At 43.2% G+C, this 115,343-nt stretch carries 95 protein-coding genes and 1 tRNA gene (2 of these 96 running past the window's edge); 52 read left to right on the forward strand and 44 right to left on the reverse strand.

Annotated elements, in window-relative coordinates:
* The 6 genes from AB9K32_RS10400 to udk all read right to left on the reverse strand — a co-directional run.
* Window positions 1-28, reverse strand: partial view of a ParB/RepB/Spo0J family partition protein gene (locus AB9K32_RS10400; RefSeq protein ID WP_252079243.1) — the start only. The gene continues 878 nt to the left of window position 1, outside the view; 28 of the gene's 906 nt are visible here — the first part of the coding sequence; it begins with the start codon at window positions 26-28; its stop codon lies off the left edge, out of view.
* Entirely contained in the window at window positions 29-802 is a 774-nt protein-coding gene (locus AB9K32_RS10405) for a ParA family protein (protein WP_224835088.1), read from the reverse strand.
* Window positions 803-935: 133 nt separating this feature from the next.
* Window positions 936-3,008: a methylmalonyl-CoA mutase gene (scpA, locus tag AB9K32_RS10410; protein ID WP_369885126.1), complete on the reverse strand. Its 2,073-nt coding sequence runs from the start codon at window positions 3,006-3,008 to the stop codon at window positions 936-938.
* Window positions 3,001-4,386: a methylmalonyl-CoA mutase subunit beta gene (locus AB9K32_RS10415; RefSeq protein WP_369885127.1), complete on the reverse strand. Its 1,386-nt coding sequence runs from the start codon at window positions 4,384-4,386 to the stop codon at window positions 3,001-3,003. The genes scpA and AB9K32_RS10415 overlap by 8 nt, the downstream gene beginning before the upstream one ends.
* Window positions 4,383-4,712 carry a septum formation initiator family protein gene (locus AB9K32_RS10420; RefSeq protein ID WP_369885128.1) on the reverse strand — a complete coding sequence of 110 codons (330 nt, stop codon included), beginning with the start codon at window positions 4,710-4,712 and terminating at the stop codon, window positions 4,383-4,385. Before AB9K32_RS10420 ends, AB9K32_RS10415 begins: the two co-directional genes overlap by 4 nt.
* Window positions 4,713-4,714: 2 nt before the next feature.
* Complete coding sequence (gene udk / locus AB9K32_RS10425; RefSeq protein WP_224835084.1) at window positions 4,715-5,323, reverse strand: uridine kinase; 609 nt, start codon at window positions 5,321-5,323, stop codon at window positions 4,715-4,717.
* A 195-nt stretch (window positions 5,324-5,518) separates the two neighbouring features.
* Here udk and AB9K32_RS10430 point away from each other — a divergent pair, with 195 nt between their 5' ends.
* From AB9K32_RS10430 to AB9K32_RS10445, 4 genes are all read left to right on the forward strand, one after another.
* On the forward strand, window positions 5,519-6,004 hold the full coding sequence (locus AB9K32_RS10430; RefSeq protein WP_252079246.1) for an acetyl-CoA carboxylase biotin carboxyl carrier protein subunit: 486 nt from the start codon (window positions 5,519-5,521) through the stop codon (window positions 6,002-6,004).
* A 6-nt stretch (window positions 6,005-6,010) separates the two neighbouring features.
* A complete protein-coding gene (accC, locus tag AB9K32_RS10435) occupies window positions 6,011-7,453 on the forward strand; it encodes an acetyl-CoA carboxylase biotin carboxylase subunit (protein ID WP_369885129.1) in 1,443 nt (480 codons plus the stop codon).
* Window positions 7,454-7,458: 5 nt separating this feature from the next.
* On the forward strand, window positions 7,459-9,000 hold the full coding sequence (locus tag AB9K32_RS10440) for an acyl-CoA carboxylase subunit beta (protein WP_293294455.1): 1,542 nt from the start codon (window positions 7,459-7,461) through the stop codon (window positions 8,998-9,000).
* Window positions 9,001-9,235: 235 nt separating this feature from the next.
* Window positions 9,236-10,450, forward strand: a complete 1,215-nt coding sequence (locus AB9K32_RS10445) for a multidrug effflux MFS transporter (RefSeq protein WP_224835080.1) — start codon at window positions 9,236-9,238, stop codon at window positions 10,448-10,450.
* Here the strand turns inward: AB9K32_RS10445 and AB9K32_RS10450 are convergent.
* The 9 genes from AB9K32_RS10450 to nagB form a co-directional block, all read right to left on the reverse strand.
* The gene (locus AB9K32_RS10450) at window positions 10,447-11,535 is read right to left on the reverse strand and encodes an anhydro-N-acetylmuramic acid kinase (RefSeq protein ID WP_224835079.1); all 1,089 of its coding nucleotides are present in this window, start codon (window positions 11,533-11,535) and stop codon (window positions 10,447-10,449) included. The genes AB9K32_RS10445 and AB9K32_RS10450 overlap by 4 nt on opposite strands.
* Entirely contained in the window at window positions 11,532-12,197 is a 666-nt protein-coding gene (locus tag AB9K32_RS10455; RefSeq protein ID WP_369885130.1) for a class I SAM-dependent methyltransferase, read from the reverse strand. Before AB9K32_RS10455 ends, AB9K32_RS10450 begins: the two co-directional genes overlap by 4 nt.
* Window positions 12,194-13,777, reverse strand: a complete 1,584-nt coding sequence (locus AB9K32_RS10460) for a glycoside hydrolase family 3 protein (RefSeq protein ID WP_369885131.1) — start codon at window positions 13,775-13,777, stop codon at window positions 12,194-12,196. Before AB9K32_RS10460 ends, AB9K32_RS10455 begins: the two co-directional genes overlap by 4 nt.
* Window positions 13,770-15,050, reverse strand: a complete 1,281-nt coding sequence (locus AB9K32_RS10465) for an MFS transporter (protein WP_369885132.1) — start codon at window positions 15,048-15,050, stop codon at window positions 13,770-13,772. The genes AB9K32_RS10460 and AB9K32_RS10465 overlap by 8 nt, the downstream gene beginning before the upstream one ends.
* The gene (locus tag AB9K32_RS10470; protein ID WP_369885133.1) at window positions 15,047-15,529 is read right to left on the reverse strand and encodes a GNAT family N-acetyltransferase; all 483 of its coding nucleotides are present in this window, start codon (window positions 15,527-15,529) and stop codon (window positions 15,047-15,049) included. The genes AB9K32_RS10465 and AB9K32_RS10470 overlap by 4 nt, the downstream gene beginning before the upstream one ends.
* A gap of 7 nt (window positions 15,530-15,536) precedes the next feature.
* The gene (locus AB9K32_RS10475) at window positions 15,537-17,021 is read right to left on the reverse strand and encodes a glycoside hydrolase family 10 protein (protein WP_369885134.1); all 1,485 of its coding nucleotides are present in this window, start codon (window positions 17,019-17,021) and stop codon (window positions 15,537-15,539) included.
* A 90-nt stretch (window positions 17,022-17,111) separates the two neighbouring features.
* Window positions 17,112-18,446, reverse strand: coding sequence for a hypothetical protein (locus tag AB9K32_RS10480; RefSeq protein WP_369885135.1), 1,335 nt, complete (start codon window positions 18,444-18,446; stop codon window positions 17,112-17,114).
* 17 nt (window positions 18,447-18,463) lie between these two features.
* Complete coding sequence (locus AB9K32_RS10485) at window positions 18,464-21,436, reverse strand: SusC/RagA family TonB-linked outer membrane protein (protein WP_224835072.1); 2,973 nt, start codon at window positions 21,434-21,436, stop codon at window positions 18,464-18,466.
* Window positions 21,437-21,489: 53 nt separating this feature from the next.
* Window positions 21,490-23,397, reverse strand: coding sequence for a glucosamine-6-phosphate deaminase (gene nagB, locus AB9K32_RS10490; RefSeq protein ID WP_369885136.1), 1,908 nt, complete (start codon window positions 23,395-23,397; stop codon window positions 21,490-21,492).
* 179 nt (window positions 23,398-23,576) lie between these two features.
* Between nagB and AB9K32_RS10495 the strand changes: the two genes are divergently transcribed.
* Together AB9K32_RS10495 and murQ are read left to right on the forward strand one after the other, a co-directional pair.
* The gene (locus AB9K32_RS10495; RefSeq protein ID WP_224835070.1) at window positions 23,577-24,326 is read left to right on the forward strand and encodes a DeoR/GlpR family DNA-binding transcription regulator; all 750 of its coding nucleotides are present in this window, start codon (window positions 23,577-23,579) and stop codon (window positions 24,324-24,326) included.
* A 7-nt stretch (window positions 24,327-24,333) separates the two neighbouring features.
* Window positions 24,334-25,146 carry an N-acetylmuramic acid 6-phosphate etherase gene (murQ, locus tag AB9K32_RS10500; RefSeq protein ID WP_252081245.1) on the forward strand — a complete coding sequence of 271 codons (813 nt, stop codon included), beginning with the start codon at window positions 24,334-24,336 and terminating at the stop codon, window positions 25,144-25,146.
* Window positions 25,147-25,154: 8 nt separating this feature from the next.
* Here murQ and AB9K32_RS10505 read toward each other — a convergent pair whose 3' ends face one another.
* On the reverse strand, window positions 25,155-26,273 hold the full coding sequence (locus AB9K32_RS10505) for a PQQ-dependent sugar dehydrogenase (RefSeq protein WP_369885137.1): 1,119 nt from the start codon (window positions 26,271-26,273) through the stop codon (window positions 25,155-25,157).
* A gap of 154 nt (window positions 26,274-26,427) precedes the next feature.
* On the opposite strand from AB9K32_RS10505, the gene AB9K32_RS10510 reads away from it, so the two are divergent.
* The 11 genes from AB9K32_RS10510 to AB9K32_RS10560 all read left to right on the forward strand — a co-directional run bounded on the left by AB9K32_RS10510 (window position 26,428) and on the right by AB9K32_RS10560 (window position 44,887).
* A complete protein-coding gene (locus AB9K32_RS10510) occupies window positions 26,428-34,734 on the forward strand; it encodes a T9SS type B sorting domain-containing protein (protein WP_369885138.1) in 8,307 nt (2,768 codons plus the stop codon).
* Window positions 34,735-34,831: 97 nt separating this feature from the next.
* Window positions 34,832-34,905, forward strand: a tRNA-Pro gene (locus tag AB9K32_RS10515).
* A gap of 217 nt (window positions 34,906-35,122) precedes the next feature.
* On the forward strand, window positions 35,123-36,358 hold the full coding sequence (locus AB9K32_RS10520; protein ID WP_369885139.1) for a site-specific integrase: 1,236 nt from the start codon (window positions 35,123-35,125) through the stop codon (window positions 36,356-36,358).
* Window positions 36,359-36,620: 262 nt separating this feature from the next.
* Window positions 36,621-37,205 (forward strand): BfmA/BtgA family mobilization protein, encoded by a 585-nt coding sequence (locus AB9K32_RS10525; RefSeq protein ID WP_369885140.1) that lies wholly within the window; start codon window positions 36,621-36,623, stop codon window positions 37,203-37,205.
* Window positions 37,206-37,210: 5 nt separating this feature from the next.
* Window positions 37,211-38,233, forward strand: a complete 1,023-nt coding sequence (mobB, locus tag AB9K32_RS10530) for a MobB family relaxase (RefSeq protein WP_369885141.1) — start codon at window positions 37,211-37,213, stop codon at window positions 38,231-38,233.
* Window positions 38,234-38,526: 293 nt separating this feature from the next.
* The gene (locus tag AB9K32_RS10535) at window positions 38,527-39,072 is read left to right on the forward strand and encodes a TetR/AcrR family transcriptional regulator (RefSeq protein ID WP_369885142.1); all 546 of its coding nucleotides are present in this window, start codon (window positions 38,527-38,529) and stop codon (window positions 39,070-39,072) included.
* A gap of 213 nt (window positions 39,073-39,285) precedes the next feature.
* On the forward strand, window positions 39,286-40,272 hold the full coding sequence (locus tag AB9K32_RS10540) for an alpha/beta fold hydrolase (RefSeq protein WP_369885143.1): 987 nt from the start codon (window positions 39,286-39,288) through the stop codon (window positions 40,270-40,272).
* 210 nt (window positions 40,273-40,482) lie between these two features.
* Window positions 40,483-40,893 (forward strand): nucleoside deaminase, encoded by a 411-nt coding sequence (locus tag AB9K32_RS10545; RefSeq protein WP_369885144.1) that lies wholly within the window; start codon window positions 40,483-40,485, stop codon window positions 40,891-40,893.
* A 66-nt stretch (window positions 40,894-40,959) separates the two neighbouring features.
* Window positions 40,960-41,853: a PhzF family phenazine biosynthesis protein gene (locus AB9K32_RS10550; RefSeq protein ID WP_369885145.1), complete on the forward strand. Its 894-nt coding sequence runs from the start codon at window positions 40,960-40,962 to the stop codon at window positions 41,851-41,853.
* 27 nt (window positions 41,854-41,880) lie between these two features.
* On the forward strand, window positions 41,881-42,996 hold the full coding sequence (locus AB9K32_RS10555) for a serine hydrolase domain-containing protein (protein ID WP_369885146.1): 1,116 nt from the start codon (window positions 41,881-41,883) through the stop codon (window positions 42,994-42,996).
* A 616-nt stretch (window positions 42,997-43,612) separates the two neighbouring features.
* Window positions 43,613-44,887, forward strand: coding sequence for a site-specific integrase (locus AB9K32_RS10560; RefSeq protein WP_067036128.1), 1,275 nt, complete (start codon window positions 43,613-43,615; stop codon window positions 44,885-44,887).
* Window positions 44,888-45,124: 237 nt separating this feature from the next.
* Here the strand turns inward: AB9K32_RS10560 and AB9K32_RS10565 are convergent, their stop codons facing one another.
* Window positions 45,125-46,123, reverse strand: a complete 999-nt coding sequence (locus AB9K32_RS10565; protein WP_090294737.1) for a nucleotidyl transferase AbiEii/AbiGii toxin family protein — start codon at window positions 46,121-46,123, stop codon at window positions 45,125-45,127.
* Window positions 46,120-46,734, reverse strand: a complete 615-nt coding sequence (locus AB9K32_RS10570; RefSeq protein WP_067036133.1) for a DUF6088 family protein — start codon at window positions 46,732-46,734, stop codon at window positions 46,120-46,122. Before AB9K32_RS10570 ends, AB9K32_RS10565 begins: the two co-directional genes overlap by 4 nt.
* Before the next feature lie 600 nt (window positions 46,735-47,334).
* Here AB9K32_RS10570 and AB9K32_RS10575 point away from each other — a divergent pair.
* A complete protein-coding gene (locus AB9K32_RS10575; RefSeq protein WP_225604894.1) occupies window positions 47,335-49,131 on the forward strand; it encodes a ParB/RepB/Spo0J family partition protein in 1,797 nt (598 codons plus the stop codon).
* A 45-nt stretch (window positions 49,132-49,176) separates the two neighbouring features.
* Here the strand turns inward: AB9K32_RS10575 and AB9K32_RS10580 are convergent, their stop codons facing one another.
* On the reverse strand, window positions 49,177-49,935 hold the full coding sequence (locus AB9K32_RS10580; RefSeq protein WP_369885147.1) for an SOS response-associated peptidase: 759 nt from the start codon (window positions 49,933-49,935) through the stop codon (window positions 49,177-49,179).
* Between the two features lie 119 nt (window positions 49,936-50,054).
* On the opposite strand from AB9K32_RS10580, the gene dinB reads away from it, so the two are divergent.
* Window positions 50,055-51,269 (forward strand): DNA polymerase IV, encoded by a 1,215-nt coding sequence (dinB, locus tag AB9K32_RS10585; RefSeq protein ID WP_369885148.1) that lies wholly within the window; start codon window positions 50,055-50,057, stop codon window positions 51,267-51,269.
* The gene (locus tag AB9K32_RS10590; RefSeq protein WP_369885149.1) at window positions 51,269-54,250 is read left to right on the forward strand and encodes a DNA polymerase III subunit alpha; all 2,982 of its coding nucleotides are present in this window, start codon (window positions 51,269-51,271) and stop codon (window positions 54,248-54,250) included. Before dinB ends, AB9K32_RS10590 begins: the two co-directional genes overlap by 1 nt.
* Window positions 54,251-54,451: 201 nt before the next feature.
* On the opposite strand, the gene AB9K32_RS10595 is transcribed toward AB9K32_RS10590, so the two are convergent.
* The 10 genes from AB9K32_RS10595 to AB9K32_RS10640 form a co-directional block, all read right to left on the reverse strand.
* Entirely contained in the window at window positions 54,452-55,273 is an 822-nt protein-coding gene (locus AB9K32_RS10595; protein WP_288933038.1) for an NHL repeat-containing protein, read from the reverse strand.
* Window positions 55,263-55,604 carry a hypothetical protein gene (locus AB9K32_RS10600; protein WP_225604890.1) on the reverse strand — a complete coding sequence of 114 codons (342 nt, stop codon included), beginning with the start codon at window positions 55,602-55,604 and terminating at the stop codon, window positions 55,263-55,265. Before AB9K32_RS10600 ends, AB9K32_RS10595 begins: the two co-directional genes overlap by 11 nt.
* A gap of 5 nt (window positions 55,605-55,609) precedes the next feature.
* A complete protein-coding gene (locus tag AB9K32_RS10605; RefSeq protein WP_369885150.1) occupies window positions 55,610-56,095 on the reverse strand; it encodes a heavy-metal-associated domain-containing protein in 486 nt (161 codons plus the stop codon).
* Between the two features lie 28 nt (window positions 56,096-56,123).
* On the reverse strand, window positions 56,124-56,981 hold the full coding sequence (locus tag AB9K32_RS10610; protein WP_369885151.1) for a hypothetical protein: 858 nt from the start codon (window positions 56,979-56,981) through the stop codon (window positions 56,124-56,126).
* A gap of 13 nt (window positions 56,982-56,994) precedes the next feature.
* The gene (locus AB9K32_RS10615; RefSeq protein ID WP_369885152.1) at window positions 56,995-57,267 is read right to left on the reverse strand and encodes a thioredoxin family protein; all 273 of its coding nucleotides are present in this window, start codon (window positions 57,265-57,267) and stop codon (window positions 56,995-56,997) included.
* 158 nt (window positions 57,268-57,425) lie between these two features.
* Window positions 57,426-57,788 (reverse strand): metal-sensing transcriptional repressor, encoded by a 363-nt coding sequence (locus tag AB9K32_RS10620; RefSeq protein ID WP_072882308.1) that lies wholly within the window; start codon window positions 57,786-57,788, stop codon window positions 57,426-57,428.
* A 58-nt stretch (window positions 57,789-57,846) separates the two neighbouring features.
* Window positions 57,847-58,053 carry a GDCCVxC domain-containing (seleno)protein gene (locus AB9K32_RS10625; protein WP_072882309.1) on the reverse strand — a complete coding sequence of 69 codons (207 nt, stop codon included), beginning with the start codon at window positions 58,051-58,053 and terminating at the stop codon, window positions 57,847-57,849.
* 1 nt (window position 58,054) lies between these two features.
* Entirely contained in the window at window positions 58,055-58,657 is a 603-nt protein-coding gene (gene merTP, locus AB9K32_RS10630) for a mercuric transport protein MerTP (RefSeq protein WP_072882310.1), read from the reverse strand.
* 1 nt (window position 58,658) lies between these two features.
* Window positions 58,659-58,955, reverse strand: a complete 297-nt coding sequence (locus AB9K32_RS10635) for an ArsR/SmtB family transcription factor (protein ID WP_369885153.1) — start codon at window positions 58,953-58,955, stop codon at window positions 58,659-58,661.
* A gap of 245 nt (window positions 58,956-59,200) precedes the next feature.
* Window positions 59,201-59,545 carry a hypothetical protein gene (locus tag AB9K32_RS10640; RefSeq protein ID WP_369885154.1) on the reverse strand — a complete coding sequence of 115 codons (345 nt, stop codon included), beginning with the start codon at window positions 59,543-59,545 and terminating at the stop codon, window positions 59,201-59,203.
* A gap of 108 nt (window positions 59,546-59,653) precedes the next feature.
* Between AB9K32_RS10640 and AB9K32_RS10645 the strand changes: the two genes are divergently transcribed.
* The 5 genes from AB9K32_RS10645 (at window position 59,654) to AB9K32_RS10665 (ending at window position 68,105) form a co-directional block, all read left to right on the forward strand.
* A complete protein-coding gene (locus tag AB9K32_RS10645) occupies window positions 59,654-59,962 on the forward strand; it encodes a DUF6660 family protein (RefSeq protein WP_090294754.1) in 309 nt (102 codons plus the stop codon).
* A gap of 123 nt (window positions 59,963-60,085) precedes the next feature.
* The gene (locus tag AB9K32_RS10650; protein WP_369885155.1) at window positions 60,086-64,459 is read left to right on the forward strand and encodes a CusA/CzcA family heavy metal efflux RND transporter; all 4,374 of its coding nucleotides are present in this window, start codon (window positions 60,086-60,088) and stop codon (window positions 64,457-64,459) included.
* 4 nt (window positions 64,460-64,463) lie between these two features.
* Entirely contained in the window at window positions 64,464-65,663 is a 1,200-nt protein-coding gene (locus tag AB9K32_RS10655) for an efflux RND transporter periplasmic adaptor subunit (RefSeq protein WP_225604884.1), read from the forward strand.
* Between the two features lie 15 nt (window positions 65,664-65,678).
* Window positions 65,679-66,095: a Fur family transcriptional regulator gene (locus AB9K32_RS10660; protein ID WP_108246765.1), complete on the forward strand. Its 417-nt coding sequence runs from the start codon at window positions 65,679-65,681 to the stop codon at window positions 66,093-66,095.
* Window positions 66,096-66,137: 42 nt separating this feature from the next.
* A complete protein-coding gene (locus AB9K32_RS10665) occupies window positions 66,138-68,105 on the forward strand; it encodes a heavy metal translocating P-type ATPase (protein ID WP_369885156.1) in 1,968 nt (655 codons plus the stop codon).
* 445 nt (window positions 68,106-68,550) lie between these two features.
* Here AB9K32_RS10665 and AB9K32_RS10670 read toward each other — a convergent pair whose 3' ends face one another.
* A complete protein-coding gene (locus AB9K32_RS10670; protein WP_369885157.1) occupies window positions 68,551-68,751 on the reverse strand; it encodes a hypothetical protein in 201 nt (66 codons plus the stop codon).
* A 237-nt stretch (window positions 68,752-68,988) separates the two neighbouring features.
* Here AB9K32_RS10670 and AB9K32_RS10675 point away from each other — a divergent pair, with 237 nt between their 5' ends.
* The 7 genes from AB9K32_RS10675 (at window position 68,989) to AB9K32_RS10705 (ending at window position 76,153) form a co-directional block, all read left to right on the forward strand.
* On the forward strand, window positions 68,989-69,342 hold the full coding sequence (locus AB9K32_RS10675; RefSeq protein WP_275615331.1) for a single-stranded DNA-binding protein: 354 nt from the start codon (window positions 68,989-68,991) through the stop codon (window positions 69,340-69,342).
* A 63-nt stretch (window positions 69,343-69,405) separates the two neighbouring features.
* Window positions 69,406-69,855 carry a JAB domain-containing protein gene (locus tag AB9K32_RS10680; RefSeq protein ID WP_151890963.1) on the forward strand — a complete coding sequence of 150 codons (450 nt, stop codon included), beginning with the start codon at window positions 69,406-69,408 and terminating at the stop codon, window positions 69,853-69,855.
* A gap of 150 nt (window positions 69,856-70,005) precedes the next feature.
* Window positions 70,006-70,203, forward strand: a complete 198-nt coding sequence (locus AB9K32_RS10685; protein ID WP_151890964.1) for a hypothetical protein — start codon at window positions 70,006-70,008, stop codon at window positions 70,201-70,203.
* A gap of 408 nt (window positions 70,204-70,611) precedes the next feature.
* Window positions 70,612-71,199: a BfmA/BtgA family mobilization protein gene (locus AB9K32_RS10690; protein ID WP_369885158.1), complete on the forward strand. Its 588-nt coding sequence runs from the start codon at window positions 70,612-70,614 to the stop codon at window positions 71,197-71,199.
* Between the two features lie 2 nt (window positions 71,200-71,201).
* A complete protein-coding gene (mobB, locus tag AB9K32_RS10695) occupies window positions 71,202-72,221 on the forward strand; it encodes a MobB family relaxase (RefSeq protein WP_166248569.1) in 1,020 nt (339 codons plus the stop codon).
* An 11-nt stretch (window positions 72,222-72,232) separates the two neighbouring features.
* Window positions 72,233-73,828 carry a type IV secretory system conjugative DNA transfer family protein gene (locus tag AB9K32_RS10700; protein WP_369885159.1) on the forward strand — a complete coding sequence of 532 codons (1,596 nt, stop codon included), beginning with the start codon at window positions 72,233-72,235 and terminating at the stop codon, window positions 73,826-73,828.
* 186 nt (window positions 73,829-74,014) lie between these two features.
* Window positions 74,015-76,153 carry a hypothetical protein gene (locus AB9K32_RS10705; RefSeq protein ID WP_369885160.1) on the forward strand — a complete coding sequence of 713 codons (2,139 nt, stop codon included), beginning with the start codon at window positions 74,015-74,017 and terminating at the stop codon, window positions 76,151-76,153.
* Between the two features lie 69 nt (window positions 76,154-76,222).
* Here the strand turns inward: AB9K32_RS10705 and AB9K32_RS10710 are convergent, their stop codons facing one another.
* The 3 genes from AB9K32_RS10710 to AB9K32_RS10720 all read right to left on the reverse strand — a co-directional run bounded on the left by AB9K32_RS10710 (window position 76,223) and on the right by AB9K32_RS10720 (window position 80,310).
* Window positions 76,223-78,358: an ATP-binding protein gene (locus AB9K32_RS10710; RefSeq protein ID WP_369885161.1), complete on the reverse strand. Its 2,136-nt coding sequence runs from the start codon at window positions 78,356-78,358 to the stop codon at window positions 76,223-76,225.
* On the reverse strand, window positions 78,355-79,809 hold the full coding sequence (locus AB9K32_RS10715; protein WP_369885162.1) for an SIR2 family protein: 1,455 nt from the start codon (window positions 79,807-79,809) through the stop codon (window positions 78,355-78,357). Before AB9K32_RS10715 ends, AB9K32_RS10710 begins: the two co-directional genes overlap by 4 nt.
* Before the next feature lie 243 nt (window positions 79,810-80,052).
* Window positions 80,053-80,310 (reverse strand): helix-turn-helix domain-containing protein, encoded by a 258-nt coding sequence (locus AB9K32_RS10720; RefSeq protein WP_369885163.1) that lies wholly within the window; start codon window positions 80,308-80,310, stop codon window positions 80,053-80,055.
* Between the two features lie 765 nt (window positions 80,311-81,075).
* Here AB9K32_RS10720 and AB9K32_RS10725 point away from each other — a divergent pair.
* Genes AB9K32_RS10725 through AB9K32_RS10735 form a run of 3 tightly spaced genes read left to right on the forward strand, consistent with a single transcriptional unit; the run spans window position 81,076 to window position 87,806 of the window.
* A complete protein-coding gene (locus AB9K32_RS10725) occupies window positions 81,076-84,108 on the forward strand; it encodes a SusC/RagA family TonB-linked outer membrane protein (RefSeq protein WP_369885164.1) in 3,033 nt (1,010 codons plus the stop codon).
* Between the two features lie 10 nt (window positions 84,109-84,118).
* A complete protein-coding gene (locus AB9K32_RS10730) occupies window positions 84,119-85,516 on the forward strand; it encodes a RagB/SusD family nutrient uptake outer membrane protein (RefSeq protein ID WP_369885165.1) in 1,398 nt (465 codons plus the stop codon).
* Window positions 85,503-87,806: a zinc-dependent metalloprotease gene (locus AB9K32_RS10735; protein WP_369885166.1), complete on the forward strand. Its 2,304-nt coding sequence runs from the start codon at window positions 85,503-85,505 to the stop codon at window positions 87,804-87,806. The genes AB9K32_RS10730 and AB9K32_RS10735 overlap by 14 nt, the downstream gene beginning before the upstream one ends.
* A gap of 38 nt (window positions 87,807-87,844) precedes the next feature.
* Here AB9K32_RS10735 and AB9K32_RS10740 read toward each other — a convergent pair whose 3' ends face one another.
* The 5 genes from AB9K32_RS10740 to AB9K32_RS10760 form a co-directional block, all read right to left on the reverse strand.
* A complete protein-coding gene (locus AB9K32_RS10740) occupies window positions 87,845-88,123 on the reverse strand; it encodes a DUF6520 family protein (RefSeq protein WP_228237697.1) in 279 nt (92 codons plus the stop codon).
* Between the two features lie 27 nt (window positions 88,124-88,150).
* On the reverse strand, window positions 88,151-89,293 hold the full coding sequence (locus AB9K32_RS10745) for a hypothetical protein (RefSeq protein ID WP_369885167.1): 1,143 nt from the start codon (window positions 89,291-89,293) through the stop codon (window positions 88,151-88,153).
* Window positions 89,290-89,736 (reverse strand): MauE/DoxX family redox-associated membrane protein, encoded by a 447-nt coding sequence (locus AB9K32_RS10750; protein WP_369885168.1) that lies wholly within the window; start codon window positions 89,734-89,736, stop codon window positions 89,290-89,292. Before AB9K32_RS10750 ends, AB9K32_RS10745 begins: the two co-directional genes overlap by 4 nt.
* A gap of 96 nt (window positions 89,737-89,832) precedes the next feature.
* On the reverse strand, window positions 89,833-90,759 hold the full coding sequence (locus AB9K32_RS10755) for a helix-turn-helix domain-containing protein (RefSeq protein ID WP_369885169.1): 927 nt from the start codon (window positions 90,757-90,759) through the stop codon (window positions 89,833-89,835).
* 57 nt (window positions 90,760-90,816) lie between these two features.
* Window positions 90,817-91,191: a hypothetical protein gene (locus AB9K32_RS10760; RefSeq protein WP_369885170.1), complete on the reverse strand. Its 375-nt coding sequence runs from the start codon at window positions 91,189-91,191 to the stop codon at window positions 90,817-90,819.
* Window positions 91,192-91,388: 197 nt separating this feature from the next.
* On the opposite strand from AB9K32_RS10760, the gene AB9K32_RS10765 reads away from it, so the two are divergent.
* The 17 genes from AB9K32_RS10765 to AB9K32_RS10845 all read left to right on the forward strand — a co-directional run bounded on the left by AB9K32_RS10765 (window position 91,389) and on the right by AB9K32_RS10845 (window position 108,374).
* Entirely contained in the window at window positions 91,389-93,794 is a 2,406-nt protein-coding gene (locus AB9K32_RS10765) for an aminotransferase class I/II-fold pyridoxal phosphate-dependent enzyme (RefSeq protein ID WP_369885171.1), read from the forward strand.
* Window positions 93,795-93,806: 12 nt separating this feature from the next.
* Window positions 93,807-94,646 (forward strand): RteC domain-containing protein, encoded by an 840-nt coding sequence (locus AB9K32_RS10770; RefSeq protein ID WP_090297696.1) that lies wholly within the window; start codon window positions 93,807-93,809, stop codon window positions 94,644-94,646.
* A gap of 282 nt (window positions 94,647-94,928) precedes the next feature.
* Complete coding sequence (locus AB9K32_RS10775; RefSeq protein WP_369885172.1) at window positions 94,929-95,207, forward strand: helix-turn-helix domain-containing protein; 279 nt, start codon at window positions 94,929-94,931, stop codon at window positions 95,205-95,207.
* Window positions 95,208-95,209: 2 nt separating this feature from the next.
* Window positions 95,210-95,749 carry a hypothetical protein gene (locus AB9K32_RS10780; protein ID WP_369885173.1) on the forward strand — a complete coding sequence of 180 codons (540 nt, stop codon included), beginning with the start codon at window positions 95,210-95,212 and terminating at the stop codon, window positions 95,747-95,749.
* The gene (locus tag AB9K32_RS10785) at window positions 95,746-96,408 is read left to right on the forward strand and encodes an ATPase (RefSeq protein WP_369885174.1); all 663 of its coding nucleotides are present in this window, start codon (window positions 95,746-95,748) and stop codon (window positions 96,406-96,408) included. Before AB9K32_RS10780 ends, AB9K32_RS10785 begins: the two co-directional genes overlap by 4 nt.
* A 151-nt stretch (window positions 96,409-96,559) precedes the next feature.
* Complete coding sequence (locus AB9K32_RS10790) at window positions 96,560-98,401, forward strand: P-loop NTPase fold protein (protein ID WP_369885175.1); 1,842 nt, start codon at window positions 96,560-96,562, stop codon at window positions 98,399-98,401.
* Window positions 98,402-98,407: 6 nt separating this feature from the next.
* Complete coding sequence (gene qatB, locus AB9K32_RS10795) at window positions 98,408-99,238, forward strand: Qat anti-phage system associated protein QatB (RefSeq protein WP_369885176.1); 831 nt, start codon at window positions 98,408-98,410, stop codon at window positions 99,236-99,238.
* Window positions 99,235-100,572, forward strand: coding sequence for a Qat anti-phage system QueC-like protein QatC (gene qatC / locus AB9K32_RS10800; RefSeq protein ID WP_369885177.1), 1,338 nt, complete (start codon window positions 99,235-99,237; stop codon window positions 100,570-100,572). Before qatB ends, qatC begins: the two co-directional genes overlap by 4 nt.
* Window positions 100,569-101,306: a Qat anti-phage system TatD family nuclease QatD gene (gene qatD / locus AB9K32_RS10805; protein ID WP_151891723.1), complete on the forward strand. Its 738-nt coding sequence runs from the start codon at window positions 100,569-100,571 to the stop codon at window positions 101,304-101,306. The genes qatC and qatD overlap by 4 nt, the downstream gene beginning before the upstream one ends.
* A gap of 325 nt (window positions 101,307-101,631) precedes the next feature.
* A complete protein-coding gene (locus AB9K32_RS10810) occupies window positions 101,632-101,919 on the forward strand; it encodes a hypothetical protein (RefSeq protein WP_108246708.1) in 288 nt (95 codons plus the stop codon).
* Complete coding sequence (locus AB9K32_RS10815) at window positions 101,919-102,197, forward strand: hypothetical protein (protein WP_151891724.1); 279 nt, start codon at window positions 101,919-101,921, stop codon at window positions 102,195-102,197. Before AB9K32_RS10810 ends, AB9K32_RS10815 begins: the two co-directional genes overlap by 1 nt.
* Window positions 102,190-104,601: a TraG family conjugative transposon ATPase gene (locus tag AB9K32_RS10820; RefSeq protein ID WP_369885178.1), complete on the forward strand. Its 2,412-nt coding sequence runs from the start codon at window positions 102,190-102,192 to the stop codon at window positions 104,599-104,601. Before AB9K32_RS10815 ends, AB9K32_RS10820 begins: the two co-directional genes overlap by 8 nt.
* On the forward strand, window positions 104,598-105,203 hold the full coding sequence (locus AB9K32_RS10825; RefSeq protein WP_275648316.1) for a conjugal transfer protein: 606 nt from the start codon (window positions 104,598-104,600) through the stop codon (window positions 105,201-105,203). The genes AB9K32_RS10820 and AB9K32_RS10825 overlap by 4 nt, the downstream gene beginning before the upstream one ends.
* Window positions 105,203-106,042 (forward strand): hypothetical protein, encoded by an 840-nt coding sequence (locus AB9K32_RS10830; RefSeq protein WP_275648315.1) that lies wholly within the window; start codon window positions 105,203-105,205, stop codon window positions 106,040-106,042. Before AB9K32_RS10825 ends, AB9K32_RS10830 begins: the two co-directional genes overlap by 1 nt.
* A 10-nt stretch (window positions 106,043-106,052) precedes the next feature.
* Entirely contained in the window at window positions 106,053-106,679 is a 627-nt protein-coding gene (locus AB9K32_RS10835; protein ID WP_090294852.1) for a conjugal transfer protein TraK, read from the forward strand.
* Window positions 106,660-107,592 (forward strand): conjugative transposon protein TraM, encoded by a 933-nt coding sequence (gene traM / locus AB9K32_RS10840; protein ID WP_369885179.1) that lies wholly within the window; start codon window positions 106,660-106,662, stop codon window positions 107,590-107,592. Before AB9K32_RS10835 ends, traM begins: the two co-directional genes overlap by 20 nt.
* The gene (locus AB9K32_RS10845; RefSeq protein ID WP_090294857.1) at window positions 107,589-108,374 is read left to right on the forward strand and encodes a DUF4138 domain-containing protein; all 786 of its coding nucleotides are present in this window, start codon (window positions 107,589-107,591) and stop codon (window positions 108,372-108,374) included. The genes traM and AB9K32_RS10845 overlap by 4 nt, the downstream gene beginning before the upstream one ends.
* 271 nt (window positions 108,375-108,645) lie before the next feature.
* Here the strand turns inward: AB9K32_RS10845 and AB9K32_RS10850 are convergent, their stop codons facing one another.
* The 6 genes in view from AB9K32_RS10850 to AB9K32_RS10875 are tightly spaced (at most 19 nt apart) and all read right to left on the reverse strand, a layout consistent with a single transcriptional unit that may run on beyond the window.
* The gene (locus AB9K32_RS10850; RefSeq protein ID WP_275648313.1) at window positions 108,646-110,730 is read right to left on the reverse strand and encodes a copper-translocating P-type ATPase; all 2,085 of its coding nucleotides are present in this window, start codon (window positions 110,728-110,730) and stop codon (window positions 108,646-108,648) included.
* Between the two features lie 19 nt (window positions 110,731-110,749).
* Window positions 110,750-111,043 carry a phosphoribosylpyrophosphate synthetase gene (locus tag AB9K32_RS10855; protein WP_090294862.1) on the reverse strand — a complete coding sequence of 98 codons (294 nt, stop codon included), beginning with the start codon at window positions 111,041-111,043 and terminating at the stop codon, window positions 110,750-110,752.
* A 6-nt stretch (window positions 111,044-111,049) separates the two neighbouring features.
* Window positions 111,050-111,700 (reverse strand): hypothetical protein, encoded by a 651-nt coding sequence (locus tag AB9K32_RS10860; protein WP_090294866.1) that lies wholly within the window; start codon window positions 111,698-111,700, stop codon window positions 111,050-111,052.
* Window positions 111,697-112,590: a ribose-phosphate pyrophosphokinase gene (locus tag AB9K32_RS10865; RefSeq protein ID WP_090294868.1), complete on the reverse strand. Its 894-nt coding sequence runs from the start codon at window positions 112,588-112,590 to the stop codon at window positions 111,697-111,699. Before AB9K32_RS10865 ends, AB9K32_RS10860 begins: the two co-directional genes overlap by 4 nt.
* A 16-nt stretch (window positions 112,591-112,606) precedes the next feature.
* The gene (locus AB9K32_RS10870; RefSeq protein ID WP_090294871.1) at window positions 112,607-114,109 is read right to left on the reverse strand and encodes a thymidine phosphorylase family protein; all 1,503 of its coding nucleotides are present in this window, start codon (window positions 114,107-114,109) and stop codon (window positions 112,607-112,609) included.
* Window positions 114,110-114,112: 3 nt separating this feature from the next.
* A protein-coding gene (locus AB9K32_RS10875) for an MBL fold metallo-hydrolase RNA specificity domain-containing protein (RefSeq protein ID WP_275648312.1) crosses the window boundary here: on the reverse strand, window positions 114,113-115,343 show its 3' portion. It continues 146 nt past the right edge of the window; only the last 1,231 of its 1,377 coding nucleotides appear in the window; the start codon falls outside the window, past its right edge; its stop codon occupies window positions 114,113-114,115.

Genomic DNA, 115,343 nt, shown 5'->3' on the forward strand with positions numbered 1-115,343 from the left:
AAGCCTGTTTTTTTGTTGCTTTCGCCATTTAAACTTTCTCCTTGTTTTTTTTCAAAATTTCGTTGGCCAAGTTAAGGTAATTGGACGCTCCTTTGCTACTGGCGTCATATTTTATGATGCTCTCCCCGTAACTTGGAGCTTCACTGAGCCTAACGTTTCTTTGGATAATGGTATCGAAGACCATATCCGCAAAGTGTTTTTTTACTTCTTCAACAACTTGGTTGGACAGTCGTAACCTGGAATCGTACATGGTCAAGAGCATGCCCTCGATGTCCAAATCGTTGTTGTGTATTTTTTGGACGCTCTTTACTGTGTTCAATAGTTTGCCAAGACCTTCCAAGGCAAAATACTCACATTGTATAGGAATCATTACGGAGTCTGCAGCCGTAAGTGCGTTCAAGGTCAATAGGCCTAGTGAGGGGGCGCAATCAATCAATACAAAATCGTACTTATCGCCCAGATTTTTCAAGGCTTCTTTGAGCATGTATTCCCGATTGTCCTTGTCCACCAATTCAATCTCGATGGCAACCAAATCAATATGTGCAGGTACCAAATCTACATTCGGGGAATCTGTAGGTATGGTCACTTCTTCAACACTCATGGTGTGTTCCAAAAGCTGATAGGTTCCTTTTTCTACAGAATCCACGTCAACACCTAAACCAGATGTTGCATTGGCTTGGGGGTCGGCATCAATAAGTAATACCTTTTTTTCCAATACACCAAGGGAGGCCGCAAGGTTTACCGTAGTGGTAGTTTTGCCTACACCACCCTTTTGGTTTGCAATTGCAATAATCTTGCCCATTTCATAGTAAGTTAGGGGCTAAAAATACGATTATTTAGGATGCAATAAAATGTAATTTGTTAACAGTGGGTGAATAAACCCGGTATTCTGCGTTAAAGTACGTTAAACTTGTGATTGGTAGAGTCTTAAAGTTTTAGTTCATTAAAATATTCAGCATCTCTGTGGCGGCATCGGCTATTTTGGTCCCTGGACCAAAAACGGCAACGGCACCATTTGTTAATAAATGGTCGTAATCTTGCTTTGGGATCACCCCCCCCACGATTACCATAATATCCTCACGCCCATATTTTCTCAATTCCTTTACTACCTCTGGAACCAAGGTCTTGTGTCCTCCGGCCAAGGAAGAAATTCCTAAGATATGCACATCGTTTTCTACGGCTTGTTTGGCTACTTCGGCCGGGGTTTGGAACAATGGTCCTATATCTACATCAAAACCAAGGTCGGCATATCCTGTAGCGACAACTTTGGCTCCACGGTCGTGACCGTCTTGACCCATTTTTGCAACCATAATACGAGGTCTCCGGCCTTCTTGTTCAGCAAAGCTGTCTGCCAGTTTTCGAGCCTTCTCAAAGCTCGCGTCGTTTTTAATTTCTTTGGAATACACTCCGGTAAAAGATTGAATTTTAGCTCTGTATCGTCCAAATGCACTCTCCATGGCATCGCTGATTTCACCGAGGGTTGCACGTAATTTGGCTGCTTCTACTGCTAAAGCTAGCAAATTTCCGCGGTCCGAATCGTTGTTCATGGCTTTTTTCGATGCAATTCGAATTGCATCGAGCGCTTTTTCTACAGCTTTTGAGTCCCTTTTGTTTCGAATTTCGTCAAGACGCGCCATTTGTTGTTTTCTCACCTTGGCATTGTCCACCTCCAAAATTTGAAGGTCGTCCTCATTTTCCAAGCGGTATTTGTTCACTCCTACAATAACATCTTGTCCACTGTCGATACGAGCTTGTTTTTTGGCTGCGGCCTCTTCAATACGCATTTTTGGGATACCTTTTTCAATGGCTTTTGTCATGCCGCCCAATTTTTCTACTTCTTGGATCAATTCCCATGCGTTTTCGGCAATTTCTTGGGTGAGTTGTTCCACTTTATGGCTCCCGGCCCAAGGGTCAACGGTTTTAGTGATGTGTGTTTCTTGCTGAAGATATATTTGTGTGTTTCGAGCAATCCGTGCAGAAAAATCGGTTGGCAGTGCTATGGCTTCGTCCAAGGCATTTGTGTGAAGACTTTGTGTGCCCCCAAATGCTGCCGCCATGGCTTCGATCGTAGTTCTTGCGACATTGTTGAATGGATCTTGCTCCGTTAAGCTCCAGCCACTGGTCTGACTGTGTGTTCGGAGCATGGATGATTTTGGGTTGGTCGGGTTGAACTGTTCGACCAATTTGGCCCAGAGCATCCTACCTGCCCTCATTTTGGCAATTTCGGAGAAATGATTCATTCCGATCCCCCAGAAAAATGATAGGCGAGGAGCGAACTCATCAATTTTTAGTCCTGCCTTTATCCCGGTTCTAATATATTCTACCCCATCGGCCAAGGTGTAGGCCAATTCCATAGCAGCAGGAGCTCCTGCTTCGTGCATATGGTACCCGGAAATACTGATACTGTTGAATCGAGGCATGTGTTTGCTGGTAAACTCAAAAATATCCGCCACAATCTGCATGGATGGCGAGGGAGGGTAAATGTATGTATTCCGAACCATGAATTCTTTCAAAATATCATTTTGGATGGTCCCGGAAAGTTGCTCCATGGGCACTCCTTGCTCCAACCCTGCTACAATGTAAAAGGCCATAATGGGAATTACGGCCCCGTTCATGGTCATGGAAACCGACATTTTATCCAAAGGTATCCCGTTGAACAGGATTTTCATATCCTCGATAGAATCTATGGCAACTCCCGCTTTGCCCACATCGCCAACAACACGATCATTGTCCGAATCGTATCCACGGTGGGTGGGTAGGTCAAAAGCAACTGAAAGGCCTTTTTGTCCTGCCTCTAAATTCCTTCGGTAAAAGGCGTTGCTTTCCTCGGCTGTTGAAAACCCGGCATACTGGCGAATGGTCCATGGTCTGCGCACATACATGGTAGAGTAGGGGCCACGCAAGAAAGGGGCAATGCCCGCGGCAAAATTTTCGTGTCCGTTTTTTTGGGTCTCGACTGCACTCGACCTGACAGATAGTTCCAGATGTTGAAGGTCTTTTCTACTCATCGTTCAATCTTTTTTGTTCGGTGGCTTCGGCCAATCGTTTTTCAATAATGGGCTCGATAATGGTTTTGCGCGCTTTGGTTTTTACAAAGGGATAGAGTTCAAGGTCGTCTTTCATCCTATCTTGCGGGTTCTGGTATTTATTGGTGCCTAGGGAAACGATCTTTCCTGCATTAAATAGTTGCTGTTCTTTTTCGGCACTCTCCTTTATTTTTTGTTGGATGTTGCCCTTTTTTAAGTTTTCCCAAAAACCTCCGGATTTTTCAACCTGTTTAAAAAGTGAAAGGGCCTTTTCCGCCAATTGATGAGTTACCGATTCTATATAATAGGCACCGTCCGTGAATTGGGCTGCATCGGAGAAATACCCTTCTTCTTTTAAAAGTAGCAATTGGTTGCGGGCTATGCGTTCTCCAAATGCATTGTCCTTATGGTATATGGCATCGTATGCCGAATTGGAAACCGTGTCGGCGCCCCCCAAAACGGCGGACATGCTTTCGGATGTGGTCCGCAGCATGTTTACGTTGTAATCGTAGAGTGTTTTATTACGTTTGGAGGGTTGGGCCATAATATGGCACTCACCGGAAATTCCATATTCCGAAGCCAAGGAGTTCCAAAGCCACCGAAGTGCTTTTATTTTGGCTATTTCAAAAAAATAATTACTGCCCACCGCAACTTTAAATGTAATGGGGAGATGTGCCTCGATTTTTTTGGAATTGATAAAATGGTCGAGGTATTCGTTGGCATGGGCCAAGCCGTAGGCCAATTGCTGGACCATATTTGCTCCAGCATTTTGATAAAGCGATAGATCTACTCCTATTAAGGAGATGTCCGAAGTGCCCAATGACACCAATTCGGTAAAAATATCGTGGTCTTTTTCCAAATTGTAGAACCAGTTGCCTTCTTTGGCCAAATTGCCGATAATGTCTATGTTCAGATAAGCCTTAGCCTTTTCTTTAGATAGGAGAGAGACTAGCTTTTTTGTAGGTTCCAGGGCTAAAAACTCGAAATTGAAATAAAGTACCACTCCGGTCTTGTCGATGCCAGATAGCAATTTTTCAAAATCGATGGATTCCTCTGGTATGGTAAATACAAGGCTCTCCACTCCTTTTTTCAAAATTTCCAGAGCTTTGGAATTGGCTTTGATAGGGTCTGCGACATAAATGGCTTGCCCAATGTGCCATTTGTGGTCGTTGGGCATCGAATAGGAGTGAATGTCCTTTAGATCATCTTGGTTGTAAAATGGTTTTACATTGATGCCTTCCAAAGATTCCCAGACCAATGCTTCGTTGTAATCTGCGCCTTTAAGGTCTACCTGTATTTTTTGTTTCCATTCTTTGGTGGAGACTTCGGGAAATTCTTGAAATAAGTTAGTGTCGCTCATTTTTGTTTAGTCTTTAAGCTGTCTTCATATTCGATAAGGAATATTTCTTCGTTGTCCTTTTTCATAAAATATTTTTCTCGGGCCAACTTCTCCAATTCTTTATCGTCGGACATTTTTTTTAAGATTTCCTTGTCCTTCTCAATTTCAGTTTCCAGAAATTCTTTTTCTTTTTCGAGCTTGTCTATTTCATTTTCCAGCTCCAAATGGATCAACAAGGAATTGGTATCAAAAAAGGCCATCCAGATCACGAATATGGTCAATACCAAAATATAGGTATTGGTCATAATTTTGAACCACTTCTTTTTTTTCAATTCCCTTAACCCCATACCTATACAAGTTTATTGTTGATTATGGTTCTAACAATATCCACGGCTACGGTATTATAGTGGTTGTTCGGGATAATTATGTCCGCAAACTCCTTGGATGGTTCAATAAATTGAAGGTGCATGGGTTTAACAGCGGTTTGGTACCTTGTTAGAACCTTGTCCAAATCATGTCCCCGTTCGCGGGTGTCCCTTTGTAACCGTCTGATCAAACGTTCATCCGAATCGGCATGCACATAGATTTTAATGTCGAACATTTCCCTTAATTTGGGGTTGCTCAGAACTAAAATACCTTCCACGATCATAACTTTGCGGGGGTGTGTGGTAATGGTTTCCTTCATCCGGGTTTCTTCCACGAACGAATAAATGGGGGTTTCTATGGACTTTCCCTGTCTTAATAGTTCTATGTGCTCGATCAGCAAATCAAAATCTATGGAGTTGGGGTGGTCAAAATTTACCTTCGCTCTTTCTTCTTTGCTTAAATGGGAAAGATCGTTATAATAGGAATCTTGGGATATTATACCCACTTCATCTTGGGGCAATTGCTCCACGATCTGGTTTACAACCGTTGTTTTTCCGCACCCTGTGCCCCCTGCTATCCCTAAGATCAACATAGTTTAAAATTTGTCGTCAAAAATAAACAAATGATTTTGTTCCCAACTATCCCAGTATACTGCATAATTAATGATTACAATAAAAACAATTAATGATGATTGTCATAATTTATCCTGCTTATTAGGTATAGCTTTACATGGTTTTTTATTCATTAACCTTTATATTTATCAAGCTAACCAATGGAAACCTTTTTTATGGACAATATATACTCTGTTAAAGTAGGGGATGGCTTCGACTTTAAACTCTCCACCGACACTATATCTTCGTTAGATCTGATCAAAACCGGTAACGGCACCTTTCATTTATTAAAGGAGGGTAGGTCGTACCATGTAAAGATCTTGGAGACCGATTTTAACAATGGCGTTTATACCATTAGTGTCGATGGAAGCGAACATCGGGCCACCATACAAACTCCTCTGGACGAACTCATAGAAAAAATGGGCTTTGCCACCAATGGCGGTAAAAACATAGACTCCATTGCTGCCCCCATGCCGGGACTGATTTTGGATATTTTGGTAAAGGAAGGCCAAGAAGTATCCGAAGAGGACCAATTGGTAATTTTGGAAGCCATGAAAATGGAAAATATAATTACCTCACCACGTAATGGTGTGATAAAAAAAATTGGCGTGTCGCAAGGTGATGCCGTTGAAAAGAAACAATTGTTGATAGAATTTCAATAAAACATCATGAGAAAAATATTAGTGGCCAATCGTGGCGAAATTGCAGTTCGTGTAATGAGGACCGCAAAAAAAATGGGCATAAAGACCGTAGCTGTTTTCTCGGAAGTAGATCGCAATGCACCGCATGTCCAATTTGCGGATGAGGCGGTTTGTATTGGTGAGGCACCATCCAACCAATCTTATTTACGAGGTGACAAAATAATTGAGGTGGCCAGGAGCCTGAATGTGGATGGTATTCATCCGGGATACGGGTTTTTAAGCGAGAATGCCGATTTTGCCGAAGCTGTTGAAAAAAGCGGCATCACGTTTATTGGACCAAAATCCAAGGCCATTCGAATAATGGGAAGCAAATTGGCCGCCAAGGAAGCGGTAAAGGCTTACGATATTCCTATGGTCCCCGGTATAGACGAAGCAATTTCCGATGTGGCAAAGGCCCACGACATAGCCAATGAAGTAGGTTACCCTGTGTTGATCAAGGCCTCTGCTGGTGGTGGAGGAAAGGGAATGCGGATCGTTGAAAAAGAAGAAGATCTGGAATCCGGAATGCAACGCGCCATTAGTGAGGCTACTTCGGCCTTTGGAGATGGTTCCGTTTTTGTGGAAAAGTATGTTACATCTCCTAGGCATATCGAGGTTCAGGTTATGGCCGATACCCACGGAAATGTACTTCATTTTTTTGAAAGGGAATGTAGCGTGCAACGTCGCCACCAAAAAGTGGTAGAAGAGGCACCATCGGCCATCCTAACTCCTGAACTGCGCGAAAAAATGGGGATTGCAGCTTGTAAAGTGGCAAAATCATGCGATTATATTGGAGCTGGCACAGTGGAGTTTTTAATGGATGCCGACCACAATTTTTACTTTCTGGAAATGAATACCCGTTTGCAAGTGGAGCACCCGGTCACCGAAATAATATCTGGAGTGGATTTGGTTGAGCTACAAATAAAAGTGGCCCGGGGAGAAGAACTGCCTATGAAACAGGAAGACTTGAAAATTCAAGGACATGCAGTGGAATTACGGGTATATGCGGAAGATCCCTTAAACGATTTTCTCCCTAGTGTAGGAAACTTGGAGACCTATCAATTGCCAGTGGGCGATGGCATTCGGGTGGACAATGGATTTAGGGAGGGCATGGACATACCTATTTACTATGACCCTATGTTATCCAAGCTCATTACTTATGGAAAAACTAGGGAAGAGGCCATTGAACTTATGCTCGAAGCAATTCTGAATTATAAAGTTAAAGGAGTGCAGACGACATTGCCCTTTGGAAGTTTTGTTTTTGCCCACGAAGCATTCCGATCAGGGAATTTTGATACCCATTTTGTAAAGAATTATTATTCTCCAGAGAAAATAAAGGATCAAATGGGCAACGAGGCCGAGATTGCCGCAATGGTTGCACTGCATCAATATCTGGAAGATAAAAAAATAGTACGATTACCTTCAAACTGAATCCTATGGATCCCAAAATAAAAGCATTACAAGAAAAAATTGCCGAAGCCCATTTAGGGGGTGGCGAAAAACGGATTGAAAAACAACATCAAAAGAAAAAGCTTACCGCCCGAGAACGAATCCTTTATTTTTTAGACGAAGGTTCCTTTGAAGAAATGGGAATTTTGGTGACCCACCGTACCACCGATTTTGGTATGGACAAGGAAATGTATTACGGGGACGGTGTTGTAACCGGGTATGGAACGGTAAACGGAAGATTGGTTTATGTGTATGCACAGGACTTTACTGTTTTTGGTGGCGCATTGTCGGAAACACACGCCGAAAAAATATGTAAGATCATGGATCTGGCCATGAAGGTAGGCGCTCCAATTATTGGTTTAAATGATTCAGGAGGTGCTAGAATACAAGAGGGAGTTCGGTCCTTGGGAGGTTATGCCGATATTTTTTACCGAAATGTACAGGCATCCGGCGTAATTCCTCAAATTTCTGCTATCATGGGGCCTTGTGCAGGTGGTGCAGTGTATTCCCCCGCCATGACGGATTTTATTATAATGGTAGAGGAAACCAGTTATATGTTCGTAACGGGACCCAATGTGGTAAAAACGGTAACCAACGAAACCGTTACATCCGAGGAATTGGGCGGGGCAAGTACCCACGCGGTAAAATCGGGAGTGGCCCACAAAACCTCTACCAACGATGCAGCTTGTTTGGACGATATCCGAAAATTATTGGATTATCTTCCTCAAAACAATAAAGAAACCACGCCATTATTGCCCTACGAACTTGGGGATGAAACCAGAGAGGAGCTAATGGGGATCGTACCCGATAATCCCAACAAACCTTACGATATGCACGATGTGATCAATGGGATCATCGACGCAGACTCGTTTTACGAGATCCATAAGGATTATGCGGAAAACATAATTACCGGTTTTGCCCGGTTGGGTGGAAGAAGTATAGGTGTAATTGCCAATCAACCCATGTTCTTGGCCGGGGTACTTGGTGTAAAGAGTTCCAGGAAAGCGGCACGATTTACGAGATTCTGTGATTCCTTTAATATTCCTTTATTGGTGCTGGTGGACGTTCCCGGATTTTTGCCAGGAACTGATCAGGAATGGAGCGGAATTATAATGCATGGCGCTAAATTACTATATGCCTTAAGTGAAGCAACCGTGCCAAGAGTCACCGTAATTACACGCAAAGCTTATGGCGGTGCTTATGATGTAATGAACTCCAAACACATTGGTGCGGACTTTAACTATGCTTGGCCTTCTGCCGAAATTGCCGTAATGGGTGCGAAAGGTGCCAGTGAGATCATCTTTAGGCGTGAAATTGCAGCAGCCGAAGATCCAGAAGCCAAACTGAAGGAAAAGGAAACCGAATATGCCGACAAGTTCGCTAACCCTTACAGGGCGGCCAAACGCGGTTTTATTGATGAGGTAATCTTACCAAAGGATACCCGAAGTAAATTGTTGAAAACGTTTGCCATGTTGGAAAAAAAAGAAGTGCAGACCCCTTGGAAGAAGCACGGCAACATTCCGTTGTAGGTTAGTCCGGATTTAAGAGGTTTCAACTTTAAGGTTGGAAAATAATAATATTGAAGTAGTTATAAAGTGAATTGTTGGGTAGATTGATTTTTTACATCGAATCCTGAGCGAAACCGAGAGAAAATACCAAGGATTGATTTTACTTATTTTTAACTACAACGTTATAAGTGTTTCCATAACATTAAACCTTTCTTAAAAGCTTTAGCGATCCATTGGGTATCACTAATTTTGCCGGATGCAAAAACAAAATCAAAAACCCAATTTTGAGTTTGTGGCCATGATGGCTGCTTTAATGTCCATCGTGGCCTTGGCCATAGATGCCATTTTGCCTGCCATTTCCAATATCGGAGAAGCTATTAATAGTACCGATCCAACGGATAACCAGTTATTGGTCACCATGATTTTCTTGGGTCTTGGTCTGGGACAATTATTTTTTGGCCCCATATCCGATAGTTTTGGGAGAAAACCGGTGGTTTATGTCGGTTTCGTAATATTTTTAGTGGCAAGTATTATTTGTTTATATGCGCCCTCGTTGGAAATTATGGTGGTCGGAAGAATTTTACAGGGTATTGGACTTTCCGCTCCAAGAACCATTTCCATCTCTATAATTCGGGATACCTACGAAGGAGACTACATGGCAAAAATTATGTCTTTTGTGGTTGCTTTCTTTATTCTGGTACCGGTCGTGGCTCCTGCCATTGGTAAGCTTATCTTGGATGCTGCCGGGTGGAAGGCCATCTTCTACGTTCAATTGGTATTTGTACTTATTGTTGCTATTTGGTTTTGGAAACGTCAAAAGGAAACTTTACATCCACAATATAAAATACCGTTCACTAAGCATGTGTTTATCGATGGTGTTCGCGAATTTATCAAACATAGGGAAACGGTTGCCTTTACATTGACATCGGGACTGGTGACCGGAGCATTTTTGGTGTATTTAAGTTCTGCCCAGCATATTTTTGAAGATCAATACGCACTCAAGGAAATGTTTCCATACATTTTTGCAGGATTGGCCATTTCCATAGGTCTTTCAACTTTTTTAAACGGAACTCTGGTTATGCGTTTTGGAATGCGGAAACTTTCGCTTATGGCCACTATAGCCTTTTGTGTTATTGCCATTTTGTATTCCATTTTGTTTTTGAACTCACCAAATCCCAGCATTTATATTTTGGTAGGGTTTCTTTCCATCCAGTTTTTCTGTCTTGGGTTTATGTGGGGAAATTTCCGATCCATTGCCATGGAGCCTATCGGTCACATTGCTGGTATCGGTGCTGCTATTAACGGATTTGTATCCACTCTACTGTCCATACCTATAGCCACTTTTATCGGTGAATTCGTAAAAGACACGGTTTGGCCTTTATTTGCCGGTCTGGCCATTTGCGGATTGTGCGCATTGACCATTTTTCTTTGGGTGAACAAACCTAAAAGAAAAAGGGTAGCTACGACTTAAACCTTTGCGGGCATGAATATTTCACCACTGCAAGAATCCTCCGTTGCACCGGTAACTGACTTTAACACGTTTGTTTTACCTTCTAGCCGTAAAACGCCCATTAAAGCAAAAACCAAGGCTTCCTTATAAGCGATCAAAGTTTTGCTAGGTACAACAACTTGGATTTCCCTTCCCAACTTTTCTTGAAGCGTTTCGATAAAGAAAGAGTTAAGTGCACCCCCTCCCGTAGCAAATAATTTGGTGTCAGTTTCGCTACTGTTCTTGTGCAGATGTACTGCATTTGCGATTTGTTCGCAATTATGGTGGATAAATGTGTGCAACAGGTCTTTATTGGAAGCTTTTGAGCTTTCTATTATTGGTAGAATCTCGGAGGAAAACCATTCAAAGCCCGTGGATTTGGGATTGGGCAGTTGGTAGTACTCCAAGTTGTTCAGTTTGTCCAGCATGGTTCGGTCCAGTTTTCCAGAACGTGCCAATTTTCCATCTTCGTCATAGGCCATACCCATTTTATGGGTAATAAAGTTCAAGGGCATATTGGCCAAACCAATATCATAGGCTATACGTTTACCGTCCTTTTTAAAAGAAATATTGCTGATGCCGCCCAAATTCAGACAAAAGTCATACTCATGGAACAAAAGCTCATCACCAATGGGTACCAAGGGAGCTCCTTGTCCCTTTAGGGACACATCTTTAGTTCTAAAGTCGCACACTACCTTTTTTCCGGAAGTGTTGGCCAATAGTTGACCATCGCCAAGTTGAAACGTAATCCCTTCTTCCGGTCTGTGATGGGAAGTATGTCCATGACTTGCAATAAAATCCACATCTCCTTTCAAGTTTTCTATAAACTCCTTGGTCTTTTGCCCTAAAAAAATTCCATATTCTTTGTGCAATTGATCGTGGTCTTCTTCGGAAAGGTGGATGGCGTTTTTAAGATGTTCCCGCATTTTGTCGGAATAATCTATTTCTGCGGTTTCTTTAATGGAAAAATTCCATTTTCCGGCCTCTTCCCAAATATGACAATAGGCAATATCGAGACCGTCCAAAGAAGTACCGGACATTAGTCCCAAGACTTTATACGTGTTCATATCTTACTTATTTCTATGATTAAAGAAATCGGCTTGTGTTCATTATTCAAGATTTCTTTAAAACTAAATTTACTCTGCTCAACCATATTTAATACCTCGATCCAATCTTCCATGGTCCGAGCATACCAAGAATGTCCGTCGGTAAAGTTGCCCGGCAGGCCTTTCCAAGAATCGGAGAGCCATTGACTTTGATATGGTAGACCGTTTTCAATCAAAAAATAGGGGTGCAAAGTCTGAATCACAATGGCGCCGTTTGCTTTTAATTGCTTTAAAGTATTGGAAAACAACTCTTGTGTTCCATCTTTTAGATACAGGCAAAAATTGAAGACAGCAACATCAAAAGGTGCATTTGGAATTGCTTTTCCGTCAATAATATCCTCAAAAGTGAACACTTCAAAAGAATGGTTACCTTGTTTTTTTGCTTGCTCGATTAAGCCTGGTATTGCATCTACTCCTGTAGTTTTCCAACCCAAGGTGTGCATTTCCCGCGATAACCAACCTTCTCCGCAGCCAATGTCCGCCAAGGAGTCACCATCCAAAGATTTTAGTGTGTCGAGAATGGCCGTATTCGTATATTTTCTTGATGGAATTGCGTTGTTTTGAATAATTTTCACCCATTCTTCGGCATTTTTATGCCAAGATTTTTTGATTTCATCACTCATAGCTGGAATGTTTTCAATTGAATGGGAAGTGCTCCTTTAGCTTCTATTTTTCCTAAAAAGTGTTCAACGGCAACTTCTTGGAATTCTGGAAAATCCTGATAGATCAATGCTACATTGGAATTCGCTGCCAATTGTAAAATATCGAGCACGTAAGGGTTGCCAAAAAGGTAGATCAAGATGTTTTTTTCTTGAATCAGTCTATGGATCAACGCCAATGTCTTCTTATCAAACCCAAAAAAATCTTTAGGTTTTACAGCGGGTGGAAATATACTCAGCAAGGCATTTTTTTTATCCGATGCCAATGCAGTATCCAAATCTATGGCTTGTATTCCCGAATGTGCCGCTATCTGTTCCGCAAAGTGGTTCCTTTTTCCAGAACTTATAGAAACATTCAAGAAGTTGGAGGATTTGATTTTTTCTGCCAGGAGTGGATTGCCATAAAGCTCCGTAATGGTATTTTGGGCGATTTCTTTGTTTAATTGGACAGTATCCCCATTTGAAGTTTGCACAGCGGTATTTGGGGCGAAAACTTTCTGTTTTAATGCCCAAACCCTTTCAAAGCTTTGTTCTATTTGTTTTTTAGTTGAATTATTTATGATTTTTGTAATGCCTTCCGCCACATTTTCGGTAAAGCATAGGACATCCATACCAGCAGCAAACGCAGCCGCTTCCAACGCCCCTTTTTCAACGAACTTTTTGGATACGGCATGCATATTTAGTGCATCGGAAATTACTACACCATTAAAACCCAACTCTTTTCGGAGTAGCTCGGAAATAATCTTTGATGATGTAGTGGATGGGTGATCGGGATCTATCTGTGGCAAGAGCAAATGCCCGACCATTACGGAGTCGACCCCTTTATCTATCAGTTTTTTAAAAGGATATAGTTCATTCTTCAATAGGTCATCCAAGGGTTTATCGATAACAGGCAGTCCCAAATGGGAGTCGGTGGCCGTATCGCCATGCCCTGGAAAGTGTTTAATGGAGTTAAGAGTCCCACTTTCCGACATTCCCTTTAGAAATGCTTCTGCCTTGGAGAGTACACTATCCCTATCGTCCCCAAAAGACCGATACCCAATAACAGGATTTTCCGGATTGTTGTTGATATCGACCACGGGGGCCAAATTCCATTGGATGCCTGCATGTTTACAATCTTTCCCGATGGCTTCTCCCACTTTATAAATAAGTTCGTTGTTATTGTTCAGGGCGCCCAATGTGATCGCATAAGGAAATTGTGGTGTGTTCTCGATGCGCATGGCAAGTCCCCATTCAGCATCGATGGCTATGATGAGCGGAATTTGAGCGGCTTTTTGGTATCGGTTTATAAGCTCCAATAACCGATCATAGCTTTTTTCGTTGTGAACCACTTTTTTCTTGCCTTCGAAGTTGGTTGCGGCACTGGCCCTGCTGTGGAAAAAACAAATGGATCCTACATGGTGATCCTTGATCAATTTTTCCATTTTTTGAACCTCTTCCTCGGTATCGTTGATGAATACGGCAGGCATAAATAATTGCCCTACCTTCTGTTGTAAAGAAAGTTGTTCAGAGGTAAGTGTGTATGTTCTATGGGTATCAATCATTTGAATCGGTAGTTTTTTTGCCGTAATCGGCAGGGTATTTTAAATAACGAAGCACAATAAAAGCCGGCAAGGCGGCAATTACCACCCATATAAAGAAGCCATCATAACCCAACCATTCTTGTATGTAGCCGCTTAGCATTCCGGGCAGCATCATTCCAAGAGCCATAAAACCGGTCGCTATGGCATAGTGCGATGTTTTCGAAGCTCCTTCTGCCACATAGATGAGGTACATCATAAATGCTGCAAAGCCGAAACCATAACCAAATTGTTCTATGATTACGGTGCCCACCACTGCGTAAATACTGGTCGTTTGTGTAACGGCCAACAATGCATACAGAGCGTTGGGCAAATTTAGTGCGAGCAGCATGGGAAGCATCCATTTTTTTAGGCCATCCCGAGATATTAAAATACCGCCCAAAATGCCGCCAAGTGATAGCATAATTACGCCTACGGTGCCATAAATGGTGCCCACAGCTTCGGTGGAATAGGCCAATCCGCCCACTTCCAGTTTGTCCAGTAGGAAAGGGGAGGCCATTTTCACCAATTGGGATTCCCCCAAGCGATAGGTTAGGATAAACAGCAATGCTACCCCGATTTGATGTTTTCTAAAAAAGGTGGCGAATACTTCGAAAAATCCAGCAGGTTTTTCATCCGATCGCAAGGCAGGCTCTTCAAATTTTGGTGCGGTAAAAAAGTTGGATATGGTCAAAGCGATCATTAAAACAGCAGCGCAGATCATTGTAATGGACCATGCTTTGGTATTGTCCCCGTATTTATTTTCCAGAAAACCGGCAAAGATTACCAAAAGCCCTTGTCCGGTAACCATGGCCAAACGGTAAAAAGTGCTGCGAAGTCCTATAAAAAACGATTGTTTTTTCTGTGTAAGGCCGATCATATAATACCCATCGGAGGCAATGTCGTTTGTGGCCGATGCAAAAGCAGCCATCCAGAAAAACGCTAAGGTGATAATAAAGAACGAGTTGGACGGTAGAAAAAGTCCGATTCCCAAAAATGCCAACGAAATAATCAATTGCATGGCCAAGAACCACTTTCGTTTGGTACTGTTAATGTCCACCAAGGGGCTCCATAATGGTTTTATTACCCATGGCAGATATAACCAACTTGTGTACAGGCCGATTTCTGCATTTCCAATGCCCAATCGTTTGTACATAATTACCGAAACGGTTACCACTAGAATGTATGGGATTCCCTGAGTGAAATATAAAAAAGGAATCCACAACCAAGCGTTTTTATCTTTTGGAGCTACATTCATTTAGGCTGTTTTAATAGATTTTGATAAATACTTTTTTCCGACTTTTCTATGATCTTGGCGCCTACGGCCTGTTCATAATAGCCAGCAGGGCCGACCCCTCCAATAATTGCATAGGTGTATCCCATATTTTTAAGGGCCATAAGTGCCTTTATCAGTAATATTTTACCAATGCCTTTACCTCTTTGGTCGGTTAGGACACCGGTAGGGCCAAAAAAATTCTTGGCGGTACTTTCAAAACAAGCGAAACCTAAAATTTCCTGTCCACGCTGAGCAATAAAGCAGTTTACGGGCTTGGAGGCAAAGGCAACTTCTGTTTCGTCCGCCCAATTTTTGCTGAAATGCTTCTTTATCCAATCCACAACAATACTTTTTTCCGGACTAATGGGCCTTTTGAATATTATGCCGTGATTTTCGAAGAGGTTTTTTTCCGCCTCAGAAATGTCGGGAAGGTCCAAAAGTCGAACAAGCATATCGTGCATGAGTGGTCTATTTTAAATTTAGTGGCTGCACAGCGCTTTCGTTGCCGTATGCATCACTTATGTTGATTACTAAATCTTTTCGTAGATGTTTTTTTGTAATATTGAATTGATAACACCCTTCTACTTCACTTTCGGAAAGGTATTCTTTTCCAATGAGTTCTGTTTTGCCTTGTTTTACAACGTAAAGGTTTATAAAACGAGGAACATTATCAGTATGGGAAACACATAGATCGATGATTGTATTGCTGACTTCGACTGATTTGATAGCGGGAAGTTGAACTACACGCACTACACGATTTAATGGCCCTGGATTTTTTGCGGGCAGATTGTAAAATTTCTTTTGGAGTTTTTTGTTGACCTTTTCGTGCTGATCGATCAAGGATTTTGCGCTGAAAAAGATATTACCGTCAATGTTATCCAAATCCCGGGCAAAATGCAACTGCTTGGGAATTTCATTGTTTTTCTTCCAAGCCTTGTCCGCATTATTTTTGATTTTGTACGTGCCATTGCCCACGTATAGATTGGTGTTGGGTGTGTTTTTGGCCCACCAAGATGTGATAATTTTATGTGATGCCACGGGGTAATCCATGCTCCAATACACTTGGGGCGCTAAATAATCCAGCCAACCTTCTTGGACCCAAAGTACGGGGTCGGCATATAGGTCTTCATAGGTGGTTTGTCCGGCTTTGGTATCGGAGCCCAAAGGGTCGGTACTTTTGTTTTTCCAAACGCCAAATGGACTAATGCCGAACTGTACCCAAGGTTTATGTTTTTTGATGGTTTTGTACACATCCTTCACCAAGGAATCCACATTGCTTCTTCTCCAATCTTCCAAAGACTGGCCCGGCAATCCATATTTTTTATAGCTTTCGGTATCATCAAAAGTTTCCCCTTCAACTTTGTAGGGGTAGAAATAATCATCAAAATGAATGGCATCTATTTCATAATTGGTGACCAGTTCTTCAATGATTTGATTGAATTTTTCTCGCACCGCTGGCAGTCCGGGGTTGTAGTAATATTTTTTTCCGTATTTGATGATCCAATCGGGATGTTGGAAAAAGTCGTGCTTTTGTGAGAGCTGGGCGGTGTCCAAGCTAACTGTAGCTCTGTACGGATTGAGCCAAGCATGAAATTCCATACCTTGCTTGTGTGTTTCTTCGATCATCCATTTTAGCGGTCCATCGAACTCTTTTGGAGCCTCACCTTCCTTACCGGTCAGATACCTGGACCACGGTGCTAAATCAGTAGGGTAGAGGGCATCTCCTGCGGTCCTAACTTGAACAATGGACGCGTTGAAGTTCATTTTTTGGTAGAAGTCCAAGATTTGGATAAAATCCTTTTTTTTCTTGATTACTTCGTCATTGGGATTTTTGGGCCAATCGATATTGGCCACAGTGGCAACCCAAACACCTCTAAATTCTTCTTTTGGGGCTTTGGTGGTAGCACAGGAAAGAAAAATAAAAACTGGGATTATGTATAGAATTCGAAACATATAAGCGAAAAAAAAGGCCTACGTATGCACTAAATGTAGGCCTTTTTGCAAGATTAAATTAAACAACTAACAACTTAAAACAAAATTGTATCAGATGGCTGGGTCATCTGGTGTATTGGTGTTATTATCTCTTTCCGTGTTAGGGTAAGGATAAAAGTTTCTATTACGTTCTTCGTCAAAATTCTGAACTGTAGGGGTCGGGTCGGGTCTTCCAAATCGTCGGCTATCTTCCAAACTCATTCCTGTTAAGAACAGTTCTGCTCTTCTGTTTTTGTATATCTCGTCCAACAATACGGCAACCGAAGTATCCCCATCATAAGCAGAAACGTTGGCATTTACCCCAAAAACATCATCGGTATCGGTTAGCACTAAATTTAGAGCAGTAACAGCAGCACCGGTATCGGGGGATGATTTTCTAAGATTGGCCTCGGCAATAATCAGGTTCATCTCGTCCGGTAGATAAATTGGAATAGATCCTGTGTCTGCATCAAAGAAACCTGCTAAATCTTCGATCGGGAATTGGTTTTGGTTCAATTCATCCAAAGGAACCATGTAAAAGTCAAATCTGCCGTCACCGTCTTCGAATACAAAACTAGCTGGCAAGCCAAAATTGTCCTGTGGTTTAAAGTTCGGAGCGCTGTTCTGGAAAACCCTGCTCCAAATTGGATTTAGGTTTTGAGTATCGTAGGTAAAAACGGAACTAGAGGTTTGGTCCACTTCGGATGCTGCAGCGATGGCCGCATCGTAGTTGCCCGCGAACAGATTAAATCTGGCCAACATGGCATTTATGGTGTTCTCCAAATCAATATCCCCTCTTAAAACCTCTGCTTCGAACTCAGCAGAAATCGGATTTGCAGCGATGGCACTCTTGGCTTCGTTCAACAAGTTGATCGCGGTGTTGTACCCTTCGATTCTTGATATGAAAGGAGGATTGTCCTCGGAAGTCGCCACAATTACTTGCTCATAGTTCTGAGCCATGGCTCCGATGCTCATGGCGTGAAATAGCTTCGCATTGGCGATCAAACCACTTTTGGTCCCTGCATCGATATCGAGTTCGGCAGCATTTGCTGCAATGTCCTCGGCAATTCCCACTACTCTTAGCATTGTTGTCCACAATCCCACTACATTGGAATTGGTGTTAGGGATGTCCCCACCGTCTTCCAAATCGATCATGTTTTGGAAAGTAGTGGTTATTCCTCCTTCTCTTGTAGTAATTGCAGGGGTTTCGATAATATATCGCATACCGGTAGTGGAATACAGTTCCTGCATTCCAATGGTAGTGGCCAAAATCCCTTCCCTGGAAGTGAAAACTTGATCACTTGCAGCGGCATTTGGATTGTCAAAGTCTGTTTCGCACGATGTGATTGCCAATACGGTGGTTAGCAGGAACATCAGCTTATATGTAGAATATCTATAAAATTTCATTGTCAATTTTTTTAAGATTAGAAGCTTACGTTTACACCTAACTGGTAGGTTCTCGGTATTGGCACCGTAGCAAAATCAAATCCTCTTACACCGTTGCTTTGTCCGGCAGCACTTACTTCTGGGTCCCATCCGGAATAGTCGTCCCAAGAGATCAGGTTACGTCCTACCAGGCTGAACTTCACATTGTCTATATAATCCCATTTTGGTTTAAGGGTGTAGCTCAAAGCAACCTCTCTAAGTTTTACAAAAGAACCATCTTCAACGAACTCTTCGAAGATGTTGGCTTGTGCACTACCATATCCTTTGGGAAGCTCACCTAACAATTCTGCACCAACTTGTGCACCTCCACCAAAGATTACGTTATCCATCAATCTTCTGTTCCAGTTGAAAACATCGTAGCCTTGGATGGCGTCGAATTGAACTCTAAGACCGAAATCTTTATAGGAGAATTCGTTGATTATAGAACCAAACCAATCTGGATTTGGATCACCGATTACCTTGGATGCTTCACCATCTTCGGTTGTACCTCTGTATGGGTATCCATTTTCATCCAAAGCAATGGAACCGTCTTCGTTTCTTGCGTAGAACTGACGATAGAATACACCCAATGGCTCACCTTCGATTACGTAGTTGGTAGAGAAACTTCCTCCAAGCGCAATTCTTCCACCTCCGGCAACATTGGTAACCTCGTTTTTGTTTTTGGAGAAAGTAGCGGTCACATCCCAGTTAAAATCTTGGGACTTGATCGGGGTTCCTCTCAATAGTATTTCAACACCGGTATTTTCCAAGTTACCAACGTTTTCAAAACGAGAACCAAACCCACTCGATGGGCCAAGTACCCTTTGCAGTAGCAAATCGGTTACTTTTTGTTTGTAATAAGTAAACTCGATACCTAAGCGGTTGTTCATAAAGCCTGAATCGAAACCTAATTCGAACTCATCTTGTCTTTCGGGTTTTAGATCGGCATTACCAAGTAGTGTGCTTGGAGTAAGACTAACTGCTCCGGTCAATGCTGATGGATTGTAATTCGTAAATCTTGAATAGGCGCCAAGTGCGGTAAGGTTACCTGCCTGACCCCAAGATGCCCTAACTTTAAAGATGTTGAAAGCGTCACCAAAGGTGTTTTTCCAAAACTCTTCGTCCGACATTACGTAAGAACCACTGGCTTTAAAATACAATTGGTTACGTTCGTCTTCTCCAAAAGAAGAAGCTCCGTCCATACGCACGGCACCATTGATGTAAATTTTGTCCTTGTACGAGAATGATTGCTGATAGAAGGCACCCCAATAAGAGATCTGTGAACGGCTTTCGCCTTGCTCTAAAATACTTCCACCTGTTGCCGTTTGAACCAATGGAGGAAGCCCTGTTGCGTTAATGCCAACGCTCTCGCGTTCCTCATACTGCCAAGATCCGCCAATGGTAGAGGTTGACCTAATATCATCAGTAAGCTCGGTTCTATACGTTACGTTAAGGTCAGAGTTGTACTGAAAGTTGTTCAAATCAGCTCTTCTTGCATATCCATCGGCATTTGGAGATGTATTGTTAATTGGAATGTATGCCGTTGCCGATTGGTTATAGTAATCCATACCAAAAGTGTATTTGGCACTTAAGTTATCGTTGAACTTTGCATCCAAAGCAAGGCTGGTGATAAAACGATTGGTTTTCTGACCGAAATCGAAACGAGCCACTGCTTCTGCAGGATTGGTTCTTGGAACCAATGGAGAGGTTACAGGGTATACCCCGGATTCGTCCGGTGACGGGTCTATTGAGTTGTCACTGAACACATAACCAGTTATTGCACCGTATGGGTTGTTGATACCACCATTGGGTACATCCTTGCTTACACTGCGAACGTAGTTGAACCCACCGGTAATGTCCAGCCAATCCGAAGCCTTTTGGGTAATGTTCGCTTTAAAACCGTACCTTTTAAAATCGGTGTTTTTAATGATTCCTTCGTTGTCCAGGTGTGAAGCCGATAGAAAGTATGATGTTTTTTCTGTACCTCCTGTCATGGATAGGTAATTTTCTATACCAAAACCAGTATCGAACAACTCATCTTGCAGGTTGTAACGGTCCACTTCGTAAGTTGCCAGGTTAGATCGGTCCGTAGGAACTTCCCAGGCCAATGGTACTGTATTGTAATCAATTTCTTTTCTTAGTTCATTGATACGGGCATTGGTCATAAAGGTAAACTTGGGCTCACCGCTCCTACCTTGTTTGGTAAAGATCTGTACAACACCGTTACTTGCTCGAGAACCATAAATAGCTGCCGCAGCAGCTCCTTTGATTACCTCGATTTTTTCAATGTCGTTAGGGTTAATGTCGGCTAACCTGTTCTGGGCATTTCCCCCTAAGTCCACCAACTCGTTACTTGAGTTGCTAATGATGATTCCATCAATAATATACAACGGATCGGAACTACCGGCGATGGTACTTGGTCCCCTTAAACGGATACTGATACCTCCGGCAGGATCTCCAGAATTTTGTTGTACCAATGCGCCGGTGATCTTACCCGAAATGGCCTGATCGATCTGTGTAGCACCATTTTCTACCAATTGTTCGGCTTTAACAGAAGAAATGGCGTTCCCTAAAGTCCTTTTGTTTACACCGGCGCCACTACCAGTAACAACTACCTCGTCCAAGCTCAAAAGGTCTTCGGCCAAGGCCATGTCGTTGGTAATAGTGGTTGACCCACCGGCATCAATGGATATTCGTTGTGATGTAAATCCTAGTGAACTGAATACTAGTGTGTAAGAACCCGAGTCAAGAGTTGCAGTAAACGTGTAGTTTCCATCAAAATCGGTAACGGTGCCGAATGATGAGTTTTCAATAAAAACCGATGCACCTGCCAAGGGAAGGTTGGTTCCGGTTTCTGTAACGGTTCCAGAAAAAGTGTATTGGCTCTGGCCAAACGCGGAAAGCGTTGATACCAAGAGTGCAAATAGCACCAATCGGAACCTCAATCCTAAATAGTCATGAAGTTTTCGCATAAAATTGAGTAGTTTAATTGAATTTAGTTTATCGAGTTGTTAGTGTTCGTTCTTTAAAAATGATAGCGTACAAATCCCTCTATGGCTTCATATTCTGCCATTCCAAGCTCGTTGTATCTGTTCGCCGTGTCTTTGTTTCTTTGTTCGGCGCGCTGCCAAAACTCACGATCGTCGTTGCCCGGGAACATAGCGCTGTCCTTTTGGGATTGATGTTTAAAGATGGCAGTGATCTTACGGGCCATATCCTTGGGGCCGATCGGTACTGCCATTTCCATATCGGCAATGTCCCATTCTTGCCACGCTCCACGGTACAGCCATACGTAACAGTTCCGTATCCAATCTACCCTGTCCTCTTTTAGTTTTTCCAGTGCCTTAAAAATAATCTGAAGACATACCCTGTGTGTTCCGTGTGGGTCCGACAGATCTCCGGCGGCGAAAATCTGGTGCGGCTTCAATTTGTTGAGCAAGTCGTACGTTAGCTGTACATCCTCATCGGAAAGTGGTTTTTTGCGAACTGCCCCTGTTTCGTAGAACGGAAGGTTCTGGAAATGGGCGTTCTCTTCCGGTACGCCACAATATCTACAAGCGGCCAAAGCCTCTCCTTTTCTGATCAGGCCTTTGAACTCTTGTACTTCGGGGCTATCCAATTCACCAGGCTTTTTATTGGCCAAGAATTCTCTAACTTTCTTTATCTTTTGTTTAAGCTCTTTGTTGTCTTTTTGTACATCTATGGCAAAATCCAAGAAGCGGATTACTTCATCATCAAAAACAGCAATGTTCCCAGAGGTTTGATATGCCACATGTACATTGTGACCCTGATCTACCAGGCGCAATAAGGTGCCTCCCATCGAAATCACATCATCATCTGGATGCGGACTAAAGATCAAGGAAGTTTTTGGGTGCGGTTGTGCTCTTTCAGGACGTTGGCTATCGTCTGCATTCGGTTTTCCTCCTGGCCAGCCCGTAATGGTGTGCTGTAACTGGTTAAAAACCTTTAGGTTTATTTGTTCTGCGGAACCGATCTCTGCGATCAGATTGCCCATTCCGTATTCGTTGTAGTCCTCGTTGGTCAATTTTAGAATGGCTTTTCCAAGCTTTTCTGATAGCCAGATGGTGGCGGTTTTGATCAATTTATCGTCCCAGTCACACTCTGTGGCCAACCAAGGGGTCTTTTTTCTGGTTAGGGATGATGCAGCCGCTTCGTCCAAAACAAAATCACAATTATCGTGATGCTGAAGGAAGGTTGCCGGAACCGATTCTTTTATTTTTCCCTCTACGGCTTGTTGTACAATGCTGGACTTTCCTTCGCCCCAAGCCATAAGAATTATTTTACGGGCACTCATAATAGTACCGACTCCCATGGTAATGGCTCGTTTGGGAACATTTTCCTCGCCAAAGAAGTCGCTTGCGGCATCGAGTCTCGTCATTCTGTCCAAACGGATCAGACGGGTTTTACTGTTCAATGTGGATCCCGGTTCGTTAAAACCAATGTGACCCGTTCGTCCAATACCCAATATTTGGATGTCTATTCCGCCTACATTTTTAATTTTCTCCTCATAATCCTCACAGTACTTTCTTATTTCGTCCATGGAAATATTACCATCTGGGATATGGATATTGTGTGGTTCAATATCAATATGATCGAACAGGTGCTCGTTCATAAATCTCACATAGCTATGGATGGAATCCGGTTTCATTGGGAAGTACTCATCCAAGTTAAAGGTGATGACATTTTTAAAGCTCAACCGTCCTTCTTTATGAAATTGAACTAGGTAATCGTAAACTTTTACAGGGGTTGAGCCCGTAGCCAAGCCCAAAACGGCTTTTTTTCCTTCTTCCTGTTTTTGGTTGATCAAACTGGCAATTTCGTTGGCAACGGATAACGAAGCTACATCAGAATTTCCATGAATAATGGTGTGGATTTTCTCAAATCTTAATTCTTCTTGATAAGGCTGGTACATAACAAAATGTATAAGGTTCTAGCAAAATGCTGAAAAGTTAATTCCAAATGTATGCAAAAAACTGCATTAAATGCAATAAAATGCAAATAATATACAATTACACTTGAAAACTGCATTTATTTGCAGTATTTTGCGGTTATTAGTTCCGTTTTTGGGATTTATTTAACTTTATCCCACGTATGTTAAAAGAAGAAAGACACCAGTTTATATTGAATGAAGTGGGAATCCACAACAGAATATTGCTGACGGATATCGCCGATCGGTTAAATGTTTCGGTGGATACCATTCGACGGGATATTAAGGAGTTACATAGTTCCAAGCAATTAAAAAAAGTGCATGGCGGAGCTGTTTCTCTTGGGTTTAATAATTATAATCCTACAGGAAAAAAAATTTATTCCTTAGAAAAAAAATCGCAAATTGCGGAAAAAGCACTTGGACTCATTAAGGATGGACAGGTAATTTTACTGAGTGGAGGGACAACCAATCTGGAACTGGCCAGAAAACTCCCCCCGAAAATAAAACTCACATGTTTTACCCCGAGCCTTCCCATTGCAGTTCAACTTTTGAGCAAGGACAATATTGAAGTGATCTTTATTGGGGGCCGATTGTCCAAAGACTCACAAATTACCATTGGCGGCAGCGCTATCAACATGCTGTCGGAAATAAAAGTGGATATCTGCTTTTTGGGAACCAACTCGATTCATCCCATGGAGGGGTTAACGGAATTTGATTGGGAGATAGTCCAAATGAAAAAGGCTATGATACATAGTTCAAGAAAAGTAGTGTCGCCTTGCATATCAGAAAAAATCGGGTCGACCCAACGTTATAAAATATGCGGGGTAGAAGAAGTTGATGTAATGATAACAGAATTGGAACCTTGGGACATGAAACTGGACGCATTTAAAAATCTGAACATACAAATATTATAATATAGTGATAGAAAAGCACATTAAGATTACGGAGGAGCCATCCAATTACGACGGATTGGACCAAATGGATACCTTGGAAATAGTTGCCAACATCAACAACGAAGATAAAAAGATTGCAGATGCAGTGGAGTCGGTGCTGCCGCAAGTAGCCCAAATAGTGGATGAGACTGCCAAACGTTTTGAAAAAGGGGGCAGGCTTTTCTATATTGGTGCAGGTACCAGTGGGAGATTAGGTATTTTAGACGCTTCCGAAATACCACCTACGTTCGGGATGCCCTACGATAAGGTGATCGGACTCATTGCCGGTGGTGATCAAGCTATTAGAAAAGCAGTGGAGTTTGCCGAGGATGATACCGAACAGGCTTGGAAAGACCTCATGGAATACGATATTAATGAAAATGATGTTCTTGTGGGTATAGCGGCCTCGGGTACAACACCATACGTTTTGGGTGGAATTGCCGATGCCAAGGCCCATGGTATTCTTACGGGTGGAATTACAAACAATCCAGGTTCGCCTTTGGCCACATCCGTTGATATTCCCATTGAGGTAAATGTTGGACCAGAGTTTTTAACAGGAAGTACCCGAATGAAGAGCGGAACAAGTCAAAAACTGGTATTGAACATGATTTCTACGGCCCTAATGATTCGCATCGGCAGGGTAAAAGGAAATAAAATGGTGAACATGCAGTTGAGCAATACCAAGCTGGTGGACAGGGGCACGCGCTACATAATGGAAGAGCTTGGTCTTAGTTACGATGAAGCTGAAAAAGTACTCAAAAAATACGGTTCTGTTAAGCTGGCCATCGATGCATTAAAGTAGTGGGTCGATTACTTGGGCACCAAACGGAATATTCCCTTCCCTTCGATACCCACATAAATAAAACCATCCGGAGCTTGACGCACGTTTCGGACTCGCCCCATACCATCGAGTAATTTTTCTCGATAGGTGACCGTGTTGTTTTCGACTACCAATCGTTCCAAATATTGGAATGCCAAAGAGCCGACCAGCAGATTTCCTTGCCAATCAGGATATTTATCCGAAGTAACAATGGTAACACCGGACGGAGCAATGGATGGTGTCCACTGATGGATGGGTTGTTCCATGCCCGGTCTACTGGTTTCGTCGGTGATTGGTGTTCCACTATAATTTATTCCGTAAGTAATAACGGGCCATCCGTAGTTTTTGCCCTTTTGTACAATATTTAGTTCGTCACCACCTCTTGGGCCGTGTTCATGCTCCCATAGTTCTCCTGTTTCTGGATGCAATACTAGGCCTTGCGGGTTGCGGTGTCCATAACTGTAAATTGCTTTTTTTGCATTGGGTTCGTTTACAAAGGGGTTGTCGTTCGGAATCCGACCATCATCGTGTAGACGATAAATCTTGCCTCCATCTCTTGTAATGTCTTGGGGATTTACATCTCTGTTTCCCCTGTCACCAACAGAAAAGTATAGATAGCCATCGTTGTCGAACTCTATGCGTGACCCAAAGTGTTGCCCTTTGGTCGAATTGGGTGATGCTTTGTACAATACCTCTTGTTGAACCAATTTGTACCCGGACAGTTTTGCGCGCATAATGGCAGTGTTTCCACCTTTTCCTTCTCCCTCTTCCGAAGCGAATGAGAAATATATCCATCCATTTTGGGAATAATCGGGATGCAGTTCAATATCCATTAATCCGCCTTGGCCACGGTTATAAATTGAAGGGGTATTTTCAACTTCAATGGCTTCTCCGGATTTGCTAAGTATCAGTTTGCCAGACTTATCGGTAACCAAAAAGGTAGTGTTGGACAGAAAAACCATTCCCCAAGGGTTTTGTATGCCTCCTTGGACAAGTTCCGTAGTAAAATCAAGGGATTTGGGAGTTTTTATGTCTTTATCGGACGTTTGGGCGCAAGATGTACCTAGCAGTACAACGAAAAAATAGATGATCAGGATAATTTTTTGCATACTTTTACGTTAAAGTAACAGATTTTATAGATTAACGGCAATATTTTGATGCCGTGTGTGTTTAAGATAATCAGAATTATATAAGAAAAGAAAATTACTATCAAAGAATATTAAGACCCCAAATCTGAGTGTTCTTCTTAACAAGGCTTAACCTATGCTCCCACAAAAAACAAGGCATTTATTTTATGTCGTGTTGTTGGTGTTCATATCAATCTTCGGCTCAACAGTTTTGGCAAAGACCAATGTAACAAGGATACTGGTTAATTTGGTATCCAACACTACAGAGTCCAAAACAGAAAAGAAGGTTCCCAGCACTACGATCCAAAGAGCATCCTCCGAAGATATTGAATTATTCGCGACTGCTCCAATGTTTGCTACCATAATTAATGGAGCGAACGAGGAAGTGGTATGTCCGAACGATGGAAGCACTTTGGCAAAATTCTTCTTGTGTGGTACCAGTGATATCCGCACACTAACATTAAGTCAGTCCGGAAACTTGTACGAATGGCAACAGCTTGACCCCAATTCTTGTGCCCCTACAGTTGTAGATGATTGTCCAACAATAAATAACGCATGTACTTGGAATACAGTAGGTGTGGATCCAACATTTGATCTTTCCACTGCTGGCGAATTTAGGGTGCGTGTTGATTCCGGTCAATACTTTTACTTTAAATCCACACTAAACCCATTAAATCCACAATTGATCAAAGAAGATATCATCTGTGGCAATCCGGGCAGGGTAGAAGTGACCAATGTTCCAGCAGGTTATGAATATAGCTTGAACAGTGCTGCCGGACCTTTTCAAGACGATCCTTTTTTTGATATCACGGCTGCAGGCGATTACCGAGTATACGTTCGGTTAAAGAATGTTTCTGCTACGGCATGTGTTTTTCCTTCCAATCTTGTCACCGTTGATGATCTGGACATCAATGTAGATGTTACTGCAAACGATATTTTATGTAGTGGCGAGTTGGGCAGTATAGATGTCGCTGTTTCCGGAGTACCGGGTTTTTATACCTATCGATTGGTTAAAAATGGGGTTACTGTGGACACCTTCGGTCCTAACGGATCGGATACATACACTTTTGCAAATGTAAGCCCCGGAACATATAGTATTCGGGTGGAAACCAATAACTGTTCGGAAACCATTACAACCGATATTGATGGTGACCCCATAACAATCGGTGGAGGTATAAGTCCTTTGGCCGTTTCTGCAACCGCATCGGATAGTTTTGGTTGTGGAGCTGCTTCTGTAAATGTGAACGTAGTCACCAATGGAGGAACCGCACCTTACCGTTTTAGTGTGGATGGAGGGCCATTTGGTTCTACCTACACCTCTAGCTCCACCTTTTCCGTAACTACCGCAGGTACATATAATATATTGGTGGAGGATGCCAATGGATGCCAACGAACCGCAGCAGTGGATGTAGAGGATATACCACCGCCAATTTTTAGTTTTATAGAAGAAGATGCCAATTGTGGAGGAGCCAATGATGGAAGGATTACCATAAATGTGACCAGTGGTTTTGGATACGAAATACTGTATAGTGTAGATAACGGAGTTACTTTTCAGATAAGTAATGTATTCTCCAATTTAGCCCCGGGAAATTACGATGTTGTGCTCCGCTACGAGCAAGACTCGTTCTCCTGTACAACAACGCCACAAACGGCAACTATCGGTACACCGTCAACAATTACCGCTACAGCTACCCCGGACAGCGAACCGACCTGTTTGGACGAAAATGGAGGACAGATCACCATTTCGGGAGTAGGTGGAGGAACGGCTCCTTATGAGTATAGTGTTGGGGCCGGTTTTAGTACAAATCCGGTATTTCCCAATTTGGGAGTTGGAACTTATACACCAATGATTCGTGATGCCAATGGCTGTGTACAGGCGCTTTCCGATATCACCTTTAATGCTTTGAACAAGCCATCGGATATCGGTTTTAGTATTTCCAGTTTGGATTGTATCACCACAACCGCCACTTTGGACTTAACGGTTACAGGAGGTTCGGGAACCTATACTTATGAGATTATCGCCCCTGCAGCCAGTGCAGTAAACAATGGAGGCAGCAGCACGTTCCCAGGTTTGGGATTAGGGACCTATACTTTTAGGGTAACCGATGATGAAGGCTGTTCGTATGATGAAAATTATGCCATTACTGATATTAGTTCCATTGGAGTGCAAGGACAACAGACCAAAGTAGTTACCTGTGTTGGCGATTCTGATGGTGAGGGACGTTTTTTGGTGGATGGATTCAATACCACATATAGTTATAGTATTGACGGAGGTCCGGTAACCACGGGCCAGAACAGCAGTATTCTTCCTTTGACAGGATTAACGGCCGGTAGTTATGTAATTTTAGTGACCGATGAAGAAACCAATTGTACCGATACGGCAACTTTGGTCATCGAAGAACCAGCCACGGCATTTGCAATAGCTAGTCTCGATGTTACCGATATGAGCTGTCAAAACGGAAATATTGGAGCAGTTCGTGTCAATACCGTTGGCGGTTGGGGCGGTAATCGGTATACTTTGACTCAGCCCGATGGATCTACTCGTGGGCCCAAAAATGGCAGTACATTCTCTAATTTGTCCCAAGATGGAACCTATCAAGTAAGTGTAACGGATGCCAACGGATGTACTGTGACCGACAGTTTTACATTGACTCGACTGGCTGCACCGACTTTGACTCTTGACAATGTGGCATCGGACTATTGTTACGATAACTTTACAGCGGCAACGTTGGTGGTAAACGCTTCTGGTGGTTTGGCGCCCTATCAATATAGGATCAATGGAGGTCCCTTGGGAGCTAGCAATAGTTTTGCGGGACTAACCCCGGGAACCTATACCATTCAAGTAGTGGATGCCAACGATTGTAGAGACACCGTAACGGCAACTATAGAACCACAGGTAATGGCCAATGCAACCACTATCCAAGAATTGGATTGTGCAGGACCTCCCGGTCAGATTCAGGTTGATATAAGCAATGGATATACCTCTTCTGGAGATTATGATATATATGAAGTGAGCATCAATGGTGCTCCATATACTTCAGATAACAACAATATAGCAGGAAACTCTTTTGTGTACAATATTCCCAACGATGGTTCCATAATTTCGGATACCACCTTCCAGTTCTTGATTACAGATGCTAGAGGATGTACTACAGAGACCAATACTGTGACCATTTCCCCGCCAGAAACCATTGCTGGAACGGCAGTGGCCACGGATACTCAATGTGGGGATAATACCAGTGGATTGGTAGAATTGATTCCTGACACTACTCAGGGCGTTCCGCCATATGAGTTCAGTAACGATAATGGAGCAACCTTTAGCACACAAAATATATTTTCTGGTTACGGACCTGGTGTGCATGGTGGATTTATAATCAGGGATAGCAGAGGATGTGTGAGTCCGGCATATTCGGTAACCATAGCACCAAGTGATCCATTAGATGCAACAGCCACCCCAACAGACGCCGTTTGTGCGATAGGCTCTGTGAATGGGTCTATATCCACTACAATAAACAATGGTGTAGGACCATATGATTATATTTTAGTGGATGAATTTGGGGGAATGGTAGCGTCTTCTACAGGAACGGCAAGTACAACGGTAAACTTCCCGAATCTACCCATAGGAAACTATACCGTAATTACTACAGATTCTCAAGGGTGTGAGGACAGAGATCAGGTAGTTATTGATCAAAACCAGCTCAACCTTACACCTTTGGATGCAGCACCGCTATTGTGTTCCGATACTGTATTTCCATATAGGGTTCAGGCCTCGGGAGGAACAGGGCCTTATGAATTCAGATTAGTGGGAGACCCTATTTGGACCCCAGGAACAGGAGCAGGTAATGATATTTTCGATGTAACCGGACTTGTGGTGCCTGGAGTAACTTACTTCGTGGAAGTAAGGGATGCCTTGGGCTGTACCTATATACAAGAAATAGATCCAATTGGCCCTGTAAACCCCGTGGCCGTTGCGGCAACCTCTTTGTCTGCATCGTGTAATGTGGCGGGCAGTGGTTCTATTGATTATGAAGTTTCTGGAATTTCGGCACCAGGGGACTTTACGGTAACCCTGCAAAATACAGATACGGGAACAACGGTTTCTACCCAATCATTCAGCGGAGAAGCCATACCTTATACGGATACATTTACAAGTTTGGCACCCGGGAACTATCAGATTATAGTTACAGACGACACTAATGGTTGTAGTGGAAGTACTTTGGCTTTTATTGATATTAGTTCGGTATCCATTGCCATCGATAATTTTGTGGAGGCCACATGTAACGTCGGGGCCTTGGTCACCGTAAGAGGTTTTGGGAGTACAGGCCCATATACCTATGCTTACGTGCCCACAGGTGACCCTGCGCCAGTAACATTTACCTCCGAAACAACATTTGAAATACCGGGTCCGTACCCGAACGATTATGATTTTTATGTGCAGGATGCCAATGGGTGTACTGCCCTCACAACACTGTCCGTTACTCAAGAAGCAGGGGTGCCCAACCCAGTGATCGATGTAGTCAATCAATGTACAGCAACAAGTGGTTATCAAATTAATATGGTATCCCCACTTTCAACAGGTTCGGGATTGCCAGAAGAAACTTTTCAGTACGATATTGGTAGTGGATTCCAGACCGGAACAACATTTATAGTGCCCAATCCAGGAAGCTACGTCATCACGGTTAGGGATGGTAATGGATGTATAAATACGGTAACGGCAGATGTATTCGATTTCTTTGCGATCAGTGCCGATGCTACCTCATACCCGACCTGTAACGCAGGCGATGGTGAGATAACCGTGAATACCACTGGGGGAAGTGGCACTTTTGAATATCAATTGAGAGATGCTGCACTCAACAATATTGGTCCAGCGCAGAGCACCAATATTTTCACGAACGTGTTACCGGGAGATTACAATATTCTGGTAACGGATTTAAACTCCAACACTATGCCTTTGTGTTCCGATGAAGCCATAGTAAACGTTTCTTTGGTGGACACTCCAGTGATTACGGCGACACCAAGCAGCGATGTTACTTGTTTTGGGGCGGATGACGGGACGATAACTGTGGAACTTCAACCGGGAAGTGACACCGATACGCCTATCAGCTATATTTTGTATCAAGGATCAACATCAAATATTATTGCCGGGCCACAGGGTTCACCTGTGTTCGATAATCTTCAGCCCGATACCTATCAGGTAGAAGTGGTTTCGGATAGAGGCTGTTCTGATCGAACAGGCAACATCATTATAGATGAACCTACCGAATTATTGGTGAATGCTGTCAATACCGCATTTAGCTGTAACCCATCCAGTAATCAATTTAGTACGGCAACCATAACTATTTATACCGATGATAATGGAGATGGCACGGGCGCCCCAACAGGTTCGGGTTCCTATACGTATAGCATGAATGATGGTACGCCACAATTTGATGGCACCAATTTCCAGACCAGCAATACCTTTGAAGTTATTGATAATGGTACGGACCAAACCATTATTCTGACCGCCAGAGATCAAAATGGATGTGAAGAAACCGCCACGGTAACCATCAATACGCCAACAGACATTACCTTTAGTTACAATGTGAACCAAATTACTTGCGATGCTTCAGGAGCAGGTGTAAGTCCCGGTTCTATTGATATTATTGTGAACGAAGGTCCAGGAAATTATGAAGTGGAAATCTTGCCGTTAGGTTCGGAGCCCGCACGAAGTTCAGGCGGTGGCGATAGGGTAAGCTGGGATATTTCCACACCAGGTGATTATATTTTTGCAGTAACCGATGTAGGCAGCGGGGGATGTACATATTTGACCACTACGATCACTATGCCCGAATACAACAATATTGAGGCGGTAATCTCGGAAGTAGATCCTGTAACCTGTTTTAATGGTAGTGACGGTTCCATAAGTCTGGAAATCAATAATTATAGCGGAGTTTATAATTATGAGGTTTTCACACGAGACAATGCCGGAGTTGAAACATCCACAGGGGTCACGGGAACTTTTGATACCAATGCACCGATAAACAGCCCTGAAATTATTCAAAATGTACCTGCCGGAAACTTGGTGGTCAGGATCGAAGCCTTGAATACTCCATTTTGTGATGCGGTAAGTAATGTTACTACCGTTCGTTCCCCCGATAGAGCGCTATCGGTGAATGCGGTTCAGACATCACCAGTTACCTGTAATGTGCCCGGTTTTGGTGAAATAACTGCTACTGGTGATGGGGGATGGGGTACCTATGAATATCAATTGGTAGCATCGGATGGTACTATTTTGGTGGATTATCCGAACACCAACCCCGTTTTTGAAAACTTGTCTACGGATACCTATACCGTAAATGTGCGTGATTTGAGAGGCTGTGAATCTACAATCGATATTGACCTACCATTGCCCACACCTATAACAGCAGATATCCAAGTGGTAAGCCCATTGGCCTGTAACAACGATAACAATGCTGTGATCGAAGCATTGAACGAATCTGGAGGACAGGGAATTGGAAACTACTTATATCAATTGAATAGAATTACGGACGGTACCAATAGTGGTCTTCAAACCACACCGAGATTTGCCAATTTGTCTGCAGGAGAATATACCATAACCATTTTTGATGGGTGGAACTGTAGTTTTACAACCCTTCCCATTGATATTCAAGACCCCGAAATCGTAGTTGCCGAACTAGTGGAATTACAACCACCGGGATGCGGAAATTTAGGTAGAATGGAACTTACGGTGACCAATCCAGAACCAGGAGTGGATTATTTTTATAGAAGATCGGGAACCACTGACCCATTTGTGCCTTTCGGGGCTGGAATGACCAGCATAGAGATTGCCGCAGATATAACCTTGGATCCAGGGCCGTTCCAGTACGATGTTCAAAATTCCAATGGATGTCCATTTGAGAAATCCAACCAAATCTCGTTAGATCCAGCTGCACCTTTGGTAATCGATTTGGATTTGACCAACGCTACCATTAATTGTGCTGGAGAGGCAACGGGAATAATACGATCTGAAGCTTTTGGGGGTATCGGAAACTATGTATATACCTTGGTAAACTCCAATACGTTGCCTCCATCGGCTGCAACAATTGTTCGTCCTGCACAAAGCTCGGGTATTTTTAGAGAGTTGAATCCCGGTACGTATTATGTTTTTGCTCAAAGTGGAGGATGCGAGGCCATATCCGATCCAATTATCATTGAACCAAAAGACCCTTTGGTATTGGATTATTTGGAAGCTGTACCGGTAGTTTGTGCGGGAGATATGAATGGACAGATTATTATTGAGGCCAGTGGGGGAACCGGACAAATTAGATATTCCATTTCGGATACCTTAAGTGAATTTTTTGAAGGGGATGATCCAGTAAACCCAAATAGAAAAACCTTTACGGACTTGGCACCTCGCACGTACGACATCATCATTCAAGATGATTTGGGTTGCACCATAACAAGAACAGTAGAGATTACCCAGCCCATGGAGTTGGTGGCAGGAGTGGTCAATACCACGCCCGAAACCTGTATGGGCGATGCCAACGGAACCCTTACCCTTGAAGTGACCGGAGGTACCGCTCCTTATTTTACTAGTGTAAATTCTGCCGACGATGCGGATTTTGTTCAAAACGATAGTTTGTTCTTTGATAATCTTCAGGGAGGTGAAACCTATGTTATATTTGTTAGGGATGCCAATGGTTGTCAAACCAATGTTATTGCGGAAATAGGAATAGGGATAGATATTGTTGCAGAACCAATGGTTGAATATGGTTGTGAGGGAATATTTCCCAATAGCACTACGACCATTTCTATTGAGGACCAGTCCCAGTTGTCGGATTTATTGTTTTCTTTAGATGTGGACGATATAGCATTGGCTACCACTCAAAGAACGTTCGGGGATCTTCCTGCTGGAGAGCATACGGTATATATATACCATGCCAACGGATGTGTCACTTTTGTGGAATTTGAAATAGAAGCATATGAACCGCTCACATTGGAAGCCACAAAAACCGGTCCAGATGAAATTACGGCCATTGCCACCGGTGGCTTTGGTGGATATGAATATTTCTTCCAAGGAGAGTCCTACGGAGAGGTGAATACCTTTAATGTCACAGTTGACTCAAACATAACGATTATGGTGCGAGATCAAAATGGATGTGAAGCAACACTGATAATGCCGTTTGATTTTGAAGGAATGCCGGAGATGCCGAACTTCTTTACTCCAGATGGAGATAATTTGAACGACTATTGGTATCCGGAAAATCGTGAATACTTCCCATTTATCGATGTAATTATATATGATAGGTACGGTAGAGTAGTGGCCCGCTTAGATCAAGTTAAAAAATGGGATGGCACGTATGACGGTAAGCCTTTGCCTACTGGGGATTATTGGTATGTGGTTTATGCCAACGACAATGAAAAACAACAGTTCGTAGGACACTTTACGCTGTACCGGGAGTAAAAGGATCGGCAAAAACTGTAGACCTATATTTTAGAAAAAAGTTTTAAAGGTATCGGGTAGAAATATCATCAAAATTTCTATTTTTGCAATCCCTTTTCGGGATGTGGCGCAGTCTGGTAGCGTACACGCATGGGGTGCGTGTGGTCGCTGGTTCGAATCCAGTCATCCCGACGAACCACTAAACAGGTGGTATCAAAGCACTGTCAACTGACTGATTGACAGTGCTTTTTGTTTTAATTGCATTCAATTGAATTCATTTAAAACCATATAAAAGGTGTAGAGTTCGGTGAATGGTTCGGTACGTTCATTGTGCATAATTTAGATAGCGTTTGACGCTGTTCAAGGGTGTTTTGCAAACCTGTTTTGTCAAACCCAAAAGTTATGTATTATGCGCAATTCCAACACATTAAAAGTCCTTCTCTTCACACGGGACATTTCCAATAATCCCCAAAAGTTGACCATTTATGCCCGTATCACCGTCAATGGGAAAAGGGCGGAAATCAGTTTGAAACGTTATACCTCGGTGAATGAATGGGACGAAAACAAGGGAAGGCTCCATGGTCTAACCCACAAGGCCCGTTTATTGAACAGCTACCTTGATGAGGTGTATGCCGCAATCATGGACACCCACAAGGTATTGTTGCGGGAAGAAAAGCTAATCACGGCACAGGCAATCAAGGCCCGTTATCTAGGACAGGACGAGCAGCATAATACCCTGTTTGAACTTATCGAGTATCATAACAAAACACAAAAGAGTGTGCTCCGCCCCGGAACGATGAAGAACTATTATGGGACCAAAAAGTATCTTTTTCGCTTTTTGGAATCCAAATACAAACTCCCCGACATCCGATTGAAACAATTGAATTATAAGTTCATCACCGATTTTGAACACTATCTATTGAACGGCCCACAACTCCAAAAGGGAAAGAAATGTACAAATAATGGGGCCATGAAACACTTGGAGCGTTTGATGAAAATGGTCAAGCTTGGCGTTAAGTTGGAATGGTTGGACAAAGACCCCTTCATTAACTATAAGCTCAGATTTCATAAAACGGAACGCAGTTATCTAACGGAAAGGGAACTCAGGCTCATTGAAGAAACGAACTTTACTGGGGCAGGCTATGAAAAGGTCAAGGATGCATTCCTTTTCGCCTGTTATACTGGCCTATCCTATATCGATGTCCGGGAACTTGAAAAGAATCAACTGGTACTTGGTATTGATGGAAACCAATGGATTTATACCAAAAGGGAAAAAACATCGGAAAGTGTAAAACTGCCCTTATTGCCCAAAGCAAAAGAAATCATTGAAAAGTATTGGGACAGTCCAGAGGCCGATACTAAAATACTACCTGTACTCTCGAATCAAAAGACAAACAAATATCTAAAGGAAATTGCCAAGGCCTGTGGTATTTATAAAACCATATCCTTTCATTCGGCCAGGCACACTTTTGCAACCACAGTAACCCTTTCCAATGGAGTACCGATAGAAACAGTTTCCAAAATGCTCGGCCATACCAAACTGTCCACTACCCAAATCTATGCCAGGGTATTGGAACACAAGATAGGGGAGGACATGCAAAACCTTATAGAACATATGCAGATCAAAAAAGCAGCCGAAGGATGAAAAGGATGTATTTATTCGGTTCCGCTTGCGGGACGAAGGAATAGCAAGAGGGTGATGCGCAGATTGCGCCATCACGGTTGCTTTCGGGTCTTCAACAAGTTGAAAACCAGTTGATTAATAGAATATTGAAATACTGAGCAAAATCAGGGGCTACAGTAGAATTTTCCGAAATCTACAGTAAACCCTTTGGGAAGCCCTGTAAACACTGGAGATTTTTGACGTAAAAATTGACGCAATTTCACTAAAAAACAAAATTCGGCCTATGGAAAAGCAAAAAACAAATGACAGAACAAAGAAAGGGACAGGCGGTTATTCCAATATCACCGTAAAGAAAGAAACGGCTACACGCTTTCGCAGCTATTCCAAAAAATTCAACAAGTCCCATAGTGAAGTGTTGGATGAAATGATACAATTCTTCAAGGAGAACAGCCTTGATCCTTTTGGGGAGGGAACAAAGATCATCCTTGACAACATCAAAAAATTGGAGCGTCAGATGATGAAGAAATTCGATAGGCTCATCGCCATTATCAAGAACATGGAAAAGACCAGTATCCGGCCCACCTATGAAATGGTACTCATTCTTTACGAGGCCTATGTAAAGGATGGGAGGAAACCGAAACGGGAACCTGTCCAAATTCAGGAAGAGCGAAGGGATTTTTTGGAGCCTAGAAACACTGTTCCGAAAACAGAGCACGATAGAATACTCCGCGAATTGGAAAGCCATAAAAAGCGTTGCAATGAAATCCTCAACAGTGTGGAGAAGGTGGAGCCAATGATGGGAAAACCCTATTTAAAAATAAATATGGGCATCGGGGATTTTGAAAGCCTTAAACATCAATTAAGATAGCGCATATGTACCTTACCATCTCAGCGCAGAAAATGGGCAGTACCTATAACTCCAGTGTAGGGAGCTATGTGGACTATCTGGAAAAGGAAAACGAGGACAGGTTGCCCGAACAAAGGGAAGAATTCTTCGACCAAGAAAATGACAGCGTAAGCCCTCAAACGGTCATTGAGGAAATAGATGCCAATACGGCCAAACTAAGGCAGAAAGACCCGAAGTTCTATTCCATTGTGGTCAGTCCCAACCAAAGGGAACTTAAGGCCATTGGAAATGACCCAAACCTGCTAAGGGAATACACAAGGAAGCTCATGGAGGACTATGCCAAGAGTTTCCATCGCAACCAAGAGGTCAAGGTCGAGAACCTAAAATATTATGCCAAGATAGAACATGAACGCACCTATCGGGGATTTGATAGACAAGTGCAGGAGAATGCGCCCTACCGAGGGGAGATAGCAAGGCTCAGGAACGAGATTCGGAAAGTGGAACGAGGCGAATCCATCGGGAACGTCAAAGGGCTTGAAAAAAGGATTGCAGAGCAAACAAGATTGGCCCCACACAAACAGAACGGACAATTGGTGGCCGCAGGGATGAAAAAGGAAGGACCACAGACCCATATCCATATCATTGTCAGCAGAAGGGACGTGACGAACACCTATACGCTTTCACCAATGGCCAAGCACAAAGCATCCGAGGTTGAATTAAATGGAAAAACGGTCAAGAGAGGATTTGATAGGGACAGTTTTTACCAAGCTGCGGAAAAGACTTTTGATAAAACAACGGGATTTAAAAGGAACTATGTGGAATCCTATGTTGGGAGAAAGGCCCATGCTAAGGAACCGGGGAAGTTCTTTGCCAAGGTGATGGGACTGCCCACCAAGGAAAAGGACATGGCATTTAAACTTCTTAAGACAATGGGGGTCAAGGCTCCGAGTATACCGACCAATAAAGTACAAATGGCTGCCAAGATCATCAAGGCACTTGGAAGGGGTATCGATAAGGCTAGGGGCACAGGTGAGGATATGGGGTACTGAAATCTAAAAAGTAGGTTGCGCCCTATCGTGTTTTTGCTTCACGCTTATCCACCGGAACACTACAAAAACCCGATAGGATCCATGCGCAAAAGTTGGGGGTAAGAATTTGGGGGTGCTTCTTGTTATATTTTTAAACAGCTAGGTTGGGATATTGAGAATGTAGCCTTTTTATTTAATACAGGGGCAATTAATGTTAAAGTAAACAAAAAAATATAACCAAACGTTTGGTAAATTAAAAAATGTATTACATTTGCAATGAAATTTGTAAACGAAAGGTTATGCGGCCGAAGAAAATGGAAGATAAGGAATTGATAATTAACTTAATGTCTGTTCTTAGAAAGAAAGGATATGAGGGGTCAAGTCTCAATCAATTAGCAGATGCTGTCCAACTGAACAAAGCGAGTTTGTATCACAGGTTTCCAGGTGGTAAGAAAGAAATTGCGGATGCAGCACTGGAATTTACATATGAATGGGTGAGGGATCATATATACAAACTTCTTATCCAACGTTCCATAGCTCCAAAGGAGAGACTTAACTCGGTACTTAAAGCGATAGGCGAAGATCTTTACAAAAATGGAAGGGATATGTGTATTCTCAGGGCTTTATCCATGGATAATTCCCATGAAGGTCTGTTCGGAAATAAAATAAAGAGTAGTATGTCTACTTGGATTGATGCATTTACTGTTTTAGGAATGGATTTTGGCTTAAGCGAGAAGGAAGCGACTGAAAAAGCAGTGCAAGTTTTGGTACAAATTCAAGGAGGTTTGGTCGTATCCGAAGGTTTGGGTTCATTAGAACCATTCGAAAATGTAATACAATCATTGAAAAATATGTATTGAACACAAAAAAATTTAAACATAAATATAACCAAACGTTTGGTTATAGTGTTTTTAAAGTTTAACTAAAAATTGGAGATATAAGAAGAAAACACCGCATCACAAAAATGTCATCGTTTAGTAAAACGGTTTGAAGTATAACAGACTCACTTACTGTAAAGCAAATAGACAAGTGAAGATAAATAGAGAAATTTCAACAATAAAAAAATAATAAGAATGAAAACTACAATTTTAAAATCAGCAATAGGTGTAATGTCCATTGCAATCATTTCAATATCCCTTTATTCGTTTGCCAAAATTGAAAATGTTGGGGAGGGTGTGTCCATTTCCTCTGTAAAAAACAGAACCAGTTACAGAACCATAAAGATAGAGGGGGTGGATATTTTTTATCGAGAGGCAGGTAACACTGAAAATCCCACTATTCTTTTGTTGCATGGCTATCCGACCTCATCCCATATGTTTAGGAATCTGATATCGGAATTATCTGATGATTATCATGTTCTAGCACCGGATTACCCGGGTTATGGGAGAAGTGAACAACCGTCCATGGAGGAGTTTGAATATTCTTTTGACAATATGTCTAAGATAGTTGAAGACTTCCTCGCAGCTAAAAAGGTCGGAAAATACAGTATTTATCTTATGGACTATGGTGCTCCAATCGGTTTTCGAATTGCGGCCAAGCACCCTAAACGTGTAGAGTCACTGATTATCCAAAATGGAAATGCATATGATGAGGGACTTCGTGATTTCTGGATTCCGATAAAAAAATATTGGAATGAATATACTGAAGAGAATGGCAAGGCACTTGAAGGATTTCATTCACCAGATGGACTTAAATGGCAATATACGCATGGGGTTAAAGACACCACAAAGATTAGTCCCGATAATTGGCATATTGATCTTCAGCACTTGAAACGAGCTGGAAATAATAATATCCAATTGGCAATGTTCTATGACTATCGTACCAATGTACCGTTGTATCCAGTTTGGCAAAAATATTTTCGGGATTATCAACCTCCTACATTGATAGTTTGGGGCAAGAACGATTATATTTTTCCTGCCGAAGGTGCTTATCCTTACAAAAGAGACCTCAAAAATGTTGACTTCAATTTGTTGGATACCGGTCACTTTGCCTTGGAGGAAAAAGGTGATGAAATTGCACAACATATTTTAAGATTTCTTAAGAAAAACAATATCAAGTAAATATAGTTAGGCTATGGGAACACTCTCATATACAAGATAGTTCCTGTAGCCAATTTATCTGCTCCAAACTATAATGTCGTTCAATGTCAATGAATGGAACTCTTGGAAATAACGACCCATATCATATGATTTTAAGGTAATATCTTAAGCTTAGATAAAAAGGTATAGAATATTCTAAACATCCAGTATTTCGGTAAAAAAAACAATGCTATGCAAGATTTTACACAGTACATGGAAATTTGTGAGGCCCTTGCAGAAAGTGCCTTATCCAAAGGTAACAGTATGGTAGGTAGCCTTATCCTCTTAGATGGCAAGATTGTGGCAAAAGCTGAAGAAACTGCCACTTCAAAAAAGGATATTAGCTGCCATGCAGAAATGGAAGTTATAAGAAAGGCAAGGAAAATTATTGGAAAAAATATGTCTGGCGCAATTTTAATAAGTAATAAAGAACCTTGTGTAATGTGCAGTTATTCAATTCGATTTCATAGAATAGACACTGTGATTTACAAGGCGAAATCCAAGCATTTGGGTGGATGTAGTGGTCATTTTAATTTATTGACATCTAATCAAGTGCCAAAAGAATGGGGCCCACCAGTTTCTTGTATTCAAATAAAAAAATAAAAACTAAATCACCAATCAGATTATAATAAAGAATAGAGTTTCCTATAAAGAGTTAAAATAAATGATATGGTAGAAAATACAATCAAAGTTCAAATTATAAATGCCTTTGTTGACAATGAAACAGGAGGGAACTCCGCCGGATTGGTTTTAAATTCCGATAAGTTGACGGCTCAACAAAAACTGGATATCGCTAAAAAAGTTGGACTATCTGAAACTGCTTTCGTCTCAAAATCAAAAAGTGCTGATTTTAAATTGGATTTTTTCACACCTACCAAGCAGATTGCCCACTGTGGCCATGCGACAGTAGCAACTTTCTCTTATTTAAAACAGAATGAATATGTTATTGGCTCAATATCCTCAAAGGAGACAATTGATGGGAATAGAGAGATAAAATTTGATGGAGAATTGGCATTTATGCAACAAAAACCTCCAAAGTATCAAAGTATTAATGATGACGAAGATATAATTTTAAAGTCGTTGAAAATAAGTAAATTAGATTTACTTAAAAATGCTTCGATAGAAATTGTCAATACAGGTAATTCATTCTTAATAATCCCTGTCAACAATCTTCAGATCTTAAAAGATATAAAGCCAGATTTTGATTTAATAAATAAAATAAGTGGGAAACATGATCTAATTGGATACTATGTATTTACACCAAATTTAAAATTATCAAATAGAGATGCAAGCACAAGAATGTTTGCTCCTAGATATGGTATTAACGAGGAATCTGGCACTGGTATGGCCGCAGGACCTTTGGCTTGTTACATCTATGATAAATTAAAAATTCAAAAAAAAAGATATTTAATACAACAGGGCAAATTTATGTCATCTCCTTCTCCTAGCTTAATATATGTTGACTTAGAAATTTCAAATAAAGGAGAAATAGATAATTTAATGGCAGGTGGTAAGGGAATTGTCAAATCAGAAATTGAAATAGGGTTTGTACAAAACATTTAATTTAGATTTTATTCAAAGCATAAGAAAATGAAAAATCAATCATTAAAAAACAGAACAGTCGGACTTCTATTATTTTTTGGACTTCTATCGTTAATAGTTAGAGGTCAATTTATTAAGAAAATCGATAGCTTGGCTTTGGTACATCACAATAAAGGATTCAACGGAAATGTACTTTTCTCTTCAAATGATTCAATAGTTTTTACAGGTAACTATGGATACAGTGATTTTTCTAATAAAAAAGCACTTAATGATTCTACGATTTTTGAGCTAGCTTCTGTTTCTAAACAGTTTACAGCATTGGCAATAGTACAACTTAAGGAAAAGGGTTTGCTCGAATACAGTACTAAAGTGAGTGAAATAATTAATAATTTTCCTTACGATAACATTACAATTGAACATTTACTAAGGCACCAATCAGGTCTACCAGATTATCAAGATATATTTTACAATAAAAAATATTGGAAAAGAAACAAAATAGCATACAATCAGGATGTTATTGATGTTTTAGTAAAATTGAAATTAGATTTAGTTTTTAAACCAGGAAGCCAGTATGATTATAATAATACAGGTTATGTCATTTTAGCCTCAATAATAGAGAAATTAAGCGGGCAATCTTTTAAGTCTTATGTTCATAAAAATATTTTTGAACCTTCGGGAATGTCAACATCTAGTGTAAATGGTGTAAGTGAAATTCATCAGACGTATCTAAATATTGCAAAAGGATATACCTACAACAATCGGAAAGGTAAATACCAAAAAGTAGAAAATGATAAAAAGCATAAGCATATTCTTTGGATGAATGGTATTGTAGGTGATAGAGGAATTTACTCTTCAATTCTTGATCTCGAAAAATGGAAGAAAGCATTGAGGTATAACAAATTAATTACCGAAGAAGGAAAATATGAAATGCTAACTGTTGATGCTGTATCGTCAAAATATGGTTTTGGTTTTGCAATTTATGAAACAGAAAGTAAGGGTAGGTGGGTGTATCATAACGGTAGTTGGTCAGGTTACAAAACTTCGGCCATTTATTTGCCAGATAGCAATGAATATTTACTAATACTCAGTAATAATAGATATAAAGAGACTTACAACAAATTAGAAGAAGATTTATATAATATAATTTTAGAAAATACTAATTGAAATTAATACGAATACTATACCAGCCTGCAGCCATACCCCTTTTAAGACAACACTAAATTCATAAAATTTCCCTTCTGACAAAATGATGGCCTGATGAAAACTCAATGATTTCGTTAAACTCCAAACCCTTCTTCACGATAATTTCTCCCGACATTCCTGCATTGATGTACTGAAGTGCAAAAAGTAATTGAGTTTATATCAATAAGATACATTGAATCTCAAATCATTGCTTATCAAAAATTGCTTAAATTAGTGGTGTAAAACACCCATAAGTTTTGCAACTGAATGTACTGTTTTGATTACAGTTTAGAGTTCGGTTAATCAGTTTTGAAATACAGTATAAAGTGTTGACTATGAAATTGTTGTAAAAGTCGATTTCTTCCAGTCATCCCGACGAACCATGGTTTTATGACACTAAGTAAAACCTTAATTAATTGAAAACCAGAAAATTAATTTTTTCTGGTTTTTTTTATTTCCATCTGAAACCATCGATGAGGATGTCCTATAGAGTGTCCTATTTTTGTCGGGAAAAATTCCCTAAATTGTACTTCCGTAATTGATTTTTCGTGTGATTTGACTTTCGCTTAATCCAAAGTTTAACTTAAAGCGAGAACACATGAATACCTCTAACGCCTTCAGTATCAGTTTTTGGCTGAAAAAATCAGGAAGAAAAAAAGATGGACGTTTTCCAATTTATGTCCGAATCAGATGTAAAGGAAAAAATGCAGATCTCAGTGTCCATCGATCAACTTTTGAAGAACGATGGTGTCCTATTTTGGGAAAAATGGACCATAGGGCCAGTGAATCCGTTGTTGTCAACAAATATTTGGACGACGTCCGGGCAAAATTACTGGAATGCCATCGACAACTCTGTGCGGAGAGCAACTTTATAACGGCACAATCCATCAAGCTTAGATATCTGGGGAAGGACAAGGTGATGCTCACCCTATTGGACCTTTTGGAGTATAACCGAACCTATGAGTTGCCCAAACTGGCCAAAGGGACAGTCAAGAACTATTCTTCTACAGAGACCTACCTGAAACGTTTCATTGCCAAAAAATATCGGGTGCCCGATATTGGGTTGGCCTCCATTGACTATGCCTTTTTGATTGAATTTGAAAACTTCCTGCGGAACTGCGAACCCATCAAGTCGTTCCAAACATTGAACAACAATGGCATCATGAAACATATGCTACGGTTCAAGAAATTGGTGACCATGGCCTATAAATTTGATTGCATCCCCAAGAATCCCTTCAACCTCTATAAAGTGAAAATGGAGGATTATGACAGTGCTTTTCTGGAAGAGGAGGAAATCTTGGCACTGGGCCAATTGAAATTCGAGGAAAAGGGGATGGAACTGGTCCGCGATATTTTCCTTTTTGCATGCTATACTGGACTGAGCTACATTGAGATCAAACTTCTCAAACCCAACGGTATCGTATCCGGCATCGATGGGGAACTATGGATCGATGTAAAGCGCCAAAAGACCAAGACCGAAGTCAAGGTCCCCCTATTGACCAAAGCCAAGAAAATCTTGGAGAAGTATGCGGATTTTCCCAAAAATGAAGATATTGTTCTTCCTGTGTACTCAAATCAAAAGGTGAACCAATACCTAAAGATCATTGCACAAAGGGCAAATATTGATAAGCACCTAACGTTCCATGTGGCCAGACATACCTTTGCAACAACAATCACCCTTATGAACGACGTACCCATAGAGACCGTTTCCAAGCTCTTGGGGCATACCAAGCTTTCTACGACCCAAAAGTATGCAAGGGTGGTGGAAAAGAAAATCAGTAAGGACATGGCCCAATTGAAAAACATATTGGATGAGAGCAGCCATAAAATTCAAGATAACAGTGGGGTTCCCAATTTGAGAATTGTACGGTAGAGCTGTAGGGGTATTGTTATTTCTATTTAGAATACCTTTCAGGAAAGCAGTTTTTGCTGATGAGCGGGTTGTTTTATGCGCAATATCGAATGCAGTTCGACTTCAACAGATAAGACAGGACACTTAGTTTCAAGGGGTCAAAAGTCAGCTGTCGCGGAAAGGGACTCTACTTCAACGCTACTTTAACATTTGAGTCCTGTTTCTGGGCTATTTGAGAACAATTGGAATCAAAATGAACTAGGCTGAATTAAACCTATCTCTCAAGCCGGTTAGCTTGTTGATTAAATCTTTAAAGCTTTCCGTTTTACCATAGAACATGCTCTCTTTCATCTCCGCATAATCTTCTTCCCATTCTGCCATAACTTCTTCAGGTGGAATGAAATTCAAAGTTTTATAACCATGCTTTGAATAATCGATCCAAGATATTCGTGCATATACTTCTCGGTGTGCCACAATTTTGTCGTACAATGCTTTGTCCTTTATTGCCGATTCCCCAAATCCTGTATCCATCATTCTGGATACATCATATAAATGCCTTGTCATTCGATGACCTCTTATTGGTCCCCGTTCTTTTGGTTTCTGAAATTCCTCATGCAATAGGAACAGTTTTTCCAAAAATGTGCGTTGAGGCAAAACTGTGGGTATATAAACGGCTTTATCAGCAAAGGATAGGCCTTTGTACATTTCCCCAATAAACGATATAACCTCTCTATTTTCAAAGGGTCCCCGAAGTGACCTGGAGCTTATTTCAACCAGTATTCTGGGTTCTAAATAGGGAACCTTGTCGACCAATGACTTATAGCGGATTTCAATGGCCAAGGGATCAGTATCCGATTCTTCAAAATCGCGGACATGGATGGTAAAATCCTTGATGCCCATTTCATGAAGCTTATCCTCTAAATCTTGTGGCAGTATCTCGCTCACAAACTTGCATGATGCCTTTCTAAGTTTTTTAACCTGTTTTCGGGAAAGATCTCCCTCAAATTCAAAAAAGGATTTATCCATACCCAGATCTATGTCCTCCGAAAAGCGCTCAATAAGTCTCCATGCCTTGCTCAAGGATGTACCTCCTTTGAAAACCAGATGGTTTGAATATTTGGTTTCGAATAGGGTGCGAAGGACAGCGACCACCCACCAATCCTTTTCTATGGCCGCCTGTGGAAGGCCTTTTAAAATACTTGTTTGAACAATCACTTCTCTTCTGTCCTGTTCGGATAAATCAAACCATTCCTTCATGTCGGTTCCCTTTTTGATAGTGAATTTTGCATAATTTCAGAAATCCAAACAGGAGCTAGCTTCATATCATGAACTATTGATTCTCTATCAACCTTTTGGAGTATCATATTTATTTTCTCCAAGGTTTTGTCATCTATATTGTGTTTGCCCAATTGGCGCAGGGCTTGCATGATAAGAATATTGGTCTCACTCTTGACGGCTAGAATTTTAGGGGAAGCCTTTTTAAACTTTATTGTATTTTCCCCAACGGATATGGTACGGGAAGTTCCGTCCGTCAAGTAAACTAAATTCAAAGGTACCTGTGTGGAAAGCCCCAGTTGGTTGAGCGCCTGAATCCCAGTGGGAATAATTCTGGCCTTATCCCTTTTAGAGATTGCTTTGGCAATTTCTTCCAAAGACGGATATAACGTCCCAAGTAGCTTGTGTTCTTTGGGATATAGATAAATGCCTTGGGCCAATCGGATCAAAAAACCTTTGTCCTCTAACCTTTTCAATGCTTGCCTTATCGCTTCAGATGTACCGAATTTGGAAAAGTTTTTCGGGAAAAAAATTTTTCCACGCTTATGGTTCGAAATTGAATTTTTTATAAGTTTTTCAGTGGGTATGGGCATTTTGTAACTTATTTTTTGTCACAAATTTAGTAAAAAAATGTGACGAATAAATTTTTGGGGAGACAAGAGTGAAAATTACAAAAGATGGAGGGTGTAAACCTAGTGCTGTTGGTCTTGACCAACAGCACTAGGCAAATTTTCCACATGGTAAACATCGGTGTTCACAATTCACTCGAAATATCAAAATAGCTCATGAACACCGATGTTTACCATGTAGTGAAGTTAGTTTTTCCCAGGAAGAAAGTCAATGGGGTAGGGGCTTGGTCGACGGTGTGTTATAAACAAATTAATGAACAGTGTGCTCTTGGGCCAAAATTCTTAAACTTGTCTATATGCATGGTAAGGGCAACCATTGGGTTCCCAAGGAGCGCTTTTGAAACCATTATAAATCACATCAGGCACCAACGCTTGAATTTTGCCTTATAACTTTTATTTTCTTACCAATATTCCCGAAAGTTAAGCTCGCACTATTTTCTCGGACAAGGGACGGCATAAAACCGTTCCGATGGTCACTGTTTATTCCGTTTCCTTGCCACTCCAAAATTTTGTCTTCCGCTTGGTTTCCGCTCAAATATTGTTTAACCAAAAATCCAAAAAATCATGGAAGCACAAACAAAACAAAGAACGACAAGCAAAAGGAATGCGGACCAATCATCAAAAGCAAACCGACCCGCACCGCAGAAGGAACAGTACTCTGTTCCACAGATCCAGATGTTGGAAATCGGTTTGGTTTCGCCAGATCCGACACAACCCAGAAAAACCTTGGATGAACAAAGTCTCAATCATTTGGCACAGAGTATTGCCGAGCATGGTGTATTGCAGCCCATCACTGTGAGAAAATCTGATGACGGCTATATCATCATCATGGGTGAAAGGCGATTTCGAGCCAGTAAATTGGCAGGATTGTCTACTATTCCAGCCATGATAAGGGAATATACGGGCTCTGAAATTTTGGAAGTCCAGATCATCGAAAACCTCCAAAGGAAAGATGTGGAACCTACTGAGGAGGCCGAGGCCATCCAATTTTTGTTGGACCGTTACGAACCCGTTGAGATTGCCAAACGTCTCGGGCGTTCGGAGAACTTTATCCGCCAGCGTATCAAATTGGCCGGTTTAATCGAGGGATTCAAGGCCTTTGTCCGAAATGGGGAAATGACCTTGTCCTTGGGAGTCGCAGTGGCACTTTTTGAGCCCGGCGAACAACAGATGTTATTGGAAAGCCTGGAAGGGAAATTTCAGGAACATCGAATCAAACGGATGATCGAGAGCCGAACCTTTGACCTGACCAAGGCCAGCTTTGATGTGACAGATAAGACCTTATTGCCCAAAGCAGGGGCATGTGTTGCCTGCCCTTTCAACGCTGCCAACCAAGGCAACTTGTTCGGGGAAGGGAAGATGGTCTGTACCCGGACCTCCTGTTTTGAGAACAAAAAGACAAAGACCTTTTTGCAACTCCTGAAAAGAGTAAAAAAGGAAGGATTGAAACTGGTGCCCAACATCAACAAATATTGGGTGGACGAGGAACGCAACCAGTGGGTCATGGCCCAAATGGAAAAAGAAGGTCTAGAAGTACATTTGACCAATGAATTCGAAATTTTAAAGGAGCCTGTTGAGCCTACCATGAAAAGCATTAAAGAAGAGCACCGGCACTATGAATACACCGAGGAAGAATTGGCTGAATTCCTTGACGAAGCTTTGGAATCCTTCACCGAGGAAAAGGAGGCATGGGACAAGGCCGTGGAAAATGGATTTGAAAAGGGTATTCTACTGGAAACGGATACCTACTTGACACAGTCCATTTTTGTAAAGGTCAGGGAAGAAACCAATAATGGAAGTTCAGATGCCAAGTCCTTGGAGGAACGGAAGATGGCCGAATGTTCCCCAGAGGAACAGATCATCAAGATCAATGCACGGGAACTTAGGAAAAAACAGATCGAGAACAACCACCAGTTCAAGGAAGTGGTGGATATGATCCGGGAAACGGATTACATCAATAGGAACAAACCTTTGACCACGGATGAAATGGTGGCCATCTCCATCTCACTGTTCGAGAACAACATTGGATATTATAGTCAAAGGGAACATTTTGAGGGGTTCATTGGGGAGGATTCCAAATTGTCCCGAGAGGAGCTGGTGGCCCGGTTCAAACAAAACTTCAAGAAAGAGGCCTTCTATAAACTGATACGGTTTTTGTTGACCAGGCAGGTACACCTTGGGGAAAGCAACCATACCAATGACATGACCAACCAATCCTTCTATGTGGCGATGCTATCCTTTTACAAGGACAAGATCTCGGCCATTGAAGAAACCTATGTCGAAAGTCGGCAAAAGCGAGAAGCACGGATCAAGGAAAGGGTAGTTGCCCTGGAGCAGCAGGCCAAGGTATTCAAGGATTGATTTTTATCACTGGGGGTCTGGAAACAGGCCCCTCTTTTTTTATGGTCATCTATAGGAGATCGACACTTCTTCGTAATCCACTTTGTCTATGATACCCTGATAGTTGGAATCCACACTTCTACTATATAGATCCTTGGTGACGGGATAGGCTTCGAGATCACCTTCCCATAAATCGTCATCGATAAGATCTTGAACGTCGGATTCATTGTTGCCGTTATGTAACCAAGCATCTAAATTTTCATCATCTATGATCACGGGTCGCCTTTTCTTTTCATTGTGGATCTCTTCAAACATAGGGGTGGCATCCTTGGTGAGGACAGCAAAGGTCCTTCTTCCATCTGAGGTGTTTGTATAGATGCCTGCAAGATATAGCGGGTCACCGTTCTTTCTATGGAAGTAAAAGGGAACCTTAAAGTCCTTGCCCTTGACCTTCACCTTGGTATTATGCGGTTCAAAGAAACCGTCCACGGGAATGATGCACCGTTGGTTTTCCCAACAATACCGATACATATAGTGGTCAAAGAGCTTTTCTGATTTGGCATTCAATCCCCCAAAGGTCTTTGGGTTTTTGAAATACTCCGAATAATTTTCCTGCTTTTCCTTTGGGGGCATGATACCCCACATGGCAGGGAGCAAATTATTGGGTTCTTCCTGGCCCAAGGTCCACATCACAGGATGGCTCCAGCCATTGGCATGAAAATAGATCAGTTCCACATCAGTGTCAAGATCACCGTACATGGCCTTGACGGAGAGCAATTTCTCCAGTTCCTTTCGTTCGCGGGTCTGTCTTGTCGAGTAACACATCTTAAGGTTGCATTAATGCAGCCATAAGTTAGGCAAAATTGTTAAAGTTTTGAAATGGATTATCACTTTCAGTACATTTGGATAATTTCCAATAAATAGGAATAAATCCAATAATTTTTATGAAACCCACCATTCTCCATCTTGATTTGGATACCTTCTTCGTCTCCTGTGAGCGGCTGTTGGACAGTCGTTTGTTGAAGCGGCCCCTTTTGGTCGGAGGGTTGGGGGATAGAGGGGTTGTGGCGGCCTGCAGTTATGAGACCCGTCGCTTTGGGGTGCATTCAGGCATGTCCATGAAAGTAGCCCGGAGATTGTGTCCAGAGGCCACCGTCATCAAGGGCAATGCAGGGACCTATATGAAGTTTTCGGACAATGTGACCGAGATCATCAAGGAGAGCGTGCCGGTCTTTGAAAAGGCCAGTGTGGACGAGTTCTATGCCGACCTTTCGGGGATGGACCGCTTCTTTGGCTGCTATAAGTATGCCTCCGAAATGCGCCAACGGATTCTGAGGGAAACGGGGTTGCCCATTTCCTTTGGACTGTCCCAGAACAAGGTGGTCTCCAAAGTGGCCACAGGGGAGGCCAAGCCCAACAACCAGATGAAGATTGACCTTGGACTGGAAAAGGAGTTCTTGGCACCCCTGCACATCCGTAAACTGCCCTCGGTGGGGGAGAAGACCTATGGATTGTTGTCCAATATGGGGGTGACCACCATACAGACCGTACAGGAACTGCCCTTGGAAATGTTGGAAAGTGCCTTTGGCCTGCATGGACGGACCATCTGGATGCGGGCCCAAGGGCTGGATAATTCCCCCTTGGTCCCTTTTCATGAACGGAAGTCCATTTCCACGGAACGGACCTATGGGAAGGATACCACCGATATGGTCAAATTGGAGACTACCTTGTTCGCCATGGCGGAGAACCTGGCCTACCAACTCCGAAGGGCAAACAAGATGACGGGCTGTGTGAGTGTGAAGATCCGATATAGTGACTTTAAGACCTATACGAAGCAGAAACGGGTTCCCTATACGGCTGCGGACCATGTGTTGGTACCCTTGGTGAAGGAACTCTTTACCTCCCTTTATGACCGGAGGATGCTGATCCGACTTGTTGGGGTCAACTACAGTCATATCGTGGGAGGGCATTATCAGATAGACCTTTTTGCCGATGATGAAAAACTGCTCAACCTCTACCAGGCCATGGACCGGGTACGGAACCGTTTTGGGGAATCCAGTCTGATGCGGGCCTCGGCCATGGGGGCACACAGTATTGGAAGGGGCGGAAACCCTTTTGACGGACAGCCTCCCATTTTATTGGCCCATAGACAGCAATAATGTACCTGAACTGTCATACATATTACTCTTTGAACTACGGGGTGCTCTCCGAAACAGAGCTCTTGGAGTTGGCCCGTTCCCATGGGGTGGAAACCTTGGCCCTGACCGACATCAACAATAGTTCGGCGGGCATGAACTTTGTGCGATTGGCCAACGAACAGGGGATACGTCCCATTTTGGGGATTGATTTTCGCAACGGTAACGTACAGGAGTTTGTGGGCCTGGCACAAAACAATGAGGGGTTTCGGGAAATCAATGCCTTTCTTTCTGAACATTTGCATAAGGGAACATCCATTCCCTCCGTGGCTCCAATATTTGAACATGTCCATGTCATCTATCCTTTCGAGAAGATACAGGAAGAGGAACGAACGGACTTCCGGGCTTATGAGTACATTGGGGTATCCGTGGAAGAGCTCCGGAAATTACGGTTCTCCAAGTATCGGGATTATACCGACAGATTGGTGTTGTTACAGCCCGTGAGCTTTCGTAGCAAAAAGGATTTCAATACCCATCGGTTACTTCGGGCCATAGGCTTGAACACACTATTGAGCAAACTCCCCCAGTCTGAGGAGGCCAGACCCACCGATACCCTTCGGCCCATGGAGGAATTGAAAAGGGCTTTGGCCGATGTTCCCCATATTTTGGAGAACACACAGCGGCTAATGGACTCCTGTACAATTGCCTTTGGGTTTGGAAGTGAACGGGTTTCCCAAAACCAGTCCCGTTTTTTAGCATCCAAGGCCATGGATGTGGAACGATTGCGGGAACTGGCCTTGGAAGGACTGCCCCGACGCTATGCCCATCCGACCAAAAAGGTCAGGGAACGTATGTTCCGAGAACTGCGTACCATCCAGGAGCTGGATTTTGTGTCCTACTTTTTGATCAACCATGATATCGTCTCATATGCCAAGTCCAAGGGTTATCCCTATGTGGGTAGGGGAAGTGGGGCCAACAGTCTGGTGGCCTACCTTATTGGGATCACCGATGTGGATCCCATTGAACTGGACCTCTATTTCGAACGGTTCATCAATCCCTTTCGAGCCTCGCCCCCGGATTTTGACATTGATTTCTCCACTTGGGACCGGGATGATGTCACGGCCTATATCTTCAAGCGTTTCGGACATGTGGCCCTATTGGGCACCTATAACACCTTTAAGTACCGGGCTGCCGTTCGGGAACTGGGCAAGGTGTTCGGCCTGCCCACCGAGGAAATCGATAAGCTTAGTTCGGGTCGGTACGAGCAGGGAGCCTTGGACGAACTGGCCCGATTGGTGCTCAAATACGCCACCTATATCCATGGGATGCCCAATTACATCAGTGTGCATTCCTCGGGCATCCTGATCCTGGACCGTTCTGAGCATTATTATTCGGCCACGACACTACCACCCAAAGGGTTCCCGACGGTACAGTTCGATATGGTCATTGCCGAGGATGTGGGCCTGTTCAAGTTTGATATTCTAGGGCAACGGGGATTGGCCAAGATCAAGGAGGCAGTGGAAGTCATCAAGTGCAACCAACCGGATGCCGTGCTTTGGGACATCAAGAGCGTGGAGGCGATGAAGCAGGATGTCAACATCAACCGACTGTTGAGCCAAGGGAGGGCCATTGGGGCCTATTATGTGGAATCCCCGGCCATGCGGGGTCTGATGAAGAAATTGCGGACCCATGACTATTTGGGACTGGTGGCGGCCAGCTCCGTGATCCGTCCCGGGGTGTCCTCCTCTGGAATGAAGGATGAATACATCCGAAGGGAACGTGAACCGGAACGACGCAAGGAAGCCAATCCCATCCTGTTGGAAATCATGCCGGAGACCCATGGCATCATGGTCTATCAGGAGGATGTGCTCAAAGTGGCACACCTCTTTGCAGGATTGGACCTTGGAGAAGCCGATGTCCTGAGACGGGGGATGAGCGGAAAATTCCGTTCCCGGGAAGAGTTCCAGGCGGTCAGGTTGAAGTTTTTTGAAAACTGCAAGCAAAGGGGTCACGATGCTGCCCTGACCCAAATGGTCTGGGAACAGATCGAGAGTTTTGCGGGCTATGCCTTTGCCAAGGGACATTCGGCTTCCTATGCCGTGGAGAGCTACCAGAGCCTATATCTGAAATGCTACTTCCCTCTGGAGTTTATGGTGGCTGTGCTCAACAATGGGGGAGGGTTCTATGATACGGAACTCTATGTCCATGAGGCTAAAATGTGGGGAGGAATTATCCATCCGCCCTGTATCAACCGCAGTGACCATGTCAATGCTATCTATGGGAAACACATCTATTTGGGACTGGGACAACTTCGGAGTTTGGAACGTTTGGTCATCCAACGCATCCTCAACGAAAGGCAACTCCATGGCAAATTCCGGAATTTTGATGATTTTATCGACCGTATCCCCATTGCCCTTGAACAGTTGACCATCTTGGTGCGTATCGATGCCTTTCGTGTCTTTGGAGTGCCCAAGAAACAACTGCTTTGGCAGGCCGTGTTCAAGACCAAGGCCCATCGAAAGGAAACTGTCCAGAAACAGCTGTTTAAACCCAATCACAGGCATTTTACATTGCCGAATTTACCTTCCCATCCCAATGAGGATGCCTATGACCAAATGGAACTCTTGGGCTTTCCGTTATGTGGATATTACGAACTCATGGATGGCAAGGTAAGGAGCCGATTGACCGCCAGTGATTTTGGGGCCCAAGTCAATCAAAAGATTTGGATCTATGGTTCCCTGGTACATACCCGTTTGAACACCACGTCCAAAGGGGACACCATGCGCTTTACCACCATGCTCGATCTGGAAGGCCACTTTTTTGATTGTGTACACTTCCCCCAAACGATGGCATCCACTCCCATTCACGGAAAGGGCATCTATTTATGCCACGGAACTGTGACCGAGGAGTTCGGACATTACAGTCTGGAGGTGATCTCGACCCTCAAACAGCCCTTGAAACCTGACCCAAGGCAGGTAGGTACGGGTGCACTGATGGCCAAATAATGGGGTGTAGAACCTATTCCGATCAATACTGCCCAAAGATAAACCGGGAAAATATTTCTCGGACAAGGGAGGGCATAAAACCGTAGCCGATGTCACTTTCTATATTCTCTATTAAAAACCAAATTTTTTATAAAAAAAAGTTCTATTATTATGAAAAATATTCCTTTTTAGGAGCCAGTGAATTAACCCCGATTTATGTCACTATCTTCTGGACCAGATTAAAATTGAGTTTTCCTTAAAATTCGTGCTATAAAGGTAATTCCCGTCGAACAGAACATCCGTTGGATAATTGATATGGTCGGTCAATACCTGTTTCAATACTCCGTCAAAATCGTAAATCAGCACCCTACTATTTTCCTGGTCGGTAATTGCGAACTCCCTTTCCCCCATTGCAATACCTGAAGCGACGTTCATTTTTTCATTTCCACCAATGGTTTTTAGGTGTGTTCCATTGAACCCGAATACCTGTATTCTGCTGTTGTACGCATCGGCCACATATATCCTGTTATCCTTCATCTTTACGTCTATCGGATAGTACAGCTCCCCATCTTTGTGCCCCTGCCTACCAATAGTGAAGCATTCATTCAGTGTCTGTACGATGATTCGGTGGTTATAAAAATCGGCTACAAGAACTGTATCTCCGTAAATGGAAACCCCTGATGGGGCCTGTGGTCTTTTGGATAGTTTCAAAGGCCATCTTTTGTCATCTCTATATTGCCAGATGGTGTCCGTCAAAAATTCGGGAATAAACAGGGTGCCATTGTCAATATGGATGTTCATTGGTCGCTGGATACCAGTAATCGAATCCAACAGCTCTCCGTCCCGGTCGATCTTGTAAAGCCTAAAATAATCAGGATCGGAAAACCATATCGCATCACCATCTTTGGCCAAAGCCAAGGGTCGGGCTTTCTCGGGCAGCATGATCTTCCGTTCGAACTGCCATTGTTTCTCGGGCTGCTCACAACTTGACATAAGGGACAGTAAAAAAACAACCTGAATAATATGTGCGGGTCTAATATTCATATCCATAGTTTACTATCGTAAGTATTAAAACCAGAAATGTAACGGTCCAAAGCGTCCACGAATTAATGAGGTGCTTTTGTCCATGGTTTTGACAAGGACCTGCATTCCCACATTTCCTTTCATTTTTGATGTTTTTAAAATGGGCGAACCCAAGCGTTCCTGCCGAAATAGTGGTCAGATAGGGCTGCACGGGATGCACCCATTCAAAATTCCCACCCAAGAAACCCAGTCCCGCCACGACCGACAACAAGGTCGGGGCCAAACAGCACATTACCGGAAGAAGGGCCGCTACCAAGCTGGTGCCCAATACCATTTTGAGAATTACTTTCATAAGGCCTATTCTATTTTGGACAGTATGATCTCCCATTGGTCCGAGAGATTATCATCATCTTCATCCTGTACCGTGCCACTCAGCGTTGTCCTGCCCACCGCCAATTTTTGAACCAATTCGATAGATGTATCCTGCGATACCGCAAACCGTTCGTTATCGGTCTCGATGTACCATTGGCCATCCTCTTTCGTTGCGTTACCCATTAGAACCACTTCGGCTTTCTTTGCCGAAAAACCGTTCTTTTTGACCTCTTCCTGAATGCTACGTAAGGTAAGGTCATTCTTTTCGGCCAATCCCAAATACGCTTTTCCATCGTTCAGGCTGACGCGAACCTCCTGAAGCCCGTCCATCTTTTTCAACCCGCGTTCCAATCCATAGGCACAGGGCGCGCAGTCCATTCCATAGACTTCTTGGTCAACCCTGGCGATTTGGCCGCTTATCGTGCCTATTCCAAAAATACCGATCAGGGCCATCATTTTGATGTTTTTCATTTTATGTGCTTTTTAATTTATACTGTGTTTACAACCAATAACTTAAATTTACGGCAATCCGATACCTTTCTTTTACCGAACCGGGTGTCAAATCCTGTACTACTGGAACCATCGCACCAAAGGATATGCCCCAAGCACCGTAAAGTCCTAGGAAAGAAGGTCCCACCAAAACCTTTGTACTGCGCGTATCGCTCAAATCCAGTTGTCCATCAATTTTATTGCCTCCAGGGAATTCGGCCAATGATTCGATAAAGATGCGCCAATCGGGTTTTGGGTAATCACCCAAAAAGATATTGGGCCGGTACCCCACAACGGCACTCGCATAGGGCAGGTCGCCCAATCGTTCGTCATCTCTTTCAAAATAATATTGGTAACCGCCACCGATCCATGCATACCAAGTGCGTGAGGCATAGCCCGTGGAAATGGCCGCATGTATAGCGTTGCCGACATTGACCTGTCCCCTGACATTATCGGTAGGAGCGGAAACACCCACGATGGCAGTGGACTCAAACCGCTTTCCCACACCAAAGGCGTTCGAGAAAAAACGGTACCAAAGGGAAGCCTCGATATCCCCATTGGCGGGCATATTGCTATTGCCCCGTGTCCTTGGCGTCTCGCCCAACCGTTCTATCAGTGTGGGCGTGGTAAGGTTTACCTGTAGATCTTCTGTAATGCCATAGGAAAATAGGTAGCGCAACATATAGGAGGTTTCGGTTTCTGTGCCTAGGCTCATCCCGGCCACGTTCAAATCCACCCCGCCTTTGGCAAGGGTCGGTGTCTGTAGCCCATAGAGGGGGCCGTGGCCCTGGGCCATCACCGATCCTGATATGGCCAATAGCAATATCAATTTGACATAGCGAATGTTCAGGAATATTCTACAAATCATATGCAAACACTTTTCAATTATGACTGCCAATTCCTGCTTCCACCAATTCCATTTCGGTAATGGCCGAATCCTTACAGCACTCCAAGAGCTCACCGTTCACGACCACAGCAGGCACTTTCTTGATGCCGTATTTCTCCAACTTATCAAGACAGGTCTTGTCCTCACATTGCCTGATCAGATCATAGGTCGTTACCTCACATGTATCGCAGGCCAGTTCCTTTATCTTTTTGACCACGGGGTCACAGACCGGACAATTGGCCGTAAATACTTCTACTTGACGTTTCATGTTTCTGTTTTTTAAATAGTTTAAAATTTCCTGTACACGACATGGAATTCAAACAATGCATCAAAGGTAGAATGATGGGTAGGGTGGTCTCCAAATAAAATTTCAAAAAAAAAGCCCGCATCGTGCAGGCCATCAAATCGGTTCTGATTATGGGGAGGTCAGGCATTTTTGTGGTTTTCGAGTTTGGCCTTGAGCGCATCTATCTCCTTCATCTTTTCCGTTAGGCTGTCCAATTCCAAATCTGGAAATTGCTTTCGTATAAATTCGATACGTTCTTCATTGCCGCAATTTCCTGGACAGGCCTCGACAGTCTCAGATATCTTGATGGCGAGGGTCTTTCGATAGGTCTCATCGAGGAGCAGGTGATGTGCCTTGTCCAAGGCGTTCTTCACTGCTTTGAACTGTACCAAAATCTTCTCGGGGTCGGAACTTTCGTCCAATAACCTGACCAAACCGTTTACCTGTCCATTGATGCTTTGAAGTCTCGTTTTGATGTCCTGGCTTAAATCTTTTGGTATCATAATTTATATTTTATCTGCAATATATGGTTGTGAAAAGGTTGGTCTACCACTATTCTCGTCAACAACAGGAAGATTTATTCTGTATGGGTGGACAGGCGACAGAGCCATAGGAACAAAAAACACAGCAATCGCCTTCTTTAGGTCGAATTACTTCGTGACAGTTTTTACATTCATAAAAGTACTGGCAAGCATCGGTTGGCATTTCTTCCTCTTCTTGGTACCCACATTTCGGACAGGTAATGGTAGATAATATTTTTGTATCCATATTATTCGGAAACGTTATAGCCCGTATTGTTGATGGCCTTTATGATTCGTTGCTCCGTAACTTTGGTACGGTCATATTTAACTGTAGTATTGCTTTTTTCATAGCTTGCTTTTACTGAAACGATACCGTCCAATTTGTTGACCTCGCTCTCAATGTGGTTTTCGCAGCCGGAACAGGTCATTCCTTCCACTGTAAAGGTTATATCTACCATGTTGTCCTGCTGCACATATATGATTTCCTTGGTCGGTTGGGCATAAAAAAGCCCTGAGAAATATGGAAATGCCAGCATCAGTCCCGCAAAGAGGGTAACAAACAGCAGGAACCTTTTTGATTGTAGAAAAGAAGGTTTTACATCATTTTCACAGGCACAATCAATTTCTTGCTGCGATTTTGACTTTAGCTTCTGGTACCAGGCAAATCCAAGTACCAATACGGTCAGGCCTATAAAAAATGGTCTGAAAGCTTCCAGCCATGCAAAGGTAGATGCCATTCCGCTGGTGCCCGCAATCAATGCAAGCACAGGTGTGATGCAGCATAATGAAGCTGTGATCGCTGTAAAAACTCCAGTGAACATTGCTGAATATGATGATCTTTCTATGTTCATTCTATGCAACTTTTTTGTTTTCCTGAAGCCTGCTGAATATGCCTTCCAACACCTCGCTTTGGCCTTTTACCAGTGAGTAATACAAGGTTTGACCTTCCCGTCTGGAGGTAATTAGACCAGCATCCTTCATCTTACGGATATGCTGCGAAATTGCGGGTACGGTCATTTCCAGTATATCTGAAAAATCACAAGGGCAGAGCTCACCTTCCTTGTTCAGCAGGAAAAGAATCTTCAATCTGGTCTCATTTCCTGCTAGGGCCAGTACCTTACCAATAGTGTTGATTGAATTCGAACTCATCCGTAGTGTCTCGCGACAGCGCATCAACTGCTTTTGATCCGCCTCGGCGCGGGTGCAACTTATTTCAAGGGCCATGATAAAAATTTTATTAAAGATAAGGTTATATCATTATATAAGCAAATGCTTAAATAAATTGTTTTTTTATGACCGGTTTATGGAACGACTGGCTTATCATTCAAGGAAGCATCCCATTACAGGTCAACTTGCCCCGTTTGAATAGGACTTTTATACATCGGACGTGGCCTTTAGTACTGCCCACTACATAAATTAAATCTTATAAGCCACCATTTTGTACTATGATTAAGACCGTTTATTACGGTCAGTTGGACAGCTTGTCCATTACAAGGAACGTTTGCTTGTTCCACTTGCCAACTGTACTTTGTTTCGTGATCCATGGCAGTTGTAGTGGCTTGTTCCAGCAGTGATTTATTTTTTCGGCTATCATGAGCGTTCTTGGATACTTTGATTTTTTCCAGACGAATTGGGATTGGGACGTACTCTGGTATAGACCATAGCCTTTTGGGGGTCGGTATGGATTGGAAATTTCCTGTCTTGAATTTTGGATGGTCCGGATTGCCCCATTTGATCATCCTTTGAAATTTGAAATGGAATGCTCTTGGTTCCACACACTAAATCTTCAATAGGTCCTTTCCGGATTTTGCAATGCAGTTGCACCAAAGTTTTGTTATCTTTGCAAAGTGAAATTTTTTACCGTCATATTATCCATCTACGTGTTGGCACTCAATGTGGTTCCTTGCAGTGATGCGGGTAACGTAACAGAAGACTCCCAAGGTGTTTATCTGGTTCAATTTGATGGTGAACACAGCGAGAATTGTGAACTATGCTCACCATTTTGCCACTGCCATTGCTGCCATGTGCACACGGTGGATTTTGGTATAGCTCGATTCCAGCCGCTTCAAGAGACTTACCTTGAAGAGGATTTCACCCATTTTGAAGGATTGGGCAAGGAATTTACCGACCCACTATTTCAACCTCCACAGGTTTAATTCAGTTTTACAGGATAGCTATATCCGATTATGAGGTTTATGGACTTTGAACTTTTCAAAGACCTGTTCCCTCATACTTGCAACCCTATTGCATTGGTTCAACTGAATTAAAACACATTTTATATGATCAACAGAATCATTGATTTTTCAATCAATAACAAATTTATTATAGGTCTGCTGACCCTCGCATTGATTGGTGCGGGCGTTTATAGCATGACCCAAGTTCCCATCGATGCCGTACCGGATATCACCAATAATCAAGTGCAGGTCATCACTCAATCACCTAATCTGGGAACAGAGGATATTGAGCAATTCGTGACCTATCCCGTGGAAGTTGCGATGAGCAACCTACCCAATGTCAAGGAAATCCGCTCTGTTTCCCGTTTTGGGCTTTCTGTGGTGACCATTGTATTTGACGATGAGGTGGGCACTTATTTGCCCAGACAACTTGTAGCCGAAAAACTGCCCGAGGTTCAGGAACAGATCCCTTCTGGCTTTGGCAAACCCGTTATGGGGCCAATTTCAACGGGATTGGGTGAAATCTATCAATATACCCTTGAAGTAGATGATGAACATCAAGGTGAATATTCGGCAACGGAACTGCGAACGATGCAGGACTGGATTGTACGGAGACAGATGGCCATGGTACCCGGCGTGGTCGAGGTAAACGCCTTTGGCGGAAACAAAAAGCAATACGAAGTGGCGGTTGACCCGGACGAACTTCGCGCCATTGGTATAACCATTACAGAAGTGTTCTCGGCCCTTGAAAACAACAACCAGAATACAGGTGGGGCCTACATCGAGCGTAACCATCAAGCCAACTTCATTCGTGGTGAAGGACTGGCCAGGACCATATCTGATATTGAAAACATGGTGGTCAAGGCCGTTAATGGCATTCCCATCAAAGTGAAGGATATAGGTAAGGTAAGCATGGGAAGTGCGGTACGCTATGGTGCGCTTACCAAAGATGGTAAAGGCGAAGCCGTGGGCGGAATGATCTTGATGCTCAAGGGGGCTAATTCCAATGAGGTGATTGAAAATGTGAGCCAACGGGTAGAACAGATACAACGGTCCCTTCCTGAAGGTGTTTCCATCAAACCTTTCCTTGACCGCAGCGAATTGATCGCCGAGACAACAGGCACGGTAACGGGGAACCTTTTGGAAGGTGGGCTTATCGTGATCTTCGTGTTGGTCTTGTTATTGGGAAATTGGCGTGGCGGACTCATTGTGGCTTCGACCATACCCTTATCCCTATTGTTTGCCTTTATTCTGATGAATGTTTTTGACGTATGGGCAAACTTGATGAGCTTGGGGGCAATCGATTTTGGAATCATTGTGGATGGTGCGGTGATCATCGTAGAGGGCACCGTTTTTTTAATGTACTCCTATGTGGTCAAAAAGAATGGCGTTAGTGCAGAAACACGGGATGACATCGCCGCCAAGGCCTCCAAAAAAATGATGAACGCCGCTTTCTTTGGCCAGCTGATCATTCTAATCGTGTTCCTGCCCATTTTAGCCTTGGAGGGCGTCGAAGGGAAAATGTTCCGGCCCATGGCCCTCACCTTCATTTTCGCCATGATCGGGGCCATGCTATTGTGCCTTACCTATGTGCCCATGGTTTCGGCATTGTTCCTACGGCCGCCAAAATCCAAAAAACAATCCTATGGCGATAGGTTCGTGCATTGGATTGAGCAGCAATATGAACCGTTGTTGACCAAATCACTTTCCAAGGCCAAAGTGGTCGTAAGCATTGCCATTGGCCTTTTTGCCATTGCCATTTTCGCCTTTACGAGAATGGGTGGTGAGTTTATCCCTCAATTGGACGAAGGTGATATTGCCTTTCACGCGATCTTGAAACCCGGCAGTTCCCTGTCGGAAACCATCGAAACCACGACAAAGATTGAACGTATCGTGAAGGCCGAATTTCCCGAAGCGGAAACCGTTCTCAGCCGTATCGGTGTCGCCGATGTACCAACGGACCCGATGCCCATGGATATCGCCGATGTCTTCGTTATCCTCAAACCAACGGATGAATGGACATCTGCAGAAAGCAAGGATGAATTGGTGGAAAAAATGAAGGAGGCCATCAGTATCGTTCCCGGTGTGAATTTTGAGTTTACCCAACCTATCGAAATGCGCTTCAACGAATTGCTTACGGGTGTTCGTGAGGATGTGGCCATTAAATTGTTCGGGGAAGACCTCGGCATATTGGCAAGCAAGGCCGAGGAAATGGGGGAAATCATTGCCACCGTTCCCGGTGTGGCAGATATGAAAGTTGAGGCCACGGACGGCCTACCACAAATCACCATTGACTATAACCGCAATAAATTGGCACAGTACGGTCTAAAGATCGAACAGCTCAATAAAGTGGTACAGGCCGCCTTTGCAGGAGGAAAGGCGGGCGTAATCTTCGAGGGTGAAAAACGGTTTGACCTGGTCGTAAGACTTCAAAAGGAAAACCGGCAAGGCATCGAGGACATCCAGAACCTGTTCATCAACCTGCCCAATGGTTCGCAAATCCCATTACGGGAAATTGCCGAGGTAAGTTATGAACCCGGCCCCATGCAGATAAGCCGTGACAATACCAATAGGCGGACCTATGTGGGCATCAATATTCGCGACCGTGATGTAAAATCCGTTGTAGAGGATATCCAAGAAAAATTGGATGCCCAGTTTGACCTGCCCACAGGATATTACATTCGGTATGGTGGTGCTTTCGAAAATCTGGAACGCGCCAGCAATAGATTGCAAACTGTTGTCCCTATTGCCTTGTTCCTGATTTTCATATTGATTTATTTTGCGCTAAAGTCATTTCCACAGACCTTGATGATCTACCTCGCCATCCCGATGGCCACCATTGGCGGTGTGTTCGCCCTCTGGTTAAGGGATATGCCCTTTAGTATTTCCGCGGGGGTCGGCTTTATCGTGCTTTTTGGCGTGGCCGTTCTGAACGGACTCGTCATGATAAGTGGTCTCAATGAACTGAAGGAAGAAGGCGTGACCAATCTTAAAGGTAGAATTATAGAAGGCACCAAAAGACGGATTCGTCCCATTATGCTCACGGCCTTTACGGATATTTTAGGGTTTCTTCCCATGGCCGTTTCGGCTTCGGCCGGGGCAGAGGTACAGCGACCTTTGGCCACCGTGGTCATTGGTGGCTTGATAACTTCGACCCTCTTGACCCTCTTTATCCTACCCATCTTTTACCAATGGGTCGAGGGACGTTCGGAACGGATGAGTAAACCCGACCCGAAATGGGTTACCCCTGTGGTCATGGTCCTTCTTTTGTTCGCCACCGCACTGCCTGCCAAAATGCATGCGCAAGAAGGTTTTGAAAATGCACGGCAGATCCAGCCTAAAGATTCACTGCCCGCTATTTCATTGGAAGAGGCGGTGGAAGTTTCCAAGAAAAACTACCCGCTGTTGAAAGCGAAACAATGGGAGGTCCAAAAACAAACCGCCCTAAAAGGTATGGCTTACGACCTTGGCAATACCCAGGTCTTCACAGGTGGCGAAGAAATTGTGGACGGACAAGGAATTTATACCTTGGTTGGGGTTGGACAACAGAATATCGACCTTTTAAGCATCCGTGCAAAAAGGCGTTTGCAGAGACAACGCATCGCTTTGGCCGAGACAGCTCTTGACCTTTCCGAACTGCAAGTGGAACAGGAGGTCAAAAAGGCTTGGTCAGAAGCCTATCGACAACGACAGAAATTTGAACTGTACCGTGAACTGGATTCCATTTATTCACAGTTTAAAAAAGCAATAGAACTCAACTTCAAGGTAGAAGCCATTTCCCGGCTGGAATATTCATCGGCCACAAATCAGGCCTTACAAATCAACAATCAACTGCAACAGGCCGAAAGTGATTATGCCATCGCCCTGCAAAAGCTCAATCTTTGGTTGGTTTCGGACATCTACTATTCCGTTCCAGAAAAGCTTGATGAAAGTGCGGTAACGGTTTTGGGATGGGACGGGGATTTGGGAAAACACCCAGAGCTGGAACTTTCACAAAGGCGCATCGAAGAGGCCGAGGCGACATATGATGCGGCACGGGCTGACTTGCTGCCTAAGTTCAACCTTCAGGGCGGACTGCAACAGGTCAATGGCAATAGCGGGTTCTACACCTATCAAGCCGGCATTTCGGTTCCTTTGTTTTCAGGTGGACAGCGTAGTCAAGCCAAGGCCGCCAAAATTGAAAGTGAAATCGCAAAGACCAATGCGGATTATACCAAACGCCAGCTGCAATCCGAATATCGGCAGGCGGTGCAAGCCTATCGGAAATGGAGCGCATCGTGGCAATTTTATAGGGACAAGGCCTTGCCGCTTGCCCAAGAGCAGCGCAGGGGAGCATTGTTGGCCTACGCGGAGGGTGCGGTGGACTATGCAGCGTTCACACAGATTATTCGGGATGCCATAAACACGGAAACGGATGCACTTGACGCTCTTGACAACTATCTGGAATCAGTATTTGAACTACAATATTTTAAACAATAGACAAATGAACAATCTTTTTAAATATAGCGTTATCGGGCTCGTGACGATGCTCTTGGTTCTTACTTCCTGTGGGAATTCCAAAGCCGATACTGAGGAAGCAAAGCAAAAAAATCCTGAAGTGGGTGAAATGCACAAAGAAGGTGAAGCCAAAGAAGCCATGCTAACGGAAACGCAATTCCGCAACCTTAACATGAAAATCGATACCGTTGCCCCACGTGTTATGAAGCAATATGTGGAGGCCAATGGCCAACTGGAGGTCCCACCACAGAACGAAGCGACCATTACTACCGTCGTGGGTGCCAATGTGGTGTCCATAGAGGTCATTGAAGGCGACAAAGTAAGCAAAGGTCAAACGGTTGCCTATCTGTCCCACCCCAATATCATCCAGAAACAGACCGATTTCCTGAACGCCTACAGTAACAGCCAGTTTCTTAAGAAGGAATTTGAAAGACAAAAAACCCTGTATGATGCCGGGGTGGGCAGCGGGGCCAACTTTCAAAAGGCCGAAGCGGAATACCGGGCCTCCCAAAGCCTAGCAAAAGGATTGGAAGCACAGTTGGAACAATTGAACATTAGTGCATCCGGGGTCAGAAACGGTACGATTTACCAACGGGTGGCATTGCGAAGTCCCATTGAGGGATTTGTCCAAAAAGTAGCGGTGAAGACCGGGCAGTACGTAGAACCGCAGACCGACCTATTTGAAATCGTTGACACCCATCACGTCCATGCCGATTTAATGGTGTTTGAAAAGGATGTGTACAAAGTAAAGGTAGGCCAGCAAGTATCCTTCAATGTACAATCCATTCCCGGAAAGGAACTTACTGCGAAAATTTATTCCGTAGGGAAAACTTTCGAGCAAAATCCCAAAGCGATACACGTCCATGCTGAAATCGAGAACAAGGAAGGGCAGCTGATTCCAGGGATGTATGTTGAAGGACGGATTGAAATCCAAAAATCCGAGACCGTTGCGGTGCCTGAAAGTGCAATAAGTTCGAACGAGGGAAAGAAGTATATTTTTAAAGCGGAGCGTGAAGGCAATGACTGGAGCTTCAAACCTGTCGAAATTAACACAGGCCCAAATGACGGGGATTGGGTCGCCATCGATTTTGTAGATTCCGTTGGGCCAAATACTACATTTGCATACAACAATGCCTACTATTTAATGGCCCAAATGAAAAAAGGGGATGCGGGACATAGCCATTGATAAAATTACAATATGATGACAGACATTGAAAAAACATTGGAAAATAAAGGTGTACGCCCAACGGCGATGCGTATTTTGATCTATAAATATTTGGCTGAAAAGGAAGTGGCCATTGCCCTGACCGATATGGAGAACGCTTTCTCAAAAGCGGACAGAACCACATTGTACCGGACCCTGAAGACCTTTGAGGAAAAACGCATTGTGCACCAAATAGATGATGGCACCAATATTTCAAAGTATGCCCTGTGCGAACCAGGTTGCAATTGTGAAATGGAACAAGATCTGCACCTGCACTTTCATTGCGATAACTGTGATGAAACGGTCTGTCTCACTGAGCATAAGATTCCCCATATCAATCTACCTGATGGGTATGTGGCAGAAAATGCCAATTTGGTCATTAAGGGAATCTGCGACAAATGCAGCGGTCAATAAATGCACTTCCGTTGCACGAAACTAATTACGACCTTACCGTCTATGAAAAAGAAAAAAGTAAAACTACGTGATCTAGGTTCAAAGGAACGCCAAGGCGAACACGGACACGAGAGTGGCCATAACCATGGCGGTCCTGAAGGTGTATCTAAATTCAAGACCTATTTACCGGCCATTTTCAGTTTTGTAATGCTCATCATCGGCATAGCAGTGGACTATTTTGATGCTTTCCCGTTTTTCAAGGGCTGGATAAGGATCGCATGGTACACCCTTGCCTATTTGCCTGTTGGTTTCCCTGTCATCAGAGAAGGTTGGAACAGTATAAAGCATGGTGATTTCTTTACTGAATTTTTCCTGATGTCCATTGCCACTCTAGGGGCCTTTGCCATAGGCGAATACCCAGAGGGCGTGGCCGTAATGTTGTTTTACGCCGTGGGCGAACTGTTCCAAAATGCAGCAGTCAATCGGGCAAAGGGAAATATTAAGGCCCTTTTGGATGCGCGACCGGACGAAGCTTTGGTGCTTCGTAACGGGAATTTCGTTACCGTAAATCCCCAAACCGTCGAGATTGGCGAAAGGATACAAGTACGTGTGGGGGAGAAAATCCCCTTGGACGGCATTCTCTTATCCGAAAGAGCTTCTCTCAATACGGCGGCAATTACTGGCGAAAGTAAGCCCGATACGATAAATAGAGACGAAAAAGTCTATGCCGGAAGTATTAATCTTGAGGGTGTTATCGATGTAGAAACCTCCAAAGAATTCAAGGACAGTTCCATCACTCGAATCTTGGATATGGTACAAAACGCTACAGCCAGAAAATCAAAGACAGAACTGTTCATCAGAAAATTTGCGAGAATTTATACGCCCATTGTAGTTTTCCTTGCCATTGGATTAACGTTCTTGCCCTACTTTTTTCTAAATGACTATGTATTTAGGGATTGGCTTTATCGCGCTTTAATATTCCTTGTGGTTTCCTGTCCCTGTGCCTTGGTCATTTCCATTCCGCTCGGCTATTTTGGTGGTCTGGGAGCGGCATCCCGAAATGGGATTCTTTTCAAAGGTGCATCTTTTTTGGAAGCAATCACCAAAGTGAACACGGTAGTGATGGACAAAACGGGAACCGTTACCAAAGGGGTTTTTAAAATCAAGGAGATCAAGACTGCCCAATTTGAGGAAGCCAAGTTTATGAAATACTTGATGGCCATGGAGGAACAATCTACCCATCCCATAGCAAAAGCAATTTTGGAATACAAAGCCGAAGGAACGGATATAAAGGCAACCGATGTTTCGGAAGTTGCCGGAAAGGGATTAAGGGGAACGGTCAATGGGAAAACAGTGCTGGTGGGCAATAAAGCGCTAATGGCCTCAAACAACATTGATGTGCCTCCAGAAACCGATGATATTGTAGATTCTATTGTAATGTTGGCCATTGATGAAAAATTTGCAGGCTATGTTACCATTGCAGATGAACTCAAGGAAGATGCCCATCTAGCCATCCAACAAATCAGGGATGCCGGGATTTCGAAAATCATAATGCTTTCGGGTGACAAAGATTCCATAACGCAACAAGTCTCGAAAAAGTTAAACTTTGATTGGGCAAAGGGCGGCCTATTACCAGAAGATAAGCTCGGCGAAGTCGAAGAACTCAAAAAACAATCAGACACCAAAGTGGCCTTTATGGGCGATGGCATTAATGATGCGCCCGTTCTGGCCATCAGCGATGTGGGCATTGCCATGGGAGGCTTGGGTAGTGATGTGGCCATTGAAACAGCAGATGTCATCATTCAGACCGACCAACCGAGCAAGATGGCACGGGCCATTAAAATAGGACGCTCCACCCGAAAGATAGTTTGGCAAAATATTGGGCTCGCTTTTGGCGTGAAGGCATTTGTGCTCATCCTTGGAGCGGGAGGCCTAGCCACGATGTGGGAAGCAGTTTTTGCTGATGTGGGGGTTGCCTTATTGGCAATATTGAATGCTGTTCGACTTCAGCGGATGAAGTGGAACACTTAGTTTCAAAGAGGAACTATTTTTTGGGCTAACTTATATTTCAGCCGTTGTTGGCAGCTCCATGGTTGGCCAAGACCTTCAATAAAATTGTACATGAGACGCTTCGCAGGTTGAGACACCCAAACAACTTTCCTTGTTTTGGAGGGGACTTCAGGAAGGTTAGGGGTCTGATTCTTCGAGAAACGGCGACAGGACTTATGAGACAATATGAAAGCTTCCGGGCATAAAGAATCTTATCCGAACAATTACGAAATGCTTATCACTGTAGATGAAAAATAACCCGGTCGTAGGGTAACTCCAATACTTTTGTTCCCTTATTGTCGTAATGTTTGATGAAACTTCATTTGGGCAAAACGGAAGTCGCCCAAACGGATTTTTGGTGCGTCCTTCCTTTGCAAACCCTTCTTGGGGTTTTGCCTATAAGGCCGCAAATCCGCTTGTCCGCCCATCAAATTTTAAGGGTCCCGTAATAAAAGAAGCCCTGATTGTTTTTCGGGGCATCGAAAAACAGGGCAGGGCCCAAGGACTTCCAATCAGGACACCATCGCCTGCAGTCGCTTAACTTCCCGTACGCTCCCTTGCCAATGGGTCGGATGGAATTCCTAGGGCCCTTATCGAACCTGTCAAGGCCAAGGCAGGTTTTGTCCATAAATAGGGTTTCCACTTCCTTGAAAACCTAAAGGTTTTGCTACGTCGCGGAGCCTCCCGATTTCTGTCCAAAAGCCTTGACAGAACCCCCTTCTTTTATTGTGCTACGCACGTAAGAAGCAAACAAACGCCCCTTAAAATTTGGGAAACAATGACCAAAAAAATAGAGGGGAAATTTTTAACCCTGTTTGCTGATTTATCCATACTGGAAGATAGCAGGCCTTTAAAACTTTTTATCATGAGTACATTGAGAAACAAAGTGCAACTTATCGGAAATGTGGGGCAGGATCCCACCATTACAGACCTTGAAAAGGGGAAACGTGTGGCACGGTTCACCATGGCCACCAATGAACATTACAAGAACTCCGAAGGGGAACGGGTGACCAATACCGAATGGCACACCATCATCGCATGGGGAAAACTGGCCGACATCATCGAAGGTTTTGTGACCAAGGGCAAGGAAGTTGCCATCGAAGGGAAATTGACCTCCCGATCCTATGAGGACAAAGAGGGCAATAAAAAGTATGTGACCGAAGTCGTGGCCAGTGAGATCCTGCTTTTGGGTGGTGGTGATAACAATACCACCGAGTAAAATGGATAGGGGGTGTCCAGTCTTTGGGCATCCCTTTCTTTTTTCATCCTTAACATATTTGAAATGGAACACCGTGTCAATGAAATACAGATCAGTTATCGGGAAAAGCTCAGTACCCTGAAATCCCTGTCCGTGACGAACTCCAATGAGGTGGCGAATCTATTGTTCCAAAATTGGGACAACAAGACCATAGGCCTGCACGAGACCTTTAAGATCGTGCTGCTCAACCAGTCCAACAAGGTCAAGGGTATCTATCCATTATCCCATGGGGGCATCACGGGTACCATGGTGGATCTGCGCATCCTTTTTGCCATTACCCTAAAGACCCTTTCCGTTGGGATTATCTTGACCCATAACCATCCCTCTGGTCAACTTAAGGCAAGTTATCAGGACAAACAATTGACCCAAAAGATCAAAGAAGCCGCACAGCTTTTTGATGTCAAGGTTTTGGACCATATCATCCTTGCGCCTGATGGTAGGTATTACAGTTTTGCTGATAATGGAATTCTTTAATCCAATGGTCATGGAAGCGAATACAGCGAATACAGAAATGACGGAATTTGAAAAATGGTTGGAAGAACAAAACGACCCTAGGTATTATCCCGATGGATTTGATCCTAGCCTTTATGATTTATAAACAATGAAGTTTTTAAGCATTGAATTATGGTCTATTTGAATTTTACCAATCTCGATAGCGAAACCCAAGAACGTTTGCTTTCCATATCCAAAGAAGATGTGGAAAGCCGTTCCGGGACCGAACTGCGCCAATTTGCAGAAACCCACGATAAGGACTATGATGCCCTCTTGGAAGATGAAGCCATGCGAAATCTATACAATTATGATTTTGTATTCAATATGTAAAACCCAAAACACACCATCGAAGCCCATCCATTATGATGGGCTTTTTTTATGTCCTGAACCTTGGTTTTTCTATCTTTAAAGGGTTGGTTTTCAACAGCATTTTAGGTGCGGAATTATTTTGATCTGCTTTGGTAGATCAGTTTGACTTTCCTTGTTCCGTACCCATCGATTTGACTTTTACAGATTAGGCAACTGGGCCTTGACCCATGTTGAGCGATACGATTTTGTCCCTTCGGGACAAATCGGAGAAGCAAGAGGATAGCGTGCTGGCGCAACGCTACCGATCATAGTTGCTCCGCAAGGCCCATGTTTATGGGTGTTTTGGGTATTTTATAAAATTTTGAGCTTTTGGTTTTTGTTGAAAAAATGGGCCGGGCCCAGTAAAACCAAGGAATTTTTGTTGAAAAAATGGATAAAGGATACGAAAAAGAAACGTTTGCGGGACTGAGGATAAAAATCTCGGTGGCCCTGAAATTTCGGAGCTTTTCCAAACGGCAAGGAAAGTCCCATTCCATGACCTTGTTGACCATGGTGGAGTTCTTTGACCATAATGGTATATCGCCCGATGAACGGATGCACGAGACCATTGCAAGCCTTAAATATCTGATCAAAAGGCGATTCAATGCCATGGTGGCCATCATGCGGAGTATCGAAAAGGAACAGACCCTTCCCACGGTCAGTATGATACAGGCTCTTTTTCAGCAGGAACTGGAGTCTGAAGAAGGCGAGGAATGGGAGGGGGACTTTGAGTTTTTTGAAAAACAACTGACCGAGATCAATACCCCCACCAATCCCGAACTCCTGGACAAGGAGACCACGGTGCCCAAGATCGTACATGAACGCCTGAAGGAACAGTTGGAAGAATTGAAAGCTGATTTTAACCATGTGCTGGACCATGTGTCCGTGACCAAGAACCGCTTCGGGAAGGACCACCTCAAATTGGACCTCAAACCAGGGGCCATTGAACAGTACCGCACCAAACTCAAAAATCTATAAGCATGTACATCGCCATCACAAGACAACATTTGGGGGATAAATATCACGGCAGTGCCAGTGATTTTGTCAAGTATCTCGAAAAGGAGAACGAAGGTAAGGCATTAGAAGAGCAAGAACTCTTTTTCAATCAAACAGAAAATGACATCGATGCCCAAAGGGTCGTTGCCGAGATCGATGCCAATACCTCCAAACTCAGCAAGAAAGATCCCAAGTTTTATTCTATCATGGTCAGTCCCTCCCAAAGCGAGCTCAACCATATCGGCAACGACCCCGAAAAGCTGAAAGAGTACAGCCGGGAAATCATGAAGACCTATGCAGCCTCCTTTTATCGGGACAAAGAGGTGACGGTCAAGGATGTGCTCTATTTCGCGAAGTTGGAACGGGAACGCACCTATTCCGAAAAGGACAAGAAAGTCAAGGAGAACCAGGCCTATGCCAGCAAGATCTTGGAGCTGCAACACCAGGTCAGGGCCATCAAAGAAGGTAGGGAGCAAGGGGACATGGCCAAACTTAAGGAAAAAATACAGGTCTTGGAAACGGAGGCGCCCCATAAACAAAATGGCAAGCGCATCGTTCCCGGAATGACAAAGGAAGGCCACCAGAGCCATATCCATATCATCGTCAGCCGGAAGGATATCACCAACGCCCATAGCCTCTCACCAGGATCCAAGTTCCGGACCTCGGAAACCACCCTCAATGGGGAGAAGGTCAAACAGGGGTTTGACCGGGACAAATTCTATCGGGCGGCGGAGAAGAGCTTTGACAGACAATTTGGGTACCGGAGGAACTTTGTGGAGACCTACCATGCCCGAAACCTCTTGGACAAGGATCCCAAACAATTCTTTGCAACCCTTTTAGGGCTTCCTTCCAACGAGAAACAGGCCGCCAAACAATTGTTGTTCAAGGCAGGGGTCAAGGTGCCGAGCATCCCCACGAACCAAGCTCAGTTGGCGTATAAGACCCTAATGCAACTCAAAAAAGGTATCGGAAAAGCCCTGGAGTCGGGATCGATTGGAATATAAATAATATAGATATGGAAAGTTTAGGATGGATTGAAATTGTATCTGGTATGGTGATAGGGGGAGGAATTTCTTATTTGGCCAATCGGTATCTCAAATATGGGTTTGTCATTTGGGTTTTGGGAATTATTCTTTTAGCGGTGGCCAATGGTTTAGTAGGAGGATGGGATGATTTTATAAAGGGGGCATTGGTCCTATGGTTGCCACTGGTTTTTGTCCATGTGGTAATCTATGGTTTGGTGGACCACTACAAAGACAATAAGAAACCCTCCAAGGTCTTTGAGGTGAAAATGAAGGTAAAGGGGAGGCCGTTGGTCTTAGGAAACATTAGGCGAGGTGTGTCGGTGATGGCCTCTGCAGGGAGTGGAAAGACGGAGAGTGTCATTTATAATTTTTTAAAGCATTTTCAAAAGGAGCATTTCTCCGGGGTCATCCATGATTACAAGGATTTTGAGATCACTGAAATGGCATATCCGTTGTGGGATGGAGAGCAGATCCCCTTTAAGATTGTTTCTTTTGGGCCTATTTATAATCGGGTCAATCCCATTGCTCCCCGATATTTGCCGGATGAAGAAAGTGTTCATGAGGTGTCCCGGGTGCTGTTGGAGAACTTGATGGAACATAGGGACTCCGATGAGAACAGTACTTCCCGTTTTTTTAAGGATGCAGCCGAGGGCTTGATCAGTGGATTGATTTGGCGATTAAAGACGGATTATCCGCACTATTGTACCCTGCCCCATCTCATGGCCGTTTTTCAACAATTGGCCACCAAGAGCTTGATCAAGTTTTTAAAAGGGAACATCACTTCGCGGGCCATGGCGGATGCCTTTATCAGTGGTATCGGGTCCGAAAGGCAAACTGCTGGAGTGCTCAGCACCTTGGCCAATGGTTTTAAAAAGATCAGTACGCGGAAGATTTTTATGGTGCTTTCCGCAGATGAGATTTCCCTGGATATCAATAATGAAGACCACCCTTCCGTCATTGCCTTAGTGAATAACCCCCAAAAGGATGCTTCCCTTTCTCCTGTGATCGCCACGATCATCCATACGATATCCAAACAGATGAGCCAACGCCATCGGAAAGCTTCCTTTATGTTGTTGGAGGAAGCCTCGACTTTGCGATTATTGAACATGCACCGCATACCGGCAACCTTGCGGAGTTATGACATCGTGAGTGTATATGTGCTTCAGGACAAGATCCAAAATGATATGATGTACGGGGAGAAGGCGAGCAAGGCGATACTTTCCAATCTATCCTATCAGTTCTTTGGTAAGGTGAACGACCCTGATACGGCAAGATACTATGAGCGGTTTTTTGAGTTGGTCAAAATTCCGACCCGAAGTGTGAGCAAGAGTTCAGGCCTGAATCTGGAACGACGGATAACAGAAGGGGAGAAGGAGGTTTCCAAAAGGAGGGCCGAGGTGTTTTTTCGGTTGAAACAAGGGGAGTTTGTGGTATTTGCTGATGGTAAGGATAGAAAGGTGCAGTTTCAGAAACCAACAATTGAAAGGGGATTGCCAAAACCATTGAAGATTTCAGAATTGGAACTCGAACAGCATTACCTAAAAGTGCATCATGATATAGGGACTATTTTTCATGGCAATAAATAGAATTTTCATCTATAAATTTTACTTGAAGTGTCTTCTGTTTTTTGGGTAAATACAATTAAATTAATAATAGTAATCAATGAAGAAATTGGAAGAAGTTTTATCATTTTTATCCTTAAATTGGATAGGTAGGAACGTAAGTAAAGTGAGATTAAGATTAAGGAAAAAACCACAACGAATTGTTTTCAAATGAACTTTGACGATATAAACTTTAAAAAAATTGATAAGGTAATTCTAAAGAAGGAGCTCAAGAAGAATTTTGAATATAAAATGACCAGAAAGACCCTCAGGGGTTTTCTAAATAATATAGAGTTGCATATTTCAAAAGGAGATTATTTGGTTACTAGAAATAGGCTACTTGTCACTTTATTTTATGAACCGGGACAAACATTTGATTTCATACGTAGAAAGGGTCTTTTTAGGTATTCAAAATATGTGAACAAAAAGTGCATCATCGAACCTCTTGCCTCTGAACTATTGGAAATAGGTAAAGAGTTTGAAAATTTTTCATCACATGACCATGATTATCTTGAAAGCATTATAAACTTTTCTGGCATCTATGATTCTTATCAAGCCATTGAACAATTTATAATCAAGGAATTCAAATCATTTGAAAGAAGTAGTAAGGGAAAATCAATTATCAAATCACTATTGTCCGCCACGGATTTTCTGTTTTTATCCAACCATCATCCTGAAAAGGGCAATGATTTATCGGAGCTTTCGAATAGAACGAAGGAAGAAATTGCTTCTGCAGTTTCCTATTTGATACACTTTTATTCTGATAGGATTAAAAGCACAAACATTGATGTCTCCCGTGTGGATGAGGAATATATTAAAAGTGGTTCTATAAACAGATTAATAGTTCCAGCTTGCTACCATGTGGATTTCAGAGAATTTGAAATAATGATAGATAGTTTCAAGTACACCTGTAAAAAGGAAAAGAATCAACTCTACATTAAGCCTCCTTTTGAGGATTTTGAAAAATCGATACGCGCAGGTTACATCAGATCAGCTATTCAAACAGAAAATGATCGAATCGATGGGGTCGATGCAATATCCCTTGAAGAATTTATTGATAAACTTAACGAGCTGGAAGAATTTAAGTTCTTTGCAAAGACCGAGACCTATAACTATCCAAGATATAGATTAGAGTTTCCTGAGCCGGTATATGCCTATATCATCGAACATTTTATTAAGCCTGATGCCCTCTTTAAAGAGGAGGTAGTTTATCTATATGGGATATTCAAGGAACAATTGCTAACCCCAGATGATTTAAAAAAAGTGCTCATCAAAGATGATTTAACACTCTTTGACTTTATGAAGATAAGAAGGATTTACCTAATGCTATATATGATGTTTGCAAAGGAGATTTATAAGATAGAGAAAGTTGATACCGATCTTTTGTTACGCTCCCTTATTCCCGTTCAAGATTTTGATCAATACCATGAAATGATGGAGATGTTGTTTCCAAATGAAAAAATAGAATCGTTCTTGGATATTGTGTGTTGGGAACCTGGATTAGATTATGTCTTTGACCTGCAATATCATCCCATACTTTTTTTGAGCAATCAATTTATCACGCCACTTTCAATTTTTGCCAATTCCAATACCATCAGGAATTTATATGCCTCGCAATACAAAAAATCAAATAGCGCATTACTTGGAACTGGAGAAAACCTAGTTGCCGAATTGACTAGGACATTTGAAAAAGTCGGTATACCTTGCTTCTCCGAAATATCCATCAAGGTTACGGATATTGACGTTTGTGCTGTTTTTGAGGACACCTTATTTATCTTTGAATGTAAACAATCTTTGCACCCAGTAAGTCCCTATGATCTACGAACCACTTTTGACTATATCCAAAAAGCAGAAAGTCAACTTGGCAAAATTAGTGGGATGTTTGAAAGTGGAGAACTAATGGTGCTATTAGAAAGAAAGCTTAAGATCCGAACAGATGGAATTAAACATATAGTTTCCTGCATTGTTTTAAGCAACAGACTTTTTAACGGAAATATCTTTCAATATCCAGTGCGAAATATCCATGAAATTAAAAATATGTTGTTGAATGGAGAGATGCATACCGAGGAAGGAACTTTTAGCGTTTGGAAGGAAGGTGAATTGACCAAGGACTTTATGCTAGACTATTTTTCTCTAACGAATGAATTGACTGACTTACTTAAGAATTCACTTTCCAGTAGAACGCTAACCTACGAATTTACCGAGCCACCAATTCTGTTCGACAGTTACTATTTAGACGCTCGGGTTGCATTGCCCAAATTAAAAGAATATACAGACAAACTTGAAAGGGTTGAAAAAAAGGATTCTTAATTATCCTCACTCGATTGCGCTAAGAATTACACCAAGCTAAATTTTTGTTCATTACTTTAAACTTAGTCCTCAATTAGAAGGGTTGTATTTCTCTCCTTTTTCCCATGCTTCAGCGATTTTTTCATAGTTGGGGAAGTTTTCTGGTAAATCCATTGTCCAGTTTTCTACAAATTTTGGGTTATTACTATTAGGTCTTGGATCTGCATTGTTCATTCTTGCTTGAACTGGAGTTCTCACAGCATCTCCCATAATAACAACATGCTGCTGTGGTAAAATTGGTAATTGTTGTAATATATCTTCGTTAGCGGCTGAAACTAATTGTCGGACATATTTTTGGTCTTCTGGGTTCTGTAATCTGTGGATAATAAAAGAATTACATTGGGATAACACTGTCTTTGATAATTCAGAGGGACGCTGACTCGAAACGAGTAGAGAAATACCATATTTACGACCTTCTCTTGCAATACGCTCAAATACTTTTTTGGCTATTGACTCTCTATCACCTCTATTTTTCTCTGGAATATAATTTTGCGCTTCTTCGAGGGCTATAACCATTGGTAGTTTACCTCGATCGCTTTCTGGAAAACGAGAAACAAAGTCTAATATAAGTCTACCAATTAATCCTGTTATTGTTTCTAAAACTTCATAAGGCAATAAAGACATGTCAATAATTGTAACTTGACTTGGTTTGTCTTCAACTAGTTTTTCGATTTCTTCTTTGTCAAGCTGTTTTTTATAAAAATTAGTGAATATGTCTGTGTGTGCACTTTTATATACTTTGCAAAAGTCTCCTAAAATAAAGGCAATGAATTTCGCCAAAGCATTCGGAATTTCTTCAGGTTGATTTAAAAGCAAAGGCTGTGAAATCCTTTCGTCACTCAAATATGATTGTAATCTTAATCTGAGCGTCGAAACAAACTCCCTTAGTCTATTACCTGAATTTTCTTGTTCATTGATTGCTTCATCAAAGAATCTTTCTATAAGTCCCTGGAAACTAAAATATATTGGTAAATCAATATTTCGTTCTTTAGCTATTTCAATTTTATTGACTGAAGTATAATATAATGATAATTCTTTTCGCAAACCATTTGAGCTTTCCGTTAGCACAGAAGAACTGACATTCCCGTTGACGTATTTGTCCGGTTTAGTGAGTTTGCTTTTTTCTTTTAAGAGTTCACGCAATGCGTTTAATAAATTTGTTTTGTCAAAGTCTGTATCTAATGCTGATAATTCCTTTCCAAATTCATCTAAACCCTCATATATAGTATTTTTGATTTTAAAATCATTGTCTTCACATTCTTGTATTATAGCAGTTAGTCTTGATAAAAAAGCTTGTGGAATAAGTTTTTGACTGACGGCCTGTGTTTGATTTTTAGCCATTCCAAGAGCATGTTTAAAAACTGGTGCTTGAGTGCCTGAAGTAGGTTCAAAAAGGTAATCAAAATCAGCAAAATTCATAAACCAAAAAGGTATCCTAGTTCCATCTTTATCTATATGAAATGGATTGACTAATTCTAGATTCTTATATGGTGCTTCTTTCGTTCCTTGAAATGCTTGTTTGTACTCTCCATTTGTATCAAATATTATGATATGCGCATTTTGAAGTTTCTTCCCATTGTAATCAAAATCGAACATGCTTTGAATGATGGATGCAAACGTGCAAGATTTACCGGAACCGGTATTACCAAGTATTGCAGCATGTTTACCAAAGAATTTATCTGGGTTAATTTTAATTTTATAATCAGAAAAAGAAGGTGATGTTCCAATGGGAAGATAAAAGTCGTCCTCGAAATTTATTTCCTCAGCGTCTTCTTTTTTCTTTTGGTCAAAGATATTGTCCAAGTCTTGACTTGTTACGTACCAAACAGGGTTGTCGAGAATAGGATAATTATATACCCCTTGAATATATTTTCCACTATTTTCAATGGTTCCAATCATTGTGGCAACTAAATACCTGGCAGATTTAGTTAAAAAAATAGCTGCTTTATTTTTTTCAAATTCAGTTTCGTCAATTGCCCGAACACTTGTAACCATGGCAACAATTTTATCAGCACCAATTGGTATTATTATGTAAGAATTTATTCTTGCGACTTCAAAAATATCTTCATATCCACTTTTATAAAGACTTTTCAAATCATCATCTAGTCTGATATATGCTCTAAAGCTATCAACAGAAATCACTTTACCAATGCTTCTTTCGCTCATTCTTCTTTTGCTTTAGCGGGTTCAGAATTAGAAGTCTTTGTATTTAAAAGCTCGTTCAAGGTATTTGCAACATTTTCGTTGTTGTCCACATTATTGAAATTGGGCATCAAAGTATCTGCAAAGGTCAGAAAGTCACCAAAAAAATCACCTTCAAGTATTATGATTCTAGGATCGTTAAGTTCTTTCAGCTTTTGAATATATTCGTTCCGTGTACCTTGATGGTCGATTACAATAAGTGTAAACGTAGGGTTCGATAATGCCTGATAGATAATATCGTTAAAGTGGTCATCAGCAAAAGAATATCCAATAGTAATGAGCACAGATTGGGATTGAGTTATCGTTGAAGCAAATTGTCTAAATAGTTCAGAATATGGAAGGTCAAGAGTATATGACTTTTTTACTGCCGAAGGATAAATAATTATTTCTCCCTTTTTCTTGAGAGACTCAATAAGCTCAAGAGGCTTTTCTTCAATACCATAAAGATTATTAGCATCTCTAGATTCTGAGTTAACCCAAGATAATGAACCATGAAGTTTATAATATCTTACAACTTTTTCTATTCTTTGAACCTTACCTGAAGTAGTAGACCCTGGGTAAAAAATATCGTACTCAAATGTTTCGGGTTTAAAGAATCTTTTATGAAAACCTGAAAACCCATCAATGTAGTGAACTCCAAGCTTATCAAAAGCATATTCAAAAGCTAAATCGTAATTGGCGGTGAAAATATTTGCTCGTCTTAAATTCAATGGTCTTTGGAGAAGAGCCTTTAGGAATTTTTCATGAAAAATATACTTGCTTCTTGACTCAAGTAATTCACCTTGTGCTTTATCTTTTGTGAATTGGCTTGCTTTTTTTTTGTCAATTATTGTTTGGGAAGCAGGCCTATTATCCAAGTTACAAACATTGAATAATCCCTCTTTGATTGTAGTTATTAATTCAGCATATTTATCGGTTCTTGCCTTGCTTTTATCTTCTTTAAAAACAAAATCAAGTGCAATTAAGTAATTTAAAACTTTTTCGTATTCAATTGCTATTTCCAATGATTCAATATCACGGACAATATCATCTTGAATTTCAAATTTCCACTTTCTATTGTCTTCAAAGGTTTGAGTATCATCTATTAGGTGAGCTTTGCCAAATTTTAATAATTCACCCTGAAGTTGTTTGATCACAAAAATAAAATGTGAATAAATACCTGTTCCTTCAGGGTCTTGTTCTTTGATATAATTTTCTACTTCTAAAGGGAAGTTTCTGATTGCTACGGCTCCCAAATGAATTGAAGTTCCTGAACCAAAAAGAAAGCTTACATTATCCAATTCAAGATAGTTTTTAAGCATCAACTTGATTTTATCTATGATTTTTCCTTGTTCTAAATTTTCAACTATCCAATCAGCCAATTTATCTGTACTACCAAAGAGTACTTTATTTTTTCCTGGGTCAAAATGTGTCATTCAGTTTCGTGTTTTTAATTGGCGAACTTATCTTTTTTAGTTGAAGCATAACTAGTAATAATATCGGACTTTAAGTCCGATATAGCTCTTATCTAATTGGCTCTACTATCCGAGCTTAGCGTTCAAATACAAAGCATACTGAACAAATGGTTCGATAAAATTTGCGGGGGGAAAGTATTATGGTTAAATGTAAGAAATTTCAATTAAAATGAACCGGAGAGAAAAATTGTAGATTGCCTTTTATTAATTGTCATTATTGAATATGGGGTCGTCAAAAAAATCTGATAGGGTTATTCCAATAATATCGCAGAATTTTTTAATCGTATAAATCGTAACGCCTCTTCCTTTGGGTTCACCTGTTTTTTTGTCAATTCTGATTTGGCTTTCCCAACGACTGATGCTTTGTTTGTCAACATTAAACTTAGTTACAAAATCCATTTGTTTTGCACCGGTAACTTGAATACGAAGATTTTTAATGCGCGCCGCAATTTTATTTGCCAAAATTATATCCTGTTTAGAAAGTGACGCCATAATGCAATTTTGCAATTCTCTTAAAAAGAATGGTAAGCCACTTGGTAGACAAAAAAATGTTTTCTATATTCGTTTTTGAATACATAAATTGCGATTCTTCTGAAAGTATAGAAGCAATTGCTTTGAATCTCGACTTGAAAACTGGTAATTTTTATGGAAACGAGAGGATAAGCTAACTTGCTCACGACCCGGGCGTGGGCTCGCTTATCGTTTCCAAGGCTCTACCAGTGCCCCAGGTCGTTAAGTTGGGTTCCGCGCCTTTTTGTATTTAAGGTTATCTCAACTTTTTCTTAGCGTTTGGTTTTTTATTCACTTTCGATGTGTCGCTAACCTTTTAGGTTATGGGAAACATTTGGCAATTTTTTCATTTAGGGTTCACACCATGTGCTTGTCCTGTTTTTGGGAAATCACATTCGGTGTTCGATATACTATTTAAAAAAAAGCCAAAGAACCCCGTATAATTCCAAGACTAGGGTTGTGGGATACCCGTTACACTGATTTTTCGGTTCACAATATCCTTTAGTCCCACAACTAACGACTACACTTTTTGGGTAACCGACCCAGCACGAAATCATGGTCTTTTTTGGTTAAGGAATCCATTTCCATGGGCTTTTTTCCCTTGGACAGGATGGCCTTTGTCCGAACCTTGATGCCCTTCTGGAAGTTACGACTTTCCCGTGGCTTTTTTGGGTAGTGTGATGAACAACTAACAAAGAAATCAAACGAACTCAATTTATGAAAAAATCAAAATCACGCATGTACAGGGTTTTCCTGTACATGTCACTATATGTCTTTTTAATGCCTTTTTTCGCGATCACAATGCAGGCGGGCACAGTCTTGGAACCACCACAAGTCACTGTTTCTGGCACCGTGACCGATACTTCGGGGAATCCCCTGGCCGGGGTGAACCTTGTGTTGGAATCCAAGAATATTGGAACTATTTCAGAATTAGATGGTTCCTTTTCTATCAATGCGGGTCCTACAGATGTGCTTATCTTTTCCATGGTTGGTTTTAAATCCCTTACTGTCCCGATTGAGGGTAGGGAACAAGTGATTGTCCAAATGGAAGAGGATGTCACTGCGTTGGGGGAAGTGGTCCTCAATGCGGGTTACTATACCGTCTCGGAGCGGGAGAGGACCGGTTCCATTGAAAGGGTTGAATCCATTGATATTGAAAAACAGCCGATTTCCAATCCCTTGGCGGCTCTTCAAGGGCGTGTGGCCGGAGTTGAAATTGAACAGGTTTCCGGATTGCCGGGTTCCAATTTCAAGATACAGATCAGGGGTCGGAACAGTATCCGTTCAGGGGCCAATGAACCCCTCTACATCATTGATGGTGTTCCCTATGCCTCCAACACCTTGGGGGAGTCACAGGCATCATTGCCCTTACCCGGTGGGGGGATAAGCCCTTTGAACAACATCAATCCTTCCGATATTGAAAGCATCGAAATCCTCAAGGATGCGGATGCCACGGCCATCTATGGGTCCCGAGGGGCCAATGGGGTGGTGCTGATCACAACAAAAAAAGGGAATTCTGGAGCCACCAAAATTGAGGTGGGCCTGCAAACAGGCTTGGGAAGAATTGCCAACAAGGTCGATCTTTTGGATACACCGGGGTATCTGGCAATGAGGAGGGAGGCCTTTGCCAATGATGGCATTGATCCCATCCCTTTCTACGCCTATGATGTGAACGGGACCTGGGACATGGACAGGCATACGGATTGGCAAAGGAAATTGTTCGGCAATACCTCCTATCTTACCGATGTCCAAGGCTCCATTTCGGGGGGAAATGAAACCACGCAGTTCTTGGTCAGTGGTAACTTTCACAGGCAGACCAGTGTCTTTCCCGGGGATTTCAACAATGATAAGATCGGGGTATTGAGCAATCTGGGACACAGGTCCGCGAACAATCGATTCTCCATACAGTTGTCCACCACCTTCAGTGCCAACAAGAACCGACTTCCAGGGGACGGATTGTTGGTATTGGATGCCCTTAACTTGGCTCCCAATGCCCCGGAGCTTTATACGGAAGATGGCGTGTTGAACTGGGAGAATTCGACTTGGAGCAATCCCTTGGCCAAGCTTCAGGGCAACTACACCTCGGATGGGAAGACATTGATTTCGAATGCGCGCTTGGAATATCGCTTGGTCGATGGTCTAAGGGCAAGTGCGAACCTAGGCTATACGGAAAACCATCTGCGTGAGTTGACAACCGTTCCTTCCACGATCTATGACCCTGCCTATGGGATAGGGCCGGAGGCTTCCTATGCCGTGCACAATACAGGGGAAAGGACTTCCTATATCGTTGAGCCACAACTTCACTATGACCGTGAATTTGGGGTGCTACGATTGACCACATTGGCAGGACTAACCTTTCAGGGTCAAACAACGCAAAGACGTTCCCAATTTGCCTTTGGGTTCACCAATAATGGCTTGATGGACAATCTATCGGCGGCCTCCAGTCAATTCCCCATAGCGGATGTGACCGAGGAATATCGGTATCAGGCTCTTTATGGACGGGTGAACCTGGCGGTGAAGAATCGCTATTTTTTGAATTTCACCGGGCGGCGTGATGGTTCCAGCCGGTTTGGGACCGATAAGCGCTTTGCCAATTTTGGCGCCATCGGGGCTGCCTATGTTTTTTCAAAGGAAGCGTTCATCCGACAAGGGTTTCCAATGCTGAGCTTTGGAAAGCTTAGGGGGAGTTATGGCACCTCCGGCAGTGATCAAATAGGGGACTACCAATACCTGGATACCTACTCCTTTGGTACACAGCAATACCAAAATACCATAGGGTTGTACCCCACACGATTGTTCAACCCGAACTTCAGTTGGGAGGAAAACAAGAAATTGGAAGTTGCCCTGGAACTCGGATTTTTTGACGACCGGATATTTTTGAGTGGTACTTATTATAGGAACCGCTCCACCAACCAATTGGTGGGGGTACCCCTTCCGGCGACCACGGGATTTTCCTCGGTGAATGCCAATCTGAACGCGACGGTGGAGAATACGGGATGGGAGTTCGAACTGAACACGGTCAACATCAACGGAAAGAACTTTTCTTGGTCCACCGGGCTGAACTTTACCGTTCCCCGGAACCGGTTGGTTTCATTTCCCGATCTGGAAGGTTCCACCTATGCCAATCAATTGGTGATAGGCCAACCGTTGAACATTTCCAAGGTATATCGGTCCAATGGTGTCAATCCGGGGACAGGATTATATGAATTCGAGGACTTCAATGGTGATGGGGTCTTATCAAGCCCGGAGGACCGACAAATTGTAATGGACCTGAACCCATCCTTCTATGGAGGCCTTACCAATACGGTCACCATAGGGAAATTCAAATGGGATATGCTCTTTCAATTCACGAAACAACAGGGTAGTGGGTATTGGACCCCGGGCAATATCATTGTGGGTGGTTTGGCCAATCAGCCAACGTCTGTATTGCAACGTTGGCAGCAGGAAGGGGATTTGGTGCCTTTCCAACGTTTTTCCACAGGGGCATCCCAAGAGGCAGCCCAAGGTTTCCGGCAATATACACAGAGCGATGCCTCCATTACCGATGCTTCCTATATCCGATTGAAGACACTCTCCCTGTCGTATCAGCTTAGGGAAAAAAAGCACCACGGATTTGGCTGCGAGCTATACCTCAGGGGACAGAACCTGTTGACCCTTACAGGATATGATGGTCTGGATCCGGAGACACGGAGCAATCAGGCCGTTCCACCATTGAGGGTGGTGACCTTGGGCACAAGACTAACTTTTTAAACAAAACAAGATGAATACAAGAAATATATTGACTTGGTTGCCAAAACATATCGTTGGCCTTATGGGTATGATCCTTCTGACCCTTTCCTGTGAGGACTATTTGGAAGTGGATCCCCCAAAGAACCAGTTGACCGGTGAGGTGGTCTTTGAGAATGCCGCAACTGTGGATGCCGCTTTTGCACACATTTATGCAGAACTCAGGGAAAATGGTTTTACAACCGGGGGTACACAAGGACTGTCCTACCTAATGGGGCATTATTCGGATGAATTGGAGCTTTACAGTTCCTCCCTTCCGGCTGTGCTCAATTATACCAATAATACCGTGCTGCCCTCGGACAACAGTGTCAAGAACCTTTGGGATACTGGTTATGGACTTGTCTATGCGGCCAATGCGCTACTGGAGGGCGTTTCAAGCTCCGGTTCCCTGACGGAAGGCGAGAAAGGGCGATTTCTCGGTGAAGCCTATTTTATAAGGGCCTTTATCCACTTCCATTTGGTGAACCTCTTTGGGGAGATTCCATATATAATGACCACGGACTATGACGAAAACAAGGATGTTGGTAGACTGGAATTGGCAATGGTCTACCAAAACATTGAGGACGATCTTCTGCTGGCAAAGGAGCTGCTTGCATTATCAGCAACCGATTTCGAAAGGTTTCGTCCGGATTATTGGACCGCATCCGCCTTGTTGGCCCGGGTATACCTGTACCAAGAAAATTGGCAATTGGCGATTGATGAGGCCTCGGCTATCCTAGGTGATAGCGGGTATGCACTCAATACTGATATGGATAGGGTGTTCCTTAAGGATAGCCCGGAGATCCTTTGGCAACTGGGACCCGGCCTTCCGGGGAACAACACCAAGGAAGCGTTCACCTTTGTGATCGTGAATGGACCGCCTCCCAATTCGGCATTGACCCAGTCCCTGATAAACAGTTTTGAGGAAGGCGACGCGCGATTGGAGCAATGGGTGGGGTCGGTCACGGATGGATCGGAAACTTGGTATTTCCCGTACAAATACCGTGAATATGTGCCGACGGCCTCCACCCAGGAATGTTCCATCATCTTTCGATTGGCGGAACAGTATTTGATTTTGGCGGAAGCCAATGCCCAATTGGGAAATCTTGGTCCTGCCCTGGAATTTTTGAACACGGTTCGCGGCAGGGCCACCTTGCCTTTTCTCGACAACTTGGACCAGGCTTCCCTATTGCAAGCCGTTCAAGCGGAACGAAGGGTCGAGTTTTTTTCCGAACAGGGCCATCGGTTCTTTGATCTCAAACGCACCGGTAGGGCGGATGCGGTATTGGCGCTCATCAAACCGGGGTGGGAGAGTTCGGACCGATTGCTGCCCATCCCGGAATCGGAACTGCTGTTGAACCCCAATCTATTGCCGCAGAATGAAGGGTATTGAGGTGCATATAGGTCTATTGAAAATATACATGAAGCATCGATTTTTGTTTTCGTGCATTGTTTGGTTAGCGGTCTGTCCCCTCTGGGGGCAGGCCAATTTTGGCATCAAGGGCCATTTGGAAAACGAACGCCTTCTGTTGGAACTGGATTCCGCCCTATGGGATGTCCCGGTACTGTTTGTTCGTCATGGCAAAGGTCAACACCAAGTGGTATGGTCCAGGGAAGGGAACCATGTCCTTTTGACACTGGACAGAGTACGTTCGGCATTGGGATTTTACCTTCCCATTTATGACAATTATGCCATAGAATCCCATATCCTGGGGCGTTTTCCCATCCTAAAGGACCTAAGCTACAGGGGTTCTGTGTTTATCGATGCCACGGAACTGTTTTTACAGACCCCGATAAAATGGGGGTTGGAGGACCCGGAGACCGTGCTTATCGAGCAGTCGTACATAACGGATGTGTCCTATTTGGACAAGGAGACCATCATCCGGACCAAACGGACCACTACGTATCGCAATTCCAGAAGGACCAAGGAGGTATACTTCAGTTTCTTTGCGTTGCCAAATCCAATGGTGCCACGATTGTTTGACCATAGGATGGCCTTTACCTACGAAGACCAATACGATATCATCAATGAACAGGTTAAAACGGAGATAGGTAGCATTGCACGCTGGCGCTTGGAAAAAAAGGACAAAGGAGCGGTTATCACCGACCCCATCAAGCCCATTGTCCTTTATCTCGATCCCAAGACCCCCGATAAATGGAAGCCCTATATCAAGGCCGGGGTACTGGAATGGTTGCCCGCATTTGAGAGGGCAGGTTTTAGTAATGCCATTGAAGTCAGGGAATTGCCAAGGGGTAAAGGGGGGTATATTGAAAACAGCGTCAATTATTCCATGATCCGATGGGCAAAGTATGTGGATGTAAGGGGAAGCCAAATACGGGGAGGGTCCTCGGTGCGGAAGATCGTTGATGAACGTACAGGGGAAATCTTAAAGGGGGATATCCTTTTGGCCAATCCTTTCCCAAGCCTTACCGATGATTATATCGTGCGCTGTGCCCCGTTGGATTCAAGAGCGCAGCAATATCCCCTGCCGGATGACCTTAAAGGGGAATTGCTGCAGTATGTAACGGCACATGAAATGGGCCATATCCTCGGCATCCGGGATGCGAATTTTGGGGAGTTTGCCTATCCGTTGGAGCGTATTCGGGATGCCGAATGGTTGGAAACAATGGGACATACCCCGAGCGTGATGAGCTATTGCAGGCATAACCATGTGGCTCAACCAGAAGATGGCATACCGGCCGATCTTTTGATCCAAAAGGTGGGACCCATGGATGCGTTCCAGATTCAATGGGGGTACGGTCAGATTGCAGGGGTGGAAAGTCCGGAAGATGAAAGGCCCTATTTGGACACCCTTGTGGACCAACAGGACAGTCTACCCTGGTTGCGTTACAACCTTGGAACCTTTGAAACCCTTGGTCCCGGTAGTGCGAATGAAGTAGTGGGAAGTGATGATCCCATAAAAAGTACGGTGCTGGGCCAAAAAAATCTCCAAAGGGTATTGGAGCTGTTGCCGATCTTAAACAAGAATCAAAGGGATGATGAACTTTTGGAACGGTTATATGACCGGAGCTTGGAATTATGGTACCATCAAATGCTTCATGTCCTATCCATGATCGGGGGATACAAAATCCAATACAAGATCGGGACGCAGAACGGTCTTGTTTACGAACCCATTTCGATGGAGGACCAGATACAGGCCATGGACTTTCTGTTGCAAAATGTCTTGGACACCCCTGATTGGCTGTCCCATCCATCGTTCTTGTCCAGGATCCGCTATACCACAAATGCGGATAAATTGTTTGAATATCGAGTAAAATTGTTGACCGATATGGTAAATCCATTACGCATCAAGCGATTGGAACAAATGGAACTTTCCGGCAGCCATTCGGGATTGACCCAACAATTGGTCCTGACCCTGGGGCCACGGCTTTTCGGTGACCTTAAAGATATGGACGAAGGAAAAAGAGATCTTCAAATGACTTATCTGTCCCTGTTGTCCAAGGTCTTTCCAACGTATAACTTGAATGCCAGTGGTAACCTTGGTATCGATGGCTATGGATACGGAAGTTATGTGAGGAGCATATTTTATGTGCAGGCCCAAGGCATTCAAAAATTGTTGAAAAAGGATATTGGAAAGAAAATCGATCCGGTGGACAAAGCGCATTTGGAACTGTGCCTTATGAAGGTAAATGGCATACTGAGGGCGAATCGTGGAAATTGAAAAAAGAAAGGAGCCTATCAAGGCTCCCTCTTTTTTGATTAATTGGGTGTGACCCTCTTCAAAGGAATGCTACAGACGGTTGCCCCTGGAATTCGGTATACCTGCTTTCCAGCATAGGTACACATATAATCACCATCCAAGGAACAATCCAAGTTGTTCACCTCTTGACATTTGGGTGACTGGGTGGCATCGAACACATACCCTTGGGTAATGGCTGCGTCATCAGCTGCTGCGTCAACAGCAGTAAAGGCACTTGTGGCAATGGCAAATACAATGGCCATGACCGGAATAATGAATTTGATCATTTTTGTTTTCATAATGAAATAATTAATAAATGTTAGGATCTACTCTGTTGTACGGGTTTTCGATCTTCTCCCGCTACTGGCCAGTAGGTAATCTTTTATGCTTTGGTTGTTTGTTATGGGCCCATCAAAATAGGGTTCACGGGTCTCATATACCGAGATCTGTGTGTCCAACAATGCCACCAGATAACCCTCGTGGACGGCAAATTCCCTTACTTTGTGTTTTTTGATGTCGTAGATGTAAAAACTATATTCATAGGATCCCTTGAGATAGTCGTATGCATCGACGATCGTGGCCTCGTCCAACATTTCCTCACTTTCATTTTTGCCCAGTCGGTCCGAAACTATCAGCAGTAGATTCCGGGACATACAAGTTGCCTTATTGATGAACAATGGTGGTGATTTCATGGAGACATCGCCCTTTAGGTTCGGTTCAGCAAGTGAAATTTGGGCGGTTTCCACCGTATCTATGGTTCGGTGCCGATGTAAGCCCTTCATTTCAAGATTCATTGTCATGAATTGGTTCCGGTAATAATACACATAGCCCATCGTTGCAGTTTCTTTGGACAGGACCATTGTCCCATCCACATCGAAAATGCCGTCAATCTGCGCTTCCAATAGGGTAGTGTCCAATGCTACCTGAAAGCCGGTTGTTTTTTTGATGATTCCCAAAGTTGATTTTTGCGTCTTTGAACTAATGGTCCGGATGAACATTAGATGGCTGTCGACAGGAACTGCCCTATCGAAAAAAGCTGCTCCTTCCATCCATGCATGGGCCTTCCATTCTCCTAATCTGCCACGAAGGATAAAGGGCATGGTCCCGTCCATGACAAAAAAATAGGGAGGGAATACCGAAGTATGTATGGAACGGTACCGTAACCCGTTGCTCGATGGTGTCAAGCGGATGGGCAAGGTGTCCTTTGTCCTCATGTTGACCTGTAACAAATGCCATGGGGCCGAACGATTGCCCAAATAAAGAAGGTCCCGGTCAAACCCGGCAATGTAATAGGAATTATGTCCAACGTCCAAATCGTATAGTTTCGTGATGGGGTGTGGTGGATATCTGCGGATGAAGGCATTGTTGCGGTGCACCTCTTGTTCGGATGAAAGGAACAGGATGACCATTAGACCAATGCTTAGTCCCATGGTTCCGAAGATTTTGATGTAACTGTTGTTCGCTATCATGTTGGTATTGCTTTTGGTGGGAGTTTGGGGGTGGAGAGAAGAATGGCCAAGGTCACAAGGACCATAAAGAAAGCGTTGAAGATGATATGTTCGGTCCACCCCATGGCTTCCAGTACACCTCCACAGGTACAGGGGATGTAATCACTGAAGTTGAGGACCAGTACAATATAGGTAGTGAACATGGTCATCAGTCCCAAAGTGCCATAAAGGGCGATCAGACGGAATCTATCCGCCAGTATCAGAAATGCGAGTATATATTCCGTCAAGGGAACCAACCAAACCACCCATTCCGCGTAAGCGGTCAAAATGGGGGATTGGCCCAGTTGTGTTTTAAAGTTTTGGAAATCCCATAGTTTGCTTGTGGCTGCATAAATGAACAATATGGAACAGAGTATACTGACCGCATAGGGAATCCAGACCTGTAAATGTTTTAAACCTTTCATATCCTTTGGATTGATATGACAAAGTTCGGGAGTCGGATTTACTTGAAACGGAGCATTCCTTGACGCAAACGGAGTAATTTGCCCATTTTGAGGGTGTTACCCCCTCAAATCACTGGGTGATTTACCATACTTGTCCCTAAATGCCCTGGAGAAATGGGCCGCACTCTTGAAGCCAGTCAAATGCGCGATTTCTTTCAAGGATAAGTTGCTATGCTGGATCAAGGTCTTCGTCTTTCTTAAACGTTCATGGGTTAGGAACCGAAATATGGTAGTGACATAGAGTTGTTTGAACCCATACTTCAATTTGTATTCGTTGGTGCCCATTTGTAGGGCAAGATCTTTTAGCAAAGGTAGATCCTTGTCCAAGTTGTTGATGATCATATCATGGACATCCCGGATCATTTCAATATCCTCAGGTGTCAGCGTGACTTTGGGCTCTTTTATGCCCTTGGTCACTTTGAGCGTCTTTTTGGGCAACTCCGTCCCAAAGGGCTCTCCCTTGGAGAAGAAAACCGTGTCCAATAGTATTTTCTGCCCACTCCCGTCCAAAGATCGGAATACTGATATATGGCAGTCCTTACCTAACAATAGCCCGTCTTTGGTTATAAACTCCAAAAACTGGACAGTTTCAGAACGTACCCTTTTCAAATGTTTGACCATCTTCTTCGCCCATACTTTTTGGGAACGCTCGGTCATAAAATCGGTAATTGGTTTTCCAATGATTTCTTTTTGCAATGAGGACAATAGCGAGCAGGTACTGTTGGTGACCATTTCTATAGTACCATATGTATCCATCAGAAAGGAAAGTTGGATGATGCATTGTGGGGTGTTGTGTGCGTTGGCAAACCCTTGATGGATAAAGGAGGCCCTGATCTCCTCGTTGACCATATTGAGCATCACGACCAAGGATGCGACATTGTCATTTTTATGGGTGGGTTCCAAACTGTAGAAGAAATTGCCACGGGCCATTTCCAGTAACATCCGTTGGATGCGCTTTACCCTAAAATCGTCATTGTTCGGCATGGTTGTCAGGTTTAGTAGTTAATAACTGGAGTCTCTTTATTTGTATAGAAGCATAGGTTATTTTATGGATTTTAAAAAGGCCAAGGCCTCTGATTTTTTGACAAAGGATCGGGTGGGGACCGACTGAGCATGGGTCCATAGATAAATGGAGCTGATCACATCGGTTACTGGGGGATCGATCAAGAAGGCCAAGGCCTTAACCCATTGTGAACCCTCCAAGGCCAAATAGTCCCGGGCCGGTTTATTGACCCTTCTTACTTCACGAATATCACAGAGAACGGGCATTTCACGGCCATTTTGGAGCATCATTCGGTCCCTGACGATAAGTTGCGCTGCCTTTAGGTCGATACAATGGTCTTTTTTGTATATGATGTGCAGCAACTCATCGGTCATCAAATAAATGGTGTATTTGTTTTCATGTGATTTTTTCATGTGGTGAAAACTGGTAAAACCTTGAATTTACAAAATTAATAGAACTCAATTCGGTCATTTGATTCATTACCCTTAAATAAAGGTATTTGACTTGACTTAAACGGAATAATGCTTGATTGAAACGGAGTATATCAGTATAGGATAGCATCTAATCTTACAAATGCCATTACTTTTTAGTACAATTTAAATCAAACAAAATGGCAAAGATCAAACACCACAATTTTTTGAACACCGTACACGAGGTATTTACCGATGCCAAGAATGCCGGGGTATTACACCTCTATGCAGGGGGAGCATCCTTTTCGGGCAGGACCATTGAGGTAGAGGGGAAGGAACTGTACCACTTTGGTACTACGGGTTACTTGGGATTGGAACAGGATCCCAGATTAAAAAGGGCCGCCAAGGAGGCCATTGATTGCTATGGGACACAATTTCCCTTATCAAAATCCTATATTTCCAATCCATTGTATGAGGAACTGGAAAACTCGATTTCTGAAATGTATGGCTATCCCATTGTCATTACCAAAAACAGTACCCTCGGGCACTTAGGGGTCATCCCCAGTGCAGTGGACGATGAAGACGTAATCATTCTGGACCACCAGGTCCATTGGAGTGTACAGAATGCGGCCAAAATGCTAAAGACTCGAAGTGTGCCCATCGAGATGATCCGACATAACCAATTGGAGATGTTGGTGGACAAGATCAAAAAATACCGGCATTCCAAAGGCAGGATTTGGTACATGGCCGATGGTATTTATTCCATGTATGGGGACTATGCCCCAGTCAAAGAACTGATGGGGTTGGCAAAAAGATATCCACAGTTACATTTTTATTTTGATGACGTACATGGTATGAGTTGGGTGGGAAGGAATGGTACCGGATATGTGTTGGACCAATTGGGGGAATTGCCTGAAAATGTATTGCTCTTCGGTACACTGAGCAAAACCTTTGGGGCCAGCGGGGCTGTTCTGGCCTGTTCCAATGCATCCATGTACGATAAGATCAAGACCTTTGGTGGGCCCTTGACCTTCTCCGCCCAATTGGAACCTGCTTCGGTAGCTGCCGCCATGGCCTCAGCACAAATCCATCTATCCCCGGAGATTTATGGGTTACAACAAGAATTGAGGGAACGCATCGATTATTTCAATGATTGCCTTTCGATAACGAAACTTCCCTTGATCGATCTGAATGAATCCCCAGTTTTCTATATCGGGACCGGTATGCCCAAAACGGGGTACAATTTTGTGAACCGTTTGATGGGGGAGGGCTTCTTTGTCAATCTCGGTATCTTTCCTGCGGTACCTGTAAAGAATACAGGTGTAAGGATTACGATTTCAAGGCATAACCAAAAAGAGGAAATCAAAGCATTGGTGGAGGCCATGGAATATCATTTTCCAAAGGCATTGGAAGATACCCAGACCGATTCCCAAAGGGTATTTCACGCCTTTAAAATGGAACCAAAGACTCTAAGTGGACCGAAAGTATCCTCTGAGCTAAACATTGAAGTATTCGATACCATTGATCAAGTTAAGAAGGAAGAATGGAACCAAAGTTTAGGTGGGCAAGGGGTTTATGATTGGGATGGCCAGAAGTTTTTGGAGGAAGTGTTTCATGGCAATCCTGGGAAAGAACATAATTGGTTGTTTCGATATGTGGTCATAAAAGATACTGATGGGATACCCCTATTGATGACTTTTGTGACCCTTTCCCTTTGGAAGGATGATATGTTGGCACAAGCACAAATTTCTGTTGCCATTGAGGAGGAAAGGAAAACCGATCCCTACCATTTGTCATCCATGGTCCTGTCCCTGGGCTGTTTGTTCACGGAAGGAGATCACTTATATTGGAATGCATCACATAGGTTGGGCATGGAGGCAAGGGATAAGCTATTGGAAACCTTGGAAAAACTGGAACTCCAGTCAGGGGCCAAGATGATAGTGTTACGGGACTTTGGTGAACATACGTCATGGAACGAACCGCTTTACGGTCAGGGATTTTTAAGGGTGCAGATGCCCAACGCCTGTTCTGTTGACTTGAGAGAGGTGGATTCGATGGAAGATTATTTGCAAAGATTGTCCTCCAGAAACAGAAGACATTTCCGAAAGGATGTCCAGCCGTATCTCGGTAGGACAAAGACCATAGTTCTTCCTAAGCTATCCAAATCTGAACTTGAACAGGTCAAATCCTTATTTGGGGAAGTACAGTCAAGAAATTTGGGGCTCAATACCTTTTCCTTTCCGGACTCCCTGTTTGAAAAGATGAACGAAAACCATTTGTGGGAGTTTATTGTCCTTTGTTCATTGGATAAACCTGAAAAGATGGTGGGTGTAATGTTCTGCTATACCAACTTGAAGCAAGTCTATGTGCCTGCCTTTGTGGGTATGGATTATGACGGTCTGGAAGAGTTTGCCATTTATCGACAGTTGCTCTACCGGACCATTGAACGGGCCATTGGATTGGGCATTCCCAAAATCGATTTTGGGTTGACCGCAGCCTTTGAGAAACGGAAACTTGGTGCAACGGTAGAGAAAAAATATGCCTATCTCCAGACCAATGACAATTTCATCCTGGAATTGCTCGGAATCATGGAAGGCCAGCATTAATGCGAAATCGTCATGAAATACCAAAAGCTGCTATCGGAATTTGAAGGCCAATTGGATGCCTTGGAAAGCGGGAACGGGGATATCCTTTTCAAAGCGGAAAAGGGTATCGTTCTCGTGGAGAAAAGTATCCGTAAACTCCAAAAACAGATTACCGGCAAGACCTTCGAGACCCAAGCGGACGAAATTTACTTCTTCAAGCACGTCAAGCCCCAAATCTTTAGTAAGCTTATCTATTATGTCAAATTGTTCAATATCGAGAGCAAGCGGCCAAGGGGGATCAATGCAGCGCAGATTAAATACCTTCAGCACCAGATTGATAAGTTCCAGACCTTTTTCAATGACAATCTGGAATTCTATAACTATTACCGTCGTGGGGCAATGTCCCTGGATGAACAATATTTTGTCAGGGGGAACCGAGACCTTAGGCTACCCCTTGAATCCTTCCACTTTCTGATCGATGACCAGTTCTCCACCTGTCAGGATGGTACCGTGGCAACGATCATGGCCTATGACATGCTCATCGTATACCTGAGAAAGGAGGTGGATGACCTACAAAACAATTTAGAACCCCAAAAGACCATGACTATGGAAAAACCTTCAAAACTGTTCTGGACCGGCAACAAGACCGATTTGATCGAACTTTTATATGCACTCCAATCCAGCAAATGCATCAATAGCGGTACCACGGACATTAAGGAGATGGCCTCGCATTTTGAACATTTTTACAATGTGGACCTTGGTAATTACTACCATACCTTTATTGATATCAGGTCCCGAAAGGGAAGTAGGACCCGGTTCTTGGACAAACTTATTGAAATGCTCCAACAGCGCATGGAATCCCTGGATGAATGAGAATTTGTTTTTCCCAAGTTGGTACCAACTTGGGTATTTTGGTATTCGGAGGTTCTGGCATGCTATTTTGCAAGTTTTTAGGTAGTTTTTTGAGCTTCCAAAGTCCATTTGAAAACAAACAACACCATATTTTATGAAATAAAAATCGTTCCCAAGTTGGTACCAACTTGGGAACGATTTCCAAAAAGCTTTTTCAGTTTTGCCCTGAAAGTCAAATCAGTGGATGGGTCACCAAAAGACCTAAAAATCATTCAGTGGCCCTTCCCTTTAAAACAAAAACATATGGGAGCTACCATCATTACCACCGAAGATCTCATGGAGTTCAAAGTGGAACTCTTGGAAGACATCAAAGCATTATTGAAAGATCAAAATGGACAACAGGGCAAAAAATGGCTGAAATCCAATGAGGTCCGAGAACTGCTGGGCATATCGCCTGGCACCTTGCAGAATCTTCGCATCAATGGCACCCTGCCATATACAAAAATTGGAGGGGTGCTTTACTACGAATACCACGAAATCATGGAAGTATTGGAGCAGAACAAGATCCATAACCGCATCTAGGTTTGGAAGAAGTCAATTACATCAAACACCTTAATGGGGTTTTTGCACAATTTGCCAAGGACAACCGTTTGAACCCGACCCATGTCAGCCTGTATATCGGGCTCTTCCAATTGTGGAACCAAAATTATTTTGTGGCCGAGTTCTACATCAGTAGGGAAGAGGCCATGGCCTATGCCAAAATCGGGTCCAAATCGACCTATCACCGCTGCATCCGCGAGCTCAGCCATTGGAACTATATCCTGTATTCCCCATCTCACAATCCCTATAAGGGCAGCCGGATCAAGATGTTCGATTTTGGGACAAGTATTGGACAAGCAGTGGACCGGCACCGTACCAAAATTGGGACAAGCAATGGACAAGCATTGGTACCTATAAACAAACAAATACAAACAATAAAAAACAATATAAACGGGCAGAACCGGAAAAAAATAAAAATGGAAGTGTTAAAGGTTGATAAAAACAATGCCAAACACACCCCCGCCGTCCCATATCGGGACAACTTACGGACCATCAAGGACAAGGACTACAACGAACCGCTATGAATTTTAAGGCCCCACATATCATTACTGAAGGTGCCATAAGTTATGAACTGGGCTCCTTGAAGGGCAGGGAGATTAAATACGATTTCGAGAAGATACTGGTCTATCTTGATGCCAAGGGAAAACTCCTTTTCGGCAAAAAGTTCAGGATCCATAGAGAGGACCGGGAGATCCTTTACAAGCTAAGCCTTTATTTTATCCGTGACCAGGATCGCTGTAAGCAATATGGCATTGACGTGGACAAAGGGCTACTCCTCTCTGGACCGGTGGGTTGTGGGAAGACCAGTCTGATGAAACTGTTCAAGTTCATGGTACCACATCAAAGGCCCTATGAAGTCATCCCCAGTCGAAACATTGTGTATGGATTCAACCATCTCGGATATAAAATCATTGGGGATTATGGGAATTCCCAATCCTTTTGTTTTGATGATCTGGGCGTGGAGCCCGATGGGGTTCATTTTGGAAAGGATTGCAATGTGCTTGGGGAGATTCTGCTATCTCGATATGAACTGTTTATGGATCATAAGTTTAAGACCCATGCCACGACCAACCTCAATGCCCAAGAGCTTGAAGATCGCTATGGAAATCGTGTTCGTTCCAGGATGCGCCAGTTGTTCAATTTGATTGCATTTGATACGAAAAGTTTTGATAAGAGAAATTAGGATAATCTTACAAAAGTTCAAACTTTACGGAAACCTGTAAGAATAAACGTTAAAATTTTTTAAATTCAAACCAAGAAAATTATTTGGGACAACGATAGAAGGGGCTGGTGGATTTTCATTGGCTTTTTTGTTTATTAAAGGTTATTGGTGTATGTGGAATGACAACGAGACAAATTCTGATTTTATAGATTACCAACATCTTGTAAATGCAGTTACAAGTATTATAGATAATGCCAGCTTATTACCCTGTAGTATTGGCGTTTTTGGTGATTGGGGAAGTGGAAAATCCAGCCTAATGAAAATGGTTGAAGAAAAATATAATGAGAATGATGACATATTGATTATAAATTTTAATGGATGGCTGTTTGAAGGGTATGAGGACACTAAAACGGTTCTAATGGGAAGGATTGTTGACGAAATCATTAAACAAAGAAAACCTCAAGACAAAGCCCTAAAAATAGCTGCAAGACTATTAAGAAAAATAGATTTACTAAAAATAGGGCAATCAGCAGTTAAGCACGGTGCTGGTTTTATGTTAATGGGACCAGCTGGACTTGCACTTACCACTACTTCTGATATTTTATCCAAATTATCTAAAGCGAACTATGAGGATTATATAAAAAAACAAAATGAAAGTACTGACCCTGATGAAGTCCTTAAAAATGATATCCAAGAATTTCATTTGGCATTTGAGGAGCTGATCAAGGAGACTAATATTGAAAAAATAGTGGTGCTAATAGATGATTTAGATAGATGTTCCCCAGATACTGTAATAGGAACATTGGAGGCGATAAAATTATTCTTATTTGCTCAGAAAACAGCATTTATTATCGGTGCAGACGAAAGGCTAATTAAGCATGCTGTAAGAAGAAGGTTTCCTGAAATTCCTGGCGATAATACCGAAGTAGGGCGCGATTACCTTGAAAAATTAATTCAATATCCCATAAGAATCCCTCCCCTAAGTGATTTAGAATTGACGACCTACATTAATTTATTGTTCACATACTTATATACAGATGTAGGTGAGTTTGAGCATATTAGAATTGGTGTTTTAAAAGAAAAAAATAAAGATCAATTTGGGTTTACTTATAAACTTGAAAATGCTAGTGAGTTTGTAAATGAAGTAGATGAAAATTTAAAAGAAGCTTTGCTTCTTTCGGCACAATTAGTGTCTGTCCTTGCAGTTGGCCTCAATGGTAATCCAAGACAAACCAAGAGATTTTTAAATACACTTTTATTGAGGCACCAGATGGCAAACTCTAAGGGTGAAGTTCTCGACAAACGAATTCTGGCCAAATTAATGCTTTTGGAATATTTCAAGTCAGAAACGTTTAAAAGCCTGTATCAACAACAAGCCCAAAACCAGGGAATAGTTTCCGAATTGAAGGTAATGGAGGAGTTGGCGATCCAAGATAATGACGAAAAGTTTGACGAATTGCCTGTAGAATATCAAAGTTATTTACAAGATTCTTGGATTAAAAAATGGCTTTCATCAGAGCCTAATCTCGCCGATGTCAATCTACAATCCTATTTCTATTATTCAAGGGATAAATTATCAGTGTCAGGGACAAATATCCAAAGAATGAGTTCCCAGGCTCAGGAACTCTATATTAAAATCCTAAATGATTCAGAAACTATAAGAAGTTTAGCCATAAAAGAAACTAACACCCTTAGTGATGGTGATTCTTCTGCAATTTTTGAATCACTTGCTGAGAAGATGAAAAATGAAGGAGCACAAGAAGGAGAAGCGCCAACATTAAAACGTTTAATTGACTTTTGTAAGGTAAGAAAGGAACTTGTTTCCCAATTATTAAGCTTAATAGATAAATTACCGCATCAGGTTTTACCACTTAGCATTACTACCTGGTTACAAGGGATTTCAGAAAATACATCTCACGAACCAACAGTCAATAAAATGATTAGTGACTGGAGTAAAAGTACAACGAACAAACGTTTAGCAGGAATCGCAAAACGTAAACTTAAAAATCTGTAATAAATCATGGGAACATCTGCATCAGGGACAGGTCCAAAAGGGAGTACACCATTGTTACCAAGTTGGGCAAATGGTTCTGATAATTCTCCAGTACCAGAAGATAATCAGCCGACCGAGAATAATCCTGATAATACTGTAGATTCGAAACCCGAACAAGTGCCAACACAAAAACTGACCGGAACAAAAAGCATTCTTACAAGAATCTCTAATGGAGGCAAAGGTTCTAATTTCAAAAAATTTGCGAAATCCTACATAAGGTCATCAGGGGGTAGTAAGGCCGCAACAAAATCCTCAATCGCGGGAATTAATGTGGGTAGAAATTACCTTGGATTTTTGGACGGAGTATCGAAGGACGGGTTTAAAGAAACTTTGCAAAAATACGATCTGTCTGATTGTATCGGTAAATCTGGGGAAGAAGTTATCGCTAAAATTGCAGATCGAATAGCCCCATCTGGCAGTACAAATGATGAGGCCATAGCACGTGCAGCCATTATGATTGCATTTGATAGGCTCTATGAAAAAATCCTTGATAGTGGAAAGGACATTGTAGCAATCGATAGCATCGATTCTGAAACACTTTCAGATACAGTAGTTGAATTTGTTAGTGCTTACATTTTTAAAAAATGGGTTTATGAAGCTGGAATTGCACTTGAACGAAATGATTTGACAGAGAGCGAAGCTATAAAACTTGAGAACGAAATGCGTTTTTTCATAAGGGATGAGGTGAAAAATGGGTTTCAAAAGACTGATGTTTCTAAACTGGATTTAGCTCAAGGAGAGGGACGTAAAATTATAGAAGACATATTTGAACTCGCATATTCAACTTTGGAAAAATGAGCATCTGGCATATAATTATAAAAAATAGTGAAAAAGATACATTTGATGTAAAAGTATCGGGAACAGAAGAGAAGTATGTTCTAAATACTATGCAATTCGCAGACAATCAATCTGCCTTGGGAACTAATATTTTTAAAGAACTACGTTTGGCAAAAATCGAACCAACAGAAGTTGTTTTAGATTTATTGCATTTATCCCTTGGAATTTATACCACCGACCAAGTCGTTTCAAGAAAAGCTTTTGGGTTTCAAGAGTGGAGTCGCCATCTAAAAATTTATATGCCAGTTTCCTCCATAGAAAAATGGGAAAAAACAAAAGAGGATTTGCAGAAATTATTATCATTTTTAAGTGGTGACAAATGGGAAATTTATTTTAGACAGAATGAAATAATAGAGGGAAAACAGATTGAACTTATTAAAACTAGCAATCCCCATAACATCGAAACTGTTGCTTTATTTTCGGGTGGTATGGACTCATTTATAGGAGCTATTAATTTATTGGAGAATAAAAAGAAAGTAACCTTTGTAAGTCATTATAAAAGAGGAGCTGATAAAAGTGCCCAAACTAAATTATATGAAAATTTAAAGAAAAAATATGGTGATAAATCCTTCACTAATTACCAATTTTATGTACAGCCAAATCAACAACATAAAAAGGCTTCAAAAGAAGAAAGCTCTAGAGCAAGGTCTTTTTTATTTTTGTGTCTGGGATTAATAGTTGCTAATACAATGGATGATAAAATTGACTTTATCATTCCTGAAAATGGCTTAATTTCTTTAAATGTCCCTCTTACCGGAACTAGATTGAGTAGTCATAGCACAAGAACCACACATCCGTACTATTTATCAATGTTTAAAAAATTCATCTTAGAGCTGGGTATAAATAATAAAATTATAAACCCATATCAATGGAATACCAAAGGTGAAATGATGATGGAATGTAAGAATCAAGAATTGCTTAAAAAATTATCTCCCGAAACCCTTTCTTGTTCACACTCAGAAAACAGTAGATATTCTGGAATGAGACCGGGAATTCAATGTGGTTATTGTGTACCTTGTATAATTAGGCAAGCTGCTGAAAAGAAAAGCGGAATAACTGGAACCGAATATGTACACAACATAAATCAAAATACTCCATCACAAAAGTCAATTTCTGGTAGCGATATTAGGGCCTTTAAACTTGCATTAAAACGTTTGGAGAACCGCCCCAAAAGAACTGTAATGTTTGATATTTTAAGTTCTGGACCTATACCTTTTGAGAATAGACAAGAACTGGATAAATATATAGATGTTTATCTACGTGGTATGAAAGAAGTAAATGAATTTTTAAAATGAAGTACCATGATACTCATTTTCACCTTGATTTAATGGCTAATCCTATTGATATTGTACGTCAAATAGAAAAGCATGAAATTTATACCATTGCGGTTACAAATAGCCCTCAAGTTTATTTTTATACCGAGAACATAACAAAAAATAGCAAATATATTAGACCAGCTCTTGGGCTTCATCCTGAGCTAGTTTCTGAAAGGTATAAAGAGATTGACCAATTTATATCATTACTTAGTAAAACTAAATATATTGGTGAAGTCGGGTTGGATAATTATAATAAAACACCCTCTGACTATAAAAAGCAAATCCTTGTTTTTGAAAAAATTGTTTCGTCCTGTGCCGCTTTTGGAGATAAAATATTGACCGTTCATAGTCGACGTGCAGAAACTGATTTGCTTGATATCTTTGGCAATGAATTTCCTGGGAAAGTTATTTTACATTGGTATTCCGGTTCTTTAAAAAACCTAGAAAGGGCAATCTCGCTAGGATATTATTTTTCTATAAACTACCAAATGACAAAATCCAAAAATGGACAAAAAATTATTGATAGAATTCCTATCAATCGTTTGCTTATAGAATCTGATGGCCCATTTACTTCATTGGGCTCAAAAAAATTCACACCTTTAATGGTTGATAGTATTTTGGATGGAATTTGTCACTCGAAAAACGACATTAATCCCAAAGAAATAAAACAAAGAATATTGCGTAATTTTTATGATCTTATCAGCTGCAAATAAATGGTATTTTAATGTAGTTGTAGAAACTACCAAAAACCATAGGGCTGCATCCTTATATTTATTGATTAAAATGGAATTATGTGTTGAAAGCAATATTCCAAATCTTATTTTTAGAATAAAAGGTCATTTACTTTTAAATGAAGTTTTAACTTTTCAACATTCACATTTTAGTTTTTAATGAAATTTGATGCCAATTGGCATTAACAAAATCCATTCAAAACCAATTTTTATTATATTCACAAATATCTGATATTCAGTTATTTGAATCGAATATTCCTGTACTTTTCACATATCATTAATCGTCTAACCCTTAAACGTTTACGATATGCGAAAATCTTTCTTCATCACCTTAGTATTGCTTTTTACCTCCAGTGCCCTTTTGGCCCAGATCGGTGGCATCGAGGATTCGGTCAATGATATTTCAGATACCATTCGGGCCATATTTCCTATCATCCTTGGGGTCATCTTTTTGGTAGGTTTCCTTTTTAATGCCGGACATTTCTTTGGGGAGAACGCTGACCTAAAAAGGGGTATTACCCGGGTCTTGGTCTTTGTGCTGATTGCCGGTGCCGTGGTGGGCATCTTTACCTATCTCATTGGAATCGTGGTCTGATGAAACAGTATGAGGTCTATCGGAATATACGAAAGCGGGCCATGATCATGGGGCTGACCATTTCCCTGTTTGCCCTGATGATGGCGTCTATCATCTGTTCGCTTTTGATCATCATTTTTTCGTTTCATTTTAGTGTCATCGTGGGCCTACTGCTCTTCAATGCCCTGCTCTATGGGGCATTGTTGCAGTGGGTGAAGAAACCTTTCCAATTGAAGGTAGTGCAAACCTTTCCCAAGACCATAAGCCTAAAACAGTTAAACCTCCTTGACTATGTCTAAACTGAATTTCAATGCATTTCACCCAATCCTGGATATCCAGAACCATGTGGTCTTTGGGAGCAATGGGAATGTGGTATTGTGTTATCAGGTGGAACTGCCGGAGATATATTCCCTTTCTGAAACGGATTTTGAGGAGCTTCACAGGATGTGGTTCCAAGCCTTTAAATCCTTGCCGGTGGGTACGGTTATCCATAAACAGGATGTATACCAAAAGAAAGGTTATGATGCTAAGAATCTTCCAAGGGATACCTTTCTGGCCAAGGCCACCCATGATTATTTTTTGGGTAGGGAACATTTGGACCATCAGAGTTATCTCTTCTTTGTACTTCCTCTTGAGAAGGCCCTTAATGCCACTAAATATGTCAATCCCTTTCGAAAAGTGGAAAAAGGGTTGCACCGGAAACTGGATGTGCAGGTAGCTGAATTTGTGACCGCCATCAACGATGCGGTATCCTATGTCAACAACTCCAAAAGCGTGTCCATGGTTCCCATGGAACCTGAAGCAATATTACAGCATACCCAGGATTATTTCAATGGGTTCAATCAAGGTTTTGATACGGATATCCAGCTCGGAAAAGGCCCCATAGAAATTGGTGACCATTATTTCGATGTGATGGCCTTCACTAATGAAGGTTGTTTCGGAGAAACGGTTCAGAGCAGTGTGCCCAACGGCAAATTCAGTTCGGACGGGTTCAGCTTTCATAAGGGTTTTTTGGACGGTCTGGGATTGGAGTTGGGGGAAAACCATATCATCAACCAAATCCTTTATCTGGACGATACCCATCAATGGCGTAAACTATTGGACAAAAAAATTGAGGAACTCTCCAAGAGCTCCAATTTTGGCTCCCAGAACAAAGTGGTTCGCAACAAGGTCCAACATATCTTGGATCGGATCAATGGGGATGATACCGCACGGATCGTTCGTGGCCATGTGAATATTGTTTTTTGGCATACGGAGGTTGGCGTGTTGAAGCGCATTGCTTCTAGCATTAAGGCCACATTGAAGGAACTGGATATACGACCCTATCATCCCCATGGGGAGGAGCGCAAACATTATTTATTGAACTCTTATCCCAGTCATGCTTCCAACTTTTCCAATGAAGATCTTTTTGTGATGGACCTGAAGGCCGCTCTTTGTCTGTATATCAACAATACCAATTATCGCTCTGATGAATCAGGAATCGTTTTTAATGATAGACAGAACAATATTCCTGTGGTCAAGGATGTGTGGGACGAGGGTAAACGGCGTATCAAGGCCCGAAATTTTGCCATTTTTGCCCCGACAGGGGAAGGAAAGTCCTTCTTGGCCAATAATATCCTACGTCAATACTTTGAGGCCGATGTACGATTGGTCATTATCGATCTAGGGGGTTCCTATGCCAAATTTGCCCAATTGTATCCCGATGATCATGTCATCCTGCGATACGAACAGGGGAAGAATCTGGGCATCAATCCCTTTTATATTTCAGAGCAGTCCGATTTGACCCCTGAACGCTTGGAAGATCTGGCCCTGTTTCTTTTGGAGCTCTTGGCCGAAAACCAGGTGACCAAATCCAAGGAAGTGGCCTTGAAAAAAGTGTTGTTGCACTACTATGATACGGTCAGGGATGGGCATTCCCTGGCTTCCCTATATCAGTTCGTGGACAAACACAAGGATACCCTGATAGAGGATACAAGGGTTCAGGAATCCGATTTCAATGTTTATGGATTTTTGCACATCCTTTCCGAATATGTGGATGGGGGACTGTACAGTTTTCTGTTCCATGTGGCAGAAGACCAGACCTATAAAATAGAGGACAAGCGCCTGATTGTCTTTGAACTGGACAAAGTGCGAGACAATAAGGAAATCCTGTCCGTAATGCTCAAATTGATCAAGTCCGCCATCCAACGCACCATTTGGAGGAACAGGTCGGAACGGGGCATTATTCTTTTCGATGAGTTTGCCAAGCAGCTTAAATTTCCCCATGTATTGGAGAGTGTGGAGTTCTATTACCAGGCCATCCGAAAGCAAAACGGGGCCATTGGTATCATCCTGCAATCCATCAACCAATTACCGGAAAATGCCACTTCGGCAAGTATCCTGGAGAATACGCAGGTCGTGTACAGTTTACGGAACGAGAAGGGCTATGATGAATTGGTTAGACGGTTGCACCTCTCCAACCATGATCTCAATCAATTGAAGTCCCTTAGAAACAACCTTACCGGGGTGCGCAAATACACCGAAATCTTTATCAAAATCGGGAAGGAAAGCAATGTCTTTCGCTTGGAGGTGCCCCCAGAGGTCTATGCCGCCTATCTCACCGATGGGGTGGAACATGGCCAGCTTATGGAGCTCTTTGAACAGTTTGGGAATATGGAACGGGCCATTACTGAATTTATAAATCAACAAAAGAAAATGATATGAGAGTAACAATAAAACAAACCCTTTGGAAGAATCCCAAGACTTTGATACTCGCTCTGATCTTGGCCATTTCCTTGCCCGGCCGTGCTACGGCCCAGGGAATGCCGGTGTATGACAATACGAACTTTATCAGCATGACCAAATCCCTGTTGGAATCTGCAAAGCAGACCTCTGAACTGCTAAAGACCGTGGAGTTTTTAAAGGAACAGAAGGACAATATTGTCAAAGTCAACAATACCATTAAACAATTGAAGGCGGTGCGGGAACTCGCACGGAACAATGAAATCCTTTTCAATACCGTGCAAAATGAATTGAGGGATATTTTGAATTCCCCCTATATCAAAGCCGGGGAGGTGGAACAGGTATCCAGAGCCTTTGAACAGATCATGGATACGGCCATTGATGATCTCGATTTTGTAAACCAGATTTTGTCCAGTGATTTTTTGAAGATGTCCGATGCGGAGCGCACGGCCATTTTGATGGAAAAAAAAGTGCAGTCGCAGGAAATGGTGGCCGAGTTGGAGGTCAAGACACGAAGGTACCGGGAAATCATCTCCTTTCGGCGTATGCAGGATATCATCAATAACCGGGAAACCAATTACTGATGGCGGGAATCTTTTTGGGCATAGGATTGGAATATGTGGATGCCGTCTTCCAGACCATCAAGGACAGTGATTTCTCCCAATATACCATTGTGGGGATGAAGACCCTGGCCGTACTGTTTTTTTTGATCAATATTTTGAAGAAATACAATGAGGGAATAGCTTCCACCGATGGCCATACCTGGGGGTTGACCCCCACGGAACTGGCCAAGAATTTTTTGGTGGTGCTCTTGGTCATTTTCTCCACTGAGGTATTGGGAGTGTTCGATGGGATCCTGGTGGCCATTGAGGCCCAATACCGGGACACGGCTCCGGCACTCCTCCCATTACAGTTGCAGGATGTGGACCTGGAACGGGATGTGGGTGCCTTGGAAGCCGCCAAGAAAGCCATGGCACTGTTGTATGAGGCCTTGGTCACTCCTTTGTACGGATTAAAGGTCTTGGCCTTTATCATCGGGGTCATTCTTTGGTTGATGGACCTGTTCATCTATCCTTTGTTCCTTGCAGAGCGATATTTCCTATTGGGGATCCTACAGGCCTTTTTTCCCTTGGTCATCAGCTTGGCCGTCTTTGAAAAGTTCAGGCCATTGGCCTATAATTATTTCAAGCTCTATGCAGCAGTATATATGCTGGTTCCCGCCTTCTTTTTGGTCAATGTCTTCGTCAACAACCTTTATACGGAGATCAGTACCAACTTCTGGGGGAACCTCTTTGGTTTTGATTTTGGGCGTGAATTCTTTGCCTCCATCATTGAACTCGGGACCATTGGCTTTATTGTCTTGCTCAAATTTAAATTGTACCGAAGGGCGACCAGTTTTACCCTTCGATTGTTCACCGGTTAAATTGAAGTCTATGAAAACACCTTTTAAAAGTATTGTTCATGTGCTGCGGCTCAACCGTTTTGTGGTTCTTGGCGTGGTTATCGCCTCGGGTTTGGTCTGTATGGTTGCTATGGTCCTAGTGGGCAGGATATACCGTGAATCGTTGAACGGGGCCTTCGTGGTCAATGGGGAAGGGGAGGTCATACCGCTTTCCTGGGCCGAACAACGAGATCATCTGGAAGTGGAGGCCCTGGCCCATTTGGAACAGTTTCATAGGTGGTTTTATGGGGTGGATGCCGGCAGTTATGAGAAGAACATGGAGAAGGCCCTTTGGTTGGGCAATGCCTCCGTTGGTGCTGTCTTTCAACAGAAAAAGGCAGACGGTTTCTATAACCGGTTGTTGCAATATTCCCTTGTGCAAGAGGTCATCCGAATCGATACAGAGCTGGATTGGGATGGGTCTTCCTTTGCGTTTAGGACCCAATTGCACATACGGATCAATCGGGGAACCGTCACCGATACCTATGAACTGGTGACCTCGGGACATTTGATCCAGGTGGAACGGAATTTTCCCCATAATCCTCATGGATTGTTGATCACTGATTTTTTTGAAAACTCACTTCGTAAACTAGAAACTCATGAAAACACAGAAGAATAAAATAGTTTTTGTGCTGGTACTGGCATGTATGGTACTCTTTATCACCATATATAGCATCGTCACTTTTGGTAAGCCAAAAAAGGAAAGCCTTGATGTAGGGAGGATCCCCATGCCGGATCTGGAGGACACTTCGGTGGAGTTTGAAACCAAACTGGAAGCCGTGGAAGCCATCAAGGTGGAAAAACAATCCACGGCACCACAAGTGTATCCCGACCACATGGTGGATGATAAAGGGTATTTCAATCCCGATTATATGGAATATGAAAAGCAGCGTATCATAGACAGTGTCTTTGATACCAATGCCTTTACTGCGAAAAAAGTTTCTGTGTCGGATGCAGGCGTAATGCCCAGGTTGGGGACTGTAAAGAAGGTAAAGGTAGACGATGAAAAGTTGACAATGGGTTCCCCAAGGACGGAAACGGAGCTAGGATTGGTACATCAACTGTTCTTTGCCTCCAATCCAAAAAGGAACCGTTCCGATGGAAATTTACCAACTACTGCTGTGGCCAAGGTGTATGTGGATGGGGACCAGACCCTTCGGGATGGACAACGATTGGACTTGCGACTCGCCCATGACTATGTTGTGGATGGGAAAAGGATGCCAGGAGGTACCCGCCTCTATGGCTTTGTAAAGATAAGGCCCAACCGGGTGATGGTGGAACTTACCCGATTGGGGACAACCCTTATGGATATGCAAGCCTATGATGCCCAGGATGGGCAGGAAGGGATTTATGTGAAGAACCATCTGCGGGGTGAAGTGGTGGATCGGTCTTTGGATGAGGGCCTTGGAGAGATCAATGTGCCGGGTGTGCCCCAGTTCAATGGGATCAAACGCATATTTCAGCGTGATCAACGTACCGTTGAAGTTCAGATTTCCGACCATTATCAATTTTTCTTAATACCTAGATCATGAAAACACTAAACGTCATCATTGCAGTAATGCTAATGGCCTATGGGCACACCGTATCGGGCCAAAAGGTTTTGGACACCATCCAAGCCAATTCACAAATGAACGTGGCCCTCTTTTTTCCCAGTCCCATCAAACAGGCTATAACGGGAAACACTAAAGCGATCTTTACCTATAACCGGGAAGAAGCTCAATATTTTGGGCTATTGCAGTCCACAGCCAACACCATTACCAACCTTTTGGTGGTCACCATGGACGGACAAGCATATGAATTTAAGGTGGCCTATAGGGAAAACGTTGCCCAAACCCATTTTTTTGTGGACAAGGCGCATAGCATTGGTCCAGTACAGCCATTACCTGGTAAAAAAGGGGATTCCTTGGCTTCCCACACAGCTCGATTTCCTCTTTTAAGGGGATTGCCATCAAGTGATGGGAATGGTGCCTTGGCATCGGTGCGAAGAAAGGGAATCCGATTGCTGTTGAAAAGGTTGGTCTACCGAAACGCTCAAGTATTTATGGTTGTAGAGGTGCGCAACCGATCAGGCATTGATTTTGAAGTAGGCACCCTTGAGGCCCTAAGGATAAATGGCAGCTTGAAACGGAGATCCTCGTATCAAGAAACCAGGTTGGAACCCCACTTTATCTTTGAACGACCCAAAATTATTAAAACCGGGACTTCCCAACGATTTGTACTTGTGCTACCCAAATTTGTCCTATTCCATAAGGAGCATCTAAGACTGATTCTCTTGGAAAGCCGTGGAGGCAGAAGGTTGGAGCTCAACTATTGACCTATCGATAAAGAGAAGTGGAATCCCTTATAGGGTATACACTTTAACATGAAAACAAAATTTTGCCATAACAAAGGTTATAATGGTTACCAAGAAAGGAAATAAATTAGGAATGGTACACCTCAGGAAAAATGGAACTGGCTTCCAGCAGTATTAATACCAGAATCCAGTATTCTCTTCGTAGTGGCCTAATAGGATTGCGGGAACACTGAAAATCCGTATTGCTATTGGGAATGCACCCTTTTATATGCTAAATTGCTCTATTTGCCTATCATCCTTTTATCTGATTACTTCCTATCTTACGTTTTAACAACTGCGCATTGATGGCCACAATGATGGTGCTCAGGCTCATGAACACCGCACCGACGGCAGGGCCCATGACAAACCCTGAGGAATACAGTACACCGGCGGCCAACGGAATGGCGACCACATTATAGGCCGTTGCCCAAATCAGGTTCTGGATCATTTTGTTGTAGGTGGCCTTGCCGAACAGGATGAGATTGGCTATATCCTTGGGGTTACTGTTGACTAAGATGATGTCGGCGGTTTCCGCCGCAACGTCCGTACCGGAACCAACGGCAATGCCCACATTGGCCTTTGCAAGGGCCGGGGCATCGTTCACACCGTCCCCGGTCATGGCCACGAACTCGCCCTTACGTTGGAGTTCTTCCACTATTTCCACTTTTTGGTGGGGCAACACTTCGGCATAATAGCCATCCAAACCGAGTTTTTCGCTAACGGCCCTGGCCGTTTTTTCATTGTCCCCAGTGGCCATCAATACCTTGATGTCGTTCTTCTTGAATACCTGAATGGCCTCTTGGGATTCCGATCGTATCTCATCGGCCAGTGCAATGTATCCGGCCAGTTTTTCCTCGATCAACACAAATACCACGGTTTCGGCGGCATCGCTATAGGCGTCTTTGGGAATGGGAATGTTGTTGTCCCTTAAAAAACCGGGACTGACCACTTTTACCGGTTTGTCCTCCACGGTTGCCTCGACCCCTTTTCCAGTGATCGCATGAAAGTTCAAGGGATTGGGAATGGTGACCTTTTTCTCTTGGGCCCTTTTGATGATACCCACGGCAATGGGGTGTTCCGAGCTTTGTTCCAAGGCACTTGCCAGGCGAAGGACTTCATCCTGGGAATAGTTGTCATCGACCGATTGGATTCGGGTAACGCCAAAATCACCTTTGGTCAGGGTCCCCGTTTTATCAAATAACAAGGCCGATATCTTCCGGGATTCCTCAAAGGCGGTCCTGTTGCGGATCAATAGGCCGTTTTGGGCGGATACCGCGGTGGAAATGGCCACCACCAAAGGGATGGCAAGACCCAGGGCATGGGGACAGGCAATGACCATAACGGTCACCATGCGTTCCAGGGCATAAACAAAGGGGAAACCCAGGGCCAGCCATACCGCCAGGGTTCCAAAACCAATGGTCAAGGCGATATAGGTTAACCATTTGGCGGCCCTATCGGAAAGGTTCTGCATTTTGGACTTGGTCTTTTGGGCCTCTTCCACCATCGTGATCACTTTGTTGAGGTAACTATCCTTGCCCGTGTGCTCCACTTTGACCTTTAAGGTGCTGTTGCCATTGACCGAACCGCCGATCACCTTGTCCTTTTCCTCTTTCTTTACAGGTTTCGATTCCCCCGTGAGCATGGATTCGTTCAGGTAACTGCTGCCTTCGACGATGGTACCGTCGGCTGGGACCTTTTCCCCCGGCTTGACCAGTATGATGTCATCTTTCAATACCGCTTCCAACGGTATGTCCTCTATGGTTTCCCCTTTGACACGGTGTGCTTCGGCAGGCATCATGCTGACCAACAACTGTAAGGCTTTTGAGGCACCAAGGACGCTCTTCATCTCTATCCAATGCCCGAGTAGCATGATGGCTATAAGGGTGGACAGTTCCCAGAAAAAGTCTTGGCCCTTCAGTCCGAATACGGTGGCCGTGCTATAGAAATAGGCTACGGAAATGGCCATGGAGATCAAGGTCATCATTCCCGGTGCACCCTGTTTTATTTCTGACCAAAAACCTTTCAAAAAAGGCCATCCCCCATAGAAATATACAATGGTGGAAAGCCCGAAAAGAAAGTAAGGGTTACCGGGAAGCAGGAATTCATATCCAAAGAAATCCTGGATCATCGGCGATAGGAACAAGATGGGTATGGTGAGTACCAGCGTTGCCCAAAATCGCTTTCGAAAGTCGGCGATCATCATTTTGTGGTGGTCGTGGCCCATTTGGCCATGTGCGGGGTTGTGCCCCGAATGGCCCCCGGGGCCATGGTCCATTTTGGAGTGGTCGGTCTTATCGTGGTTCATCTGTGAATGGTCGTGGTGTTGGTGCTTTTCCATGATCGGTCCTTTTTATGGGTTATCGTAATTTTTTTCTCATTTTTTCAGAAATGTTTTCGGCATAGACGCCATAGGCATCCACCAGGATGCCCCTGATGCCATCCTTGGAGGATATGGCGTACAGCACGCTGTTGTCATCGGTGCTGCTCATCCCCTCAAAACGATGGGTCTGGTCGACCTTAAAGTCCTCCGGTCGAATTTCGATTTTAAGGGAAGCGCATTCCAGGCAATGGGGCTTGAGGTTAAAATCATAGGTATAGCCCTTTGCCTGTAAATCGGATATGGCTTCTGAAAGGGTATCGTAATTTTTCATGGGCTTTCAATTATAGGTCATCGTGAAATAACTTTGGTCCTCTTCGGTAAATTTCTGAAATTTCAATAAACCGTCCTCGTTCAATTCCTCCTTGACGGTATAGTGGAGTTGTTTTATCCGTATGCCCAGGGCATAGGCCTTGATCTCGATTTTTGAATCAAGTTCATTTTGCCCGTTGTCCCAAGTCCGCCCGTAGATCCGTATCAGGCTCTTGGATCCAAAAAAGTTCAAAAGGCCCGAATCAAAGGTCAACTTCATCTCAATGTCCCCAAGGTGGTCCAAGTCATACAGCCCCTTGAATCCCGTGGATGTGGCGTTGATCTCGGTCTCCTTTGAACCTGGGTCGGAAAACGGGAAGGCCATGACCATCATACTGGCCTGATCGGGCTTGCAGCTATAGAGGGTGGAGTAGGTGTCGGTCGGTTCGTTGTCCCTATCGAACATTTGTGCGACCACCTTAATGGCATAATTGCCATTTTTCTCCATGATCGCGCCGACTTTGAACGTTTGTTTGTTGAGCAATGCTCCTTGGCCATCAAAATTTTCCCGTACGATGGATCGGCCTGAAATTTGGCCGATAAGCATGTCCGTCTGTCCGTTCGCGGTGAGAGCGAACATCAGGAATGGGAACAATAACAAAAAACCTTGTTTTTTCATAAGTGATGCATCATTTTTTGTACTTCACTTGCCAATATACCACTCAAATCGATGGCATTCGATGGGTGGGGGATGGTATTGCAGGTCACCACATTCCCGACCCCGGCGGCCAATAGGTCACCATAGGCATTGCCCGAGAATACCGCGTGGACACCGATACAAACTGGTGGTTTCATGCCCGCATTTTTAAGATGGCCGACAGTCTCGATCATGGTTCGTGCCGTGGATATGATATCATCCACCAAGATCGGGGTGGCATCCCTGTAGGTATCTATTTCGGGGACCGAAACTTCCACGTCCCGATCGCCGTGGCGAATCTTTTGCAATACGGTAAATGGGGCACCGGCATTCTTGGCGACCTCCGAGACCCACTGCTCACTTTCTGAATCGGGGCCGATCAATACCGGATCTTTGATATGTTCCGTTATCCACTTGGATATGTTGTCGGCCGCGGGGATGACCTTGTTGGGGATGGTATAGACCTTGCCCAAGGAGGTGATCCTGTGCAGATGGGGATCCACCGTGACCATGCTATCGGCAAAGCCCGAAACCAACTTTCCGAAAAATGCAGCGCTCACACCTTCCCCTTCCTGAAAGATCGTATCCTGTCGCATATAGGCGAGATAGGGGGCCACCAAACAGGTACACTTTGCCCCGAGTGCCTTGGCGGTGTGGCTTAAAAAATAGAGGGGCAACAGTTTCTCATCCGGTTCGTGAAGGGTACAGACCAGGACAACACACTTGCCTTCCACCTTTGAAAGGATGCGTGTGTAGGATTCCCCGTCGGGGAATTTCCTCAAGATGGCCCTTCCCACTTCGGCATTCATTTGCTTGGCCATAAGGGCAGTGAGCTCTTCATTTCCGGGTAGACTGAACAAAATGGTTTCCATAGGTGTTGTTTAAGTTTTATAGGATGGTTATGATGTCTTCATGATCGTTTTTATAGTCCAGTGCATATCGTAGTTCACCCTCTGTTACCGCATGCAGGGTATAAAGGGTTTGGCCCTTTGTTATACGGTCCCCCAAACGGACGTACAGTGAAATCCCTGCGGATTTGGCCCGGGGCGCCCCTGAAAGCTTGGCGAGCTTGGCAATTTTTCTGTTGTCAATGTGGTGTAGGACACCTGATCTTTCAGCTTTGACCTCCAAGGTATGGGGTGCCGGGACGGGGAGGGAGAAACGTCCCTGGGCTTCACAAATGGAAATGAATTTATCGTAGGCCTTTCCCGATTCCAATACTTGAAGTGCTCTTCTGTTGCCTTCCCCTGACACCACCTTTCCTGAAAGTTCCAACAGTTCGCCTGCCAATAAAACAGCACGTTCCTTTAGGTCCTGTGGGGCCTTGGCCTCATTTTTCAACACACTGAGCACATCCATGGCCTCCAGGGATGGTCCTATGCCCCTTCCCACAGGTTGGGTACCGTCCGTTATCACAATCTTTACCGTGAGGCCAACGGCCCTGCCGACCGCCTCCATATCCCTCTGAAGTTTTTGGGCCATCTCCATGCTTCGAACCTTGGCGGTCTCGCCCACAGGAATGTCTATGACCACATGGGTGGAGCCTGCGGCCGCTTTTTTGGATAGGACCGAGGCGATAAGTTGCCCTTCACTATCGATATCCAAGGCCTTTTCAATTTTGATGAGCACATCGTCCGCAGGGCTCAGTTGCGCTGTTCCGCCCCACACAAAACAGCCTCCTTCCTGGTTTACGACCCGCTCTATTTCATCCGATGAAAGCGTAACGTTGGTCATGACCTCCATGGTGTCCGCAGTACCTGCCGGGGAGGTGATGGCCCTTGAGGATGTTTTGGGCATCGTTAGCCCATATGCGGTGACCATGGCCACCACCAAGGGAGTCGTGCGGTTGCCGGGAAGTCCACCGATGCAATGCTTATCGACGATGATGCTTTGGTTCCAGTCCAGGGTTTTGCCCGAGGTGATCATGACCTTGGTCAGGTCGGTGATCTCATCCAAGTCCATACGGTCACCGGCACAGGCCGTGATGAAGGCCGACAGGTGGATGTTGGAATAGTCCCCCGCAAGGATATCCGTAATGATATGCCCATAGGCCTCACGGTCGAGTTTGTTGTTGTAGATCTTTGCCCTGACATGGCCAAGGGACGCTATGGGCTCCAAATGGGAGACGTGCAACAGGTCGTTTTCGGAAACGTCCAGTTTCTGGGCCGCAGCATCGGACAGACCGATCTCACCGGGTAAGAGCATGTTCGAACTTACCACGTTCAGGCTTGCCACAATGGAACGGGGTGCCTTGGAGACCCTTATCCGGACAAGGGCTTCGAATCCTTCCGATTTACAGACGTGGCAATCATACCGCATGTACACCACATTTTCATTTTGGGTGTATATGCCAAGGTGTTTGTATGTTAAGGTGTTTGAATTGGGTTCCATGGTCTATGCGATTTCTTCGATTTGATATAATTGTGGGATCTCGGCCTCCCAACCATAGGTTTCCTTGATGCCCCTTTGTAGGGCGATGGCACCATCCTTTTCCCCATGGACGATGAATATCCGTTCCGGTGCATTGGCCATCCTGTCCATCCAGCCCAGGAGTTCCTCATGGTCCGCATGTGCCGATAGGCCTTCGACCTCGCAGACCTGCATGTTGAAAGGCACCCATTTTCCATATACTTTTAGTTCTTTTTCACCTTCCAACAGCTTTCTGCCCCGGGTACCCTCGGCCTGATACCCTACAAAAAGCAAGGTATTGTTCGGGTTTGGGGCCTGGGTCTCTAAATAGTTGAGCATTCTCCCCCCGGTTAGCATCCCGCTTCCCGCAATGACGATTTTGGGGCTATGGTCCATACGCAGCTCCATGGTTTCACGATAGCTGCTTACCACGTTGAAGTGGGAACACATCTCATCACATTCATGGTCTTCCAACTTGTGCCAATCCCTTGTACGATGGAAAAGCTCCAATACATCGGTACCCATCGGACTGTCCATGATCATTTGGACCTTGGGGATTTTGCCCTCCTTCAGCAACCTCCAAAAAATGAGCATCATGAGCTGGGCCCGTTCTACCGAGAAGCTGGGGATAAAAAGGCTACCGCCCCTGGCTATGGTGTCCTGGACCAATTTTTCGATCAAGGGGAGGGCTTCCGCCTCATCGGGATGGAACCTTCCACCATAGGTCGATTCAATGAAAAGCACATCGGCCTTTCTCGGTTTTAGGGGTGGGTAAAGCAATAGGTCCTTGGTTCTTCCAATATCCCCTGAAAAAACAAAGCGCTTTCCGTGTATATCCAAGTCGATATGTGTGGCTCCCAGGATGTGTCCGTTGTATTGGAACCGTACCCTTATGCCATCGAATAGGGTAATCCATTGGGATTGGGGAACCCCCTTGAAATGCGGAAGGGTCTTTTCCACATCCTTTAGGTCGTAGAGAGGTTGGGCAGGACGGTGTTTCGAATAGCCCTCCTTATTCGCACGTTCGGCTTCCTGCTCTTGTATTTTGGCAGTGTCGTTTAAAATGATCTTTGTGATGTCCAAGGTGGGATATGTTCCATAAATGGACCCATTGAATCCCTGTTTCACCAATCGGGGAAGATATCCCGTATGGTCCATATGGCCATGGGTGAGCAATACCACATCTATTTCCGAAACCGTTACGGGTGGATATTCC

Source organism: Allomuricauda sp. XS_ASV26, assembly GCF_041224615.1.
Lineage (GTDB): Bacteria > Bacteroidota > Bacteroidia > Flavobacteriales > Flavobacteriaceae > Flagellimonas > Flagellimonas alginolytica.

Excerpts from the sequence above, each read along its gene's own strand:
- AB9K32_RS10405 (WP_224835088.1), bottom strand. The coding sequence starts at position 802 with ATGGGCAAGATTATTGCAATTGCAAACCAAAAGGGTGGTGTAGGCAAA.
- scpA (WP_369885126.1), bottom strand. The coding sequence starts at position 3,008 with ATGAGTAGAAAAGACCTTCAACATCTGGAACTATCTGTCAGGTCGAGT.
- AB9K32_RS10415 (WP_369885127.1), bottom strand. The coding sequence starts at position 4,386 with ATGAGCGACACTAACTTATTTCAAGAATTTCCCGAAGTCTCCACCAAA.
- AB9K32_RS10420 (WP_369885128.1), bottom strand. The coding sequence starts at position 4,712 with ATGGGGTTAAGGGAATTGAAAAAAAAGAAGTGGTTCAAAATTATGACC.
- udk (WP_224835084.1), bottom strand. The coding sequence starts at position 5,323 with ATGTTGATCTTAGGGATAGCAGGGGGCACAGGGTGCGGAAAAACAACG.
- AB9K32_RS10430 (WP_252079246.1), top strand. The coding sequence starts at position 5,519 with ATGGACAATATATACTCTGTTAAAGTAGGGGATGGCTTCGACTTTAAA.
- accC (WP_369885129.1), top strand. The coding sequence starts at position 6,011 with ATGAGAAAAATATTAGTGGCCAATCGTGGCGAAATTGCAGTTCGTGTA.
- AB9K32_RS10440 (WP_293294455.1), top strand. The coding sequence starts at position 7,459 with ATGGATCCCAAAATAAAAGCATTACAAGAAAAAATTGCCGAAGCCCAT.
- AB9K32_RS10445 (WP_224835080.1), top strand. The coding sequence starts at position 9,236 with ATGCAAAAACAAAATCAAAAACCCAATTTTGAGTTTGTGGCCATGATG.
- AB9K32_RS10450 (WP_224835079.1), bottom strand. The coding sequence starts at position 11,535 with ATGAACACGTATAAAGTCTTGGGACTAATGTCCGGTACTTCTTTGGAC.
- AB9K32_RS10455 (WP_369885130.1), bottom strand. The coding sequence starts at position 12,197 with ATGAGTGATGAAATCAAAAAATCTTGGCATAAAAATGCCGAAGAATGG.
- AB9K32_RS10460 (WP_369885131.1), bottom strand. The coding sequence starts at position 13,777 with ATGATTGATACCCATAGAACATACACACTTACCTCTGAACAACTTTCT.
- AB9K32_RS10465 (WP_369885132.1), bottom strand. The coding sequence starts at position 15,050 with ATGAATGTAGCTCCAAAAGATAAAAACGCTTGGTTGTGGATTCCTTTT.
- AB9K32_RS10470 (WP_369885133.1), bottom strand. The coding sequence starts at position 15,529 with ATGCACGATATGCTTGTTCGACTTTTGGACCTTCCCGACATTTCTGAG.
- AB9K32_RS10475 (WP_369885134.1), bottom strand. The coding sequence starts at position 17,021 with ATGTTTCGAATTCTATACATAATCCCAGTTTTTATTTTTCTTTCCTGT.
- AB9K32_RS10480 (WP_369885135.1), bottom strand. The coding sequence starts at position 18,446 with ATGAAATTTTATAGATATTCTACATATAAGCTGATGTTCCTGCTAACC.
- AB9K32_RS10485 (WP_224835072.1), bottom strand. The coding sequence starts at position 21,436 with ATGCGAAAACTTCATGACTATTTAGGATTGAGGTTCCGATTGGTGCTA.
- nagB (WP_369885136.1), bottom strand. The coding sequence starts at position 23,397 with ATGTACCAGCCTTATCAAGAAGAATTAAGATTTGAGAAAATCCACACC.
- AB9K32_RS10495 (WP_224835070.1), top strand. The coding sequence starts at position 23,577 with ATGTTAAAAGAAGAAAGACACCAGTTTATATTGAATGAAGTGGGAATC.
- AB9K32_RS10505 (WP_369885137.1), bottom strand. The coding sequence starts at position 26,273 with ATGCAAAAAATTATCCTGATCATCTATTTTTTCGTTGTACTGCTAGGT.
- AB9K32_RS10510 (WP_369885138.1), top strand. The coding sequence starts at position 26,428 with ATGCTCCCACAAAAAACAAGGCATTTATTTTATGTCGTGTTGTTGGTG.
- AB9K32_RS10520 (WP_369885139.1), top strand. The coding sequence starts at position 35,123 with ATGCGCAATTCCAACACATTAAAAGTCCTTCTCTTCACACGGGACATT.
- AB9K32_RS10525 (WP_369885140.1), top strand. The coding sequence starts at position 36,621 with ATGGAAAAGCAAAAAACAAATGACAGAACAAAGAAAGGGACAGGCGGT.
- mobB (WP_369885141.1), top strand. The coding sequence starts at position 37,211 with ATGTACCTTACCATCTCAGCGCAGAAAATGGGCAGTACCTATAACTCC.
- AB9K32_RS10535 (WP_369885142.1), top strand. The coding sequence starts at position 38,527 with ATGGAAGATAAGGAATTGATAATTAACTTAATGTCTGTTCTTAGAAAG.
- AB9K32_RS10540 (WP_369885143.1), top strand. The coding sequence starts at position 39,286 with ATGAAAACTACAATTTTAAAATCAGCAATAGGTGTAATGTCCATTGCA.
- AB9K32_RS10545 (WP_369885144.1), top strand. The coding sequence starts at position 40,483 with ATGCAAGATTTTACACAGTACATGGAAATTTGTGAGGCCCTTGCAGAA.
- AB9K32_RS10550 (WP_369885145.1), top strand. The coding sequence starts at position 40,960 with ATGGTAGAAAATACAATCAAAGTTCAAATTATAAATGCCTTTGTTGAC.
- AB9K32_RS10555 (WP_369885146.1), top strand. The coding sequence starts at position 41,881 with ATGAAAAATCAATCATTAAAAAACAGAACAGTCGGACTTCTATTATTT.
- AB9K32_RS10560 (WP_067036128.1), top strand. The coding sequence starts at position 43,613 with ATGAATACCTCTAACGCCTTCAGTATCAGTTTTTGGCTGAAAAAATCA.
- AB9K32_RS10565 (WP_090294737.1), bottom strand. The coding sequence starts at position 46,123 with ATGAAGGAATGGTTTGATTTATCCGAACAGGACAGAAGAGAAGTGATT.
- AB9K32_RS10570 (WP_067036133.1), bottom strand. The coding sequence starts at position 46,734 with ATGCCCATACCCACTGAAAAACTTATAAAAAATTCAATTTCGAACCAT.
- AB9K32_RS10575 (WP_225604894.1), top strand. The coding sequence starts at position 47,335 with ATGGAAGCACAAACAAAACAAAGAACGACAAGCAAAAGGAATGCGGAC.
- AB9K32_RS10580 (WP_369885147.1), bottom strand. The coding sequence starts at position 49,935 with ATGTGTTACTCGACAAGACAGACCCGCGAACGAAAGGAACTGGAGAAA.
- dinB (WP_369885148.1), top strand. The coding sequence starts at position 50,055 with ATGAAACCCACCATTCTCCATCTTGATTTGGATACCTTCTTCGTCTCC.
- AB9K32_RS10590 (WP_369885149.1), top strand. The coding sequence starts at position 51,269 with ATGTACCTGAACTGTCATACATATTACTCTTTGAACTACGGGGTGCTC.
- AB9K32_RS10595 (WP_288933038.1), bottom strand. The coding sequence starts at position 55,273 with ATGAATATTAGACCCGCACATATTATTCAGGTTGTTTTTTTACTGTCC.
- AB9K32_RS10600 (WP_225604890.1), bottom strand. The coding sequence starts at position 55,604 with ATGAAAGTAATTCTCAAAATGGTATTGGGCACCAGCTTGGTAGCGGCC.
- AB9K32_RS10605 (WP_369885150.1), bottom strand. The coding sequence starts at position 56,095 with ATGAAAAACATCAAAATGATGGCCCTGATCGGTATTTTTGGAATAGGC.
- AB9K32_RS10610 (WP_369885151.1), bottom strand. The coding sequence starts at position 56,981 with ATGATTTGTAGAATATTCCTGAACATTCGCTATGTCAAATTGATATTG.
- AB9K32_RS10615 (WP_369885152.1), bottom strand. The coding sequence starts at position 57,267 with ATGAAACGTCAAGTAGAAGTATTTACGGCCAATTGTCCGGTCTGTGAC.
- AB9K32_RS10620 (WP_072882308.1), bottom strand. The coding sequence starts at position 57,788 with ATGATACCAAAAGATTTAAGCCAGGACATCAAAACGAGACTTCAAAGC.
- AB9K32_RS10625 (WP_072882309.1), bottom strand. The coding sequence starts at position 58,053 with ATGGATACAAAAATATTATCTACCATTACCTGTCCGAAATGTGGGTAC.
- merTP (WP_072882310.1), bottom strand. The coding sequence starts at position 58,657 with ATGAACATAGAAAGATCATCATATTCAGCAATGTTCACTGGAGTTTTT.
- AB9K32_RS10635 (WP_369885153.1), bottom strand. The coding sequence starts at position 58,955 with ATGAGTTCGAATTCAATCAACACTATTGGTAAGGTACTGGCCCTAGCA.
- AB9K32_RS10640 (WP_369885154.1), bottom strand. The coding sequence starts at position 59,545 with ATGATCAAATGGGGCAATCCGGACCATCCAAAATTCAAGACAGGAAAT.
- AB9K32_RS10650 (WP_369885155.1), top strand. The coding sequence starts at position 60,086 with ATGATCAACAGAATCATTGATTTTTCAATCAATAACAAATTTATTATA.
- AB9K32_RS10655 (WP_225604884.1), top strand. The coding sequence starts at position 64,464 with ATGAACAATCTTTTTAAATATAGCGTTATCGGGCTCGTGACGATGCTC.
- AB9K32_RS10660 (WP_108246765.1), top strand. The coding sequence starts at position 65,679 with ATGACAGACATTGAAAAAACATTGGAAAATAAAGGTGTACGCCCAACG.
- AB9K32_RS10665 (WP_369885156.1), top strand. The coding sequence starts at position 66,138 with ATGAAAAAGAAAAAAGTAAAACTACGTGATCTAGGTTCAAAGGAACGC.
- AB9K32_RS10670 (WP_369885157.1), bottom strand. The coding sequence starts at position 68,751 with ATGGACAAAACCTGCCTTGGCCTTGACAGGTTCGATAAGGGCCCTAGG.
- AB9K32_RS10675 (WP_275615331.1), top strand. The coding sequence starts at position 68,989 with ATGAGTACATTGAGAAACAAAGTGCAACTTATCGGAAATGTGGGGCAG.
- AB9K32_RS10680 (WP_151890963.1), top strand. The coding sequence starts at position 69,406 with ATGGAACACCGTGTCAATGAAATACAGATCAGTTATCGGGAAAAGCTC.
- AB9K32_RS10685 (WP_151890964.1), top strand. The coding sequence starts at position 70,006 with ATGGTCTATTTGAATTTTACCAATCTCGATAGCGAAACCCAAGAACGT.
- AB9K32_RS10690 (WP_369885158.1), top strand. The coding sequence starts at position 70,612 with ATGGATAAAGGATACGAAAAAGAAACGTTTGCGGGACTGAGGATAAAA.
- mobB (WP_166248569.1), top strand. The coding sequence starts at position 71,202 with ATGTACATCGCCATCACAAGACAACATTTGGGGGATAAATATCACGGC.
- AB9K32_RS10700 (WP_369885159.1), top strand. The coding sequence starts at position 72,233 with ATGGAAAGTTTAGGATGGATTGAAATTGTATCTGGTATGGTGATAGGG.
- AB9K32_RS10705 (WP_369885160.1), top strand. The coding sequence starts at position 74,015 with ATGAACTTTGACGATATAAACTTTAAAAAAATTGATAAGGTAATTCTA.
- AB9K32_RS10710 (WP_369885161.1), bottom strand. The coding sequence starts at position 78,358 with ATGAGCGAAAGAAGCATTGGTAAAGTGATTTCTGTTGATAGCTTTAGA.
- AB9K32_RS10715 (WP_369885162.1), bottom strand. The coding sequence starts at position 79,809 with ATGACACATTTTGACCCAGGAAAAAATAAAGTACTCTTTGGTAGTACA.
- AB9K32_RS10725 (WP_369885164.1), top strand. The coding sequence starts at position 81,076 with ATGAAAAAATCAAAATCACGCATGTACAGGGTTTTCCTGTACATGTCA.
- AB9K32_RS10730 (WP_369885165.1), top strand. The coding sequence starts at position 84,119 with ATGAATACAAGAAATATATTGACTTGGTTGCCAAAACATATCGTTGGC.
- AB9K32_RS10735 (WP_369885166.1), top strand. The coding sequence starts at position 85,503 with ATGAAGGGTATTGAGGTGCATATAGGTCTATTGAAAATATACATGAAG.
- AB9K32_RS10740 (WP_228237697.1), bottom strand. The coding sequence starts at position 88,123 with ATGAAAACAAAAATGATCAAATTCATTATTCCGGTCATGGCCATTGTA.
- AB9K32_RS10745 (WP_369885167.1), bottom strand. The coding sequence starts at position 89,293 with ATGATAGCGAACAACAGTTACATCAAAATCTTCGGAACCATGGGACTA.
- AB9K32_RS10750 (WP_369885168.1), bottom strand. The coding sequence starts at position 89,736 with ATGAAAGGTTTAAAACATTTACAGGTCTGGATTCCCTATGCGGTCAGT.
- AB9K32_RS10755 (WP_369885169.1), bottom strand. The coding sequence starts at position 90,759 with ATGCCGAACAATGACGATTTTAGGGTAAAGCGCATCCAACGGATGTTA.
- AB9K32_RS10760 (WP_369885170.1), bottom strand. The coding sequence starts at position 91,191 with ATGAAAAAATCACATGAAAACAAATACACCATTTATTTGATGACCGAT.
- AB9K32_RS10765 (WP_369885171.1), top strand. The coding sequence starts at position 91,389 with ATGGCAAAGATCAAACACCACAATTTTTTGAACACCGTACACGAGGTA.
- AB9K32_RS10770 (WP_090297696.1), top strand. The coding sequence starts at position 93,807 with ATGAAATACCAAAAGCTGCTATCGGAATTTGAAGGCCAATTGGATGCC.
- AB9K32_RS10775 (WP_369885172.1), top strand. The coding sequence starts at position 94,929 with ATGGGAGCTACCATCATTACCACCGAAGATCTCATGGAGTTCAAAGTG.
- AB9K32_RS10785 (WP_369885174.1), top strand. The coding sequence starts at position 95,746 with ATGAATTTTAAGGCCCCACATATCATTACTGAAGGTGCCATAAGTTAT.
- AB9K32_RS10790 (WP_369885175.1), top strand. The coding sequence starts at position 96,560 with ATGTGGAATGACAACGAGACAAATTCTGATTTTATAGATTACCAACAT.
- qatB (WP_369885176.1), top strand. The coding sequence starts at position 98,408 with ATGGGAACATCTGCATCAGGGACAGGTCCAAAAGGGAGTACACCATTG.
- qatC (WP_369885177.1), top strand. The coding sequence starts at position 99,235 with ATGAGCATCTGGCATATAATTATAAAAAATAGTGAAAAAGATACATTT.
- qatD (WP_151891723.1), top strand. The coding sequence starts at position 100,569 with ATGAAGTACCATGATACTCATTTTCACCTTGATTTAATGGCTAATCCT.
- AB9K32_RS10810 (WP_108246708.1), top strand. The coding sequence starts at position 101,632 with ATGCGAAAATCTTTCTTCATCACCTTAGTATTGCTTTTTACCTCCAGT.
- AB9K32_RS10815 (WP_151891724.1), top strand. The coding sequence starts at position 101,919 with ATGAAACAGTATGAGGTCTATCGGAATATACGAAAGCGGGCCATGATC.
- AB9K32_RS10820 (WP_369885178.1), top strand. The coding sequence starts at position 102,190 with ATGTCTAAACTGAATTTCAATGCATTTCACCCAATCCTGGATATCCAG.
- AB9K32_RS10825 (WP_275648316.1), top strand. The coding sequence starts at position 104,598 with ATGAGAGTAACAATAAAACAAACCCTTTGGAAGAATCCCAAGACTTTG.
- AB9K32_RS10830 (WP_275648315.1), top strand. The coding sequence starts at position 105,203 with ATGGCGGGAATCTTTTTGGGCATAGGATTGGAATATGTGGATGCCGTC.
- AB9K32_RS10835 (WP_090294852.1), top strand. The coding sequence starts at position 106,053 with ATGAAAACACCTTTTAAAAGTATTGTTCATGTGCTGCGGCTCAACCGT.
- traM (WP_369885179.1), top strand. The coding sequence starts at position 106,660 with ATGAAAACACAGAAGAATAAAATAGTTTTTGTGCTGGTACTGGCATGT.
- AB9K32_RS10845 (WP_090294857.1), top strand. The coding sequence starts at position 107,589 with ATGAAAACACTAAACGTCATCATTGCAGTAATGCTAATGGCCTATGGG.
- AB9K32_RS10850 (WP_275648313.1), bottom strand. The coding sequence starts at position 110,730 with ATGGAAAAGCACCAACACCACGACCATTCACAGATGAACCACGATAAG.
- AB9K32_RS10855 (WP_090294862.1), bottom strand. The coding sequence starts at position 111,043 with ATGAAAAATTACGATACCCTTTCAGAAGCCATATCCGATTTACAGGCA.
- AB9K32_RS10860 (WP_090294866.1), bottom strand. The coding sequence starts at position 111,700 with ATGAAAAAACAAGGTTTTTTGTTATTGTTCCCATTCCTGATGTTCGCT.
- AB9K32_RS10865 (WP_090294868.1), bottom strand. The coding sequence starts at position 112,590 with ATGGAAACCATTTTGTTCAGTCTACCCGGAAATGAAGAGCTCACTGCC.
- AB9K32_RS10870 (WP_090294871.1), bottom strand. The coding sequence starts at position 114,109 with ATGGAACCCAATTCAAACACCTTAACATACAAACACCTTGGCATATAC.